The 115,343-nt window shown below is 65.2% G+C and carries 101 protein-coding genes, 2 tRNA genes and 3 pseudogenes (2 of these 106 cut by a window edge); 62 read left to right on the plus strand and 44 right to left on the minus strand.

All coding sequences use genetic code 11. From position 1 onward, the window contains the following. Together EQZ23_RS05150 and EQZ23_RS05155 are read right to left on the minus strand one after the other, a co-directional pair. A protein-coding gene (locus EQZ23_RS05150) for an EAL domain-containing protein (RefSeq protein ID WP_128453314.1) crosses the window boundary here: on the minus strand, positions 1 to 909 show its start. It extends 1,431 nt beyond the left edge of the window; only the first 909 of its 2,340 coding nucleotides appear in the window; its start codon is at positions 907 to 909; its stop codon lies beyond the left edge, outside the window. Beyond that, the gene (locus EQZ23_RS05155; RefSeq protein ID WP_240663256.1) at positions 909 to 1,511 is read right to left on the minus strand and encodes a methylamine utilization protein; all 603 of its coding nucleotides are present in this window, start codon (positions 1,509 to 1,511) and stop codon (positions 909 to 911) included. The genes EQZ23_RS05150 and EQZ23_RS05155 overlap by 1 nt, the downstream gene beginning before the upstream one ends. Before the next feature lie 141 nt (positions 1,512 to 1,652). Here EQZ23_RS05155 and EQZ23_RS05160 point away from each other — a divergent pair, with 141 nt between their 5' ends. Both EQZ23_RS05160 and EQZ23_RS05165 read left to right on the plus strand, forming a co-directional pair. Next, a complete protein-coding gene (locus tag EQZ23_RS05160; protein WP_128453315.1) occupies positions 1,653 to 2,549 on the plus strand; it encodes a DUF3034 family protein in 897 nt (298 codons plus the stop codon). 12 nt (positions 2,550 to 2,561) lie between these two features. Then, positions 2,562 to 3,032 carry a group 1 truncated hemoglobin gene (locus EQZ23_RS05165; RefSeq protein WP_128453316.1) on the plus strand — a complete coding sequence of 157 codons (471 nt, stop codon included), beginning with the start codon at positions 2,562 to 2,564 and terminating at the stop codon, positions 3,030 to 3,032. 115 nt (positions 3,033 to 3,147) lie between these two features. Here EQZ23_RS05165 and EQZ23_RS05170 read toward each other — a convergent pair whose 3' ends face one another. The 6 genes from EQZ23_RS05170 to EQZ23_RS05195 all read right to left on the minus strand — a co-directional run bounded on the left by EQZ23_RS05170 (position 3,148) and on the right by EQZ23_RS05195 (position 9,096). Next, positions 3,148 to 5,526 (minus strand): TonB-dependent receptor, encoded by a 2,379-nt coding sequence (locus EQZ23_RS05170; RefSeq protein ID WP_128453317.1) that lies wholly within the window; start codon positions 5,524 to 5,526, stop codon positions 3,148 to 3,150. Then, on the minus strand, positions 5,429 to 6,397 hold the full coding sequence (locus tag EQZ23_RS05175; RefSeq protein WP_056476042.1) for a FecR domain-containing protein: 969 nt from the start codon (positions 6,395 to 6,397) through the stop codon (positions 5,429 to 5,431). Before EQZ23_RS05175 ends, EQZ23_RS05170 begins: the two co-directional genes overlap by 98 nt. Before the next feature lie 69 nt (positions 6,398 to 6,466). After that, positions 6,467 to 7,033 carry a sigma-70 family RNA polymerase sigma factor gene (locus EQZ23_RS05180; RefSeq protein WP_128453318.1) on the minus strand — a complete coding sequence of 189 codons (567 nt, stop codon included), beginning with the start codon at positions 7,031 to 7,033 and terminating at the stop codon, positions 6,467 to 6,469. A 305-nt stretch (positions 7,034 to 7,338) separates the two neighbouring features. Further along, positions 7,339 to 7,839, minus strand: coding sequence for a hypothetical protein (locus EQZ23_RS05185; protein ID WP_128453319.1), 501 nt, complete (start codon positions 7,837 to 7,839; stop codon positions 7,339 to 7,341). Positions 7,840 to 7,879: 40 nt separating this feature from the next. Next, positions 7,880 to 8,572 (minus strand): VIT family protein, encoded by a 693-nt coding sequence (locus EQZ23_RS05190; RefSeq protein ID WP_056059408.1) that lies wholly within the window; start codon positions 8,570 to 8,572, stop codon positions 7,880 to 7,882. Then, entirely contained in the window at positions 8,569 to 9,096 is a 528-nt protein-coding gene (locus EQZ23_RS05195) for a DUF3833 family protein (RefSeq protein WP_128453320.1), read from the minus strand. Before EQZ23_RS05195 ends, EQZ23_RS05190 begins: the two co-directional genes overlap by 4 nt. A 320-nt stretch (positions 9,097 to 9,416) precedes the next feature. Here EQZ23_RS05195 and EQZ23_RS05200 point away from each other — a divergent pair, with 320 nt between their 5' ends. Genes EQZ23_RS05200 through EQZ23_RS05225 form a run of 6 tightly spaced genes read left to right on the plus strand, consistent with a single transcriptional unit; the run spans position 9,417 to position 14,630 of the window. After that, positions 9,417 to 9,947 (plus strand): thermostable hemolysin, encoded by a 531-nt coding sequence (locus EQZ23_RS05200; protein WP_082441134.1) that lies wholly within the window; start codon positions 9,417 to 9,419, stop codon positions 9,945 to 9,947. Next, the gene (locus tag EQZ23_RS05205; protein ID WP_128453321.1) at positions 9,944 to 12,049 is read left to right on the plus strand and encodes an AMP-binding protein; all 2,106 of its coding nucleotides are present in this window, start codon (positions 9,944 to 9,946) and stop codon (positions 12,047 to 12,049) included. Before EQZ23_RS05200 ends, EQZ23_RS05205 begins: the two co-directional genes overlap by 4 nt. Beyond that, positions 12,036 to 12,815 (plus strand): SDR family NAD(P)-dependent oxidoreductase, encoded by a 780-nt coding sequence (locus tag EQZ23_RS05210; protein WP_128453322.1) that lies wholly within the window; start codon positions 12,036 to 12,038, stop codon positions 12,813 to 12,815. Before EQZ23_RS05205 ends, EQZ23_RS05210 begins: the two co-directional genes overlap by 14 nt. Next, positions 12,812 to 13,471 carry a hypothetical protein gene (locus tag EQZ23_RS05215; RefSeq protein ID WP_128453323.1) on the plus strand — a complete coding sequence of 220 codons (660 nt, stop codon included), beginning with the start codon at positions 12,812 to 12,814 and terminating at the stop codon, positions 13,469 to 13,471. Before EQZ23_RS05210 ends, EQZ23_RS05215 begins: the two co-directional genes overlap by 4 nt. Then, the gene (locus tag EQZ23_RS05220; RefSeq protein WP_128453324.1) at positions 13,468 to 14,094 is read left to right on the plus strand and encodes a class I SAM-dependent methyltransferase; all 627 of its coding nucleotides are present in this window, start codon (positions 13,468 to 13,470) and stop codon (positions 14,092 to 14,094) included. Before EQZ23_RS05215 ends, EQZ23_RS05220 begins: the two co-directional genes overlap by 4 nt. Continuing rightward, the gene (locus tag EQZ23_RS05225; RefSeq protein ID WP_056059421.1) at positions 14,091 to 14,630 is read left to right on the plus strand and encodes a phosphatase PAP2 family protein; all 540 of its coding nucleotides are present in this window, start codon (positions 14,091 to 14,093) and stop codon (positions 14,628 to 14,630) included. The genes EQZ23_RS05220 and EQZ23_RS05225 overlap by 4 nt, the downstream gene beginning before the upstream one ends. Positions 14,631 to 14,738: 108 nt before the next feature. Here EQZ23_RS05225 and EQZ23_RS05230 read toward each other — a convergent pair whose 3' ends face one another. From EQZ23_RS05230 to EQZ23_RS05240, 3 genes are all read right to left on the minus strand, one after another. Then, positions 14,739 to 15,395, minus strand: coding sequence for a DNA starvation/stationary phase protection protein (locus tag EQZ23_RS05230; RefSeq protein WP_056059423.1), 657 nt, complete (start codon positions 15,393 to 15,395; stop codon positions 14,739 to 14,741). Between the two features lie 118 nt (positions 15,396 to 15,513). Continuing rightward, the gene (locus tag EQZ23_RS05235; protein ID WP_128453325.1) at positions 15,514 to 16,866 is read right to left on the minus strand and encodes a HAMP domain-containing sensor histidine kinase; all 1,353 of its coding nucleotides are present in this window, start codon (positions 16,864 to 16,866) and stop codon (positions 15,514 to 15,516) included. Continuing rightward, complete coding sequence (locus EQZ23_RS05240) at positions 16,853 to 17,530, minus strand: response regulator transcription factor (protein WP_056059426.1); 678 nt, start codon at positions 17,528 to 17,530, stop codon at positions 16,853 to 16,855. Before EQZ23_RS05240 ends, EQZ23_RS05235 begins: the two co-directional genes overlap by 14 nt. A gap of 158 nt (positions 17,531 to 17,688) precedes the next feature. Here EQZ23_RS05240 and EQZ23_RS05245 point away from each other — a divergent pair, with 158 nt between their 5' ends. The 5 genes and pseudogenes from EQZ23_RS05245 (at position 17,689) to EQZ23_RS05265 (ending at position 25,381) form a co-directional block, all read left to right on the plus strand. After that, positions 17,689 to 18,930, plus strand: coding sequence for a TolC family protein (locus tag EQZ23_RS05245; RefSeq protein ID WP_240663258.1), 1,242 nt, complete (start codon positions 17,689 to 17,691; stop codon positions 18,928 to 18,930). After that, on the plus strand, positions 18,927 to 22,109 hold the full coding sequence (locus EQZ23_RS05250) for a CusA/CzcA family heavy metal efflux RND transporter (protein ID WP_128453327.1): 3,183 nt from the start codon (positions 18,927 to 18,929) through the stop codon (positions 22,107 to 22,109). The genes EQZ23_RS05245 and EQZ23_RS05250 overlap by 4 nt, the downstream gene beginning before the upstream one ends. Before the next feature lie 18 nt (positions 22,110 to 22,127). Further along, positions 22,128 to 23,033, plus strand: a complete 906-nt coding sequence (locus EQZ23_RS05255) for an ATP-grasp fold amidoligase family protein (RefSeq protein WP_240663260.1) — start codon at positions 22,128 to 22,130, stop codon at positions 23,031 to 23,033. Between the two features lie 230 nt (positions 23,034 to 23,263). After that, a complete protein-coding gene (locus EQZ23_RS05260; RefSeq protein ID WP_240663264.1) occupies positions 23,264 to 24,832 on the plus strand; it encodes an aminotransferase class V-fold PLP-dependent enzyme in 1,569 nt (522 codons plus the stop codon). Between the two features lie 55 nt (positions 24,833 to 24,887). Continuing rightward, a pseudogene (locus EQZ23_RS05265) lies at positions 24,888 to 25,381 on the plus strand (nucleoside deaminase). Between the two features lie 356 nt (positions 25,382 to 25,737). Here the strand turns inward: EQZ23_RS05265 and EQZ23_RS05270 are convergent. After that, entirely contained in the window at positions 25,738 to 26,946 is a 1,209-nt protein-coding gene (locus tag EQZ23_RS05270; RefSeq protein ID WP_128453616.1) for an MFS transporter, read from the minus strand. Between the two features lie 114 nt (positions 26,947 to 27,060). After that, on the minus strand, positions 27,061 to 29,409 hold the full coding sequence (locus tag EQZ23_RS05275; protein ID WP_240663267.1) for a TonB-dependent receptor: 2,349 nt from the start codon (positions 29,407 to 29,409) through the stop codon (positions 27,061 to 27,063). Positions 29,410 to 29,553: 144 nt separating this feature from the next. Here EQZ23_RS05275 and EQZ23_RS05280 point away from each other — a divergent pair, with 144 nt between their 5' ends. Continuing rightward, entirely contained in the window at positions 29,554 to 30,222 is a 669-nt protein-coding gene (locus tag EQZ23_RS05280) for a TetR/AcrR family transcriptional regulator (protein ID WP_128453329.1), read from the plus strand. Positions 30,223 to 30,296: 74 nt separating this feature from the next. Here EQZ23_RS05280 and EQZ23_RS05285 read toward each other — a convergent pair whose 3' ends face one another. The 3 genes from EQZ23_RS05285 to rlmJ form a co-directional block, all read right to left on the minus strand. Beyond that, positions 30,297 to 31,622 (minus strand): amidohydrolase family protein, encoded by a 1,326-nt coding sequence (locus EQZ23_RS05285; protein ID WP_240663269.1) that lies wholly within the window; start codon positions 31,620 to 31,622, stop codon positions 30,297 to 30,299. 113 nt (positions 31,623 to 31,735) lie between these two features. Further along, complete coding sequence (gene yghU / locus EQZ23_RS05290; RefSeq protein WP_128453330.1) at positions 31,736 to 32,629, minus strand: glutathione-dependent disulfide-bond oxidoreductase; 894 nt, start codon at positions 32,627 to 32,629, stop codon at positions 31,736 to 31,738. Positions 32,630 to 33,030: 401 nt separating this feature from the next. Further along, on the minus strand, positions 33,031 to 33,861 hold the full coding sequence (rlmJ, locus tag EQZ23_RS05295; protein WP_128453331.1) for a 23S rRNA (adenine(2030)-N(6))-methyltransferase RlmJ: 831 nt from the start codon (positions 33,859 to 33,861) through the stop codon (positions 33,031 to 33,033). Positions 33,862 to 35,302: 1,441 nt separating this feature from the next. Between rlmJ and EQZ23_RS05300 the strand changes: the two genes are divergently transcribed. Beyond that, positions 35,303 to 35,746: a hypothetical protein gene (locus EQZ23_RS05300; RefSeq protein ID WP_128453332.1), complete on the plus strand. Its 444-nt coding sequence runs from the start codon at positions 35,303 to 35,305 to the stop codon at positions 35,744 to 35,746. A gap of 89 nt (positions 35,747 to 35,835) precedes the next feature. Here EQZ23_RS05300 and EQZ23_RS05305 read toward each other — a convergent pair whose 3' ends face one another. Then, positions 35,836 to 36,825, minus strand: coding sequence for a GGDEF domain-containing protein (locus tag EQZ23_RS05305; RefSeq protein ID WP_164913381.1), 990 nt, complete (start codon positions 36,823 to 36,825; stop codon positions 35,836 to 35,838). Positions 36,826 to 36,897: 72 nt separating this feature from the next. After that, positions 36,898 to 37,662, minus strand: a complete 765-nt coding sequence (locus tag EQZ23_RS05310) for a Crp/Fnr family transcriptional regulator (protein WP_128453334.1) — start codon at positions 37,660 to 37,662, stop codon at positions 36,898 to 36,900. Between the two features lie 826 nt (positions 37,663 to 38,488). Here EQZ23_RS05310 and EQZ23_RS05315 point away from each other — a divergent pair. Both EQZ23_RS05315 and EQZ23_RS05320 read left to right on the plus strand, forming a co-directional pair. Then, positions 38,489 to 38,893, plus strand: a complete 405-nt coding sequence (locus EQZ23_RS05315) for a BLUF domain-containing protein (RefSeq protein ID WP_128453335.1) — start codon at positions 38,489 to 38,491, stop codon at positions 38,891 to 38,893. A gap of 719 nt (positions 38,894 to 39,612) precedes the next feature. Continuing rightward, on the plus strand, positions 39,613 to 39,918 hold the full coding sequence (locus EQZ23_RS05320; RefSeq protein WP_128453336.1) for a hypothetical protein: 306 nt from the start codon (positions 39,613 to 39,615) through the stop codon (positions 39,916 to 39,918). An 853-nt stretch (positions 39,919 to 40,771) separates the two neighbouring features. On the opposite strand, the gene EQZ23_RS05325 is transcribed toward EQZ23_RS05320, so the two are convergent. Beyond that, entirely contained in the window at positions 40,772 to 41,680 is a 909-nt protein-coding gene (locus tag EQZ23_RS05325) for a LysR family transcriptional regulator (RefSeq protein ID WP_128453337.1), read from the minus strand. An 84-nt stretch (positions 41,681 to 41,764) separates the two neighbouring features. After that, positions 41,765 to 42,136, minus strand: a complete 372-nt coding sequence (locus EQZ23_RS05330) for a cyclophilin-like fold protein (RefSeq protein WP_128453338.1) — start codon at positions 42,134 to 42,136, stop codon at positions 41,765 to 41,767. A gap of 513 nt (positions 42,137 to 42,649) precedes the next feature. Between EQZ23_RS05330 and EQZ23_RS05335 the strand changes: the two genes are divergently transcribed. Next, positions 42,650 to 43,846 carry an MFS transporter gene (locus tag EQZ23_RS05335; protein WP_240663272.1) on the plus strand — a complete coding sequence of 399 codons (1,197 nt, stop codon included), beginning with the start codon at positions 42,650 to 42,652 and terminating at the stop codon, positions 43,844 to 43,846. A gap of 51 nt (positions 43,847 to 43,897) precedes the next feature. Here EQZ23_RS05335 and paoC (EQZ23_RS05340) read toward each other — a convergent pair whose 3' ends face one another. The 7 genes and pseudogenes from paoC (EQZ23_RS05340) to EQZ23_RS05370 all read right to left on the minus strand — a co-directional run bounded on the left by paoC (EQZ23_RS05340) (position 43,898) and on the right by EQZ23_RS05370 (position 52,899). Next, positions 43,898 to 46,108, minus strand: a complete 2,211-nt coding sequence (gene paoC / locus EQZ23_RS05340; protein WP_128453340.1) for an aldehyde oxidoreductase molybdenum-binding subunit PaoC — start codon at positions 46,106 to 46,108, stop codon at positions 43,898 to 43,900. Continuing rightward, positions 46,105 to 46,713: a cysteine hydrolase gene (locus tag EQZ23_RS05345; protein WP_128453619.1), complete on the minus strand. Its 609-nt coding sequence runs from the start codon at positions 46,711 to 46,713 to the stop codon at positions 46,105 to 46,107. The genes paoC (EQZ23_RS05340) and EQZ23_RS05345 overlap by 4 nt, the downstream gene beginning before the upstream one ends. Before the next feature lie 50 nt (positions 46,714 to 46,763). Beyond that, positions 46,764 to 48,978 (minus strand): annotated as a pseudogene (paoC, locus tag EQZ23_RS05350) (aldehyde oxidoreductase molybdenum-binding subunit PaoC). A gap of 4 nt (positions 48,979 to 48,982) precedes the next feature. Further along, positions 48,983 to 49,933, minus strand: a complete 951-nt coding sequence (locus EQZ23_RS05355) for a xanthine dehydrogenase family protein subunit M (RefSeq protein WP_128453341.1) — start codon at positions 49,931 to 49,933, stop codon at positions 48,983 to 48,985. Beyond that, positions 49,930 to 50,568, minus strand: coding sequence for an aldehyde dehydrogenase iron-sulfur subunit PaoA (gene paoA, locus EQZ23_RS05360; protein WP_128453342.1), 639 nt, complete (start codon positions 50,566 to 50,568; stop codon positions 49,930 to 49,932). Before paoA ends, EQZ23_RS05355 begins: the two co-directional genes overlap by 4 nt. Next, positions 50,552 to 51,670: an XdhC family protein gene (locus EQZ23_RS05365; protein ID WP_128453343.1), complete on the minus strand. Its 1,119-nt coding sequence runs from the start codon at positions 51,668 to 51,670 to the stop codon at positions 50,552 to 50,554. Before EQZ23_RS05365 ends, paoA begins: the two co-directional genes overlap by 17 nt. Further along, positions 51,667 to 52,899 (minus strand): MFS transporter, encoded by a 1,233-nt coding sequence (locus EQZ23_RS05370; protein WP_128453344.1) that lies wholly within the window; start codon positions 52,897 to 52,899, stop codon positions 51,667 to 51,669. Before EQZ23_RS05370 ends, EQZ23_RS05365 begins: the two co-directional genes overlap by 4 nt. A gap of 343 nt (positions 52,900 to 53,242) precedes the next feature. On the opposite strand from EQZ23_RS05370, the gene EQZ23_RS05375 reads away from it, so the two are divergent. The 4 genes from EQZ23_RS05375 to EQZ23_RS05390 all read left to right on the plus strand — a co-directional run bounded on the left by EQZ23_RS05375 (position 53,243) and on the right by EQZ23_RS05390 (position 55,763). After that, positions 53,243 to 54,025, plus strand: coding sequence for a glucose 1-dehydrogenase (locus EQZ23_RS05375; protein WP_128453345.1), 783 nt, complete (start codon positions 53,243 to 53,245; stop codon positions 54,023 to 54,025). A 186-nt stretch (positions 54,026 to 54,211) separates the two neighbouring features. Further along, entirely contained in the window at positions 54,212 to 54,958 is a 747-nt protein-coding gene (locus tag EQZ23_RS05380; protein ID WP_128453346.1) for an SDR family oxidoreductase, read from the plus strand. A gap of 136 nt (positions 54,959 to 55,094) precedes the next feature. Continuing rightward, positions 55,095 to 55,505, plus strand: coding sequence for a cupin domain-containing protein (locus tag EQZ23_RS05385; protein ID WP_128453347.1), 411 nt, complete (start codon positions 55,095 to 55,097; stop codon positions 55,503 to 55,505). Positions 55,506 to 55,508: 3 nt separating this feature from the next. Continuing rightward, positions 55,509 to 55,763, plus strand: coding sequence for a tautomerase family protein (locus EQZ23_RS05390; RefSeq protein WP_128453348.1), 255 nt, complete (start codon positions 55,509 to 55,511; stop codon positions 55,761 to 55,763). A gap of 559 nt (positions 55,764 to 56,322) precedes the next feature. Here the strand turns inward: EQZ23_RS05390 and EQZ23_RS05395 are convergent. The 7 genes from EQZ23_RS05395 to EQZ23_RS05425 form a co-directional block, all read right to left on the minus strand. Then, positions 56,323 to 59,730 (minus strand): amidohydrolase family protein, encoded by a 3,408-nt coding sequence (locus EQZ23_RS05395; RefSeq protein ID WP_164913382.1) that lies wholly within the window; start codon positions 59,728 to 59,730, stop codon positions 56,323 to 56,325. 1,092 nt (positions 59,731 to 60,822) lie between these two features. Next, on the minus strand, positions 60,823 to 62,403 hold the full coding sequence (locus tag EQZ23_RS05400) for a M12 family metallo-peptidase (protein WP_128453349.1): 1,581 nt from the start codon (positions 62,401 to 62,403) through the stop codon (positions 60,823 to 60,825). Positions 62,404 to 62,413: 10 nt separating this feature from the next. Then, complete coding sequence (locus EQZ23_RS05405; RefSeq protein ID WP_128453350.1) at positions 62,414 to 63,553, minus strand: hypothetical protein; 1,140 nt, start codon at positions 63,551 to 63,553, stop codon at positions 62,414 to 62,416. Positions 63,554 to 64,020: 467 nt separating this feature from the next. After that, a complete protein-coding gene (locus EQZ23_RS05410; protein ID WP_128453351.1) occupies positions 64,021 to 64,710 on the minus strand; it encodes a replication protein A in 690 nt (229 codons plus the stop codon). Between the two features lie 19 nt (positions 64,711 to 64,729). Next, entirely contained in the window at positions 64,730 to 65,995 is a 1,266-nt protein-coding gene (locus EQZ23_RS05415; protein ID WP_128453352.1) for an integrase arm-type DNA-binding domain-containing protein, read from the minus strand. A 160-nt stretch (positions 65,996 to 66,155) separates the two neighbouring features. Then, positions 66,156 to 66,240 (minus strand) — tRNA-Leu (locus tag EQZ23_RS05420). A 68-nt stretch (positions 66,241 to 66,308) separates the two neighbouring features. Further along, positions 66,309 to 67,817, minus strand: a complete 1,509-nt coding sequence (locus EQZ23_RS05425) for a YifB family Mg chelatase-like AAA ATPase (RefSeq protein WP_128453353.1) — start codon at positions 67,815 to 67,817, stop codon at positions 66,309 to 66,311. Positions 67,818 to 67,947: 130 nt separating this feature from the next. Between EQZ23_RS05425 and EQZ23_RS05430 the strand changes: the two genes are divergently transcribed. From EQZ23_RS05430 to dapE, 9 genes are all read left to right on the plus strand, one after another. Next, positions 67,948 to 68,250 (plus strand): hypothetical protein, encoded by a 303-nt coding sequence (locus tag EQZ23_RS05430; protein WP_240663276.1) that lies wholly within the window; start codon positions 67,948 to 67,950, stop codon positions 68,248 to 68,250. Between the two features lie 87 nt (positions 68,251 to 68,337). Beyond that, positions 68,338 to 68,472 (plus strand): 50S ribosomal protein L34, encoded by a 135-nt coding sequence (gene rpmH / locus EQZ23_RS05435; protein ID WP_031393806.1) that lies wholly within the window; start codon positions 68,338 to 68,340, stop codon positions 68,470 to 68,472. Positions 68,473 to 68,528: 56 nt separating this feature from the next. Continuing rightward, positions 68,529 to 68,867: a ribonuclease P protein component gene (gene rnpA, locus EQZ23_RS05440; protein ID WP_240663279.1), complete on the plus strand. Its 339-nt coding sequence runs from the start codon at positions 68,529 to 68,531 to the stop codon at positions 68,865 to 68,867. Positions 68,868 to 68,949: 82 nt separating this feature from the next. After that, positions 68,950 to 69,207: a membrane protein insertion efficiency factor YidD gene (gene yidD / locus EQZ23_RS05445; RefSeq protein WP_128453354.1), complete on the plus strand. Its 258-nt coding sequence runs from the start codon at positions 68,950 to 68,952 to the stop codon at positions 69,205 to 69,207. After that, positions 69,204 to 70,913: a membrane protein insertase YidC gene (gene yidC / locus EQZ23_RS05450; protein ID WP_128453355.1), complete on the plus strand. Its 1,710-nt coding sequence runs from the start codon at positions 69,204 to 69,206 to the stop codon at positions 70,911 to 70,913. Before yidD ends, yidC begins: the two co-directional genes overlap by 4 nt. A gap of 26 nt (positions 70,914 to 70,939) precedes the next feature. Further along, positions 70,940 to 71,590: a ribosome biogenesis GTP-binding protein YihA/YsxC gene (gene yihA, locus EQZ23_RS05455; protein WP_128453623.1), complete on the plus strand. Its 651-nt coding sequence runs from the start codon at positions 70,940 to 70,942 to the stop codon at positions 71,588 to 71,590. 82 nt (positions 71,591 to 71,672) lie between these two features. Beyond that, a complete protein-coding gene (locus EQZ23_RS05460) occupies positions 71,673 to 73,112 on the plus strand; it encodes a S41 family peptidase (RefSeq protein WP_240663281.1) in 1,440 nt (479 codons plus the stop codon). 72 nt (positions 73,113 to 73,184) lie between these two features. Then, positions 73,185 to 73,856: a glutathione S-transferase gene (locus EQZ23_RS05465; protein ID WP_128453356.1), complete on the plus strand. Its 672-nt coding sequence runs from the start codon at positions 73,185 to 73,187 to the stop codon at positions 73,854 to 73,856. After that, positions 73,853 to 74,968, plus strand: coding sequence for a succinyl-diaminopimelate desuccinylase (gene dapE / locus EQZ23_RS05470; RefSeq protein ID WP_128453357.1), 1,116 nt, complete (start codon positions 73,853 to 73,855; stop codon positions 74,966 to 74,968). Before EQZ23_RS05465 ends, dapE begins: the two co-directional genes overlap by 4 nt. Positions 74,969 to 75,129: 161 nt before the next feature. Here the strand turns inward: dapE and EQZ23_RS05475 are convergent, their stop codons facing one another. The 3 genes from EQZ23_RS05475 to EQZ23_RS05485 are packed head-to-tail and all read right to left on the minus strand — an operon-like array spanning position 75,130 to position 77,736. Beyond that, entirely contained in the window at positions 75,130 to 75,756 is a 627-nt protein-coding gene (locus EQZ23_RS05475) for a Smr/MutS family protein (RefSeq protein WP_164913383.1), read from the minus strand. After that, complete coding sequence (locus EQZ23_RS05480; protein ID WP_128453625.1) at positions 75,731 to 77,089, minus strand: murein transglycosylase A; 1,359 nt, start codon at positions 77,087 to 77,089, stop codon at positions 75,731 to 75,733. The genes EQZ23_RS05475 and EQZ23_RS05480 overlap by 26 nt, the downstream gene beginning before the upstream one ends. Positions 77,090 to 77,091: 2 nt before the next feature. Beyond that, positions 77,092 to 77,736, minus strand: coding sequence for a Tim44/TimA family putative adaptor protein (locus tag EQZ23_RS05485; protein WP_128453358.1), 645 nt, complete (start codon positions 77,734 to 77,736; stop codon positions 77,092 to 77,094). 167 nt (positions 77,737 to 77,903) lie between these two features. Between EQZ23_RS05485 and secB the strand changes: the two genes are divergently transcribed. The 3 genes from secB to trpS are packed head-to-tail and all read left to right on the plus strand — an operon-like array spanning position 77,904 to position 81,032. Beyond that, positions 77,904 to 78,425, plus strand: a complete 522-nt coding sequence (gene secB, locus EQZ23_RS05490) for a protein-export chaperone SecB (protein WP_128453359.1) — start codon at positions 77,904 to 77,906, stop codon at positions 78,423 to 78,425. Between the two features lie 25 nt (positions 78,426 to 78,450). Next, positions 78,451 to 80,016, plus strand: a complete 1,566-nt coding sequence (gene murJ / locus EQZ23_RS05495; protein ID WP_128453360.1) for a murein biosynthesis integral membrane protein MurJ — start codon at positions 78,451 to 78,453, stop codon at positions 80,014 to 80,016. An 8-nt stretch (positions 80,017 to 80,024) separates the two neighbouring features. Further along, complete coding sequence (gene trpS, locus EQZ23_RS05500; RefSeq protein ID WP_128453361.1) at positions 80,025 to 81,032, plus strand: tryptophan--tRNA ligase; 1,008 nt, start codon at positions 80,025 to 80,027, stop codon at positions 81,030 to 81,032. A 235-nt stretch (positions 81,033 to 81,267) separates the two neighbouring features. On the opposite strand, the gene dnaA is transcribed toward trpS, so the two are convergent. From dnaA to mutM, 3 genes are all read right to left on the minus strand, one after another. After that, on the minus strand, positions 81,268 to 82,773 hold the full coding sequence (gene dnaA, locus EQZ23_RS05505) for a chromosomal replication initiator protein DnaA (RefSeq protein ID WP_128453362.1): 1,506 nt from the start codon (positions 82,771 to 82,773) through the stop codon (positions 81,268 to 81,270). A 427-nt stretch (positions 82,774 to 83,200) separates the two neighbouring features. Then, complete coding sequence (rpsT, locus tag EQZ23_RS05510) at positions 83,201 to 83,464, minus strand: 30S ribosomal protein S20 (protein WP_031394736.1); 264 nt, start codon at positions 83,462 to 83,464, stop codon at positions 83,201 to 83,203. Positions 83,465 to 83,558: 94 nt separating this feature from the next. Beyond that, positions 83,559 to 84,374: a bifunctional DNA-formamidopyrimidine glycosylase/DNA-(apurinic or apyrimidinic site) lyase gene (mutM, locus tag EQZ23_RS05515; protein ID WP_128453363.1), complete on the minus strand. Its 816-nt coding sequence runs from the start codon at positions 84,372 to 84,374 to the stop codon at positions 83,559 to 83,561. A 56-nt stretch (positions 84,375 to 84,430) separates the two neighbouring features. On the opposite strand from mutM, the gene EQZ23_RS05520 reads away from it, so the two are divergent. The 7 genes from EQZ23_RS05520 to moeB all read left to right on the plus strand — a co-directional run bounded on the left by EQZ23_RS05520 (position 84,431) and on the right by moeB (position 90,916). Then, positions 84,431 to 85,180, plus strand: coding sequence for a class I SAM-dependent methyltransferase (locus EQZ23_RS05520; RefSeq protein ID WP_128453364.1), 750 nt, complete (start codon positions 84,431 to 84,433; stop codon positions 85,178 to 85,180). A 277-nt stretch (positions 85,181 to 85,457) separates the two neighbouring features. After that, positions 85,458 to 86,993, plus strand: coding sequence for a 2-polyprenylphenol 6-hydroxylase (gene ubiB, locus EQZ23_RS05525; protein WP_128453365.1), 1,536 nt, complete (start codon positions 85,458 to 85,460; stop codon positions 86,991 to 86,993). Then, on the plus strand, positions 86,975 to 88,075 hold the full coding sequence (locus EQZ23_RS05530) for a hypothetical protein (RefSeq protein ID WP_240663283.1): 1,101 nt from the start codon (positions 86,975 to 86,977) through the stop codon (positions 88,073 to 88,075). The genes ubiB and EQZ23_RS05530 overlap by 19 nt, the downstream gene beginning before the upstream one ends. A 9-nt stretch (positions 88,076 to 88,084) precedes the next feature. Next, on the plus strand, positions 88,085 to 89,272 hold the full coding sequence (gene coaBC, locus EQZ23_RS05535) for a bifunctional phosphopantothenoylcysteine decarboxylase/phosphopantothenate--cysteine ligase CoaBC (RefSeq protein ID WP_128453366.1): 1,188 nt from the start codon (positions 88,085 to 88,087) through the stop codon (positions 89,270 to 89,272). Next, complete coding sequence (dut, locus tag EQZ23_RS05540; RefSeq protein WP_128453367.1) at positions 89,269 to 89,706, plus strand: dUTP diphosphatase; 438 nt, start codon at positions 89,269 to 89,271, stop codon at positions 89,704 to 89,706. Before coaBC ends, dut begins: the two co-directional genes overlap by 4 nt. After that, positions 89,703 to 90,155, plus strand: coding sequence for a hypothetical protein (locus EQZ23_RS05545; protein ID WP_128453368.1), 453 nt, complete (start codon positions 89,703 to 89,705; stop codon positions 90,153 to 90,155). The genes dut and EQZ23_RS05545 overlap by 4 nt, the downstream gene beginning before the upstream one ends. Continuing rightward, on the plus strand, positions 90,152 to 90,916 hold the full coding sequence (moeB, locus tag EQZ23_RS05550; protein ID WP_128453369.1) for a molybdopterin-synthase adenylyltransferase MoeB: 765 nt from the start codon (positions 90,152 to 90,154) through the stop codon (positions 90,914 to 90,916). The genes EQZ23_RS05545 and moeB overlap by 4 nt, the downstream gene beginning before the upstream one ends. Before the next feature lie 82 nt (positions 90,917 to 90,998). Here moeB and galU read toward each other — a convergent pair whose 3' ends face one another. Further along, positions 90,999 to 91,871, minus strand: a complete 873-nt coding sequence (gene galU / locus EQZ23_RS05555; RefSeq protein ID WP_128453370.1) for a UTP--glucose-1-phosphate uridylyltransferase GalU — start codon at positions 91,869 to 91,871, stop codon at positions 90,999 to 91,001. A gap of 146 nt (positions 91,872 to 92,017) precedes the next feature. Here galU and wecB point away from each other — a divergent pair, with 146 nt between their 5' ends. Together wecB and wecC are read left to right on the plus strand one after the other, a co-directional pair. Beyond that, positions 92,018 to 93,148 carry a UDP-N-acetylglucosamine 2-epimerase (non-hydrolyzing) gene (wecB, locus tag EQZ23_RS05560; protein ID WP_128453371.1) on the plus strand — a complete coding sequence of 377 codons (1,131 nt, stop codon included), beginning with the start codon at positions 92,018 to 92,020 and terminating at the stop codon, positions 93,146 to 93,148. Between the two features lies 1 nt (position 93,149). Then, entirely contained in the window at positions 93,150 to 94,469 is a 1,320-nt protein-coding gene (wecC, locus tag EQZ23_RS05565) for a UDP-N-acetyl-D-mannosamine dehydrogenase (protein WP_128453372.1), read from the plus strand. Here wecC and EQZ23_RS05570 read toward each other — a convergent pair. After that, positions 94,426 to 95,430 carry a M48 family metallopeptidase gene (locus tag EQZ23_RS05570; RefSeq protein WP_128453373.1) on the minus strand — a complete coding sequence of 335 codons (1,005 nt, stop codon included), beginning with the start codon at positions 95,428 to 95,430 and terminating at the stop codon, positions 94,426 to 94,428. The genes wecC and EQZ23_RS05570 overlap by 44 nt on opposite strands. A 206-nt stretch (positions 95,431 to 95,636) precedes the next feature. Here EQZ23_RS05570 and EQZ23_RS05575 point away from each other — a divergent pair, with 206 nt between their 5' ends. After that, the gene (locus tag EQZ23_RS05575) at positions 95,637 to 96,437 is read left to right on the plus strand and encodes a metallophosphoesterase family protein (RefSeq protein WP_128453374.1); all 801 of its coding nucleotides are present in this window, start codon (positions 95,637 to 95,639) and stop codon (positions 96,435 to 96,437) included. Between the two features lie 176 nt (positions 96,438 to 96,613). Then, complete coding sequence (locus EQZ23_RS05580; RefSeq protein WP_187503383.1) at positions 96,614 to 96,841, plus strand: hypothetical protein; 228 nt, start codon at positions 96,614 to 96,616, stop codon at positions 96,839 to 96,841. 419 nt (positions 96,842 to 97,260) lie between these two features. Here EQZ23_RS05580 and EQZ23_RS05585 read toward each other — a convergent pair whose 3' ends face one another. Next, entirely contained in the window at positions 97,261 to 97,845 is a 585-nt protein-coding gene (locus EQZ23_RS05585; protein ID WP_128453375.1) for an FKBP-type peptidyl-prolyl cis-trans isomerase, read from the minus strand. Positions 97,846 to 97,989: 144 nt separating this feature from the next. Next, complete coding sequence (gene rpsU, locus EQZ23_RS05590; RefSeq protein WP_055878578.1) at positions 97,990 to 98,196, minus strand: 30S ribosomal protein S21; 207 nt, start codon at positions 98,194 to 98,196, stop codon at positions 97,990 to 97,992. Positions 98,197 to 98,374: 178 nt separating this feature from the next. On the opposite strand from rpsU, the gene cysS reads away from it, so the two are divergent. The 17 genes and pseudogenes from cysS to EQZ23_RS05665 all read left to right on the plus strand — a co-directional run. Further along, positions 98,375 to 99,805 carry a cysteine--tRNA ligase gene (cysS, locus tag EQZ23_RS05595; RefSeq protein WP_128453376.1) on the plus strand — a complete coding sequence of 477 codons (1,431 nt, stop codon included), beginning with the start codon at positions 98,375 to 98,377 and terminating at the stop codon, positions 99,803 to 99,805. Positions 99,806 to 100,047: 242 nt separating this feature from the next. Continuing rightward, positions 100,048 to 100,986 (plus strand): D-2-hydroxyacid dehydrogenase, encoded by a 939-nt coding sequence (locus EQZ23_RS05600; protein ID WP_128453377.1) that lies wholly within the window; start codon positions 100,048 to 100,050, stop codon positions 100,984 to 100,986. 97 nt (positions 100,987 to 101,083) lie between these two features. Continuing rightward, entirely contained in the window at positions 101,084 to 102,457 is a 1,374-nt protein-coding gene (locus tag EQZ23_RS05605) for a 3-deoxy-7-phosphoheptulonate synthase class II (RefSeq protein ID WP_128453378.1), read from the plus strand. Positions 102,458 to 102,540: 83 nt separating this feature from the next. Then, positions 102,541 to 102,615: transfer RNA gene (locus tag EQZ23_RS05610), tRNA-Glu, on the plus strand. 363 nt (positions 102,616 to 102,978) lie between these two features. Continuing rightward, a pseudogene (locus EQZ23_RS20175) lies at positions 102,979 to 103,122 on the plus strand (hypothetical protein); the annotation flags it as partial. A gap of 35 nt (positions 103,123 to 103,157) precedes the next feature. Continuing rightward, positions 103,158 to 103,331 (plus strand): alkaline phosphatase D family protein, encoded by a 174-nt coding sequence (locus tag EQZ23_RS20180; protein WP_240663286.1) that lies wholly within the window; start codon positions 103,158 to 103,160, stop codon positions 103,329 to 103,331. Between the two features lie 133 nt (positions 103,332 to 103,464). Then, positions 103,465 to 105,633, plus strand: a complete 2,169-nt coding sequence (locus EQZ23_RS05620; RefSeq protein WP_128453379.1) for a TonB-dependent siderophore receptor — start codon at positions 103,465 to 103,467, stop codon at positions 105,631 to 105,633. A 159-nt stretch (positions 105,634 to 105,792) separates the two neighbouring features. After that, positions 105,793 to 106,566, plus strand: a complete 774-nt coding sequence (locus EQZ23_RS05625) for an SDR family oxidoreductase (protein WP_128453380.1) — start codon at positions 105,793 to 105,795, stop codon at positions 106,564 to 106,566. Beyond that, positions 106,563 to 107,459, plus strand: coding sequence for a glycosidase (locus EQZ23_RS05630; RefSeq protein ID WP_128453381.1), 897 nt, complete (start codon positions 106,563 to 106,565; stop codon positions 107,457 to 107,459). Before EQZ23_RS05625 ends, EQZ23_RS05630 begins: the two co-directional genes overlap by 4 nt. 63 nt (positions 107,460 to 107,522) lie before the next feature. Continuing rightward, positions 107,523 to 107,684, plus strand: coding sequence for a hypothetical protein (locus EQZ23_RS20185; RefSeq protein ID WP_240663289.1), 162 nt, complete (start codon positions 107,523 to 107,525; stop codon positions 107,682 to 107,684). A gap of 161 nt (positions 107,685 to 107,845) precedes the next feature. Further along, positions 107,846 to 109,282, plus strand: a complete 1,437-nt coding sequence (locus tag EQZ23_RS05640) for an NAD-dependent succinate-semialdehyde dehydrogenase (protein WP_128453382.1) — start codon at positions 107,846 to 107,848, stop codon at positions 109,280 to 109,282. A gap of 630 nt (positions 109,283 to 109,912) precedes the next feature. After that, complete coding sequence (locus tag EQZ23_RS19740; protein WP_164913384.1) at positions 109,913 to 110,872, plus strand: hypothetical protein; 960 nt, start codon at positions 109,913 to 109,915, stop codon at positions 110,870 to 110,872. A 73-nt stretch (positions 110,873 to 110,945) separates the two neighbouring features. Continuing rightward, a complete protein-coding gene (locus tag EQZ23_RS05645) occupies positions 110,946 to 112,091 on the plus strand; it encodes a phosphotransferase (RefSeq protein WP_164913385.1) in 1,146 nt (381 codons plus the stop codon). After that, on the plus strand, positions 112,088 to 113,086 hold the full coding sequence (locus tag EQZ23_RS05650; RefSeq protein ID WP_128453384.1) for a T3SS effector HopA1 family protein: 999 nt from the start codon (positions 112,088 to 112,090) through the stop codon (positions 113,084 to 113,086). Before EQZ23_RS05645 ends, EQZ23_RS05650 begins: the two co-directional genes overlap by 4 nt. Before the next feature lie 2 nt (positions 113,087 to 113,088). Next, positions 113,089 to 114,438, plus strand: coding sequence for a lanthionine synthetase LanC family protein (locus tag EQZ23_RS05655; protein ID WP_128453385.1), 1,350 nt, complete (start codon positions 113,089 to 113,091; stop codon positions 114,436 to 114,438). A gap of 73 nt (positions 114,439 to 114,511) precedes the next feature. Continuing rightward, entirely contained in the window at positions 114,512 to 115,183 is a 672-nt protein-coding gene (locus EQZ23_RS05660) for a PepSY-associated TM helix domain-containing protein (RefSeq protein WP_240663292.1), read from the plus strand. Between the two features lie 11 nt (positions 115,184 to 115,194). After that, a protein-coding gene (locus tag EQZ23_RS05665; protein WP_128453387.1) for a DUF2271 domain-containing protein crosses the window boundary here: on the plus strand, positions 115,195 to 115,343 show its beginning. The gene runs 346 nt beyond the window's last position; the window shows 149 of its 495 coding nt (coding positions 1-149); its start codon is at positions 115,195 to 115,197; the stop codon falls past the right edge of the window.

Here is a 115,343-nt window from a genome sequence, read left to right on the forward strand (position 1 = left end):
AATCGGTTCGGCGATCCCCATCGCCAAGCGACGACTCCCGAGCACGACCAGGATCAGTCCGGCAAGTCCCGCCAGCGCGATGCCCGCCTGCAACGGCAGATACGGGGTCAGCGCGGCGTTGAGCGGATAGCGGATCAGGATCGCCGCTTGCGGTCGATGCGTCAGGCCGGCGAGCGGCTTGGCGATCGCGAAAGCACGGCCGGTCGGCAAATTGAGCGTCGCGAGCGTTCGGACCGATTGCGACGCGCCGACCAGATAGTTGATCGCCGAATCCGATCCGATCGACCGATCTACCGCATGCCAGCGCCCCGCGTCATCGCTGCGCAGGATGGTCGCGATCAGCGGGATCGCGGACAGCCGTTCGAGCGCATGCATTTCGGTGCCGTCGAGGCGCACCGCGAAGACCACCCAGCCGACCTGCGTCGGTGCCATCACCGGGGACAGGATAAGCCGGTACACTTGGCCTCCGACGGTTACGACAGCGTCGCGCCGGCCGTTCGCAATCGCAAAGGGAAACCGCGAGACCGTGGCCGCCAGTGCGCCCGACGGACCGGTCACCTGGCCGTCCTGATCGACCACGAACGCGGCGGTGACGTCGGCCCGGTGGCTGATATTGGCGAGCGCCGACCCGATCGTCGGTCGATCGCCGCTGGCTACCGCGGCCCGAAACCCGAAATCGCGCGACAGCAGGTCTGCCGAGGCGATCAGCGACTGCGACCGGAGCAACCAGATCCGGTCATAGACGCTGCCGCTGGTGATGAGTTCCTGGCGCACGGAATCACGGGCATGAGTCCAGATCATCGCCTGTGCGACGACCGCGAGCAGCACCAGCGTCACCGCGAACAGGCTCGCATACAGCACCGACAGCTTGGTGCGGAGATGGCGGAACCGTGGCGGGCGCAGGCGCATCACCGGTGCAGCACGAAGGTCGTGGCAAACCCGGCGGCGGCGACGTCGATCGGCTGCGACGCGGTACTGGCCGGCGCGCGGATCGAAGGATGCCAGACGCGGACCGTGCCGGCGCCTGCAGGCACGCCGGTCATGCTGACATGCCCCGCCTGGTCGGTCAGCGCGGCAAACGGGGTGGCGGTCACGAACACGAATCCGCTCATCGAGTCATGGATGTTGCAGCCGAGCGGGACGACGCCCGGACGATCGAACAGGACCGTTCGCGCATCCTCCTGACCGTAGAGTTTCAGGTCGAACTTCTTGGTCTTCGAAAACGAATAGACGTGGTGACGCACCCGATCGCGGTTGGGGAAGCCGACCGTCGCACCGACCGGCACGATCAGCACGTGCGGCTGGAACGCGATGTCGCGCTGCTCGATCATGTAGGGCCCGCGCACCGTTACGCCGGGCGCCTTGGGCGTCTCGATCGTGACGACCGCGCCGACCAGCGGCGTGCCGTCGAAGCCGCGAACATCGATCGCCACCGTGGCGGCATGCGCGGTTGCGGGCAACGCCAGCGCGACGATCATCGAACTCAGGCGGCGGGGGGCGAATACGGACATATCACCGGCGTCTAACCGTCGGAGGATTGCGATCCCGTAAACGTCACGGACGCTCGCTTGCGTCTTTTTTCGACGGGGCAATACCACGCTGGCCGGGCGCAGGAGACCGAGAATTAACCAATGGTCCCCATGAGATGCCGCATGATTCGCATCTCGCCCTCCACCGTCGCCGGGTTCATCGCCAAGTTCGCCGTGGCGACCCTGCTCGTGGCCGCGAGCCCCGTTGCGGCGCGCGATGGTCGTGCCGGAGGCAAGCTGATGCTGACCAACGGCGTCACCACGATCGAGGGTAGCTCGGGCGGTGGCGTCTCGACCTGGGCACTGATCGCCGGCAACGAGACCGTCGACGGGATCGGCGGCTCCGCCCATATCTCGGTCATCCTGCTGCCGGACTATCGGTGGGAAAGCCATGGCGTCGCGATCGGCATCCACGACCGGTTGGAACTGAGCTATGCGCGACAGAATCTCGATACGCGGGACGTCGGTGCAAAGCTCGGCATCGGCCGTGGCTACACGCTCAACCAAGACGTGTTCGGCGCCAAGCTGCGGGTCGCCGGCGATGCTGTCTATGGCAGCGCGTACCTCCCGCAGATCGCAGTCGGGGTGCAGTACAAGCACAATCTGGATGCGCCGATCGTCGCCGCGGTCGGCGGCCGCCATGCGAGCGGGACCGATCTCTACGTCGCCGCCACCAAGCTCCTCCTGCGGCAGAGCATCCTGCTCGGCACCACGATCCGCTACACGAAAGCCAACCAGAACGGCCTGCTCGGGTTCGGTGGCGATCGCGGCGGCAGCCGCACTGTCCAGGTCGAGAGCACGCTCGGCTACCAGATTTCGCGCCAACTGGTCGTCGGCGGCGAATATCGCTCGAAGCCCGACAATCTGGGGTTCGCCAGGGAGAATGACTGGAAGACCGCCTATGCCGCCTATGCGATCAGCAAGAACCTGACCGCGACCGCTGCCTATGTCGATCTCGGGTCAATCGCGACGGCGGAGCGACAGCGCGGCGGCTTCCTGTCGCTCCAGACCGCCTTCTAGGGGATATTCTCGATGCTCGTGCTTGCTCTGCTCGTCCTGCTCCAGACCGCGCCCGTGCCGCCGGGCGAGGATCCGGTCGCGCCCTATGCGATGAGCGACGCCAATGCGGGCGGCAGTCCGTTCAAGGGCGCTGCGATGCTCACGGCGTTTCACGGCGTGGCCGGCATCGACCGGATCGTCGACGACCTGGTGACCACGAGCCAGGCCGATTCCCGGATCGGCGACATCTTCAAGGGGCAGGACATGATCCGCCTCCGCCGCACGCTCAAGGAACAGTTCTGCGTCCTGCTGAATGGCGACTGCCAGTATACCGGTCGCGACATGACGACCGCGCACAAGAACCTCGGCATCCAAGCCAAGGACATGAATGCGCTGGTCGAAAACCTCCAGGCGGCGATGCGTCGCGAAGGCGTGGCGTTCGCCAGCCAGAACGCCTTCCTCGCCAAACTGGCGCCGATGAAACGCGATGTGGTCACGCGTTAGATCAACGACCCAAAAGAGGTCATTCCCGGCCTGCCTGCGACTGCTCTACTCCAGCCGTTCGTTCACATAGGCGAAGAAGCGGTTCCAGATGCCCCCCGGGAGCAGCTACGTCATTTCAAAGCCCAATCGCCAACCGCAGCGTGATCGTCCGCGGACGCACCGGCACGGTCTGCGTCATGCTGTCGAGCGTGAAAGGATTGCCGAAGCCGAAGCTATTGCCGCGGCTGTCGAGCAGGTTGGTGACGTCGATCGACCAGCGTCGCCTCCCCATGTCGATCGAGGCGCCGGTATCGATCGTCGCATAATGACCCGCCGGACGATCGAGCAGCGGATCGAAGCTCAGTCGCGTGCGGCCGATATACCGGGCGGAGGCATAGACCTGGGCAGGCAAGCCGCGGACGTCGAAGCTTCGCGAGGCGGCGAGCCGTGCGGATATGTCGGGCACCACGGGCAGCCGGCGATCGTCGTCATAGATCGTCACGCCGGACGAGGTGGAGGTGAGGCGCGCGCGCTGCAGCGTGGTGCCAAAATCGAGCGCGACCGGCGCAAGGTCGAGCCGGCCGCCGAGTTCCAGCCCGTAATTGACCGCGTTGCCCGCATCGATCGTCCCGAGCAGGCCGTCCGCGCCGACGGTGTCGCTGCGCAGATGCTCCCAGGTCGAGCCGAAGATCGCACCGTGCAGCGCAAGGCGGTCGCCGCCCACGCGGATTCGCCACCCAAGCTCGAGGCTTTGCAACTCGTCGCCGGGGATGCGGCGATCGTTGACGGGTGCAGTGCGGCTGACACCTGCCGGACGGACCGCGCTCGCATAGCGCAGCCAGACGAGACCGACATCGTCGCGATGCCAGCTGAGTGTCGCGCTGGGGGTAACGCCGACCCGCGCCGCGCGCTCGCGGTCGGGGTCGACCTGTTCGAGATGGCTGATGGTCGAGAACGCGCGCAGACCAAACTTGAAATCGAGCGTCTGCGTCAATTGCTGGGTGCCCTCGGCGAACACAGCGGCGTCGATCACATCCTCTTCGTCGCGCCGCGCGGTCACCGCAGGGGATCCGCCGGTGGAGAAGTACCGGCCGTTGAGTCGGCTGGTCGAATGCAGGATCGTCGCACCGACGATCCACGGATGGCGCGCGGTCAGATCGCTGACGCGGATCTCTTGCGACAGGAGTTGCGCCGAGCGATCCTCAATATAGGCTAGCGGCGCCGTCAGGCCGAGCGAGGACGCCAACACGCTGGCATCATAGCTACTGCCAAATTCTTGGTCGACGAATGCGGTCGTCGCCTGTGCGTCGAGCTTGCCGATCGGCCCCTGGAGGGTGAGCGTTGCCGCAGTGAAGTCATTGTCCTGCGGCTCGGCGATCCGGGTCGCGCGCGACAGGCCATCGGTCGCATATTGGCTGTCGCGCGCATCGATCCGCTGCGCGATGCCGCCAAGCGTCGCGTGCCAGTCGCCGAACGCCCAGCGCAACGCCGCCCGACCGCCGATCCGGCGTGTCCGATTGACGTCTCGGCGGTTGCGTCCGGTGTCGTCGATCCAGCCGGGCATCGTCTCGCTCCAGCCCGACGCGCGCAAAGCCAGCGTGCCGGGCAGGATCGGCACATTGACGATGCTCTCGACCGCACCGCCGAGCGAACCGTTGGCGACGCCCGTTCCCTCGATCGCTGCGCTACCGGTGAAGCGATCGAGATCGGGCGCGACCGTGACGATGCGGACGACGCCGCCCAGCGCACCGGTGCCGTAGAGCGTGCCTTGCGGGCCACGCAGCACTTCGACGCGGTCAACGTCGACTAACCGCAGATCGGGATCGGGCGCGGCATAGCCGATCCGCGCGTCGTCGAGATACAGGCTGACCAGTGACTGACTGGTCCCGTTGAACGCGCTGTCGGCGACGCCACGCAGGAAGATGCGGTCGCGACCGGGCCCCAGATTAGTCGAGAACGCGCTGTCAGCGCTTGCCATCACGTCGACCAGTCCCCGGCGCCCGGCGAGACGGCCGAGCACCTGCCCGCCCGCGATGCTGATCGAGGCGGGTAGATCGGAGAGGCGTTCGTCGCGCTTGCTGGCGGTGACGATGATGTCGCCGCTGGCGAGGTCGGGCGGCGTTACGCGGCGGCGGGGCGAACGCGAGATTTTTTGCGGAACCGCCTCGATCCGCCATGTGCTTGCGTCGACCCTGACGGCACGCAGCCCGCTGCCGGCCAGCATCCGCCGCAACGCATCGCCGACATCGCGCGCCCGATCGATCCGCCGGACGCGCAGATCGGGAAGCGATCCCGCCATGCCGATCGAAATGCCGCTCTGCCGCGCGAGCGCATCCAGCGCCGATCGCAACGTACCGGCCGGGATCGTCAGCCCCGGGCGTGCCTGCTCAGCGTGGGCCTGCTCAGCATGGGGCGCCTCAGCGTGAAGCGGCGGCGTCCAGATGCACCACGCCGCCGACGCGACGAGCGCGTATCGGCAGGACTGCGCGAAGCTGATCGACGAGCCGCGATCCATCACCAATCGTCAATACCCCGGAAAAACGCAGGTTCGCCGCGGACGGATCGACCATCAGCGGGGCGTCGGCATACCGCGATATGTCGGCGGCAACCAGCGCCAGCGGAGCGCCATCGTAATCGAGCCGTCCATCGGCCCAGTCCGAGACGCGGGCAGGATCGACGGTGCGGCGCTCGGCGATCTGCTTCGACGGCGTGATGTCCAGGTTTTGCCCGGCGTGCAGCATTGTCGTGTCCGCCGCCGACCCACCGATCGGCGTGACGTCCACCGCACCCTCCGCGACCGTGACCGCGACGCGCCCGCGCGCGTTAACGACGTCGAACCGCGTGCCGATATCGCGTATTTCATAGCCGCCGGCGCGCACCATCAGCAGGCGCGAGGGGTCATGGCGCACCGCGAAACTCGCCGCACCGTCCGCAATCTCGATCACCGGGCTCGTCCCGCCGCTGACCGACACGCGAGACCCGCGGTCGACCTGCATGCGGCTGCCATCGGCGAGCGTGACCGCGCGCGTTTCGCCGCGACCGGTCGTGTAGAGCTGTGCCGCCGTATCGGCCGAGGGGACGGCGATCAGCACCGCAAGCCCTGCCGCCAGCGCACCACCAGTGCCGAGCGCAGCCCAGCGCCAGCGCGGCGATCGTGCCGGCGTCGGCGTCTCGGCGACCATGTCGTCGTTCGCGGGCATCGCGGCTGCGATCGCGGGCGCGGCCTCGTCGATCTCGGCGTCCAGCACAGCGATGCTGTCATAGGCGCGGCGATGCGACGGGTCGGCATCGAGCCAGGCACCGAACGCCTCCCAGTCCATCTCCGGCGAATCGAGCCGGGCGTGCCAGGAGGCCGCGTCGTCGATCGCCGTGCGTATGTCCGTCATGCCGCCCTCCTTTCCCCACCCGAATGATAGACGCCGCCGCATGTATCGGACCGCAGTTGCTTGTCTCGATCAATCATCGAGCGCCTTTCTGAGGTGCCGGAGCGCGACCGCGACGTGTTTTTCGACCGCGCTGCGGGATATGCCCAGTTCGGCGGCGATCTCGGCATGCGATGCGCCGTCGATGCGGTGCCGTCGGAACACGCGCATTGCGCCTTCGGGTGGCCCCGACAGAGCAGCGACGAGCCGGTCGAGCCGCTCGCGCCCCATCGCCGCGTCGAAGGCGGACGGCGCATCGTCGATCGCCTCCGCGCCCATGACCGACGTCGTGACTTCGACATAGCCCGCGTCGCGCCGCTGCCGTCGCCCGCCGGCCCGTACCCGGTCGAGTACGATGTTCATGCCGACGCGGTGCAGATAGGCGAGCGGGTTCGCGATCGGGCCCGTCATGGGCTCGGCCACGTGCAGCCATATTTCCTGCACCACGTCTTCGGCCTCCGGGACGCTTCCCGTTCGCCCGGTGAAGAACCGGACGAGTTGCGGGCGGTTGGCCGCGAGCACCGCGGACAGGCCGGCGGGCGGGATCGGGTCGGCGTCGGCTACGACAGGGCTCCGCGGTTCAGGCGCCGAACCTGGCATTCACCTTGGCGAGCAATCGCTGCACGTCACCCTGGCGCCCGGAATCGGCAATCTCGTGGCATACTGCCCTCGTCCCAACAGGAAGTCGCGTCCGAAATATTGGAAACGATGTCACGCCGCCCGCCGATCGGACGGACCGGCGAGTCATTGCGCTGCCGGACGACGCGCGGCTGCCCGGTGAGCCGGCGGATATCGTGGTGTCCACCGCGCGCGCAAAGGACTGGCTGATGCAGCGCGCCGATCGCAGTAATTGACCCGAACCGCACCTGATCCTTGCAAGCCGCTGACGGCCGATCGCCAGCGTTTCAGGCCAGCAGGAGCAGAAGCGGCAACACTGCTCCCGCCACGAGAACGATCACCGACGTCCGGCGCATCGTCCGATTGGTGAGCGCGATGACGATACCGAGGATCGCCGACGCCAGCAGCCCGATCGACATCAGCACGACGAAGATCTTCAGGGGCAGCGGCGAGATGCGTGCGAACGGTCGATCCGCCCCGCGCCTTGCAGGGCCGGACAGCGATCCCGACGACATCTCGGTGGAAGGTCCCGACGCCGCCCCGGCGCGCGGTGCCGACGGCGTTAGACTGAGAGGCCCGCCGCGGTTCTCGCGCGGCAGCGACTGGTCCTTGTGCACGTTGGCCATCCAGACGATCCAGCCGGGCGGCGTGCCGCCATAGCCCTTCGCCTCCTGCAGGCGGAATGTCTGGAGCGCACCGCTCAGCGCGAACAATAAGATCGCGGGCGCGAAGAACATGCCCAAATAGAAATGATACTGGCGGATACGGCGCATCGTCTGGGCTTTCATCGCGGACTCCGGTGGCTGGCCTTGGCATAGGGCATGACGCTCATACCGCAGTGCCGACGAGATGCCCGATCCCGGCGGTCGCCGCCATCGCTGCCGCACCCCAGAGCAGCACGCGGACCGCAGGGCGGAACGGGCGGGCGCCCCCTGCCCTCGCGCCCACCACGCCGAGGATCGCGAGACAGACCAGCGTCGCGCCGATCACCACGACCAGCCGGTGCGGCGCCGGGGCGAGGGCCGCGACCGCGAGCGGCACGACCGCGCCGGTGACGAAGCTGATCGCCGAGGCGAACGCCGCCTGGACCGGGCGCGCCATGACGATTTCGGAGATGCCGAGCTCGTCACGCGCGTGGGCGCCGATCGCGTCATGCGCCATCAACTGCTCCGCGACCTGATGCGCGAGCGTCGGATCAAGCCCACGCGCTACATAGATCTGCGCCAGTTCGTCATGCTCGTGCGCCCAGTCGCTGGCGAGTTCGGCATGTTCGCGCGCAAGGTCGGCGGCTTCGCTATCCGCCTGCGAACTGACCGAGACATATTCGCCCGCCGCCATCGACATCGCGCCCGCAACCATCGCTGCCGACCCCGCGACAAGCACCGCGCCGGTGGTCGCACCCGACGCGGCGACGCCCGCAATCAGGCTTGCGGTCGAGACGATCCCGTCGTTCGCGCCGAGCACCGCCGCGCGCAACCAGCCGGTCCGCGAGACGAGATGGCGTTCGCTATGGACGTTCATGGCAACTTCCTAATGGTTTCCTCTAGCGTCGCGACGGTAACGCCCAACTTGCGGACGATGAGATGGTTCTGCGCCACCTGCCCATCGGACGACAGCCTCAGCCACTGATCGACGCACATGCCGCCCTTCATCGAAAATCCGAGGTGCAGCCGATTGCCCTCGACCTCCCCAGTTACCGGGCCGGAGGCGTCGGTCAGCGTACCCTTATAACGGCCGTTGCCGAGCGGCCGGATCCGCCACTGCCGATCGCGTGCGGGCTTACCCTGCTGTTCGATGTGCTGGTCGAGCAGCAGGATCCCGTCGGCGCCGACACGACCGATGCTGATCACGTGCGTCTTGACCGGCGCGTGCAGCACGATCTTGAGCGTGCCGACGCCATCGAGGCGGCCTGCGAAAAAACGCTCTGCGACGAAGCGCGGCGCGGCACCGGAGGTGTTGGCTACGGGTGGAGCGCCCGCACAGGTCGAGACGAACACGGCGAACGCTATCGCGACGGCTGGCCTCGAGGTCAAGAACGGCATCATCGCAGGGGCTTTCGGCAGGAGCGCGGTGTGGTCGAACGTCACGATTGCAACGTCCGATACTATGCTCAGTGCCAATATCTAAGCTATCAACGACCCTTGCGCCACCACCCGTTCCCTAAACTAAAGTTCATGGGACCGATCTACGCGCGGAAAGCTGATAATGATTATCATTTATTCCTCCGGCTTCTTTGAAAGGACAACTAAATCGTCGATTGTCCCCATTTGCCGACGTCAAATCGTCGTTAACTGATATTTTTTGTCAGCTTGGACTGAGGTCGTGACGTGCGAGCGGCGTCCCATCTGCATCTGGGAGGATGCATATGCACGACGCCGCGCTGATCGCGCTGATCCATGACCGTTACGCCGCCGTACACGGGGCCATCCCTGCGAGCGATTATCCGACCTACCTGACTGTCGGTGCGCCTGATTTGCCGCAAGCGACCCTCGGCTATCGACTGGCCGAAGCCGGCACCCTGTTTCTTGAGGGGTATCTCGACCGCCCAATCGAGGTGCTGTTGACCGAACGGTTCGGGCGACCGGTACCCCGCGCCCGGGTCGTCGAGCTCGGCGACCATGCCTCGCAGCGTCCCGGCGCGACGATAACTCTGTGGCACGAGGCGGCAGCGGCACTTGCCGGTCAGGCGGATGTCGCGGTCGCCGTACTGACCCGGCCGTTGCGGTCGATGTTCGCGCGCCTGGGTCTCGAGTTGATCGAACTCGCCCCCGCACGGATCGACGCGCTCGGCGCGGCCGGCGAGACCTGGGGGCGTTATTACCAGACCGATCCGGTCGTGTGTGCGGGCGACATAGCCACGTGTCGCGCGCGGCTCGACCGGAGTGTCCGCGCATGACGCGGCTGCTCGACGCGATCCTCGGCCATGCCGAACGCCGTCCCGATGCGATCGCAATCGATGGCACGAAACCGGTGACCTGGGCGACACTGGCGCTCACGCTCCCGCTGCTGGCGGAGGATCTGGCCGCGCGGTTTGCCGATGGCCGCCCGGTTGCGCTGCAGGTCGATCAGGGCGTGAGCGAATGTCTCCTCGACCTCGCCTTGCTCGAAGCGGGCATACGGACCATCCCCCTCCCTGCCTTTTTCACCGCCGCACAGACCGATTACGCACTCGACGCGGCGGGTGCGGAGATACTGCTGTCGGGGCCGGTGGCTGTATCGCTGGACGCCCATCCGAGCCTGCAGGTTCGCGAAGTTCGACGCAGCACACCCGCCCGCACGCTGCCCGACGGCACGGCACGCATTACCTTTACGTCCGGATCGACCGGCGACCCGAAGGGTATCTGCCTTTCGCGCGACCATCTCCTGAGCGTCGCGCAGGGGGTGGTGGATACGCTGGGTGTCCATCACGCCGGGCGGCATCTGCCGTTGCTGCCCCCGGGGATCCTGCTCGAAAACGTCGCCGGGTTCTATGCGACGATGCTGGCGGGTGGCACTTACGTCGCGCTGCCCCAGTCCGCGGTCGGCATGGCCGATCCGTTCCGCCCGGACGTCATGGCGATCCTCAACACGATCGAGCGGCAGGCGATTACGTCGCTGATTTTCGTGCCAGACTATCTTGCCGGCCTCGTCGCGTCGATGCGCGCGACCGGCATGCGGCTGCCACGCCTGACTTTAGTCGCGGTCGGGGGTGCGCGGATCGATCCGCTGTTGCTCGACGCCGCGGCGGACCTGGGGCTGCCGGTCCGCCAGGGTTACGGCCTTACCGAATGCGCTTCGGTCGTTTCACTCGACGACGGCGATCCGTCATCGCGCGGCAGCGTCGGCCGGAGCATCGGTGCCAATATCCTGCGCCTGGCCGACGACGGCGAGATCCTGATCGACGGGCCGCTTTTCCTTGGCACAGTCGGCGCGCCGCGCGCTCCCGGCCCGCTCGCGACCGGCGATCTGGGACGGATCGACGACGCCGGCCGGCTCTGGATCGAGGGGCGCAAGTCCGCACTCATCGTTACCAGCCACGGCCGCAACATCGCCCCCGAATGGGTTGAGGGAATATTGACGCGCCAACCCGCGATATTCCAGGCGATGGTACGCGGCGACGGGCGCGCGACGATCGACGCGCTGCTCGTCCCGTCATCACCGACCGCGGACGTCGAGGCCGCAGTCGCCGCCGCCAACGAAGCGCTCCCTGCCTACGCGCACATCGCGGACTGGCAGGTCGTCCCGCCGTTCACCCCCGCGACGGGACTTCTCACCGGCAACGGCCGCCTCCGCCGCGCCGCGATCGACACCGCCTATCCCGCCCAGGAGATTCCCATGGATCACACGCCTTCAGATGTGCCCTTCTTCAACCGCCTCGTTGCCGACACCCGCGAGGCACAGGCGCGGTTTGCGATGACCCCGCAACTCGTCGCCGGGATGACCGGACGGATCACGCGCGCGGATTACATCGCGTATCTGACGCAAGCGTTCCATCACGTCCGCCACACCGTGCCGCTCATGCAGGAGGCACGGGCCCGGCTTTCGCACCGACCGGTCCTGGTCGCCGCACTCGACGAATATATCGAGGAAGAGACCGGTCACGAATTCTGGATCCTGGAAGACATCGAAGCGGCTGGGGGCAACAGCTTGGCAGCGAGCAGAGCGCCCTCTCCTGCTACGCGCGCGATGGTCGAATACGCCTATCAAACGATCCGAGAGGGCAACCCCGCCGCGTTCTTCGGCATGGTCTATGTCCTAGAGGGCACCAGCATCGCGATGGCGAGCCACGGCGCCGGCGCGGTGCAGGCGTCGCTCGGGCTGCCCGACGACGCGTTTCATTACCTGACGTCGCATGGTGCGCTCGACCAGGACCACATGGTGTTCTTCGAAAAGCTGATGAACCGGATCGACGATCCCGACGACCAGCGCGCGATCATCGACATGGCCAACGCGATGTTCGCGCTGTTCGGCGGGCTGTTCGCCGGGATCGAGCTGGAGGCGACGCGTGTCCCAGCTTGACGCCCGCCATATTGTGCTGACCGGCGCGGCCGGCGGGCTCGGCGGCCTGCTCGCGTCCCGACTGCGTAGGCGCGGCGCGCACGTCACGGGGATCGACCGCGTCCCGTCGAGAGACTGCGACGATCATCTCGTCGCCGATCTCGCCGATCCGGGGGCGCTGGCCGACCTCACCAGCGCGCTCGGCGAGCGCCGTGTCGATATTCTCGCTAACGTCGCGGGGCTCCAATATTTCGGGCCCTTCGAGCGGCAGGGCGCGGCCGGCATCGCGCTCGGCTATGCGGTAAATCTTGTTGCCCCTGCTATCTTGGCGGGGGCAGTCGTACCGCAGATGATCGCACGCGGCGATGGCCAGATCGTCAATATCGGCTCGGTTATGGGCGCGGTCCCCTACCCCTATTTCACCGCCTACTCTAGCGCGAAGGCCGGGCTGAAGGGTCTTAGCCAGGCACTGCGTCGCGAACTCGGCGGGCGCGGGATCGCTGTCACGCACGTCGCCCCGCGAGCGGTCAGGACCGGCTTCAACACCGCGACGATCGAGCGTTTTATGGCGCTGACCAAGATGACCGCGGATGATCCCGACGCGGTGGCTGACCGCATCTTTCGCGCGATCGAGCGGCGCGAGCGCGACGTGTCGATCGGGCTGCCCGAGCGGGTCTTCACGCAGCTTAACGCGATGCTGCCCGGCGTCGTCGATCGCGGCCTCGCAAGCCAAGTGCTCACCGCGCGCGGCCTGTTCCAGGACTATTCTTCAGGAGCCTTATCATGATTGTCCGCTACGCTCTCGCCTTCGCCGCGCTCGCCTTTGCGGGGGCGGCCAACGCCAGCAACAATCCGGCAATGGACGCCGCGGTCCGCCGCATCAACGACCAATGGGCGCATATCCGCTACCAGGTTGCCGACCGAAACGAGCAATATCGCCAGCTCGACGCGCTTGCCGGCCAAGCCGCACAGGTATCAGCACGCTATCCCGGCCGCGCCGAGCCGCTGTTGTGGCAGGGGATCGTCGTCAGCGAGGAGGCGGCGCGCGCCAGCGTCCTCAAACAGCTCGGATTCGCCCGGTCGGCGCGCGACATCCTTGAAAGGGCGCAGGGCATCGACCCGAATATCGCGGACGGCGGCGTCAAGATGAGCCTCGGCGTGCTCTACTACAGAGTCCCCGGTTTTCCGATCGGCTTCGGCAGCACGGCGAAGGCTCGCGCGCTGCTAGAGGCGGCGCTGAAGCAGGATCCGAACGGCCTCGACAACAATTTCTTCTATGCCGACTTCCTCAACGACGAAGGGCACCCCGCACAGGCGAAGCAATATGTCCTGCGCGGACTCCAGGCGCCGGTGAACCGGGACCGGCCGGTCTGGGACGCAGGACGTCGTGCGGAAATGCGGGCGCTGCTCGGCAAGATCAACGCAAAGCTCAAGGCGGCGTGAACCCGCTCGCCGCTACCCTCGCGCGGCAGCTTGAGAACCCTAGCGGCGTGGGCGGTCGGCTGGTCGGGCATGCGATGCGCGTCGCCAACCGTCGGCCGACGCGCCTCGCGATCGCGGCGCTCGATGTCCGACGCGGCGATAGCGTTCTCGATTTCGGCTGTGGTACCGGCGACGCAATCCTCGCGCTGACGACGGCAGCGGGAGCAGGACGGGTTTATGGCCTCGATCATTCGCAGGACATGATCGACACCGCCCGCCGGCGTAACCCCGGCGCGGTTTTCTACCATGCGCCGTTCACCGACATCCCGATGCCCGATGAGTGCGTCGACCGCATCCTGGCATCCAACGTCGCCTATTTCTGGCACGACGATCGCCCGGTCCTTGCCGAACTGATGCGCGTGCTGCGTCCCGGCGGACGGCTCGCAGTCTATGCGACAACCGCAGAATCTTTGCGCCGCACGGGGATCGGATGCAGCAGCACGCACCGGCTGCTCACCGTCGAGGACTTTAGGAGCATGCTCGGACCGACCGCCGAGATTACCACGGTTAAGGCGGGGTTTGGCGTGGCGGGCATGATCGGAACTTTCGACAAATCACCGCAAAAAGGGACCCTGGCGGAATGAAGGTCAAGATTATCGCATTGCTGGTACTCGCGCCGGTGGCGTGGGCCGCCCCCGCCACCGCCGGTCCAAAAGGCTGGGCAGATGCCAGCGATATCGGCCGTGACCTGCTCGTCGGTGCCGCCCTCGGCGTGCCCGCTGTTCAGGGTGACTGGCGCGGCGATCTGGACGCGGGTGCCAGCGTGCTCGTCGCTGGCGGCACGACATTCGCGTTAAAGGAACTGATCCATGAAAGCCGCCCGGATCGTAGCGACGACAAGAGCTTCCCCTCCGGCCACACCTCGGTGTCTTTCGCCGCGGCGGCATCGCTCGAGAAACGCTACGGCTGGGAAGCGGGATTGCCCGCGTTGCTGGTTGCCTCGTTTGTTGGCGTCGCACGGGTCCGGGCCGACAAGCATTATGTCCACGACGTCCTTGCCGGCGCGGTGATCGGCAGCGCCAGCGGTTTCCTGCTGACCTCGCGCCACGACGACCGCGTCCGCCTGACGCCGTGGGCGGGCTCTGGCGGCGGCGGGATCGACGTCGCCATGCGGTTCTGAGCCATGCGCTTTTGACACGGTAGGTCAGGCTGCACGATTGCGCACCGGATCGCCCATCGGCGTGATGCCTCCCCACGAGACTGCACCACGCCAACGCTCGCCCTCTCCTTAGTTGATCGGCGCGCTCGGCGTTCCGGCGGGGGCAAGCGTGCGACCGTTGTTGAGGTCAGCACCCGTATTGGGATCGGTCGGCGTCGACTGGATCATTGCACGCATCTGCCACTGATATTTGTCGATCGCGTGCTGTACTTCCTGCAGCAGGTTGCCTGTGGTCGGATCGGTATCGTTGGTCGCTTTGATGCCCTGCCCCAGCTCGTCGCTGGTAACGCGGTAATATTGCGCAAACCACTGGATCACCTTGCCGTCGTCGACGAAACCGCCCGGGAATTCGGGAATGCGGCTGGTCCGGATGATCGTGTTGGCGCGCCCGTCGGACGAGACTCCTACACTCTGGAGACGCTCGGCGACTTCGTCGGCATATTTGGCAACGCCTTCGTAATGTTCCTGAAGAAGTTCGTGCAGCGGGTAGAACAACGTACCCGAGACGTTCCAGTGGGCCTGCTTGGTCTGCAGCTGGAGCTGCTGCAATTCGGTCAGCGCCTGCTGCAGGGCCTGGATCGAGTTGCGCAAATCGCCGGCTTGCGGTCCCGAATGGACCCGGTCGGTGACGCTGTTGAGTGGGAACGGGCCGGTCTGCGGCTGGGTCTGGGCCAGCGCGGGGGAGGCGAGCAGAAGCGAAGCCGTAGCCAGGAGAATATACCGCATGGATCGTCCTTTCGAGCGAGGAACGGCGGCGGATGCAGGACGAATTCCCCATCTCGTTACGCGTCGTTTCGTCGAGGATTGAACGTGCGATCGGCACCCTGGTTGTCTAAATTCGGGTTCAGTCTTGATACGCGGGACCGATTAGCGAGACGGCACTGCCGACCTCGGCGAACCGCAACGTGAAGTCGTGCAGGTCGGCGATCGCCTTGACCAAGCTGAGCCCTAGTCCGGCGCCGTCGCAATCCTGCCGGCCGCGGTAGAATCGCTGCGTGACCAGCGACCGCTCGGCGATCGGTACGCCTGGCCCGTCGTCGGCCACGGTCATGACCACGCGCTCGCCGTCCTGCCGCAACGACAGCAGGACGCGACCGCCCGCGGGGCCGAACTTCATCGCGTTGTCGATCAGGTTCGAGACCGCTTCCATTAACAGGCTCGCATCGCCCTCGACAGAGGCGGTCGTGGCGATCTCGCAGGTCAGGTCGATCCCGCGATCCTCCGCGGTCGGGCGGTGAAGCTCGCACGCATCCTCCGCCAACCGCGCGAGGTCGACCGCGGCGAAGCGGCTGCGACGGGCGTGATCCTCCAGCTCGCGGATCCGCAGCAGCGCAGCGACGATCCCGAGCAGGGTGTCGACCTCCGCCAGCGCGGCATCGGCGACCGCCTCGAACTGCGCGCGCGTTTCCGCCTCGCGTAGCCCGCGTTCGACCCGCGCGCGCAAGCGGGTGAGCGGCGTGCGCAACTGGTGCGCGATGTCGTCGCCGACCCCGCGGACCTCGGTCACGAGCAGCTGGAGCCGGTCGAGCATCGCGTTGATATGCGCGCATAGTAGTCCGAAACTGTCGGGATCGGGGCCTACCGGCAGGCGCTCTGCCAGATCGCCCGCGACGATCCGGGCAGTGAGTGTGCGGACGGCGTCCACCTGTCGCGCCGCGCGTCGCCCGGCCGCCAGGCCAAACCCGATCGCCAGCAAGATCGCGGGGATCAGCGCGATCGCGAGCGACCGCTCGACCACCCGCAACGCCTCCTCCGCATCGTCGAGATCAACACCGGTAAGCAGCCGCGATCCGTCGGGCATCGCGCACACGACCAGTCGCGCGGTATCGCGGGTCTTGCCCGGCAGTTCGATCGTGTCGACGTCGGCGATCACCGATGCTCGCGTGATCTCGGGGACCGGCAGACGTGCGATGTTGCCTTCGATCAGCCTGCCATCGGCGGCAAACAGCGCGAGGAAGCGATCACGGTGGATATCGCGCGTCAGCATCGCCCGGACGGCCGACTGCCGCATCGGCGCCGCCAGTGAAGCCAGATCGCGACAATCGCTCGCAAACCCGCGCTCGGTCATCCGTCGGTGACTGCCGTTCGCCAGCACCCAAAACAGCCCCGCGACGACCAGCGACTGGACGATCAGCAAAGCCGCGATCGCCCCGCCCCACCGCCATGTCGCGCGTGCGCGGGGGTTAGAGCGGGACATCGAACACATAGCCTTGCCCGCGGACGTTACGGATCAGTTGCGGCTCGCCCTCGCCGTCGACCTTGCGACGCAGGCGGCCCATGTGGACGTCGACGACGTTGCTGTTGGGCTCGAAATTATAGCCCCAGACATCGCGCAATAGCATCGACCGCGTGACGATCCGGTCGGGCCGGCGGACCAGGTAATCGAGTAGCTTCAGCTCGCGTGGCAACAGGTCCAGCGCCCGCCCCGACCGGGTTGCGGTTCCCGCCAACAGGTCGAGATCGAGCGGGCCGACGATCAGCCGCGTGTCGCGTGTCTCGTTGGGCCGCCGCAGCAACGCCTCGACGCGGGCGATCAGTTCGACCAGCGCGAACGGCTTGGGAAGATAGTCGTCGCCCCCCGCGCGCAATCCCCGCACCCGGTCGTCGAGACTGCCGAGCGCGCTGAGCACCAGCGCTGGCGTCCGCCGGCCCTCGGCCCGCAACCGCGCGATCAGGTCGAGCCCTTCCCCGTCGGGCAGTTGCCGATCGACGATCAGCAGGTCGACGCCGTCCCCCTGCGCCGCGAGGAAACCATCCGCCAGCAAGGCGTGGTGCGTCACCGCATAGCCGTTCGCCGCCAGCTCGAGCGTGATCTCGTGCGCCGTGCCGGCATCGTCCTCGATGAGCAGGATATGCGTCATGCGACCAGTTCGCAGGCCGGGGGACGCGCCGTCAATTGAATTGCAGTTCAGACTCTGAACGCGGATTTAATCGACGCACCGCCGACCCCTCAGCTACCGATTTTTCCAAGGGTATGTCCTTGGAGAAGCACGTAATGCGGATTGTTGCCTTGGCCCTTATGGCTGGCGCCGTCATGCCGACCGCCGCGTATGCGCAGGCCCCGACTGGCACGGCGATCTCACTCGACCGGCTGGCGCAGGACGTCGTCGCCAACAATCCCGAGCGGCAATTCTATCAACGTCAGATCGAGACGGCGGGCGTCGAGCGATCGGCCGCCGGGCGCTGGGCCGATCCCGAGACGGTCGTTGAATTCGGCCAGCGCCGCGCCGATGATCGCACCACCGGGATGCCGCTTGGCGACGGGCTGACCTATGCCGTCTCGGTCGTCCAGCCGATCGAGTTCGGCGGCCGCATAGCGCTGCGCCGGGCCATTGCCGAGCGGCAGGTCGATCTCGCCAAGATGGGTCTCCAGCAGTTCGACGCCACGCTGGCGGCCCGCGCGCGGACGCTCGGCTATGCCTTGTTCGCCGCCGACGAGAAGGCGGGCGTCGCGCGCGAGGTTGCGAACCGGATGCGGGCGCTGGCGCGCGTGATCGTCTCGCGTGATCCATCCGGCCCCGCCCCGCGCCTCGAAGCCGCGTCTCTGCAAGCGGGCGCGATCAGTGCGGAGCGGACCGCGGCGATGGCCGATGCCGAGGCGAATTCGGCGCTGTACGAACTCAACCAATTGCGCGGCGCGCCGTTCGCCGCGCGGCTGCGGATCGTCCGCCCCGACATGTCGCTCCCCGATCTTCCATCGGGTACGACGCTGGCCGCCAACGCGACCGCGAACAATTTCGAACTGAAGGCGCTGCGCGCACAGTTCGAGCAGCAGGGCCTGCGCGTCGATCTCGCGCGGAAGGCACGCCTCCCGACCGTCGGGATCGGCCCCTATTACGACCGCGCGCGTTCGGACATCCGCGAGACTAATTATGGCGTCCGCCTGTCGACTACGATCCCGCTGTGGAACCGACAGGCGGGCGAAGTTGCGGTCGAGCAGGGTCGGCAAGCGCAGGCCAACGCGACGCTGGTCAATGCCGAACGCCGCATCGCGCGCGACGTGTTCGATCAGGCCGCACAATATGAGGCGAAGCGTTCCGCGCTCGGCAAATGGGACGGCAACACGCCGCGCAGCTTTGCCGATGCCGCCGAAGAGGCCAACCGCAACTTCCAGCTCGGCGCGATTCCGCTGGCGATCTACATGCAGATGCAGCAATCCTATATCGAGGCGACCAACGCGGTGCTCGATACGCGGCGCGAGGCACTCGAGGCGCTGCTTCAGTTGCGCGCGCTCAACGGCGGCAACGCGCTCGCTCGATGATTGCCGGGCTCCTAGATTTCGTCACGCGACGCCGTCTGGCGATCGCGGTGGTGACCGCGCTGATCGCGGCGGTCGGCCTGTGGTCGTTCGCCAATCTCCAGATCGACGCGATCCCCGACATCACCGGGGTGCAAGTGCAGGTCAACACGATGGTCCCAGCCCTCGCGCCCGAGGAGATCGAGCGGCTCGCGACGCTACCGATCGAACGCGCGATGGCGGGCCAGCCGGGGCTCGAGGAGACGCGCTCCCTGACCAAGACCGGGCTCAGCCAGGTGACGCTGCTCTACAAGGACGGCACCGACCAGATGCGCGCACGCCAGCTCGTCACCGAGCGGCTGAACGCGGTCCGCGACCAGTTGCCGCCGGGCGCCTCGCCACAGCTCGCGCCGATCACCACCGGTCTCGGCGAGATCTATTACTACACGCTCGAATGGAAGCGGCCGCCCGCGAGCTTGGACGCGCAGCGCCAGTTGATGGAGCTCTACGAGGCGCAGGAATATACCGTGCGCTCGATGCTGCGCGCGGTCGCCGGCGTCGCCGACGTCAACACCAATGGCGGTCTGGAACAGCAGTTCGTCGTCGAGCCCGATCCGCGGCGGCTGACGATGCACGGCGTGACCGCGGCCGAACTCGCGCAGGCGGTCGGCAAGAACGTCGAGAATGCGGGCGGCGGCATTATCGCACGCGGCGCCGAGCGCTTCACCGTGCTCACCAACGGCCGTGTGACGAGCGCGACCGATATCGGCGCGATCCCGGTGAAGTTCGCGGGCGGAATCCTGCCGCTCCAGGTCCGCGATCTCGCCGACGTCGTAATCGGATCGGCGCCGCGCCAGGGCGCCGCGACGCAGAACGGCCGCGAGACCGTGCTCGGCACCGTGATGATACTGGTCGGGCAGAACAGTCGCGAGGTCGCGCTCCGCGTGGCAGACGCCCTGCCCGATATCCAGTCGGCGCTGCCCAAGGGCATGGTTGTCCACCAGCAATATAGCCGCGCCGACCTGGTCGACCGGACGATCTCGACGGTCGCGCACAATCTCGGCGAAGGCGCGCTGCTCGTCGCGCTCGTGCTACTGCTGGTGATGGGCAATTGGCGCGCGGCGCTGATCGTGACGATCGTCATCCCCCTAGCCTTCCTCGTCACCGTCTCGGGGATGCACGCGATCGGCGTGTCGGGAAACCTGATGAGTCTCGGCGCGCTCGATTTCGGGCTAATCGTCGACGGCGCGATCGTGGTGGTCGAGAACAGCCTGAGGCTGCTCGCCGAGCGCCGTCGCGCCAAGGGTGAAGACCTCACGCCTGACGAACGCCGCAAAACGGTAACGGACGCAGCACGGATGGTGGCGCGCCCGACGATGTTCGGCATCGCGATCATCGCGCTCGTCTATGTCCCCGTCCTCAGCCTCGGCGGGGTCGAGGGCAAGCTGTTCCAGCCAATGGCGCAGGCAGTCATGCTCGCGATCTTCGCCGGGCTGGTCTGGACGTTCACGGTCGTCCCCGCGCTGTCCGCCTGGCTGCTGCGCGCGCCGGCCAGCGAAAAGGACGACAGCCGCCACAAGGGCCTGATCGGGCTCGCCGAACGCGGCTACGCGCCGACGCTTGAGCGCGCGCTGGCACATCCGAAGCTGTTGGTACTTGGCGCGCTGGTCATGCTCGCGGTCACGTTCGGGGTCTTCAAGACACTAGGGTCGCAGTTCACGCCGCAGCTCGACGAGGGCTCGATCACCGCGATGGTCTATCGCCCGGTCGGCATGTCGCTCGAACGCAGCCTCGCGATCGAACAGGAAACCGAACGCCAGATCCGCCGGCAATTCCCGCAGGTCAGTCACACCTTCTCGCGGATCGGCACCAGCGAGGTCGCGACCGATCCGATGCCGCCCAACGAGAACGACCTCTATATCTTCTACGCGCCCGAGAAGGACTGGCCGACCGGCGACGGCAAGCCGAAGACCAAGGACGAACTCGTGGCTGGGATCGAGAAAGTCGGGCGGCAGGTCTACGAGGGCCAGAGCTTCGAATTCGCGCAGCCGATCGAGATGCGCTTCAACGAGATGCTCGAAGGCGTGCGCGCTGACGTGTCGGTGAAGATCTTCGGCGAGGATTACGACGTGCTCGAACGCGCCGCCAAGCAAGCCAAGGCGATCCTCGACAAGCAACCCGGCACCGAACATGTCGAGTTCGAAACCGCCGGTCGCCCCAAGAGCGTCGTCGTCGAACTCGATCACGCGGCGATGCTGCGGCTCGGGCTGGGCACGGCCGAGGTGAACACGGCGATCACCGATGCGATCGCCGGCGCCGAGGTTGGCTTCATCCCGGAAGGCGAGGCGCGCCACATGATCGTCGTCCGCATGCCCGAAAGCTTCCGTGCCGATCCCGCCGCGATCCTCGCGCTGCCGTTGCGCGTCGGCGAGTATGGGATGGTGCCGCTGTCGCGCGTCGCCCGGCTGCGCGTGACGCCGAAGGTCGAGCCGATCCTCCACGACGGCGGCAAGCGTCGCGCCGCGCTGATGGTCACGCTCAACACCAGCGACCTCGCCGGCTATGTCGCCAAAGCGCGCGCTGCGGTCGACGGCCAGGTCAAGCTCCCGCCGGGCTACCGGATCGAGTTCGGCGGCCAGTTCCACCAGCTAGAGGCCGCACAGAAGCGCCTGTCGATCGTCGTCCCCGCCGCGCTCGTACTTATCTTCCTGCTGGTCTACGCCGCGCTTGGCAGCGTGAAAGAGGCGGCGATCGTCTATACCGGCATCCCGTTCGCGGTGACCGGCGGCGTGCTTGCGCTGTGGCTGCGCGGCATGCCGTTCTCAATTACCGCGGCGATCGGCTTCATCGCGCTGTCGGGGATCGCGATGCTCAACGGGCTGGTGCTGGTCGACCACATCAATTCACTCCGCGACGGCCGTGACGGCGACCCGCGCACCGTCGACGACGCGGTCCGCGAAGGCGCCCGCGATCGCCTCCGCCCGGTGCTGTCCACCGCGTTGGTGGCGTCGATCGGCTTCGTTCCGATGGCGATTGCGAGCGGCGCAGGCGCGGAGGTACAACGGCCATTGGCGACCGTTGTGATCGGCGGGATCGTCACCTCGACGCTGCTTACGCTGCTGCTGCTCCCGAGCCTGTATCGTTGGCTGGTCCGGGAGCGTGAGTCCGACATGCAGGCCGATCACGTAGACCCGTCCTCCTGATCATCGATGCAGACGGACGTGATCCCCAGCACCACTGCACCGCTTTCGGTGACTTGGCCGCAGACGTCTTATCTGGCGGACTTCGGCGAAAAAGCGCGCCCGGCGCCCGCGTTCGCCGCGTGGATCCGCGTGCACTTGACCTATTGGTGGCGGCACCGGCGACGATTGTCGATCGACCGACCGCAACGCTTCACCGAGTTCGTACAGCGACGCAAATTGGTCGACCGCGATCCCCGCATACCGCAGATGATCGACAAGGTAGCCGTAAAGCCATTCGTCGCCGCCATGCTTGGCACCGATTGGGTAACCCCCACCCTCTGGTCGGGCGAGATACTGCCTGACCAGATCCCCTTTCCCGGCCCGTTCGTCGTTAAATCGCGTCACGGCTGCAACCAGTACCGCGTCGTTCGCGATGCGTCGGACGACTGGAACGCCGTCCGCGCGGCGGCAGCGGCATGGATGCAACGGTCCTACGGCCTCTGGCTCGACGAATGGGGCTATCGTGACGTGCCGCGCGGCATACTGATCGAACCCTTTGTCGGCGAGGGACCGGCGCTGCCGGTCGATTACAAGCTATACGTGTTCCACGGCCGGGTCGAAGCGATCCAGGTTCACGTCAATCGTGAGACATGCCACCAATGGGTGATCTTCGATCGGGATTGGCGCGGAATGTCGACCGATGCCGATCGCTTCAATACTCAGCCGCCAATCAGTTTGCCGCTCATGATTGAGGGGGCAGAATCTTTGGGATGCGAGTTCGCATTCGTCCGTGTCGACTTCTACGACACAGGCGTCATACCCCGATTTGGGGAAATGACATTTTATCCCGGCTCAGGCCTGGATCCGTTCGATCCGCCTCGATTGGACGAGTTGCTCGGTGATCATTGGCGTCAGATTTCCGGAACCGACAGAACCATGACTTAACGCTCGATCGTATCTTTGCCTGTGCCAACTTCTAACCCTCATCGAGCTTCCAATCGAGGTTTTGTTTGCTCGATGACTGGGGGCGTTACATTAATTCGTCCGCGACACCCTCCAGCCCGCCGACAGAGGCAACGATCGTTCCTGCGCGTGGTTGGCCGGAAAGGTCGAGGCAATTTTGTCATGCGCATGCCCTGCGTTTTGATCTCGCTGGTACGCGAAGTATTCGGCCATTGCATGACGCCGCCCCTAACTGCTTGTTTGGTAAAGAAGATCAACGATTCTCGTGGGGCTTTCCGGCGGCCGTGCGTTTGACCCACTCGATCACGAGAGGGTTAGCCATGGATCAGAAGAGTGCGCCGTTGGCCGATGCGCTGGCGGCAATCGAGAAGAGGCCGGTCGTCGGCTTCGGAGCGCCGGGCCACAACCAAGGTTCGGCTATTCCCGGCGGCATGAAAGCGCTGCTCGGCAAGCGGGTCTTCGAAGCTGACGTGCTCACGCCGAAGGGTCTCGACGATCGGACCGAAGGAAAACTCGCGCTTCAACGGGCGCACGAGATTGCGGCGGAGGCCTGGAATGCCGACTTCTGCCGGTTCGTGACCGGCGGATCCACGCAGAGCCTTCACACCGTGATGGCGTCCGTCGCCGGGCCGGGTGACACCATCCTGATCGCCGCAAACGCCCACAAAGCAGAGCGAACCTATGCGCTGGCGACAGGGCTCGATGCCGTTGTCGTCCCGGTACAGATCGACGAGGCATGGGACATCGAACATGGGGTCGAGCCGCAGGCGCTTGGCGCCGCGCTGGCGGCGCATCCGACTGCCAAGGCATTCATCGTCGTCAGCCCGACCTACTACGGCGTCACGAGTGATATAGCGGCGCTCGCCACCGTCTGTCACGATCACGGCATTCCGCTGATCGTCGACGCCGCCTGGGGTGGTGCGTTCGCATTCTGTGAAGGACTGCCGGACGATCCGCTGACCAAGGGGGCGGATGCCGCCGTCTACAGCGCCCATAAGACGATGGGGGCCCTCGCGCAGGGGTCGGTAATCGTCGCCAAGGGCGACCTGATCGATCGCCAGCGACTGTGGATGGCCTATGAGCTGTTCGAGACCACCAGCCCGTCGGTACCGATCCTTGTTACCCTCGACGCGACGCGGCGCGATCACGCACTGAACGGCGAGCAGCTGTGGACCGACGTCATCGCCTTGGCGAAGAACGTTCGCGGAAAAATTGGCGGTATCGCGGGTTTGCGCGTGTTCGGCGACGACCATCTGCCGCCAAATGCCGATCTGGACATAACGAAGGTGCTGATCGACGTCTCGGCGCTGGGCGTATCGGGGTATGCCGTCGACGATTGGCTCTACAAGCATCACCGGATCAGCATGGGACTCTCCGACACCCGCCATATTCTGGCGGTCCTGTCGCTGGGCACAACCAGGTCCGATCTCCGCAAGCTCGTCCGTGGCTTGCAGGATCTCGTAAAGCAGCTCGATGCCGATCCCTTCATCCTGCCGGCAATCTCTCCTGTGCCCGGGATTGGCACCCTGTCCGTCGACATGGCGATGCCCGGGCCTGCGGCACTCTACGGCCCAGCCGAAATGGTGGCCTACGAGGCGGCTGCTGGACGAGTCGCAGCCGAAATGATCGCGCCCGCGCCACCTGGCGTCCCTCGGCTGGTGCCGGGCCAGCGCATCACTGCTGCGCACGTCGCATGGCTTGTCGCGAACCGTGATGCCGGGGCTTTCGTGATGGATCCGGTCGACCCGACCGAAGCAACCGTGAGGGTGGTGCAGAGCTGAAGCAACCGAAGCGAACCGCCAAATCTTACAGCAGCTGCAATTAGGTGGATACACAATGCAGACTCATACCGACGAACACTGGATGCAAATGGCGATAGACGTCGCGCGCTCCAAAGGGTCCGATCCCTCAACCTCGCCGCTTGGATGCGTTATCGTGCTAGACGGGAAGGTGATTGCCGCCGAACGCAATCAGACCAAGGAATTGCCTGACGCAACCGCTCATGCCGAGATGATGGCGATCCGTCGGGCTTGTGAGCAAACCGGAAAACTGGAACTGCGTGGGGCAACGTTATACTCGACGCTCCAGCCGTGCGGCATGTGCACGATGGCGTCGATCTGGTCGAAGGTTGGCCGCGTCGTCTACGGTGCGGTCGCAGCGATGTCCATCCAATGTATTTCGAAGCCAAACACGTCGATACGCTCGGCTTCATCGGCGACGCTTATCGGGACGATATCGAGATTGAGGGCGGCTGCCTGCGCGCAGCTTGCACAGAACTTTATTACGGTCCCGACGCTAACTTAGACGAAGAGGAACAGGCTAACCTCTGAAGCGCAGCATGCTACCCACGAGTGAATGTCGACAGCTATCGGGGTCTAGGCGAGGCAAAGCCGTCCTACCCCGGCATCCGCGACGACTCACTCGTGGACGTTGACCCGGCCTCTAGCGCTGCTCAAAACCTGCCATTTGTTCAGCGTCCGTTTCGGCTGGGATCGTTTGAATGGCATAGCCGGCATTCCCCTGAACTGAGCGGTTTCAGGTGTCGAGCAGTACCGCCATTCTCGTGCCTGTTCCGAGCGATCGGTCGGGTCGGAGATTATCAATGCTTCACAAACAGTTATTCACATTCTTTCGGCGCATGCCGAAACAGTCCGGGCTGCAGCATACCTTTGTCGGTGTTGGCGTCTTAAGTCGATTGATCGACCCAGTCCTGACGGAGCGGTGTCGACGCCATCCACATCAGCAACGCAGCCACGAGATACAGCACGAGCCCCGCGAGCATCGCATAGCGCAGCGCTTCGTCGCCATAGCGCGTGGCAAGCGTGTCCGAGAGTGCGCCGAGCGCGAAACTGCCGCCGCCAAGACCGATGAGGTTGTTGATCAGCAAGAAGGTCGCCGATGCGGTAGCGCGCATATGCCCGGGTACCAGATGCTGGATCGCCGTGATGACGGGCGCGAGCCAGACATAGGCGAGTGCCTGCGGGACGAGGAAGAAGACGAACGCCGCCGTCATCGACGACGACAGGATCCCCGCGGCGAACAGGGGCACCGCGATAACGAACGCGATCGCGGGGACGCGCGCGTACATCCGCCGATCGCGCGCGCCCAGCCGATCGCCGAGCACGCCACCAAGCAGGACGCCTGCAACACCCCCCAGCAACAACACGCCGCCGTAGAATTGCGCCGTCTCGATCAGGTCGAGCCCGAAGCTCCGCTGCATCAGCGACGGCAGCCAGAAGGCCAGGCCATAGCCCAGCATCGAACTCGCCGAGGCGCCGAACGCGAGCAGCCAGAAGCTCGGCTTGCGCGCGAGGATGCCGAACACGCGGCGGACGGGTTCGCGGTCGCGGGGATCGGCCCCACGGACCGGCTCGCGCACGCACAGCCGAAACACCGGCGCGAGCACCAGCCCTGCGACACCGACCGCGACGAACGCGGTCCGCCAGTCGATCGACGTCGCGATATAGCCGCCGAGCATCACGCCGGCCGCCGACCCGAGCGGGATGCCGAGCGAATAGACCGCCAGCGCGCGCGCACGGCGGTCGGGCGCGAACGTGTCCGCGATCACCGCATAGGAGGGCGCGACGCCCCCCGCCTCGCCAACCCCTACGCCGACGCGGAACGCGAACAGCTGCGCGAAACTGCCCGCCACGCCGCACAGCGCGGTGAACGCGCTCCACACCGCGAGCGAGAGCGTGATCACCCAGGTCCGGCTCGTCCGGTCGGCGACCCACGCGAGCGGGATCGCTAGCGTTGAATACAGCAACGCGAACGCCAGCCCGCCCAGCAGGCCCAGCTGCGTATCGGTCAGTGCCAGGTCGGTCTTGATCGTCGGCGCGAGGATGCCGAGGATCTGTCGGTCGACGAAGTTGAACGTGTAGACCAGCAACAGCATTACGAGCGCCGTCACGCGGTAGCGGCGGCCTTCGCGCGGAGCCGCCGGGATAGGATTCGCCATACTCTACTCCAGCAACCGGAGGGCGATCACCCGCGCCCCGGTTGCGCTCCATCAGAATTTCGCGGTGAGGGTCGCGAATACCTGACGCGGGTTGCCGTAATAGGCGGTCAGCACGCCGTCGCTGCCGAGTGATGGCCGCAACGCGCCCGCCGCCGTGCGCAGATAGTCGCCGGTATCGGGGTTCTGCAGCAGGAAATTATAGCCCGACACGACATAGCGCTTGTTCGTCAGGTTCTTGCCGTGCACCCCGATCGAGAAGCGCGCATCGATGGTATAAACCAGGTTCGCGTCGAGCAACGCATATGCCGGCTGGTCGAGCAACGGCGTCCGCAACTCAAACTGCTGCGAATCGCTGCGATAGGACAGCGTCGTGCTCGCGTCGATCGCGCCCCCGGATCCGACCGGTACATGATAGGCCAGCGTGCCGCTCGCGGTCAGGTCGGGCGTGTTCTGAAACCTGCGATTGGCGGCGACATTGATCCCGCGGGCGTCGATGAAGCGCGTGTATTTGGCATCGAGATAGCCAATCGTCCCCGACAGGTTGATCCGGTCGCTGGCACCCGCAATCCCCTCCGCGACCGTCAGATTGGCCTCGCCTTCGATGCCGTTGATCCGGGCGCGACCGGCGTTGGTGGTGATGCCGATGAAGGTCTGGATACCGCCGACAGTGGCACCGACCGATCCGGGCACCTGCACATCGGTGTATTTGGAGTGGAACCCCGCGATGGCGAGCGTCAGCCGACGGTCGAACAGCGACGCCTTGTATCCAGCCTCGAAGCTTTCGACGCTCTCGGGCCCGAACGACAGGAAATTATAGATATCCTGCTGGTCGCCGCCTGCACCGGTAATGCCGTTGCCGTTCAGGTCGGGGGCCGCGGTACCGACGCCGCGCGGGTCGAACCCGCCGCCCTTGAACCCCTTGGACCAGCTCGCATACAGCGTGTTGTTGGCATCGGGCTTGAAGCTGACGGACGCGCGCGGCGTGAACTTCGCGAAGGTCGCCGTCCCGCGGAAGTCGGTCTGGCGTGCGATCGGAGCGGTCATGCCGCCGAAAAACGGCGAGGCGCCCAGATACACATTGCGCTGAACCTGCGACATGCGATCATCCCAGGTGTAGCGTCCGCCGACCGAGAGGCTGAGCTTCCGCGTGACGTCGAGCGTGGCATCGCCGAAGATCGCCACCGTGTTGGTCCGCACGTTCCCGAACGTTAGGGCGGTCACGGTCGCCGGCAGCCGCACGTCGAATACGGTGCGTGCCTTGGCGTCGAGATAATACAGCCCCGCCAGCATGTTGACCGGTCCGGCATCGACCAGCAGCTGCACTTCCTGGCTAAACTGTTCGTTATTGTAAAAGGCGGGGACGTCGACGTCGACCGCGGGCAGCGCGTCGAAATCGATCGGCGTCGCGCTGTCGTCCTTGCGATAGCCGGTGATGCTGCGCAGCGTCAGGAACGCGGCGGGCTTGAGTTCGGCGAAGAATGAGCCCCCATAGGCCTCGACCGACTGCTTCGGCGCGACCAGTCCCCCGCGACTGTCGAACACGTTGGACAGCACGGGCGTCTGGGAGACCAGACCCGGAATCAGCCGATGCCCGCCCCGTGGGTTGCTGTTATCCTTCGTATAGTCTCCCGACAGGCGGAAGAATGCGCTGTCGCCCGCCTCATACTGCAGCGTGCCGCGCGCGCCCCAGAAGTCCTTGTTGTAGTTGTCCTGTCCCGTAGTGAGATTGGTGCCGAACCCACCCCGGCTTAGCCGCGCGACCGCTCCACCAATCCTGAACCCGGTGTCGCCGATCGGCGTGCTCGCGCTGATCACGCCGTCTGCCTGGTCATAGCTGCCATAGGTCCCGCGAATGCTCAGCGTCGGATCCGCACCGATCCGGCGGGTCACGTATTTCACGGCACCGCCGATCGTGTTGCGACCGTAAAGCGTGCCCTGCGGCCCGCGCAGCACCTCGATCCGCTCCACATCGTAAATGTCGAGCACCGCGGCCTGCGGACGGTTGAGATAGACGTCGTCGAGATAGATCCCCACGCCCGCCTCGAACCCGGCAACCGGATCTTGCTGGCCCACACCGCGAATGAAGGCGGTCAACGTCGAATTGGTGCCGCGCGACGTCTCGAGCGTGACGTTCGGCGTGACACTCGCCAGATCGGTGACGTCCAGTGCACCCGACGCCTCAAGCTGCGCGCCCGTAAACGCGGTGATCGCAATCGGAACGTCGAGCAGCCGCTCCTCACGGCGGCGGGCGGTGACAACGATATCGCCGTCTATCCCGGCCTCTTCGGCGATTGGTCCGACCTGGGCGGCGTCTGCAGCCCTGGTGCCGGGTTCCGTCTGCGCGGATGCGGATCCTGCGAGCAGCGCACCGAGTGCGACCCCGGCGTTCAACATGATCATCACGGATTTCGGCTGTGCCACGGTGTCATCCCCTCCTGCGGCGCCCGCTTGATGCGCCCGGTATGATCCGGGTTGTGCGCCTTGATGACAGCCTATACTGAAACCTGAACCAGTATTCAACTTGTGTATCGAGGCAGATAAAAAATGGCAAAGGCGCAGGAAACGACGCCGTCAGAGTCCGCGGTCATCGGCGAAGGCAAAGCGCCTCGTACCGAGCGTGGCCGCCGAACGATGCGCGCGATCCTGGACGCCGCTGCGGTCGAATTCGGCGACAATGGGTTTCACCAGGCGTCGATCAGCGACATCACGCGCCGCGCCGGGGTCGCGCTCGGAAGTTTCTACACGTATTTCGACTCCAAGGACGCGGTGTTCCGCGCGCTCGTACGTGACATGTCAGACCAGGTTCGCGATCATGTCGCTCCTGCAATCCTTTCTGCTCCTGACCAGATTGCGGCGGAGCAGGCGGGGCTTCGCGAGTTCATCACCTTCGTCCGCCGGCACAAGGAAATCTACCGGATCATCGACGAATCCGAATTCGTCGATTCCGAGAGTTTCCGCCTTCATTACGCGACTACGGCAGACCGAATCACCGGCCGCCTGCGCAAGGCCGCCGAGCGCGGCGAAGTCACGGGCGACGTCAGCGAGGTCCATGGCTGGGCGATCATGGGAATGAACGTCTTCCTCGGACTTCGCTACGGCGTCTGGAGCGAAGACGAGACACCAGATGATATCGCTACGGTCGTCGCGAAAATGCTAAAAGATGGCATTTTGCGCAGCCCTGATGACCGAGCTATGCCCGAGGTCAATTATTGATGGGCGGATTGGGTACACGACCCACAAACGGTCATTGGCCTGCGGTTCCGGGCTCACCAGTTTTGGACGTTCATTCATCTTCGGACATCGGATTGAGAGGGCGGTTGTGATTGGCTTGAGAACGAGTTCGTGACGATGGTCCCGCCCATCATAACCATCCGAACGCGACGAAGCGCGGCGATATCCGCGGTCGGATCGCCCGATACAGCGACCAGATCGGCTAGAAGACCAGGTTTTACCATACCCAGCTTGTCAGCGAGATGGAGCGACAGCGCGTTGCCCGAGGTCGCAGCGATCAAGACGTCTGCACGGCGCATCCCCGCATCGACCAGCAATTCCATCTCGCGCACGTTCTGCCCGTGCGCGAACACGCCAGCATCGCCGCCGACGCAGATCGGGACTCCTGCTTTAAGGGCCAGCGTCAGACTCAAACGACTGAGCGCGACAGCGGGCGGCGCCGGTTCGCTGCCGTTCCAGCCGCGATAATGCGACGTCGCGTCCGATGCGGCGAGCGTCGGGCACAGCGCGATGCGCTTGGCTGCCATGGCTGCAAAGATCGCAGGCGTACCGCCATAGCCATGTTCGATGGTGTCGACCCCGGCGGCAACCGCACGTCGCATACCCTCGGCGGTGGCGGCGTGGACGGCGACCGGTCGCCCCGCATCATGCGCCGCCGCGACCGCTGCCGTGATCTCGGCGAGGCTCAGCGTCGCGCGGCTCTCCTCGCCGGGCCGCCAGCGATAATCGGCGTAAAGCTTCACCCAGTCCGCGCCCGCCGCGATCTGACGGCGCACCGCGGCCACCATCTGATCGACCCCCGACACCTCCTCGGCCCCTTGGGGGATGCCGACGCCAGGCTCGAAACCCTTCGGACCATAAGCGCCCAGTGCCACGATTGCCCGCGTCGCGACCGACAGCCGCGGCCCCGGCACGATACCCTGATCGATCGCGGCCTTCAGTCCGACATCCGCATAGCCCGCGCCCTCCGTGCCGAGATCGCGTTCGCTGGTGAAGCCGGCGAGCAACGTTGCCTTGGCATTTGCGACCGCGCGCGCGGTGCGGAGTGCGAGCGGCTCATGCAGAACCTGATCGTCCCAGCTGGCTTCGTTGTAAGGGTGCAGGAACAGATGCCCATGACCCTCGATCATGCCGGGCATCAGTGTATCCCCGGCAAGCTCGACGATGCGCGTATCGGCGGGCAGCGACAGTTCGGGCCCCACGGCGACGATCCGGTCGCCCGTGACCAGCACCTGCCAGCCGGCATGGACCACCCCGTCCGCGCCGTCGAAGACGCCGGCTGGTTTCAGGAGGATCGATGCCGGACCGGACGCCGGCAGCGCCCCCGCGGGTCCGAGCAAGACCGCCGCGGTCGTCAGCATTACCGTCGTCAGCCACCGCATGGTCTTTCCCCCCGTTCTCGCCTTACGCTTCGGGTATCCCGAAGACCTGAGAGGACCTGTCGAGCGCAGCTACCGCCCGGGCGGCTGACGTCGATCTGTCTGGATTCAGCGCGTCACCGCGTCTGGCTTTCCGCCGCTGCTCCTTCGAGCTTGTCCTGCGTCCGGGTGTCGAAGTCGCCTGCATCATGGCGTTCGTGGAGCTGGCTGGCGGGATCGCCCATGATCCGGTTGACCATCCGCCCGCGCCGGACCGCCGGTCGCGCGCCGACCAGGTCGGTCCAGCGCAGGACGTTCTCATATGCGTCCACTTGGAGGAACTCGGCGGCATCGTACACCTGCCCCGTTACGAGCGCGCCGTACCAAGGCCACACCGCCATGTCGGCGATCGAATAGGCATCGCCTCCGACATATTCGCTCTCGCCCAGGCGCCGGTCCAACACGTCGAGCTGGCGCTTCACTTCCATAGCGAAACGATCGATCGCATATTCGATCTTCACGGGTGCGTAGGCGTAGAAATGCCCGAAGCCGCCACCCAGCATTGGCCCAGCACCCATCTGCCAGAACAGCCACGACAGCACTTCGGCGCGCTTTGCGACATCGGTCGGGAGGAACGCGCCGAACTTCTCGGCAAGATAGACGAGGATCGATCCCGACTCGAATACCCGGATGGGTTCCGCGCCGCTGCGATCGACCAGCGCGGGGATTTTAGAGTTGGGATTGGCGTCGACGAAGCCGCTGCCAAACTGGTCTCCGTCCATGATCTTGATCAGCCAGGCATCATACTCGGCACCCGTATGGCCGGCGGCGAGCAGCTCCTCGAGCATCACAGTCACCTTCACGCCGTTGGGCGTTGCAAGCGAATAGAGCTGGAGCGGGTGGTTACCGACGGGGAGCTCCTTGTCGTGCGTGGCACCAGCGATCGGGCGGTTTATGCTGGAAAACCGGCCTCCGCTGCTCTTGTCCCAAGCCCAGACCCTGGGCGGCGTGTATTCGGCCATCTCGTTCATCAGGCTTCTCCGCAATCTTCGCTCTGCTCGCCGAATTGAGCCGTTGCAGAGTTATACGCAAGAGCAGTCGCTGGGTGGAAGGCGGCCTCGACCCAACAAGTGGACGTTGAGCCGCAATTGCGCGCCTACCAAATTTAGACATTCGTTCATGTCGGCGCTGCCCGTCGATGAGCGGCCTTTGAAAAATAAGAAGTAGAATTTAGTCGCCGTACCCAGCGCTTTCGACAATCGACTATTTTACTGGAAAAGCAAAGCCAAGTGACCCCGGTGAACGCGGAGCGCCAGCCAGCGATCAACAATAACCGACCTTCGACGGGGAGCGACTCTAGCGAGATGCTTTGCTTTAAACCTGCAGAGCGGGAAATTCTACGTTTGGAGAAGATGGCGATGCAAGCTTTGTTTTAACCCTCCAACCAAGCGGTTGTGATCTCGCCTTTATGCCCCTCCGGCGCCAGCACGGCACGCAATGACTCCAGCAGAGGTGGTAGCGCCTGTATGAACGCGTAGGGCGGGTTGACGATATAAAGGCCTGCGCCATTATAGATGCCGTGCTGGTCGTCATCGTACAGCCAATGCTCCACACTCAGCAATTTCGGGATGCCGGTTCGGCGTAACTGCTCGTTCCACCGCCGATGCACGGCGCGGTCTTTCAGCGGATACCAGATCATCGTCACGCCGTGCGCCCATTTGCGGTAAGCAGCGGCGAGCGTGGCCGTGATACGTGCGCGGTCATCGGGCTGCTCGTACGGCGGGTCGACCACCACCACGCCGCGCGCGGTTCGGGGCGGCAGCGTCGCCAGCCAAAGCTCGTAGGCGTCGCGCTCGTGCACGGCAGCGGATGTGTCGCGCATCACACTGCGCAGAGTATAGGCGTCCTGGGGATGCTTTTCGTTCAGGATTAGAACATCCTGCGGGCGCAGTAGCTGCGACAGGATTCGCGGCGAGCCGGGGTAGAACCGCGGCTCGACCCCGGCATTCACTGCCTGCACGACGGCGCGGTAATCGTTCAGCAAGGGGTTTGCATCGGCAAAGGCCCGCAGCACGCCCTGCATGGACTCGCCGGTGCGTTGTGCATCCTCGCCGTCGAGGTCGTACAGCCCGCAGCCGGCATGGGTGTCAATCAGGGTCAACGCACCCGGTTTTTGCTGCAGGGCCCGCACGAGGGCGATCAGTAGGCTGTGTTTCACGACGTCGGCACTATTGCCGGCATGGAAGGAATGGCGATAATTCATTGCGACACGAAATCCTGACGATCTACCTTTATGCGTGCCACTTGGCGCGGTTGCCGAGCGCGAGGCGACCGAAGTCACCAAGCCGGTGCTGGTATAAAGTCGGGCGGAAACCTTCAACGGACTTTTGCGCGAGGCCTGGAGCCCTCGTTAGCAGTCGTTGCCAGGAACGAAGGCGCTAGGCTCCGGGAGCGGCGCTGACCCAGAACCGGACGTTCACGCCCCTCCCCTCGTTCCCCAACTTCGGACGCTGGTTCATCTTTGCGAGTAACCGATTTTCAGGCCCGGCTATCCGCTCGTGAATGTCGTGATTGGGAAGGAAAGCGGACGGGCGGCTTTCGGGAAGGTGAGTGGCGATAGTCGACATTGGGCAGCTGCCGGCTTTCCCAAAAAGGATCGAAATTCGAGAAATTGGCCGACCGGCTCAGAGACGGCATCGCGCCTCGCGCGGGTCGGTGGCGAACATGGAACGCCAGAGTTAGGCGCTGTACTTTTGCTCGAGTTGACCATTGAAGTGGTGGCTTTTGATATAAACCCGTGCGCCAGCCACGGTAGGTCGGGGACGTACTCTATCGGCTATTCTCACGAGGTCATCGATATTCTGACTAACCCAGGACGCCATGTTTTCTCCCGAGATTTGCGTACCTGCCGCGGCTTCGATTGCTTCGCGCGTGACGACAACGATGTATCGTACCCCATCGGCGTGAGCGGGAAATTTCACGCTTTCCCCTTTTATCGCCACCGAACTTCCCCCTTTATATCGCCGCATAGCTCACAGCAGGGACGGTCATGAGTGTCGCTTGGAGGCCCTCGCAACGCGAAAACGCGTTGGGTAAAAACCGACGCTAACAGGTTGAAACGGCTTTGCTATACCAACCTAGCGCAGCAAATATACCCTAACCTGAATTAAGTTCCAAAACGACGGATCGTTTTGGGTTGACCTACGTTTATCTAGTACGACCAACATAGGTTAGGCCGGTTGAGCGAGTTTCTCGTCACCACCCCGCCCTGATGGATGCGCTAAGTCGCACCAGACCGAAGAGTTCGGGAACATCCCATGCTCCGCTGCCGGCGAGAGTGAAGGGTGACGCGATTTAACGGACATCGGCGGAGAACGATTATGCCATCCAGTTGGATGACGAACGCCAAACCAGCGTTCAACACGCCTCGGTTTGTGCCACTTACGAATGGCGCACGCGCCGCAATCCGGATCGCTAGATCTGGAGGCACCCGCAGCGCACTCGCGATCGGAAGCGCCGCTAGCCCTGTTATGCGCGGCGTCGTGACCGCGTTGCCGCTATCGGCCTTGGTCTGGATCGCCATACTGCTTCTCTGCCTGGGCTAGCAGCGAAGGCCCCCTACTCCACGTCGCCGCGCTCGACTGGCCAAAATTCGATCAATTTCACTCTCGTTCGTCCTCGCGCCTCGCGGGGTTAGGATCGCCATGCTCAGAAACATTCTCGCTTGCGCAGCAGCGTCGCTTCTCGCGCTCACCCCGCAACCCGCGGTGGCCCAACGGCTTATTCTTCCGGGTGCGTTGTTGCTTGCAGGCTACCGCGCGACCTGCGGCCCGGTCGATACGATGATCCAGCCTATCAACGACATCGCTGCGGCATATAAAGGTCGTATCATCCTTCATCCGCGCGTGCTCGACCTTCCCCGTGCGCAACAGCTTTTCTGGTACACGCATGAATGTGCACATCAGATCTTTGGCCCTGGCGAGGCAGCGGCCGATTGCTGGGCCGTACAACAGGGCAAGATACAGGGATGGCTGTCACGGGAAGAGCTAACCAAGCTCGCCGATTCCATGCAGCAATTTCCCGGCGATGATACTCATGCCAGTGGGGGAGAGCGTATCTCCTATATGGAAAAGTGCTTCCGCAATTAATTTAACTTATAATTGTAAATTGGCGCAGTAAAGGAATTTGCTGATTCCCAAATTACGGCGCCCGCCGGTCTATCTCGTTGATCGTTAGGCTATACACGGGGCATCGCGTTCTGGGCGCGGTATGACGGCCCATCACCTTCCAAACCCTTCTCTTCTTCAGCAGGCCCATCTTCAAAGGCCCATATGCTCTTTCCGGCGTCTTTGGCCCGATACAATGTTTGATCGGCAACGCGCAGTGTCTCCGCCACGCCCACGCCTGTCGCTGCTCCCAAACTGCACGTTGCGCCGTACTCCGTCTTAGTGAGCGCCGCCATTACGGCATCATGGATCTTACCGCTTTTTCTTTCTGCGGATGCCGTGTCGCGAACGGCGAGACAGAATGCAAACTCGTCGCCACCCAGGCGAGCGGTCACGTCATAGGGCCGGACGGCTGAGAGAAGGGCATCTGCCACGATACTCAAGACATCGTCTCCGGCAGCGTGCCCATAGCGGTCGTTGATCGCCTTGAAATCATCCACATCGATCAACCCGCACAGGAGGATCCGGTTATCTCGCGCGCTGGCGAGTTCCAAGCTGCTGCTCTCCCTTTTGAACGCCCTACGATTGCCTAGCCCGGTCAGTGGATCGATCTGGGCGTTTGCCCGCTCCTGATCGAAGGTTCGGCGGAAAGCTCCGACGAACAGAATGATAAACGTCACACCGAATACCCTTACGCCCGCATTCAAGGCGGCGGTCGAGGTCGACACGGTCGAGGCCTGTGCGGAGAGGCCATCGCCAAAGCCGTTGAGCTGCAGGGTTACGGAGATCACGATGAGGCCGGATACGACGCCGGCGATCCTGCCAAGGCACCATACAGTAAAACACAAGGGCGCCAGATATACAGAGTTCAGACAAAGATGCGGTCCTGTCGCACCATCCACGATCAGGACAGCGCTCCACAGCAAGATTAGCCAGGCTGCGGCTACCGTCCTGTTCACATCGGCCGATCCGCGCAGCGCTGCTTCGAGCGGCGACCATTTTACTGGCACGTTACGGCGATCAAAGGCTGTGGCTATGTTGAGGTCTAGCGTACTCTTCAAAAGCACCGTGACCTACCCAATGGTGCCAGCACGTTTGCCAAACGCTGTCGGCGACAGGAAAACCTCAATCTCCTACGCATGGTCAGGTGGCCGTACTACCGCATCAGGTGGGTTCATGTGCAGATATCGGCTGTTGAAGCCTGCTTCCGCTACCAACACTTCCCAATCCGGAATGGTCACGCCGCGCTTGCTGTGCACAATCAGGCCATCGCTAACGAGACCTTTCAGGATCCTGTTGACGTGGACAGCCGTCAAACCAAGGGCATCCGCCAGTTGCTCCTGCGTCATCGGCAGTTCGTATGCCTGACCAGGCGGCAGGCCGTGCTTGTCGAGCCTGAAGGCGAACTCGCAAAGCAGATGAGCAATGCGCGTGCGCGCGTCGCGACGTCCGATCCCAAGCATCCATTCCCGCGCGATCGATAACTCGACGATCGTTGTCACAATGAGCGCGTGCGCTATCGAAGGGTGTTCTGCCGCAAGCCGGCGCAGTGCCTTGTGGGATATCGTCACGACCTCACACCGTGTCAGGGCCTGCACATTGTTGTCCGCAGTGGCGAGGTGCAGCTGTTGCAGATCGTAGACCTCGCCGGGGATATGGATTGAGACGATCTGGCGCAGGCCTTCCACGCTGATTTTGTGGCGGTAGGCGAGACCCGAAACTAACGTGCCGCATCGGTCCGGCGTATCGCCGTCGCGAAGCAAATAACTACCGGCCTCGAAAATGCGTGACGCGTACGGTAGTTCGAGCAGGCTGACACGATCCTCCACTGAGATAGGCGCGTGGAGTGCAAGTCTGTCGGCCATACAAACGAGCGGACTGATGTTGGTTACGTTCATGATTGATCTCACCAAATGCAAGGCGAGATCGCGTGCACTCTAGATTTATATCTAATGGGTTATAATTTACGATAGGCAAACCTATTATAACCTAATTCGGCAATCTAATTGTTTTTATATTTTGCCGGTACTGTAAGGTGCTCTAATCTGGCGACTTTAATATTTTAGCCAACTAACTAGATCAATGTTTGTAGCACTAGAATAACATATTCTTGCTCTTATCGTAGTTATATTACGCCATGAGCATCGTTTGGTTGGCCACCGCCGATCGAGGCACTGCTGACCGCATGCTTCTTGGCGGTCATTATTGACGTCAGTGACCGATGCTCCCCAGCGGCATTTGCATCGCTGTCGATCGATCTGGCGAGCTGCCTGGCAAGCTGCGGGCATCTTCAATCCAGTGCATGTCCAGCCTTCTCGATTGGGAACGCATAGCGAGACAGTCGCCGGAGCGATCACGGCCAGAGCCGTCCAAGGCACCCCGTTTCCCAAAATCTGTTCCCGATTGCTCTTTCCCGAGATGGCCTTTCGGAGACGGAGAAACGGGAAAGATCGCGCTTAACGAATGGCCAGTCTTGGGAGCCCGGATCGCCATCCCCAACGACCGGAAATGGGCGTAAGCGGAATGGTCGGTATGGGGAGGAAAACGGACTGGCGGCTTTCGGGAAGGCAAGTGGCAAGGTCGACATAGTTGCACCACTGCCTTTCTACAGAAGCGATTGGTGATTGGGACGCTATGAGGCTCGTGCATCGCGAGGATACTTATGCTCCGATTGAGAGAACGTTTACGATTCAGTCGGTAGGGTCGCCCATACGGAGGCGACTTGTGATAAGATTAATTTACATCAGCACCGCGCGTAGCGTGCTGTCAGAACAGGAGCTGGATGAGATCCTGCGAGTGTCGCGCCGGAACAATCAGGCGGTGGAGGTCACAGGCCTTTTGATCGTTGGAGGACGCCGATTCCTACAGGCTCTCGAAGGTCCTGCAGAAGCCGTCATGAAGACCTATGACCGTATCAAGGCCGATGGTCGGCACTTTGCCGCTGTGATATTGAGCGATCGGGAGATTGCCAAGCGCAGCTTTTCCGAATGGGCGATGGGCTATCAACCGGCTGGCATGCCGCGTGCCGAAGGCACCGTCGCCAATGACGTAGCCGAACTTATCGCGCCGATAACAGATCCAATCGTGTATGCTTATTTCGCAGAATTCGCGAAGAAACACGCCGCCTGAACCACTGATCATTTTCGCGGCCCGGATTACGGGCGCAAGCGTCCGGATGTGAGCGACCTGCGCCTGTTGTACCAGCCGTTTACTGGTGCCGGTCGTGGGGATGCACCTGCACGATCGCTTTAAAGCTGCGTTCTCGCACCACAGGCGTCGCGTCCGCGAAAGTCCGGTATGGGAAGCAATGTGCGAATCAATCGACCACGATGGCGGTCGAGATAGAGTCTTGCCGCCCCGTCACGATGCGTGCGGCTTACCGTCTGCCGTTTGCCATGGGGCATGGCCCTCGTCAGTAGCCTCTCGCACAGCCGTGATGTCTGACGCCCTAACGTCAATCAAACCGATTTCGGCGCCGTTTATTGTAAATCTTCGACGAACAGCCCGATTCAAAAGCTCTTGGCGGCCGTCATCATCGAGATCACGGCCATCGTGCAGCAAGCGCTCGTGGGCTGATGCCGATAGTACACCTCGGACTACCAACACCTTCGGCAGAAATACCCCCGGAAGCCCCCCGTCATCGACTGTGAATTCAAACTGTCGATCAGCATGCATCATGTCGTTCCTAAATGTGAAACGTTCTCCAATCCTCGAGCTACGGCCAAGCTTCGGATGAAGATGCAGCACGTGTGAGGCGCGTATGCGTAAGCGATCGTCCCCGCTTCCTGTGCGCCTTGGGAATGGCCGGGTTGGGAAGGAAAACGGACTGGCCGCTATTGGAAAGACAGATGGCGTTAGTGGACGCTGCCGGACGCTGCGGCCTCCTCAAAAGGTTCGAATATCGGGAACTGCCGGATCTGGAGAAAACCGCGGCGTTCATCCGGCTACGAGTGCATTCTAGCCATCAAGTACATCAGCAACAGCAAGACGGCGATCGTGATGACGATGAGCATCGCGATTGGGAAGAGCAACCCGGCGCTGTTGTCGTGCCGCCAAGCCAGCATGAGAAACGTTGCTATCACGCCTATCGTAAGCCCACGCGGACCGAAGGCAACGCTTCCTACACCGACAATCAGGACAGCCAAGCCAACTGAAACCCCAACGCGCGAAGCTGTTTTTGAGGGTTCCATCGGTCTGACGATGTCACCGACGAGCGTGAGGCGCAACATAAGCATGCCTGCCGATGCCGATCCCCTGGAGTTTAGACGGCGGTAACAATCCCGCGAGGAGTAGAATTTCGGGAATGTTGGGGTTGGGAAGGTTAGCGGACGTCCCGATGCCGCTTCATCGCGGCAACATAAACCATCGGGACGTAGACGCAGCTACCCAAAATCGTGATGCCAACTGCCGGGAGGGAAACCCACAAGCTCGACGGCCCGTGAAGACCGATGATCGCGCAAATCAGCACTGCTACGATGGCAGGTATCGTCCAGATGGCTGCATCATGCCAAATGCCCCCAAGGAGGAAGCCAACAGCGTCAGGCCGAGAGGCCGCGTCCGCCCGCATTGCAAGTCGATCGTGATATCCTTGGATCATAACCCATATGTCTCACGGACACTCAATGTCGGAAATTGGGCGAAGGCACCCTGCCTTCCGGCTTCCGGCCAGACCCAAAATTGGACGTTCAGGCCGCCCTGCTCGCTTCCCAGCTTCGGCCGTTCATTCATGTAGACTGATCCGCTCGCCGTAAGCGACGTGTTGAGGAAGCGGAACGGCGAAAAGTGGGACAAAGCCGTCGTTTAGGCGCAGTAGGCTGACCGGCGGCTATCGCCAGATTCGGCCGTTCGCAAGCCGATCTCTCGTCCTACCTCCTATACGCCAGATGGGTGGATAGCTGCCCGTCCGCCTTCAGGGGGTATAGGTAAAAGCGCAGCGCATGTTGGTCGGTGAAGCCACAGTGGCAGATATGCGCCTCATTTCGTTCAGGTCCCGTTTGCTCCGCACCGCTAAAGACCTAGCGGACGAAGTTCGCGAATGAGGTCGATCAACAGCTTCAGGCCGGTCGGCACCTGATGACGGCTGGAATAATAGACATGGTAGGCCGGGCCTGTCGTCGCCCAGTCATCGAGTACCGGCCGCAGCTCCCCGCGCGCGATATAGGGGGCGAAGGTTGGCTCCATGCCGTACATCAGTCCGGTACCGCCGAGCGCCATGGCCAGCATCGCTCGCCCCCCGTTCACGAGGATCTTGCTCGCCACCGGGACCGAGAATTCACCCTCGGGACCCTCGAACTCCCAACGGTAGATATGCGCATTGCCGAGCCGGACGCCGAGACAGTGGTGATGCTCCAGGTCCGAAGGGTGCTGCGGAACGCCGAACTTTTCGAGATAGGCCGGCGACGCGACGACCACCCAGCGAAGCTCACCCGACAGGCGCTGTGCCACCATGTCTTCGGGCACCGTTCCGCCGTAACGGATCCCGGCGTCGAAGCCGTCTTCGATGACGTCCGTCATTTGGTCCCGCGCGGTGATATCGATCTCGATATCGGGATATCGCTCCATGAAAACCGGCATGATCGGCGCCAGCAACAAGGGCGCCGCTTCAGCCGCCACGTTGAGACGAACCCGTCCGGTCGGCGCGTCGCGATAGCGGTTGAGGCCCTCGACAGCTTGATCGATCGTGCCGAACGGCTCAGCCACCTTGTCACGCAGTTCCTCGCCGGCGGCCGTCAACGTGACGCTCCGGTTCGTGCGGTGGAGGAGGCGGACGCCGAGCCGTGCCTCGAGCCCCTTCAAGGCATGACTGAGCGCCGATGCGCTGACGCCGAGTTCGAGCCCGGCCAGCCGGAAACTACGATGCCGGGAGATTGCCAGGAAATAGGTCAGGTCGGCGAGGTCGGATCGGCTGGTCGGCATGGTGTATCCTGCGCTCTATGGTTTCGCCTCGCAAGCGATCGACCGGCGGCTGCGGGATCGACAGGGACGTCCTCGCTTGGAGGATCAGCGTTTCGTCGGAGGAGCAACGCGCCGTCGGATCGTGACCTTCACGGCACCGGGTCTCGAGAGATCGGCGTAAGTCCCGTCGATCCGACCGAGGATCACGAGGCCAGGAGAGTGCGGGCCATCCTTGTGGTAGAGCGCGATGTTCCGCCAAGGCGCGTAATAGCCGATCTCTCCGGCGCGGGGCGTGACCGAGGCCGGTGCGCCGTCGAGGGTCAGCGGTCGGGGCAAGGTGGCGACCTTTTCCGTCGCTGCATAATCGGTCAGCGTCAGGTCGAGCGGCAACTGCGCGAGAAAATCGCGTGACGACGGGGTGTCTGCGATCTGCGCGGTCCATAGCTGGGTCCCGGCACCAATTTCGATGGTCGTCATTGCTCGTGTCTCTCGGACGCTGTTTTCATTGGATATCACGGCGTTGGTTGCCTTCGCGGTCGCTGCGGGTTGGCCGCAGGCCGTCAGCAGAGCCAACAGACAGAGAAGGGGGCGTCTTGCCTCGATAGTGCGCATGGTCACCTTCCCCCCCTTACGTCCTCGTGGCGCGCTACCGCCGGAGCACCGCCAGGCCCGATCCGAAGCCGAAGCGTCGCGATTTGCTCGCTTGCGCATCGGCAATGGCGGCTTCAAGCGCGGCGATCGTCGGCCGGCATGTGTGTCGATCGTGATCTAATGGCGCCCCCCCGCCCGAACAACACGACCTTGCGTTGATGTTATGATGAGCAGCGTTCAGCATGCGACAGTGTCCACGCCACGTAACGGCCGTCATGACGCCTGCTCATCAGGGCGTTGAGCAGCGGCCATGCCACGATCGCGCGGGCGGATCGTAGGACAGTCCTTTCCCATCGATCGGGCACATCGATCGTCCGGCGGTCCCAATAAGGTATGGTCTTGGATATCGAACCACAGGCGCGCGCCGAGCGCGACACGCTGCCGATCGGCGCGCTCATCCTGCTCGCGCTGACCGGGTTCACCGCGATCGTGACCGAGACGCTGCCGGCCGGTCTCCTGCCGCAGGTCGCCGATGACCTCGACATATCGCGTGCGCTCGCGGGCCAGATGGTCACGGTCTATGCCGTCGGATCGGTGATGGCGGCGATCCCGCTGGTCAGTTTCACGCAGAGCTATGCGCGCAAGCCACTTCTGCTCGCGGCGATCATCGGCCTGCTGGTGTTCGATGTCGTGACCGCGCTATCGCACAACTATGCGATCACGCTTGTCGCGCGGTTTGCGGCGGGCGTTGCGGCCGGGCTCGGCTGGGGCATTCTCGGAGGCTATGCGCGCCGGCTGGTGGTGGATCGGCTCAAGGGCCGGGCGCTCGCGCTGGCGATGATCGGCACGCCGCTGGCGCTGTCGGTGGGCGTGCCGTCGGGCACGTTCGCGGGCGGGGCGATCGGGTGGCGAACCGCGTTCCTGGTGCTCGCGGGGCTAGCGCTTTGCCTCGCCGGGGCGGTGGCGTGGAAAATGCCGGACAGCGCCGGACAGCCGCCCGAGCACAAGCTGTCGAACCTGGCCGTGCTGCGGATGCCGGGCGTCGCGCCGATCCTCGTCACCGCGTTCGCGTGGGTGACGGCGCATTACATCCTCTACACTTATGTCGCGCCGTATGCGGAGTGGGCGGGCGATGGTGACCGGGTGAGCCTGTTGCTGCTGGTGTTCGGATGCGCAGCGCTTGCCGGGATCTGGATCGCGGGTGCCGCCGTCGACCGCCATCTGCGCCTCCACGTCCTCGCCAGTCTTGCGGTGTTCGCCGGTGCGACCGCGGTGCTCGGCTTTCTCCCGCACAGCGATGGAGTCCTGATTGTCGGCGTCGTCCTTTGGGGGCTGACGTTCGGCGGCGCTGCGACCTCGATCCAGACGGCGGCCTCCGACGCGGCGGGCAAAGGCGTCGATATCGTCGGTGCGATGCTGACGACGGTCTGGAATGTGAGCATCGCGTGCGGCGGCGCGGTCGGCGCGCTGATCTATCGCAGTGCGGGGGTCTCGGCGTTTTTCCCGGCGATGCTGGCCCTACTCGGCGTCGCCTTTGCGATTGCCTACGCCGCGTCAGCCAATGGTTTTACGCCGGGTGCGCGTACCGAACACTGACGCGATGGGCGGCTGCGTGCATGTTTTAGCCGCGTCTGCAGGTCTATGGCGTCACGCGATTTCCGGCAGGCCCGCGAAGTGCTTGTCGAGCGTCACCGGATATTCGCGCACCCGAACACCGGTCGCGTTGTACACCGCGTTGGCGATCGCCGGCGCTACGCCGACCAGGCCCAGTTCGCCGACCCCCTTGGCCTTGATCGGCGACATCGTAGCGTCAACCTCGTCGATGAAATGCGCCTCGAGATGCGGGACGTCGGCGTGGACCGGCACCTCGTAGCCGGCAAGGTCGTGATTGACGAAGAAGCCGAAGCGGGTGTCGACGGCCATCTCCTCCATCAGCGCGGCGCCGATCCCCATCGTCATCCCGCCGATCACCTGGCTGCGCGCCGTGAGCGGATTGAGGATGCGTCCCGCGGCGCAGACCGCCAGCATCCGGCGCACGCGGACCGCGCCGGTATAGCCGTCCACCGCAACCTCGGCGAAATGCGCGCCGACGGTCTGCTGAGCATACTCCTTGCTCAGATTGCCGAATTCCATGACATCCTCGGCGACGATCTCGCCGTCCTTGGCGGCGTCGGCGAGCGCCACCGACCGGCCCGCAGAGCTGACGCGCCCGTCCGCGAACGTCACGTCGGTCGTGTTGAAGCCCATCCGCTGTGCCACCAATTCGCGCAGCTTGGCGCAGGCGGCGTAGACGCCAGCCGTGGCCGACGCGGCGCCCGCCTGGCCGCCCGATCCGGGTGTTACTGGGAACGTGGAGTCACCGAGCTTGGCGGTCACGCGGTCGAGCGGAACGCCCATCATCTCGGCAGCGGTCTGCGCCACGATCGTGTAACTGCCCTGGCCGATGTCGGTCATGTCGGTCTCGACCGTGACGTGTCCGTCCTTGCCCAGCCGTACGCGGGCGCCGGCCTTCATGATCGGCGCACCGCGGATCGCGCTGGCGACGCCCATGCCGATCAGCCACTTGCCTTCACGCCGGCCGCCGGGTTTGGCGACCCGCGCATTCCAGCCGAACCGGTCAGCGCCCTCTTTCAGGCACTGAACGAACGGTCGGGTCGAGAATTTGCGCTCGGGCTTTGACGGGTCGACCTGCGTGTCGTTGGCGATCCGCAGCGCGACCGGATCCATGCCGAGCTTTTCGGCAAGCTCGTCCATCGCGACTTCTAGCGCCATCATCCCCGGCGCTTCGCCCGGCGCGCGCATGGCATTGCCCTCGGCGAGATCGAGGGGGGTGAGATAGCGCCGCAACAGGCGATTCTCGCCGGCATACATCAACTGCGTCGGCAGGGTTGTCGGCTCGGTGCGGCCGCCCGCCAGGTTGCCCGACCAGCTATCGTGACCGATGGCAACGAGACGGCCGTCCTTGCTGGCGCCCAGTCGAACGCGCTGGATCGTCTTGGGCCGGTGAATGGTGTTGTTGAACATCAACGGACGCTGCAGCACGACCTTGACCGGGCGACCCGATACGCGGGCGGCGATCGCCGCCAGCGCCAGATCGCTCTGCGTCGTGCCCTTGCCGCCAAAGCCGCCGCCGATGAAGGGCGAGTGCAGGCGGATATTCTCTTTCGGCGTGCCGATGATGAGCCCCAGGTCGCGACACCCCCAGCTCATCGACTGGATCGATGTCCAGCAGATCAGTGTATCGCCATCCCACCGCGCGATAGTCGCATGAGGCTCCATCATCGCATGTGCCTGGTCGGGGACCGTATAGGTTTCATCGACCTTTACCGGCGCGCTGGCAAAAGCGCTTGCGAAGTTGCCGACCGACGCGTTCGTCGAGCCACCGAACGGTTCTTCCGGCGCGATCGGAGCCGATGGTTTTTGTGCAGCCAGATCGAAGCGCCCCTTGCCGCGCGCATAGGAGACGCGGATCAGCGACGCCGCCGCGCGGGCCTGTTCGAAGGTATCGGCGACGACGACTGCGACCGCCTGGTGATAATGATCGACCATCGGGCCGGCCAGAATGCGTTGGGTATAGAACTCGCCTTTGCCGATCGGGCCCGAATTCTCGTGCGTGACGACCGCCCGGACCCCGGGCGCGGCATGTGCGGCCGCGGTATCGATACGGTCGATGCGTCCCTTGCCGATCGCGGCACCCAGGATGTAGCCATAGGCGGCATCGGGCGCGAAGTCGTGATGCTCGGCCGCGTAACGCGCCGTGCCGGTCGTCTTCAGGGGGCCTTCGACACGCGTGTGTGCGCGGCCGACCACGGTCATGCGGTCGATCGGCGTCCTGCCTGCTGGCGTGTCGAACTTCATGCGGATGTCTCCAGATCGGCGAGGAAGGCCTCGTGCGTCATCGGCCGCGAGAACATCGGGAAATTCTTTAAAACCGCTGCGTCCTGCTCTTCGGGACTTAACGTCGCGGTGCAGTCGGTCAGCGTGACGACGCGGAAGCCGCGCTCGTACGCGGAGCGCATCGTCGATTCGACGCAGCAGTTGGTCAGGAAACCGGCGATCGCCAGATCGGTGATGCCGCGCTGGCGGAGAATGAAGTCGATGTTGGTGCTCGCGAAACAGTCGAGGCCGCGCTTGCCCTCGATCACGATATCGCCGTCGACCGGTGCCATCGCATCGGCGATCGCCACGCCCCAGCTGTCCTTGCGGAACGCCTGCGCCTGCTTAATGCCGGCCAAAATACCATAGGCATCGGTCGGGATCTCGGGATAGCCCTCCGCGAAGCTGATCGGCGCGTGCATCACGGTCACGCCCTGCGCGCGCGCCTGTTCGACGACGGCGCGGCTGTGCGCCAGCATGTCGGTGTCGGCCATCACGGCCTTCACCGCGTCATGCTGGGCACCGCCCTCGCTGACGAAGTCGTTCAGGTACTCGATCAGCAACAGGGCGGTCTTTTCGGGTATCATCATCTTGTCTCCCATTCGCCCCAGATCGCAGTCGACCAGTCTGACGTGGCTCACGCCACCTTCGGCAACCGGTCGAAATGCTTGTCGAGGGTCAGCGGATAATCGCGAAGGCGAACGCCCGTCGCGTTGTACATGGCGTTCGCGACTGCCGCACCGACGCCGCACAGGCCGAGCTCGCCAATGCCCTTGGCCTTCATCGGGTTGGCCTTGTCGTCGGTTTCGTCGAGGAAGATCACGTCCTGATGCGGAATGTCGGCGTGGACCGGCACCTCGTAGCTCGCCAGATCGTGATTGACGAAGAAGCCGAAGCGCTTGTCGACCGCCAGTTCCTCCATCAACGCGCTGCCGACGCCCATCGTCATCGCACCGATCACCTGGCTGCGCGCCGATGTCGGATTGATGATCCGCCCTGATGCGCAGACCGCCAACATACGCCGCAGCCGGGTCGCGCCCGTATAGCGATCGACGCCGACCTCGACGAAGTGCGCGCCGAAGGTGGACAGCTGCCAGCTCTTGTCGAGGTCGCCAAATTCGATCTTGTCTTCGGCAACCAATTCGCCCGCGGACGCCGCCTGGCCAAGATCGGCGGAGCGATTGCCGCTCGTGACCTTGCCGCCGTCGAACACCGCATCGGCGGCATTATAGCCGAGACGCTGGGCGACAGCCTCGCGCAGCTTGACGCACGCCGCATAGACGCCCGAGGTTGCGTTGGCGGCGCCGAACTGGCCACCCGACCCGGCCGAGACCGGGAAGGCGGAGTTGCCGAGTTTCACGACGACGGCTTCGATCGGAACGCCCATCATCTCCGCCGCGGTCTGCGCGATGATCGTGTAGCTGCCGGTGCCGATGTCGGTCATGTCGGTCTCGACGGTGACAATACCGTTCTTGCCGAGCCGGACGCGGGCACCCGACGTCATGTTCATGTGGTTGCGGAACGCGGATGCCACGCCCATGCCGACAAGCCAGCGTCCGTCGCGGACCTGGCCGGGCTGCGCGTTGCGGCGCGACCAGCCGAACTGCTGTGCGCCCTCGGTCAGGCAACGCACCAGCTCGCGCTGCGAGAAGCGGCGCTTGGGGTCCTTCGGATCGACCTGCGTGTCGTTCTTCACGCGGAAGGCGATCGGATCCATGCGAAGCTTTTCCGCCATCTCGTCCATCGCGATCTCGAGCGCCATCAGCCCCGGCGCTTCACCCGGCGCACGCATCGCGTTGCCTTCGGGCAGGTCGAGCACCGCGAGCCGCATCGACGTCAGGCGGTTCGCGCCGGCATAGAGCAGGTTGGTCTGCAGCACCGCGGCTTCCGGGCTGCCGTTCGGCTGGTCGCCTGAGCCGCTCTCATGCGCGATCGCGGTGATCGTACCGTCCTTGGCCGCGCCGATGCGGATGCGCTGGCGCGTCGCCGGGCGATGCGTCGTGTTGTTGGCCATGAACGGACGGGCCATCGTAAACTTGACCGGTCGCCCCGCTGCCTTTGCGCCGAGCGCCGCGCGCCGCGAGGACGGCATCACTGCGCAGGAACAGCTTCCCGCCAAAGCCACCGCCGACATAGGGCGAGAGAAGCGTGACCTTCTCCTTCGGCATGTTCAGCGTGGTGGCGAGATCGGTGCGACCCCAGTCGATCATCTGGTTCGACGTCCACACCGTGAGCGCATCGCCGTTCCACGCGGCGATCGAGGCGAACGGCTCCATCATCGCATGGCTGTGATCCGGCGTCGAATATTCGGCGTCGAGCTTGACCGGGGCCGATGCGAAGGCGGTTTCGAAAGTGCCGACCCGGTCCTCGCCCTTGCCGGGCTTTTCCGCACCCGTCAGCGGGGCCGTCTTCAAGGCGGCATCCAGATCGAACCGGCCCTTGTCGCGCGCATAATCGACGCGGACCAACCCGGCCGCGGCGCGCGCCTGCTCGAACGTCTCGGCGACGACGATGGCGACGGCCTGGTGATAATGATCGACGTCCGGCCCGGCGAGCAGCTTGACGGTGTTGAACTTGCCCTTGCCGAGCTTGCCCACGTCGGCCGCGGTGACGATAGCGATCACGCCGGGCGCAGCCTTCGCCGCGACGGTGTCGATCGCGTTGATGCGGCCCTTGGCGACGGCGGCGCCAACGGCATAACCAATAGCGGCGTTCTCGACCTCACGGTGATGCTCATAGGCATAGGGTGCGAGCCCGGTCGCCTTGAGCGGGCCGTCGATCCGGGTGTGCGCGCGCCCGACGACCTTCATCCGGTCGATCGGGTTGGCGGTGGCGGGGGTTTCGAACTTCATGCGATTATGCCTTCGCTTCGGCGATGACTGAGGCCAGCGCGCGGGTGGCAAGCGGGAGCTTGAAGGCGTTGTCCTTGGTCGGCGTCGCGCCCTGGAACGCGCGTGCGGTCACAGCAGCGGCACCGCGAGGAAGCAGCGCATCCGCTGCCTCGACACGCCACGGACGGGGGGCCACGCCGCCAAACGCAACGCGCCCGGTACCGTCCGGCTGGATGACCGCGGCAACCGACACCAGCGCATAGGCGTAGGATGCACGATCGCGCACCTTCTCGTAGAAATGCTTGCCGCCGAGCGGCTTCGGCAGCGTTACTGCGGTGATCAGTTCGCCCTGCTTCAGCACGGTATCCTGCTGGGGCGTATCACCCCACAAACGGTGGAAATCGGCGATCGGGATCGACCGGCGCTGACCGGTCCCATCGATCGTCTCGATTACCGCGTCGAGCACGCGCATCGCCACCGCCATGTCTCCGGGGAACGTCGCGATGCAGCTGTCGCTGACGCCGATGACGCCCAACTGGCGCGAATAGCCGCCGATCGCGGCGCAGCCGGACCCCGGCTTGCGCTTGTTGCACGCCATGTTGGTGTCGTAGAAATACGAGCACCGCGTGCGCTGGAGCAGATTGCCGCCGGTCGATGCTTTGTTGCGCAACTGGCCCGAGGCGCCAGCGACGATCGCGCGGGTCAGCACGCCATAGTCGCGGCGAACCCGCTCGTCGGCGGCAAGGTCGGTGTTCGTGACCAAAGTGCCGATGCGCAGGCCACCGTCACGCGTGGCCTCGATCTTGTCGAAACCGAGGTCCTGCACGTCGACGAGATGCGTCGGCGTCTCGACCTCGATCTTCATCAGGTCGAGCAGGTTGGTCCCGCCGGCGATGAACTTGGCGGCCGGGTTGCCGGCGACCGCGCGGGCTGCGGCGCTCGCATCCTTCGCGCGCTCATAGGTGAAAGCTTTCATGCTTTTGCTCCCGCGACTTCGGCCATGGCCTCGGCGATGTTGGAATAGGCACCGCAGCGGCAGATGTTGCCGCTCATGCGCTCGCGCATCTCCATATTGGTCGCGGTCGGCTTGGTCATCAGGTCGTCCTGCGCATGGCTGGGAACACCGCGCTTGATCTCGTCGAGGACCGCGACGGCCGAGCAGATCTGGCCGGGCGTGCAATAGCCGCACTGATAGCCGTCATGCTTGATGAAGGCCGCCTGCATCGGGTGCAGCTTGTCCGGCGTACCGAGGCCCTCGATCGTCGTGATCGCGTCGCCTTCGTGCATTACCGCGAGGCTCAGGCAGGAATTGATGCGGATCCCGTCGACCATCACGGTGCAGGCGCCGCACTGGCCGTGATCGCAGCCCTTCTTGGTCCCCGTCAGGTGCAGGTGTTCGCGCAGCGCGTCGAGCAAGGTCGTGCGCGGATCGAGGCTCAGCTCGCGCTTTTCGCCGTTGACCTTGAACCGCACAGGCATGGTCGGCGTGGCGCCAGCCTGGGCCGGCGGCGTTGCGACAGCGCCGGCCGGCGATGCGGCAATCACGGCTGTCGCCGCGCTGCCCGCCAGGAGCCCACGGCGCGAAAGCTCTACTTCAGATATGCTGGGCATGGGCGTCATCTTCCTTGCTGCCGTACCGCGCGTCCGCGGTAACTGTCTGATCTACATCAACGATTGTCGAAGATTGTAACGCACGGCTATCCCGTTTGGAGCGTGCATGATGTTCAATGAGACCATGAGGACGGCTCATGGCCCAATGCTCCGGGCGAGGCTTTTCGAATGCCGTTGTCGCTTCATAAGCCTGGACCACCTGCGCCATGATCGAGAGCGCCAGCGTCTGGGGATCGCGTGTCGCCTTGATCAGCCCGACGGGGCCGACAACCGGCGCGATTTCATCCGGCGTTCCCCCTGCCACCTTAAGGCGCCGCTGGCGTTCGACATGCGTTTTCATGCTGCCCATCGCACCGACAAAGAACGGGCGTTGCTCCAGGACCTGGAGCAGGAGAGGAGTCTCCCAGTCGTGATCGTGGAACAGCGTGACGACGGCGGTCCAGGCGTCGAGGGCTAATCCGTCCGCGCGACCGACGAACCGGAGAAGACCGGCGGACAGCCCTTTCCGCCGCGTGTCCTCCACGAGCGAGGCCTGGGGGCTCAACAGTCTCACATCGGCGCCATAGGCACAGGCGATGTCGAGCATCGCGGCGGGCTCCGCGCCATGTCCCATAACCACCAGCCTCAACACCGGATCATGACGCACGCTGAAAATCGTATCGCGCCACCGCGTGCGATCGCCGTCGCGAGACCCCGCGGCAACGGTCGTCCCGTCGAGCGAGAGGTGGAGCGTGACCGGCGCGCGCCGTTCCAGAACGACGATGGCGCGATCGATCTGCCGACGATCCGGTGCTGGCGTGAACAGCAGGTCGATGCCCCCGCCGCAGGGCAGCCGAATGTCGATATAGCGCGAGCCGTCGCCATAGCGCACGTGGCGCGCGCGCCCTTCGGCAAGGGCATCCTGCGCCTCCGCGATCACGGCGGCTTTCACGCACCCGCCGGAGAACGATCCCAGCGACCGTCCGTTTTCGGCGACCGCCATATGCTCGCCCGGAGAGCGGGCCGCGCTGCCGGTGACGTCGGTCAGCGTCACCAGCGCGGCCCGCTCTCCCCGCTCGTCACAGTCGCGCAGGAAGCGCAGGATCGCCAGCGCCTGTTTCATGCAGCCATCGCCTGGGCATGGCCAGCCGGACGGCCATGGGCTCGGCCGATCGCGACTGCGGCCAGCGCGGCAATTGCGAGAAGGCCGGCGCTGACCAGGAATTCAGCGCGCGGACCGGCGGCATCGAAGACGATGCCGCCCATCGTCGCACCCAGCGTGATGGCGAGCTGCACGATCGCCACCATCAGCCCGCCGCCAGCCTCGGCATCGTCGGGCACGGTGCGCGCCAGCCATGTCCACCACGCCACCGGCGCGGACGTGCCTGCGAAACCCCAGACCGCGAGCAATATCCCGGTCGCCACGACCGACGTTCCAAGCACCGTCAGCGCCGCCGCCGTCGCCGCCATCAACGCGGGCAGCACCGCAAGCGTGAGAAACAGGCCTCCGTTCAGCACGCGGCCGATCAGTACCGTGCCGATGAATCCGGACACGCCGAGAATGAGCAGCATCACCGACAGCATCGCCGGCGAGACCTGCGTCACCTGCTCGAGGAACGGGCGGAGATACGTGAACAGCGCGAACTGCCCGACGAACAGCATCGCGACGGTCAGCAGGCCAAACACCACGGGCGGCCGGCGCAGCAGGGCGAACATGCCGCGCGCGCTCTGCCGTTCTGCGACCGGAATCGGCGGCAGCGTCAGCGCCTGCCAGATCACGGCCGCGACGGCGACGGGTACCACGCAGAAGAACGCCCCGCGCCACCCGATCAGGCTGCCGACGAAGCTGCCCAGCGGCGCGGCGAGCACCGTGGCGAGCGCATTGCCCCCGCTGATGACAGCGAGCGCTTTCGGGACCGCGTGGCTCGGGACCAGTCGCATGGCGATCGCCGCCGACATCGACCAGAACCCGCCGATCGCGATACCGAGCAGGGCGCGGCCAACCATGAAGACCAAGTAGGTCGGTGCAAACGCGACGATAGCGCCAGAGAGCACCAGCAGGCTCGTCAGGACGAGCAGCACCATCCGACGGTCGGTTTTCCCAAGCACGGAGGACAATGACAGGCTGGTGATGACCGCGAACAGCCCGGATATCGCGATTGCCTGTCCGGCCTTGCCCTCGGTGAGGTTCAGCGTGCGCGCGATGGGGCTGAGCAGGCTGACCGGCATAAATTCGGACGCGATGAGCACGAAGCTGCACAGCGCCATCGCATATACCGCGCCCCAGCATGCCGGCTGATCGCCGATGCGCGCGGCACCAGGCTCCGCGGTCGGGGCGGTGAAACTTGCCATTATGGCTCTCCAGATTGTGCCAAATGCGCCCGGGCCCGCAGGTAAGGGATCACCACCGATCCGGGCGCTAGCGCCGTGCCGGTTCGGGGACGAACGGTGGGCTGCGAAGAGGTGCAATTTAGGGAAATTGCAGGCGATCGACAATTCCGCCAACCGTTGATGCCCTGATGAGCGCCGCTCATCTATGCGGCGCGCCGTAAGCGGCCATGAGGACGCCGCAGCATGTCGGTCCAGTGAAGCGGCTGCACCGGCTCGGTGAATGGTGTTCATGGAATGGTCGTCGGTCGGTTTCGTTCTGGACAGTATCCGCGGCGATGAAGCCGCCCCAGCACGAGGAAATGACATGGTCGACCAGACCCAGAGCTACGCGGGCAAGGTTGCCTTCGTCACCGGCGCCGCCAACGGCATCGGGCGCGCAACCGCCATCGCCTTCGCCAAAGCCGGCGCACACGTTGCCGTCGTCGATCTGAACGATGTCGGTGTCGCCGAGGTCGCCGACGCGATCGAGGCGTCGGGCGGCAGCGCTGTCGGCATCACGTGCGACGTATCGAAGGGCGAGGACGTCCGAGCCGCACTCGCCAAGACCATCGAGGCATTTGGCGGGATCGACATCGCCTTCAACAACGCCGGTATCGAGCAGCAACAGATCCCGCTCGCCGACCTCAGCGAGGACGATTTCGATCGCATGACCGCGATCGACCTGCGCGGCGTGTTCCTCTGCATGAAGTACCAGATCCCGCTGATGCAGAAGCGCGGCGGCGGCGCGATCGTCAACACCTCGTCGGGCGCGGGCGTCGTCGGGATCGCAGGGCAGGCCGGCTACGTCGCCGTCAAGCACGGGGTGATCGGAATGAGCAAGTCAGCAGCACTCGAATACATCCGCGACAATGTCCGCGTGAACGTCATCTGCCCCGGCATCATCGAAACGCCGATGATCACGGACCGGGTGTCGGGCGGGACCGAGGAGGGCCAGAACAAGATGATCGCGCAGGAACCGATCGGTCGGATGGGAAAGCCCGAGGAGATCGCCGCCGCCGTGCTCTACATTTGCTCCGACGCTGCCGCGTTCATGGTTGGCCATGCCATGGTCGTGGATGGTGGACAGACGGTCGGGCTTGGCGGCTGAACGACACGTCGGCGGAGGGATGTCGCGTCTCATCCCTGCGAACGATGAGCGTCATTCACCGTGGCATCAACGACATCGCGGGTAATCCGGCGCCTTCGCCCTACCCATATTCTGGGTACCAAGTGATCGCATCGGCATCGCCGGATCGCGTCGCCCCGGACACCCAGAAAAATGGAAGACATCGACATGACGGATCGTATCAACGGCAAGATCGTCGTGATCACCGGGGCCTCGAGTGGCCTTGGCGAGGCCGCGGCGCGGCATCTGGCGGCATGCGGCGCGCGCGTGGTACTCGGCGCGCGTCGTACCGATCGCCTCGATACGCTTGTCGCGGAGATCGTCGCGGCGGGCGGCGAGGCCCTGGCGGTGCAGACCGACGTGACCGACCGTGCAGCGGTCGCCAACCTCGTCGATACCGCGGTCCAGCGCTTTGGCCGGATCGACGTCCTCATCAACAATGCCGGGATCATGCCCCTGTCCGCGCTGGAAAGCCTCAAGGTGGACGAATGGGACCGCATGATCGACGTCAACATAAAGGGGGTGCTGTACGGGATCGCCGCCGCGCTGCCGCATATGAAGGCGCAAAAATCGGGTCAGGTGATCACGACCTCCTCCGTCGCCGGCCATGTCGTATTCCCGGCATCGGCGGTCTATTCCGGCACCAAGTTCGCGGTCCGCGCCATCTGCGAAGGCTTCCGTCAGGAAGTGAAGGACTATAATATCCGTACCACGATCCTGTGCCCCGGCGCCGTGAAGACCGAGTTGCTCGAGCATATCTCAGACGACAGTGTCCGGTCTGCCAACAGCGATTATGTCGGCCAGGTCGGCATCTCTGCCGACAGCTTCGCCAGGATGGCGGCGTTTGCGATCAGCCAGCCCGACGATGTCGACGTGAACGAGATCATCTTCCGCCCGACCGCGCAGCTCTTGTGATTCCGGCGACACAACAGAGCGCCAGCGCGGCGTTGCGCACTGTTCACCAAGGGCAAACATGATCAAATTTCTAACGATTTCGGCAATTCTCCTGGCGTCCAACGGCGTCGCGCATGCACAACAAGGAAAGCGTAAGATGGATATCTCCCGCAAGGCAGACCTCAAGACCGTCCCCGGTCCCGAGGCGTATTTCACCGGCAAGGTCACGATCACCGGCCAGTTTCAGCGGCCCGAGCCGTCGCGCGTCGGCGGCGCCGTGGTCCATTTCGAGCCGGGCGCACGTACCGCGTGGCACACCCACCCGGCCGGGCAGACGCTCATCGTCACCGAAGGCGTCGGCTGGACGCAGGTCGAGGGCGGACCAAAGCTTGAATTCCATGCCGGCGACCAGCTCTGGTGCCCTGCGGACCACAAGCACTGGCACGGCGCGACCGCGCATGAGGCCATGACCCACATCGCGATCCAGGAATCCGTCGACGGCACCCCCGTCACCTGGATGGAAAAGGTGAGCGACGAGCAATATCTCGCGCCGTTGGCGAAGGACTGAGCGATGCCGCACGTCATCGTCAAACTATGGCCCGGCAAGTCGGACGATCAGAAGTGCCGGCTTGCCGACGCCATCGCCCGGGATGTGACTGACATCCTCGGCTATGGCGATGACGCGGTATCGATCCTGTTTGACGAAGTCGCGCCGGGCGACTGGGCGGAGCGTGTCCACGAACCCGAAATTCTCGGCCGCTGGAACGATCTCGCCAAGCAGCCGGGCTATGGCGCGAGCCCAGTGGATCAAAGGCATCACCCATAATCTTGGAAGAGGCCTTCACGCTGCCGAACGGCGTCAGCGTCTTAAAAGCGGCTTGGTACGTGGCAGATCGCGACCGATAGAAGCCGTTTGAATACGCTACCGGGTTGGTGGCCCCTAAACCGGCCATATTATTTAAGTGAACCAATATCTTAAGTCGAAAAACGGAAAGCGTAACGCGAATGACCGGGTAATGGGCGGAAGCCGCCCGACAGCTTCCTGCGGCGCGAACGGCGGCTTCGGTCGAAAGTGGTCGTTCGGTCACCCACTTGGGAACGGCCGACTCTGGTCGACACCGGAAGGCAGGGTCTGGGACATTGCCGCCGTTGGCGTGAGACATGTCATACGGCGGCTCTGGTCAAGAAGCCGACATTCGATGTTCGTTCGACCTGCGTTGCACAGCCACTGAAGCTGAGTATCGCGGCGTCGACCGTCTCGACCGACAGCTGCTCAAAGATTAGCGGCGCGTGCGGATACGACGTATCTTCCCTCTTCCGATGGGAGAGGGAAGATACGCTGAAGGTCAAGAAGGGCGAAGTTGACGGGTATGGTGGATCGCCGCTCAGTCGACGTCGCCGAAACCATGGCCGACAGTGATCTTCACGCCCGTATCCGTGCCGGCACCCGCGCCTTCCCACCAATAGGGCAACCGCTTGCGCGCGCCGGTGACGACCTCATTCAGCGTTGCCGCGTCGTATAGCCGCCCGCCAAGCATCACTTGCGACACCGTGTCGCTGTTGCGGATATCGACGTTTGGATCGGCATCGAGAACGACCAGATCGGCGAGCTTGCCCACTTCAAGAGAGCCGACATCCTTGTTGTACCCCAGCGAACGCGCCGACTCGATCGTGCCGGCACGGAGCGCCTCGATCGGCGTGAAGCCGCCGCGCACAAAACTCCATAGCTCCCAATGGGCGCCAAGCCCCGGCTGCTGCCCATGCGCGCCGATTGCCACTGGCACGCCCTTGTCGGCAAGCTTCTTCGCCTCGCGCGCGGTCGCGCCGTCAACATAATCCTCCTCCGGCGCAATCTCGCGCCGCGCGTTCTGCGCGGCGAGCAAAGCGGGTGGCGCGTGGCGGCTGAGCAAGGGATGCCGCCAGACGTCACTATGCGCCCGCCAGTAGGGATCGCCCGCCGGCCCGCCATAGGCGACGACCAAGGTGGGCGTGTAGCCGACGGTCGACTGCGACCATAAACTCACTACATCGGCATAGAAGTGCTCCAGCGGCACGTTGTGCTCAACGGTGGAATTGCCGTCCTGCACCAGGCTCATGTCCAACGTGAACAGCGATCCACCCTCGGGAACCACCTCCATATTCTCGGCCTGAGCGGCAGCGACGACCATCTGGCGCTGTTCGCGGCGCGGCTGGTTGTAGTTCTTCACACTGTGCGCGCCTTGCGCCTTGAGGCGACGGACGACGGCGAGCGCATCCTCGTACGTGTCGATCTGCGCGTACACGTCGGGTGCTTTGGCACCGTAGATGATCTCCCCGGTCGAGAAGGTACGCGGCGCGAGCAGCATACCGGCCTGCTGCATTTCTGCCGCCGGAAAGACTTCGGCCGAGCGGGATGAGGGATCATGAATCGTCGTCGTGCCGAGTGCGAGATTGGCCATTGCCGACCAGTTCTGCTGCGGCACGAGCTCGTCTTCGCCTTGCGGTCCATGCGCGTGCGCATCGACGAGCCCCGGAATGATCGTCTTGCCGCCGAGTTCGACAGTCTTGGCGCCTGCGGGCACCGCGACCGAGCCGCGCGGGCCGATCGCGGCGATGCGGTCGCCCCGGATCAGGATCGTGGCGTCGTCGATTATCCCGCCATCCTTTGAGGCCATCGTGATGACGCGCGCACCGGTAAGGGCGACCGTGCCCGTGGCCTTGGCAGCAGTCACCGGCATCGACAGCGACACTCCGGTGCGGGGGGCGGCGAATTTCGGTGCATCCTCGCCGGCCGGCACATCGCGGAACAGCGCGCTGGTCTGCGCGGTGTATAGCGTCGGACCGGCGCTCCAGTGCATCGCCTTGCCGTCGTTCGACCAGTTGATGAAGTCGGCGCCGTCGCCGCTGACGCGGGTGATCGGCAACGCCCCGGACTTGGCCGATCCGTCGGCCGTCACTGCCTGCTTGCCTGGCATCAGCGGCATCACGAACGCTTCGTAATTCTGCCGGAAGGCAATGTAGTCGCCCGCGGGCGACACTTGATAGTCGTTAATCAGCTCGCCCTCGGCATGGACGCGGCGATCCTGCCCGTCGAGCCCGGTGCTGATCAGCTGTCGCTTGTCCTTTTCGTTGACGATCAAGAACACGCGGTCGCCGCTCGCGCTGAATTGCGGCGACGCGGCGTCCTTGGCGATGCGCACCGGCGCGCCGCCGGTCGTCGCGACGCGGTACGCCCCGACGCCGGGATTGCCGCGCGCGGACGTCAGCCGGCCGCCTTCGCCCTGTTCGAAGACGATCGTCTGGCCGTTGGGCGAGAAACGCGGGATGCGGTAATGCCCGGCGGCCGTTGTGACGGTACGGGGCGTTCCGCCGCTGGCCGCGACGGTGCGGACCTGGCCGAGCCCCGCATCGCTCCAGCCGACGAACACGATCTGGCGCCCATCCCGCGACCAGCTTGGGAACAGCTCCATTTCCTCCTGCCCGCGCGTCAGCCGGGTCGGCGTGCCGCCCGACATCGGCCTAGTCCACAATTTACCGAGCGTTTCGAACACCACGGTGCGGCCGTCGGGCGAGACGCTGGCCCAGCGCGGCATCTTGGTCGCGAACGTATCGGGTGCGACCTCGATCTGCGGGTGCACCGCATCGACGATCACGCGCGTATCGTCGATGCGGAACGGAATCACCGCGCCGCTGCCGTCGTCGGGGTTCACATGGCGCAATTTGCCGCCGGCCCAGAACACGATCTCCTTATCACCGACCGTCCAGGCCATCTCGGGATAGACGCCGGTCACCGCCCAGGTTTCCTGAACGTCGCGATCGAGCGGGCCGTACACGATACGCTCGACGCCGCTGGCCAGATCCTTGACCCACAATTTGGTAACGTTGTTATCGCGCCGTACGAATGCGATCCGTTTGCCGTCGCGGCTTGGCGTGGGGCGTACCGACCCACCGACGCCAGAGATAACGGTGGTCACCTCGCCCGAATCTAGGTCGTAGCGCTCGATATCGAACAGATCGGTGCGCGAATTCTGCGCATATTCGAAGATCGGGCCGGGCGACACGTTGCGCGTGTAATAGATGCTCTTTCCGTCGCGGGAGTAGATCGGCTCCCCCAGCTCCTTTTGCAGCACTTCGCTCGCGCGCTTGACAAGCTGCACACCGCCGCCGCCCGACACGTGATACAACCAGATTTCGCCGGTGCCGAGCGACCGCCCGGTGGTGAAATGCTTCTTGGCGGCAATAAAGCGCCCGTCCGCACTCCAGCTTGGCTGATTAAGGAGACGAAAATCTTCCTTGGTCACCTGACGCTTGTCGCTGCCATCGGCATTCATCACCCAGATATTGTCGCCGCCGCCGCGATCCGAGGTGAAGGCGATCCGCCGCCCGTCGGGCGAGAAGCGCGGCTGATGCTCGAACGCCAGGCCGTCGGCGATACGCTTCGGCGTGCCACCCGCGATCGGCATCGTATAGATGTCGCCCAGCAGATCGAAGGCAAGCATGTGGCCGTCGGGCGAAACGTCGACGTTCATCCAGCTGCCTTCGTCGACCCGGATCGGAACTTCACGCGTCTTCAGGCCACGTGGATTGCTGACGTCCCAGACAGGCGGCTTCTTCGGCGTGGCGACCGCGACGGGCGCGACGGACGGCGTCGCCGGCGGGGGCAACGTGCCGGTCTGCTCCGGGCCCGGCGCTGTCGCCTTGTCCTCCGGCCCCTGCGTCTGCTCGACCGGCTTGTTCACTGGCGGCGGCACGCTCTGGGCCGAAAGCCGCGCGGCCAACAGGCATAAGGCAAGAGTGGTATATGTGTGCTTCACGGTACGCGGATCTCCCTTTGCAAGCTAGCTTAGCCGATCCGCCGCAGCGGTCATCCGCAAAGACCGAGGCGGACGCTGCGGTCGCTAATGGCGGCGCTTGCCACGCGTTCTATGTTGAGCCCTGCCCGTCGTCCGCCCGTTTCAGCTAGGCGGTCGGGGGGCTGCCCCGCTTAGTGAACGAACGAGCATGAACCATTCGGCTTCTCCAAAGCGGCCGTTCCGCTTTCACCACAAGCTACCGGTTGGCCCCCGCCCCACAGCATGAACGAACGTCCGCTTACGCCGATCGCTACCCGAAAGCGGCCAGTCCGCTTTCCACCAGTCGGGTCTAAGTTGCACACCCAAATACGGCGCAAGAACCCCCGCCTCGCCCGCTTGCTTCTTATGTGCCTTTCAATGCATTCGGAATATCTGCTGAGCGGTGGCGTAAACACGTGCCCCCCCCCAAGCCGCAATAATCTATCCGGCTCTGATGCGGATTGATGAACCTGCGACCCCATTTAACACGCTTTTCCCCCCGCCTCGCCCGCGTACTTTCTGTGTCGCAAAAGGTGCAATCCCAGACCGGCCGGAAGCCGGCCCAGGTCCTAGGGCGCGCGGCGTTTAGAACCGGCGCGGCGTGGGTGCAGTTTGGTGCACTTGGGGGGGGATGCCGGGTGCAGCCTGTGGGGAGTGGCAGTCGAGAGGCGTTTGGGCAAGGCCCCGGCACCCGAGCCGCACTGGCACCCCGGCTCCGCGTGTCAGATCAATCCCCTCACCTCGGCCGCCCCCTCTTAGCCCGCCTCGTGGCTCTTTCGTCTCGTTACCCCAAATACCGCGCAAGAACCCCCGCCTCGCCCGCGGGCTATTTCGATGTCTTTTGATGCATGCTCGAGGTTTGATGCTACCGGGCGGACACGCTAAGGTTTCGCGGCCGATGATTGTGCGAACGATGGTGCAGATTGATGCAACTGTCACCACAGCTTCGCACCCTTTCCGTCCCCTGACGACAATCCGACCGCGCTCGTAAAATTCGGGGGCTCTAAAGGTTCGTTCGTAGCGGTCACGTCCGCGGCTGGAGATTAAGGAGCCAGGCGAACAAGGCCGCTTCGATCAAGGTAGATTGCGGGCGTATACCGGCAACATCTCGCTTATCAGCTTGGCATCGTAGTTTCTGGCACTGGTACCAAGTGGCATGCCGTCGAGTGTCTGGTTCGGGTTCGCCCAGCGGTTAATGCGGGGACATGTCGTGCACTCGCCGCCCGCATAGGCCATGATCGTTCTCCAATAGTTGCCGTTTCTGAAGCCGTGGGCGTAGGCGAAAGGCTTATCTTCGGGGTCGGTGTCCGGATCATGTCTAGCACCGAGCAGATGTCCGAGCTCATGCGGAAACGAACTGTTTTCCCAAGCGCAACGCCAATTGACGAGCGCAAAGCTGTGCGCCGCATTAACATGGATGCCGGCAGCATTTCCACAGTAGGCGTCCATTGCCACAAATACGATCACGGCGTCAGCCCTGACCCGGCGGCGCCAGGCGTGTACGTCGTCAAAGCGATTGTCTCCCTGCGCTACTACGGCATCGGTCATAGTATCGAAGTCGGCGATCTCCGTGCCTGACAGTTCGGTCGTTCCTGCAAGCGCGACAGAACCTCTGATGTCGCTGTTGGCGAATCCGGAATTTGTATGGGCTATCGCAAGCGCCGCCAACGCCTCGATGGTTGTTCCCGGTCTCGCGGCGCGAAGCGAATCTAGCGCCTGCCGGGTGTAAGCGACGCCTATCGTGAGGGGGCCGCTTGCACTCGCGTCGGCGGTCGCAGAGCTTGAAAGGTCTCGTGCGACGTTCTCCAAAGGCATAGCGTCGTTCGTCTCCGACGTCTGGCGTACCGATGGATGCTCAGCCGGGAAGGTTGTCTGGTCGACCTTTGCTATCGCATGCAGCCCTCCAGACAGGGGAATAATCGAAAACGTCTCCGTTCCCACTTCGACCGACCCCGTGATCCGATCACCGGTGACGATCAGATTCACAGTCCCATCCGGAAGTCCGGCGGGGGCAGATGTGGCTGCGGGATCTGCGGCGGCGGTACTTCCGGGCACATTAGTGGCGGAGTCTGCGAGCGACGTGCCACTGCCGCTCCATTCAAGCGAATTGTCCGCGGTCCTGCTTGCGAGACGACGGTTGGCCAGCACATCGAGACCGGGTCGGACATTGAACACGACCGGTGCCTCGGATCCTGCGCCCTCGGCCGTTCCTTTCGTTTTATCTAGCAGTCTCGACGTGGTGTCTCCCGTGCGCAGTCGTACCAGATGAATGTCCTTTAGCGCTTGGTCTGCCGAAATCTGTTGGAACGCGCGGCTCTGTGTCGGTCCAAGGTCGGCTCCCGATACCGGCAGGAAAAGCGTCCGATAGTCTTCGCCTACATAATCGATGGCGGCGATGTCGCGTCGCCGGACTGCCCGAAAAGCACTTGCGACCTTGTCGGTGGGGACATGCCAGACTTCTGCATCCAGGTTCGGAACCGGGTCGCTCTGAGACACCTGCAGATCAGCCTTTAGGCGGTCCCAGCTTTCTCGGCTGTGCTTCCCGTCCAGCGTTACGAACAGGGACTGCCCGGCCGGCGCTGCCAGGTGCACCTCCTGAGCGAAGCATGGCATGGAATTTGTTAATGCGAATGCAAGGGCAACGATCGATCTCATATCGCTTCTCCTAGATCAGGGTATCGCATCTCTGCTTGGCCGTTCCCGTCGCGTTTTTCCGCCAAGCACCCGTCTGCACATGCCGCAGCGCTGTCAGAGTCGACCTGCATGCAAGCACACCGGCCCCCTTCACGCTCCCCGTCTCTGTGTCGGTCACGAGGTAGCTCACAATCGACGCGCCACTGACCTTCACCGGATCAACGCCGAATGTGGTCGCGATGTTTTTGGTGTTGATCAAGGATCCGCTTGCCTGCTCGACGCGTACTCGAAGCACCAGATTGGCGCTCTTGGCGAGCGCTTCCATCCTGCCGGCTGCGACGATCGGCGCGACGTTATTTCCCTCGGGTGTCGTCGCCCGCTCGGAAAACGCCTTGAAACGAGTGAGTGCGTACTCGATAGCTACGGCCGACCGCTTCTCAGTTTCGTGAGTTGGCTTTTCTGGTAATCTATTGCGAGCGGCGCGCGCCATTTGCGCATCTGTCACCAGCTTGCTGTATGCTGTAGCCGTCGCTGTAACGGACGGCGTCTTTATTACCGCCCCCGGAATATACCCGGTCGTAAGTTTGCCGGCCACCGCTACCGCGAGAAGTCTGCTGGAAAGCGCGTTCGTCAGGTCAAAGCCGGTGATAGTCGTCTCGGAAGCAAGCAAGCCTGTGACTATTTTGCCAGCCGCCATCATGCTGGCAACGGTAAGGTCCGCCGTACCCGGCGGCTTCCGCCCCAGCGCCTCGTCAATTAGGCTCTGAACCGCCGTCATTTCGGCAATCACGGACTCGTACCTTGAAAAATCGAACAGCTCGTCACCGGAGAGGACAATGAAGGTCCCGAGCGAATTGACCTTGTCCACAATAAGCGAGGCAGCGCCCCCTAGCGTATCGACCGCAAGAAGCAGCGCTTCGGCCTTTCCGGCACCGTCGCCGAGCGTACTCTTATTTTCGAACGATGGCAGGCCCAGCGAGGTTACGCGCGCGCGGTCGAGTTCGGCCTGGGCATTGATCCTGTCCTTCTCGGCGTTTGTTCGATCCTTTTCCGCAATAATTCGGTTAGTTTCAGCGGTTATGGCGTCAGTGCTTGGCAAAGTCTGTGCCCGAAGCGTGACGGACGGCGCTACAATGGCGAAGGCCAGAGGAAAAAATCCGAGCGCGCGCATATACTCTCCTCCATGTGGTCAAGCACGGACGCTTACTCATGTACATATGGTAGACTGCACAATCGAAGATACAAAATTTTAATTAGAATCCAATGCGGGGTTATGGATTTTTTCTTACAACTAATGCCGAAATCTGAGATCAAAGTTGTTAGAAAATATTGCGGCAGAATGGCATCGAAGCACGATGCTATATTATCTGATGAAATATCTCCGATTGAACAAACTGCCCTACTCTCAGCTTTGGACCGTCGTTTGGCGTCGTGAATACATTGTGGCGCATTCCATGCGCTTGCGCTCATGGCTATACCGCACCGATTTCACGCATCCTCCCTAGGATGCACGGGACGGCGCAAGCCGGCACGCTCACCCGCGGTCGCTGGATGCTGACCCCGGTGGGTTCGAGGCCTCGGGGACTTGGTGGAGCTTCACACTGCGCACGCCATAGGCGTTCCTCTTATATTTAGATCTTACAGGGCCTCTCTGTGACCGCTCGGCGGATTTGCACTATCAACGAAGGCGCGGACGCGGGCGAGGATGGCGCGCAGCTCGGGGCTCTGGACCTCGGCGATCACGTCGTCGACCGTCGCGGTGTCCAGCTTCTTCTGACGCGCGAGCTTCTCGGCAACGGCGCGGACGAACTCGCTAGGCTTACGGAGCATACGACGGACACACTCGCGCACCGTGGGCGGCTGTAGCAGGATGAAGGCGTTCGAGATCTGCTCGCTCTGCTGTTCGTCAGGCTCGGCATTCTCGATCGGGACGCATCGGCGGATCCAGTCGAGGAAACCGCACGCCTTCAATCGATCGAGCGCCTCGCCAACGGCGCTACGCGACCGGTGTATCTTGTCCGCGATCCATTGGTAGGTCGGATCTAGCCGGCCGTCCTTACGGCCGCGCAAGCGCAACAGGCAACGCAGCACTTCGAGCCCGATCGCGCCGAGCGCGCCGTTGCGCTTCCCCGGTAGCTTCGTCTCGTGATCGAACGCCTCGGCCGCGCGCATCCGCGCGTTGTGCTCGGTCTTCGGGAATGTGTTGTGCACACGCCAGAGAGACACTTCCGAGCCACCGGCATTATGGCTGTTGCGCCGAACGAGCGAGTTCGACCGCGCGCGGTCGCGGACGCCAGTAGTGACCTCGTTGAAAGAGCGCGCGGTCATGCCGCCGCTCCCGCGCTCGTCAGGCGTGTTGCCGCAACCCCGTCAGCAACGATTCCAGCGGTGCGAGCTCCTGGACCAGCAGGTCTGCCCATTCCTGCGCCAGTTCGCGCCTGCGTGGCATATAGGCGGCGCGGTTGTACGCGGCCTCGACGCTGTTGCTCGGCACGTGCGCCAGCATCAGGTCGATGATCGCGCGATCCCCTACCCTGCTCTCCACGCCCGCCAGCTCGTTCATCACGGTCGAGAACGTCGATCGCCAACCGTGCGGGACGTGAAGCCCCGTGAACCCGGCTTCCCGATAGGCCTTGCTCAGCGTGCTGTCGCTCAGCGGCCGGCGCGGATGGCGCACGCTGCGGAAGATCAGCGGTCCCTTCCCCGAGAAGTCCATCGCGACGGTAATCGTCTCGACCGCCTGCCTGGACAGCGGCACGATGAATTCGAAAGCCGCATCCTCCTTCTGGTCGACGACCAGTTTCATCTTGGCCGCCGGGATACGCCAGATCGGCTCCGGCCCGCCCAGCCCCTCGAATTCCTTCGGCTCGGCCATTCGCAGCACGCCAGAGCGTACGGCCGTGAGCGACAAGAAGCGTGACGCCAGTTTCGTCAGCGGATGCGCCGGCTGTTCCTCGACCTTGCGCAAAACGATTCGCGCGGCTTCCACCGTCCGCACCGCGGGTTGCTTGCCGCGCTTGATCGGTGACAGCGCACGTTGCGCGACCGCGGCAGGATCGGCCGCAACGATGCCGCTGCCGATCGCGCGGGCAAAGACTTCCGAGATCCGCTGGCGGATGCGATGCGCTGTCTCGATCGCCCCGCGCTCCTCGACCGGTCGCAGCACCTTGAGCACCAGCGGTGTAGTGATCGCATCGATCGGCAGGTGCCCGAGCTTCGGATAGACGTCCTGCACGAAGCTGTTCTTTACGTTCTGCGCATACCGCTTCGACCAGGTCGCGTCCTGGCTGACCAGCCAGTCTTCCGCAATCGTCTTGAACGTCGCCCCCACCCGAGCGACCTGCGCAGCCGCCTGCTGGACCTTGTGCACCGACGGGTCGACGCCATCCCGCAACAGCTTGGCCGCGTTTTCGCGCATCGCGCGCGCCTGGAGCAACGTCGTGTCCGGATACGACCCGAACACCAGGCGCTTCTCCTTGCCCGCAAATCGAAACTTCATACGCCAACTGCGATAGCCGCTCGGCATGACGAATAAATATAGTCCGCCGGCGTCGCCGAGCTTGTAAGCCTTGTCCTTCGGCTTGGCCTTTTTGATGGCGGTATCGGTCAGCATTCGGTGCCCCCACCCAAAGAAACTGGTGCCCCCGAAGTGCCCCCAAATGATTGGCGCTGCATGGGGTAACAGTGGGACGCGGCGGGACGCCGCACAACCCTGTAACGACACCAAAAACCGCCCCTTGCGGGACGGTTTGGGATGCGTTGGAATTAGTGGTTGGTGCCCCTGGCCGGAATCGAACCAGCATGCCTTGCGGCAACCGATTTTGAGTCGGTCGCGTCTACCAATTTCGCCACAGGGGCAGCGGCGGGTTGGCTAGACGAAGCTTTCGTCCGCCGCAAGCCGTCTTGGCGTGCCGGATCGCGTTTCGTCAGTTCCGCGGTCGTTGGCGGCGATAGCTCAGCGCTTCGGCGATGTGGATGCGCCCAACGGTCTCGCTGCCGGCGAGATCGGCGATGGTGCGGCCGACACGGAGGATGCGGGTATAGCCTCGGGCGGTCAGGCGCATTGCTTCGGCCGCCTGGGCGAGCAGCCGGCGACCGGCTTCGTCGGGAGTGGCAACGGCATCCAGCAACGCGCCATCCGCCTCTGCGTTCGTGCGGACCGGATGGTCGCGGTAGCGGTCGGTCTGGATCGCGCGCGCGGCGGCCACCCGGGCGGCGACCTCCACCGAGCCCTCGCCGGGGGGCGGGAGAATTAGGTCCGCGGCGCTGACCGCCTGCACGTCGATGTGAAGGTCGATCCGGTCCAGCAGCGGACCCGACACCTTCGCCTGATAGTCCGCCGCGCATTTTGGCGCTCGTGCACAGGCCAGGCTCGCATCGCCTAAGTGTCCGCAACGACACGGGTTCATTGCCGCGATTAACTGCACGCGCGCCGGGAACGTGACGTGCGCATTGGCACGCGCGACGCTGACCGTGCCTGTTTCGAGCGGCTGGCGTAGCGAATCGAGGACGGCGCGCTGGAACTCGGGGAGTTCGTCGAGGAACAGGACGCCGAGATGCGCGAGGCTGACCTCCCCTGGCTTCACCTTTAGCCCTCCCCCCGTGAGCGCCGCCATTGAGGCGGAGTGATGCGGCGCACGAAATGGCCGCGTTCTAGTCAGCTGACCGCCGGATAGCGTTCCGGCCACCGATTGGACCATCGACACTTCGAGCGCCTCGGCGGGATCGAGCGGTGGCAGGATGCCGGGCAGGCACGCGGCCATCAGTGACTTCCCCGACCCCGGCGGCCCGACCATCAGCAGATTGTGCGCCCCCGCCGCGGCGATCTCGAGCGCACGCTTGGCAGTCTCCTGTCCCTTGACCTGCCGCAGATCGGGGCCGTGATCGGATGCCTGGACGATACCGGGCTTGGGCGGACTGAGCAGGCCGTGGCCCTTGAAGTGGTTGAGCAGCGACAGCAGGTCGGGCGCGGCGATGACCTCGATCTCGCCCGCCCAAGCCGCCTCCGACCCTTGCGCCGCGGGACAGACGAGCCCCTTCCCCACTTCCGACGCGTGCAGGGCCGCCAGCAACACACCCGGCGAGGCGGTGATCCGCGCGTCGAGCCCAAGTTCGCCGACGACGACGTAATCCGCCAGCGCCTCGGCATCGACCACACCCATCGCCGCCAACAAGGCAAGCGCGATGGGTAGATCGAAATGCGATCCTTCTTTCGGAAGATCGGCCGGCGACAGGTTCACCGCGATGCGTTTGGGCGGCAGCGACAGCCCCATCCCTGCGATCGCGCCGCGCACGCGTTCGCGACTTTCGCCGACCGCCTTGTCCGCCAATCCGACGACGTTGAACGCGGGAAGTCCTGGAATCAGTTGGACTTGCACCTCGACCGCACGCGCTTCGAGCCCCAGATACGCCACCGTCGTTACGATCGCCGCCATGCCCGCTCCCCTGCGACACGACGTCACGCCTTATTCATACCCGATTTGCCATGTCTGCAAGACCGTGCGGCATGATGCCGTGGACCCGCGCCGTCTTGCCATCCTAATACACCGGACCCACATGCCTGCCGTGAAAGCAGTCCGTTCCCCCGTCCTTCGCTTCGGCCAGCTCGTCCTCGGGGTGCTGCTGATCCTGAGCGCACCGATTCTCGCGCCATTGCCGGGGCCGGCCGGGATCTTCCTGTTCGCAGGCGGTATGGTGCTGGTCCTGCGCAATTCCCGGTGGGCGCGGTTGAAATGGGCGCGGTTGAAGCGGCGCTGGCCGCGGACCGGGCATTTCGTTGATCGCATGATGCGGCGGCAGAGCGCGATGCGGCGGCACGAGCGCGCGAAGGCAGCTAAAAGCGCCCTTGCCGCTACCGGTGTGAATTGACTTCCCCCGCCCGTTTCCGTAAGCGCCCAGCCATCAAGGCCGTCCTCGTGGCGGCCGTTTTCTATTTGATGACCTAGGGAATGACCAATGAAGCGGACCTTTCAGCCGAGCAACCTGGTACGCGCACGCCGTCACGGCTTCCGCGCACGGATGGCGACGGTCGGCGGCCGGGCAGTGATCCACGCACGCCGCGCCCGCGGTCGCAAGAAGCTGTCGGCCTAACCGTTATCGACAAGCGCCGCGATTTTCTCGCGGCGAATGCGGGGAAGCGCGCACCGATGCCGGGATTCGTCCTGCTCATGCGCCCCCGCGATGACGGTGATGCAACGATGCGAATCGGCTTCACCGTCACCAAGAAGATCGGCAACGCTGTCGTCCGGAACCGCATGAAACGGCGGTTGCGGGCGTTGGCGCGTGAGCTGTTGGCGGAGCGCGGCGTGGCCGGGGCCGATCATGTGCTGATCGGTCGTAACGGCGGGATCGAGCGGGATTACGCGTCGTTGCGGACGGAGTTGGGCAAGGCTCTACGCAAGGTTACCCCGCAGGTTACCGACACCGCATCGGCGCAAGCCACCACCCCGGCGAAGGCCGGGGCCCAGGTGGGAAAGCGCCTGTGATGCAGGATCGCCATTCGTTAACTGCATCCCCCAACTGGACCCCGGCCTTCGCCGGGAAACACGGTGAGGTGGTGATCGCATCATGCTAGCCCGCCTCCTCATCCTCCTCGCGCGCGGCTGGCAACTGGGTCCCTCGCTCATCCTGCCGTCGAGCTGCCGCTACGATCCTTCCTGTTCAGCCTATGCAATCGAGGCCGTTGGGCGCTATGGCGCGCTCAAGGGGGGCTGGTTGGCGGCGAAGCGCATAGCGCGCTGCCATCCGTGGGGCGGGTACGGACCTGACCCGGTTCCCGACCACGACCCAGACATCGACAAGAAATTGAAAGACGCCGCCCTGTGAAAGACGACAAGCAGAATTTCGTGCTGTTCGCGGTGATCGCGGCGCTGATCCTGTTCGGATGGCCGCTGATCCAGGGCAAGTTCTTCCCGACCGCGAATCCGCCGGTCACAAGGATCGAGGGCGGCAAGTCCAAGCCCCTGACGAACCCCGCGGCCGATCCCGCCGCCGACGGTGCCGCCGCCATCGGCGACCGCAACGCCGTGATCGCGAGCACCCCGCGCATTCGCATCGAGACGCCCCGCGTGTCGGGTTCGATCAACCTGAAGGGTGCGCGGATCGACGATCTGGTGCTCAAGGGCTATGACGAGACCGTCGCGAAGAACTCGCCGCCGATCCGCCTGCTCTCCCCCGCCGGTGCGCCGGACGCGTATTTCGCGAGCTTCGGCTGGCGCGCGCAGGGCCTCGCCCCGCCCGCCGCGGATGCCGTCTGGACGCCCTCGGGTGCCACCACGCTGACGCCGACCACGCCGGTCACGCTCGACGCGACCAACGCCACCGGCCAGCGCTTCCGCATCCAGATCGCGGTCGACCAGGATTACATGTTCACGGTCCGCCAGACCGTCCTCAACGCCGGCTCCGCGCCCGTCCCCGTCGCCACGTACGGCCTCGTCAACCGGGTCGGCATCTCGAAGGACCCGTCGTCGATGACGATCCATGTCGGGCCGATGTCGGTCGACAATGGCGGCGCGCATTACCGTCCGAATTACAAGGATATCGACGAGGCCGCGCAGAAGTTCACGACGACCGGCGGCTGGCTCGGCTTCACCGACAAATACTGGCTGACCGCGCTTGTTCCCGACCAGGGCCAGGCGTTCGACGGCCAGTTCCGCGCCGGCGCCAACAAGGCCTATCAGGCCGACTACGCGCTCCAGCCCAAGCAGGTCGCCCCCGGCCAGTCGATCACACAGGTCTCGCGTTTCTTCGCCGGCGCCAAGGAAGTCCGCCTGCTCGATCGCTACACCGATCAGGCCGGCGGCGTCGCCAAGCTCGATTACGCGATCGACTGGGGCTGGTTCCGCATCGTCGAGAAGCCGATCTTCTACTATCTCGACTGGCTGTTCCGCATGGTCGGAAACTTCGGCGTCGCGATCATCCTGCTGACGGTCACGATCCGCGGCCTGCTGTTCCCGATCGCCCAGCGCCAGTTCAAGTCGATGGCCGCGATGCGCGCCGTCCAGCCGAAGATGAAGCTGCTGCAGGATAAGTATAAGGACGACAAGGTCCGCATGCAGCAGGAGGTTATGGCGCTCTACAAGGCGGAGAAGGTCAATCCGCTCGCCGGCTGCGCCCCGACGCTGCTCCAGATTCCGATCATGTACGCGCTGTACAAGGTGCTGATGCTGACGATCGAGATGCGTCACCAGCCGTTCGTCGCGTGGATCAAGGATCTGTCCGCGCCCGATCCGCTGACGCCGCTCAACCTGTTCGGCCTGCTGCCGTTCACGCCGCCGCACATGATCGCGATCGGCGTCGTGCCGATCATCCTGGGAATCAGCATGTACTTCCAGTTCAAGCTGAACCCGACGCCGATGGACGACACGCAGAAGCAGGTCTTCAAGCTGCTGCCCTGGGTGCTGATGTTCGTGATGGCGCCGTTTGCGGTCGGCCTCCAGGTGTACTGGATCACGTCGAACGTCCTGACGATCATCCAGCAGAAGCTGCTCTATGCCCGCCATCCGGGCCTGAAAGTACCGGTGACCAAGTGAACGATGTCCCTAACTTAGGTCCAGACCTGGAGAAGACCGACGCGCCGTTCACCGCCGAGCAGCTGGAGCATGCGCGCAAACTGTTCGCCGGGCATGTCGGCTTCCTGAAGTCCGCACCGACGCTCGAATTCCTGCCCGACGCGTCGGTGCCGGAGGTGGCGTTCGCGGGTCGATCCAACGTCGGCAAGTCGTCGCTGCTCAACGCGCTCACCGGCCGCAACTCGATGGCGCGCACGTCGAACACGCCGGGCCGGACGCAGGAGCTGAACTTCTTCGAGGTCGGCGCACCGCTGGCGTTCCGCCTCGTCGACATGCCCGGCTACGGCTTTGCCAAGGCCCCCAAGGACGTCGTCAAGAAATGGCGCTTCCTGATCAACGACTTCCTGCGCGGCCGTGACGTATTGAAGCGTGCGCTCGTGCTGATCGACTCGCGTCACGGCATCAAGGACGTCGACCGCGAGATCCTCGAAATGCTCGACAAGGCCGCGGTCAGCTACCGGATGGTGCTGACCAAGGCGGACAAGATCAAGGCGTCCGAACTCGCCGAAGTCACCGAGCGCACGGCCATCGAGGCCCGCAAGCGTCCCGCGGCGCATCCGGACATCCTCGTCACGTCGAGCGAGTACGGCATGGGTATCCCCGAACTCCGCGCGGCGGTGGTCGAAGCGGTCAGCTAAAAGAACGGTTGCGGATCGATCTTCGGTTTCCGGCTGACAGTGTCCCTCAAACTCCGTAGCTTCCTGTAAAAGGGGAGTGGGGATGCGTAGGCGTGTTGGGGCGATGCTGGCGATGGCTGCGATGCTGTCGGGCTGCGGGGGTAGTGACGGCGGTACGACTTCGACGGGCGGGAATACGCCCTCACCAACGGCGACGCCGACGCCGACGGTGTCCGCAGGATGCTCGTTGCGCGAGCGCCAGGATTGGGCCGCGGCGCAGTTGCGCGAATGGTATTTGTTCCCGGACACGCTGCCCGCGACGCTCAGCCCCGCGTCCTACACCACGGTCGACGACTATATCGACGCGCTGACCGCCACCGCGCGAGCGCAGCGGAAGGACCGGTATTTCACCTATCTGACGTCGATCAAGGAAGAGAACGCCTATTATAATTCCGGATCCAGCGCAGGCTTCGGGATCCGTTTTGCGCTGGATCAGAGCGGCCAGCGCCTGTTCTCGGCGGAGTCGTTCGAAGGCGCGCCGGGGCTTGCGGCAGGGATCGATCGCGGCACGGAGATACTGGCGATCGGTACGACGTCCGCCACGCTGCGGACCATCGGTGCGATCGTCGCCGCAGAGGGCACGGCCGGACTCACGACCGCGCTCGGCCCCGATACCGCCGGAACCTCGCGGGTCATGCAGATCAACGACGCGGCCGGTACGCGTACCGTCACCGTCACCAAGACCGACTTCTCGCTGCTGCCGGTCTCGACCCGCTATGGTGCGAAGATCATTCAGGATGGCGGGCAGAACGTCGGCTACATCAATCTGCGGACGTTCATCAAAACCGCGGAGCCCGCGCTGAAGACCGCCTTTGCCGATTTCCGCGCGAAAGGCGTTACCAAGGTGATCGTCGATCTGCGCTACAACGGCGGCGGCCTGATCGAGACGGCGGAATATCTGGGCGACCTGCTCGGCGGTGCCCGGTCGACCTCCGAAGTCTTCGACTATGTCACCTTCCGCACCGAGAAGGCCTCGAACAACACGACCCGCTTCTTCGCGCCGCAGCCCGAATCGATCGCGCCGACGCGGATCGCATTCATCGGCACGGGCGGCACGGCCTCGGCGAGCGAACTGGTGATCAACGCGTTCACGCCATACCTGCACACCAATGCCGGTCTGATCGGCACCAACACCTACGGCAAGCCGGTCGGTCAGATCGCGCTCGACAAGGAAGCATGCGATGATCGCCTGCGCGTGGTGGCACTGGCGACCCAGAACGCTGCACGCAGCGGCGATTATTATGACGGACTGGCGACCAAGGTCGAGGCGTCCTGTCAGGCGTCGGACGATATCGGCTACCAGCTCGGCGACCCGCTCGAATCGTCCACGCGCCAGGCCCTGAACTTTCTGGCCGGGCGGAGCTGTACGCCGATCACGGGCGCTGCGAATGCACGATCGTTCCGTACCGCCGAGACGCGGCGCGATCTGCTGATGCCGGATCGTCCCGGCACCGCTCAGCGCGAGGTACCAGGCCTGTTCTGATACGGACGCGTCGAGCCCGATCTGCAAGCGGGGCGATTGCCTCTTGTCGCCCCCTCGCCTAGCACCGCGCGCATGAAACTGATCATCGGCAACAAGGCCTATTCCTCCTGGTCGCTGCGCGGCTGGCTCGCGTGCAAGCAGTCCGGACTGCCGTTCGAGGAGGTGGTCGTGCCGATGTACGACGCCGATTGGGAAAAGCGCCGCTCAGGGAACGAGTTCGCGCCGTCGTCGGGCAAGGTGCCGATCCTGTGGGACGGCGACGCAGTCGTTTGGGACAGCCTGGCGATCGTCGACTATCTCGCCGACAAGGTCGGGCGCGAGCGCTTCTGGCCCGAGGACAATGCCGCACGCGCGATGGCACGGTCGATGGCGGCGGAGATGCATTCGAGCTTTGCCGCGCTGCGTCGCAAGCACAGCATGAACGTCCGCCAGGTGTTCCCGGCGCGCACGCCCGACGACGACGTGCTCGCCGAGTTGCAGCGGATCATGGAGATCTGGGCACAGGCGCGCGCACGCTTCGGCGGCGGCGGCGATTTCCTGTTCGGCCAGTTCGGCGCGGCGGACATCATGTTCGCGCCGGTCGTGACGCGGATCGTGACCTACCAGTTGCCGATCGCGCGCTTTGCCGGCGGCTATATGCAGGCGATGTTCGAGCATCCCTTCATGCAGGACTGGATCGCGGCCGCACAGGAAGAGGAATGGGTGCTCGAACAATATGAGCAGCCCGCAACCGCAACCGCATGATCGACGCCGTCGCGCTAACTCAGGCGCTGCTGCGCGCAGATAGCGTCACGCCCGCGCGCGGTGCGGTATTCGATGTCCTGGAGGCGGCGCTGGTGCCGCTCGGCTTCGCGGTCGATCGGTTCGTTGTCGGTGAAGCGCCGGACGGACCAGTGGAGAATTTGCTCGCCACACGCGGGACCGGACCGCGGCATCTCGCGTTCGCCGGCCATGTCGATGTCGTGCCACCGGGCGAGGGCTGGACCGGTTCGCCCTGGTCCGGCGAAGTCCGCGGCGGGCTGCTCTACGGACGCGGCGCGGTCGACATGAAGGGCGCGGTTGCCGCATTCGTGGCTGCCGCCAGCCGCAGCGATGCCGGCACGCTGTCGCTGATCATCACCGGCGACGAGGAAGGCCCGGCGACCTACGGCACCGTTGCGCTCATGGAGCGGATGGCCGCGAGGGGGATCGTGCCCGACCTGTGCCTGGTCGGCGAACCCACCTCGACCGCGCGGCTCGGCGACATGGTGAAGATCGGGCGACGCGGTTCGGTCAACATCTGGATCGACGTGCCGGGGCGTCAAGGCCATGTCGCCTACCCGCATCTCGCTGATAATCCGATCCCGCGCCTGATCGCGATCCTCGCCGAGATCGAAGACGTCGTGCTCGATGAGGGGACCGACTGGTTCCAGCCGTCGAACATCGAGGTCACCGACATCATCGTCGGCAACCCCGCGCACAACGTCATCCCGGCCAAGGCGTCGGCGCGACTCAGCATCCGGTTCAACGACCGTCATCGCGGGCCGGAGCTGATCGCGCGCATCCGCACGATCGCCGAACGCCATGCGCCTGATGTGGCGATAACCGGCAAGGTCTCCGGTGAAGCCTTCCTGACCGAGCCGGGCGCGTTTTCCACATTGCTCTCGGAGGCGATCCTCGCATCGACCGGGGTCACGCCGGAGCTGTCGACCACCGGCGGCACCTCCGACGCCCGCTTTCTGTCGAAGCTGTGCCCGGTGGTGGAGTTCGGCCTGATCAACGCGACGATGCACAAGGTCGACGAAGCCGTCGCGGTCGAGGATCTGCTGACGCTGACGGATATCTACGCAGGTGTGATCGACCGGGCGTTGCGATAAATAAGCGACGCAGTATCCAAATCCTCCCCCGCCAGGGGGAGGTGGCGCCGAAGGCGACGGAGGGGGAGGAACACGCAACAGCGGTTCTCCCTCACCTCCCCCTCCGTCTGGCGAGAGCCAGCCACCTCCCCCTAGCGGGGGAGGATTAGCCCTAATGTCGCCTAATCGCGCCCTCGGCGCAGGACGATATACAGCGCCCCCGCGCCGCCATGCCGCGGATGCGCCCCCCGAACGGCGGCGATCGAGTCCGCGTGACGCGAGCCCGCCAGCCAGTCCGCCACCGCCGACCGGATCGCGCCACGCGCATGCGGACGCTCGCTCTCGGGCCGCGGCGGCTTGCCCGTCACCAGCAACAGTACGCGATCCCCGCGCGCGATCGCCCGCCCCAGCCCGACATCGAGCATCGCATGCGCCGACGCCAGCGTATGCCCGTGCAGATCGATCGAGCTGTCGGGGATCACCGCGCCGCGCACCAGTTTCTTGTCCCAGCCGCCATCGAGCGTATTCGCGGTAATCGGCTTGGCGACCGGCCGCGGTGCCACCACCGGCTTCGCCCCCGGCCGGCTGGCGAAGGGCGTGACGATGGTGCGGACGATAGGCTTTACCCGGCCCATCGGCGCGGGCGGCGGGGGGACGATCTTGCCGTTGGGCCCGATCGACGGCTTGGGCGGAGCCGGCAGCGGCGTGAGATCCGGGATGCGAACCGCGACCGCGCGCATCGGCCGAACGGTCTGCATCACCCGCGCCCAGAGTTGCGCCTCGTCAGGGTTGAGGGGTCGGCCCGCCATATTGCGCCCCATTCGCTTGGCCATTGAGACGCTGGACGGTGCCGATCGGCAGCAACAGGAACGCGGTTCCGCGCCCCGCCATGCCGCCTGCGGTCGACTCGGCGGCCGGGCCGGCGCCCCAGAACGTGTCGAAGCGGTTGCTGCCCTTGATCGCGCCGCCAGTATCCTGCGCGACCCACAAACCGCTCGCATCCTGCCGGTCGAGCGACAGGAATACGGGCGCGCCCAATGGCACGAACTTGACGTCCGCCGCCGCACTCACCTGCCCGGTGACCGGCAGGCCGAGTGCCCCCAAGGGTGCCCCCTCCAACTCGCGAAAGAACACGAAACTCTTGTTCTCGCGCATGATCGCCTGCCCTTCGGCCGGATGCGCGTGGAGCCAGGCGACGATCCCCTGCATCGAGGTCTGGCCCGGTTGCAGCAGACCGCGCGACTTCATCAGAGCACCGATGCCGGTGTAATCGCGACCGTTCTGCGTTGCATAACCGATCCGCAATATCTCGCCGTCGGGCAACCGAAGCCGCCCCGACCCCTGGATCTGCAGGAAGAACAATTCGACCGGATCGCGCGCCCAGGCGAGGATCGGAGCCCGCCCCGAAAGCGCGCCCTGCTCGATCGCGGTACGGTCGTAATAGGGCACCAGATTGCTGCGATCGACGCGACCGCGGACTTTCTTGCCCTTCAAACTGGTCGAGAACGTGCCGAGATCGACGTCGATCAGGTCGTTCGGCCGCCCGTAGATCGGCGCATAGCCATCACGACGCTCGAGCGAGCCCGCGATCTCCGGCTCGTAATAGCCCGTCGCGAACGCCTTGCCGTCGCCGACCTGCACCGCTTCGAACCACTGCGTGAAAAAGGTGCGGGCACCGCCGCGCGCGACCGAAGCCGCCGCCGCACAGGCCGGCTGCCAGTCGGCGCCGCGCGTCAAGCCCGACGTATCGGTGCGGCGCATCAGCGACGGGCAGCTCGTGATATAGGCGGAGAGCGCCGACTGCGCCTGGATCTCGTCGATCGGCAAGCTCGCGATCGGCGGTCCCGCAGTGACGCCAGCGGTTACCGCGTTGGTCGGTGCGGTCGGAGCAAGGACTGGGAGCGGCAACATCGGCACCGCGCCGACGATCCGCGCCGGCATCTGGATGCCGCGGATGTTGGGCGAAGCGCCGGTATCGCGCGAGGGATGCACCCGCACCGGCCCTGCAGGTGTTTCGCGACCCGCGTTGCCGCCACGATCGACCGGCGCGGGGCCCGAGCGCGGCGGCTCGACGCTGCCGACGCACGCGCTCAATAGCAGCGAAAGACCTATCCCGCCGAGCCCCGCCCCCCTGAAGCGCACGATCAAGCCTCGTCGGTGTCGGCAAGCTTCCAGTTCGGATCGCTGCTTTTCAGCGTCCGTGCGAAGGTCCAGACGTCGTGCGTCTCGACCGCATCGGTCAGCGATCCGGCCAGAACATTGCCCTCGCCGTCACGCGTGACGGCGGCGATGTCTGCGTCGAACCGTACCGTTATCCGCGCATCGCGCCCCGAAACGCTCGCATCGGAAATCACCGCGCGCTCGATCGATACAAGACGGTTGTCGAGCACTTCGCCCGCCGCGACCCGCGCTGCGATCGCTTCGGCGAAGGCCGCGCGAACGTCGTCCTCGGCGAGATAGCCGAGTTGTTCCTCGTCGCCCTTCCAGAAGGCTTCGAGCACCATGCGGTATGCGCCTTGCGCGCCTTCAAGGAACTGGTTGACGTCGAACCCGGGTTCGCTGGCGACGATCGATCGCAGGCCAGCTTCGGCCTGCGGTTCGATGTTGCGGCTGACGACCTCGCGGGGTTCAGGCGTCGCATCCACCGTTCGTGGAACGGCGGCGAGCGCAGGACGGTCCTCGGCCGCGCGCGGCAAGGGCTGTTCATGCCCCGTCCGCTTGCCGAGCACGCTATACAGTCGCATCGCCAAGAAGCCTGCAACCATCGCGAGAAGAACTACGTAAAACAACCGTGCCTCCGATCTTCGGGCTAACATAGGCCAAAGCTGCGCTTATTCAAACCCGGGCCCGTTGAAACGCCCGGTCGGCACTGCTACTCGCAGCCCTCTGACCGACATGAACGCGCAAGCGTCCCGCTTCGGTCCCTATCTCACGCTTCTTCGCAAGGACACGACGAATGGATGATCAGGACAATGGCGTGACCGCGCCCGACCAGATGGGCGACCAGCTCGTGAACGGCGAGGACACGATCCCCGCCGCCGGCCTGATCTCGCAATACGTCAAGGATCTGTCGTTCGAGAACCCGAACGCCCCCGCCGTCTACCAGAACCAGACCCCGCCGGCGATCGACGTGCAGTTCAACATCGGTGCGGCGCAGGTCGGCGACGAAGTGCATGAGGTCGTGCTGAAGATCGACGTCCGCGCCGAAACCGACGGGCAGGTCGCGTTCATCGTCGACCTCTCCTACGCCGGCCTGTTCGGCCTGCGCAACATCCCCGCGGAGCATGTCCAGCCGTTCCTGCTGGGCGAGGCCCCGCGCCTGCTGTTCCCGTTCGCCCGCCGGGTGCTGTCGGATGCGGTCCGTGACGGTGGCTTCCCGCCGCTGCTGCTCGAGCCGATCGATTTCGGCCAGCTGTACCTGACCCAGTCGGAGCAGCAGGGCATCCAGCCGAACGTCGGCGATTTCGGCCAGGCCTGATCGACCGGAGGCGGAGGGCGAGTAGATGAACCTGACCAAGGCGCTGGGGTCGGTCGGTGGGCTAACGCTTGCCAGCCGTGTCCTGGGGCTGCTGCGCGACTCGCTGTTCGCACGGTTCGTCGGTGCCGGGTTCGCATCGGACGCGTTCCTGATCGCGTTCCGCCTCCCCAACATGTTCCGCGCGCTTTTCGCGGAGGGCGCATTTTCCGCCGCGTTCATTCCGATGTTCAATCGGAAGGTCGGCGCGAAGGACGGGCGCGGGCTGCCGGACGGCATTACGTTCGCCGAGGACGCGCTGTCCGTATTGCTGCCGACGTTGATCGCGATGACGGTGCTGTTCGAGCTTGCCGCGTGGCCGATGACGTGGCTGCTGACCTTCGGGTTCAATGGCGCGAGCGCGGAGCGGTTCGACTATGTCGTCCATCTTTCGCGGATCACGTTGCCCTATCTGCTGCTGATCAGCCTCGTCTCGCTGCTCGGCGGCATCCTCAATTCGCTGCATAAATTCTGGATCAACGCCGCCGCGCCGATCCTGCTCAACGCGACGCTGATCGCCGCCCTGCTGCTGTTCCACGAGCGCCAGCCGCTCCTGACCGCGCGCAACCAGGCGATCGCGGTGACGGTGTCGGGCGCGTTGCAGCTTCTGTGGCTGATCTGGGCCTGTCGCGCATCCGGCGTGAAGCTCCGCCTGAAACGGCCGCAGCTCAATCCCGACGTGAAGAAGCTGATGTCGCTGATCTGGCCCGCCGCGGCCGGGGCCGGCGCGGTGCAGATCAATCTCGTCGTCTCGACCGCGCTCGCCGCCGCGTTGCTGCCGGCCGGATCGGTCTCGTACATCTATTTCGCCGACCGATTGAATCAGCTCCCGCTCGGCCTGATCGGGATCGGTCTCGGCACTGTCCTGCTCCCCACCATCTCGCGCCAGCTCGGTCGCGGCGAGGATGCGGAGGCGATGACGACGCAGAACCGCGGCATGGAACTCGCGCTGTTCCTCACGCTACCCGCGACGGTCGCGCTGATCGTCTGCGGCGTGCCGATCGTCGGGGCGCTGTTCCAGCACGGCAAGTTCGCGCTCAACGACAGCGTACTGACCGCGCAAGCCTTAGCCGCCTTCTCGATCGGACTGCCGTCGTACATCCTCGTGAAGGTCCTGACGCCCGGTTATTACGCGCGCTCCGACACGAAGACGCCGGTGCGCTACGCGACGATGTCGATGGTCGTGAACCTCGTTCTCAACCTCGCCTTCATCAAGCCGCTCGGCCACATGGGCCCGCCGCTGGCGACCGCGATCGCCAGCACGGTCAACGTCGCGATGCTCTATCGCACGCTCGTTCGCCGTGGTCATTTCACGCCCGATGCGCGGCTGGTGCGACGGACGTGGCGGCTGCTCGTCGCCGCGCTGATCATGGGCGTCGTGATGTTCTTCCTGAACGACCTGTTCCAGCCGTTCGTGACCGGCACCAGCATCCAGCGCTGGGGGGCGATGCTGGTGCTGGTGACCACCGGCGGGGTCGTCTATGCGATCGCGACCTTGCTCACCGGCGCGTTCCGGCTGGGCGACATCTCCACGCTTCTGCGTCGTTCACGATAGGTCCTTCCATGCGCGTTGTTTCCGGCATCAAGCCTACGGGCAATCTCCACCTCGGCAATTATCTCGGCGCGGTGAAACAGTGGGTGGCGCTGCAGCACGACGTCGCGGCGCAGGGCGGCGAGTCGATGTTCTTCATCGCCGATCTCCACGCGCCGACCGAATGGATCGCACCCGCCGAACTCGCCGACCACACGATCGAAGTCGCCGCGACGATGATCGCCGCCGGAATCGACCCGGCAAAGTCGATCCTCTTCAACCAGGCGCGCGTCCCCGCGCATAGCGAGATGGCGTGGCTGCTCAACACGGTCGCCCGCGTCGGCTGGCTGAACCGCATGACTCAGTTCAAGGACAAGGCGGGCAAGAACCGCGAGGGCGCAAGCGTCGGCCTGTACGATTACCCGGTGCTGATGGCCGCCGACGTGCTGCTCTACAACGCGACTCACGTGCCCGTGGGCGAGGACCAGAAACAGCATCTCGAACTCGCGCGCGACATCGCCACGAAGTTCAACGGCGATTACGGCGTCGACCTGTTCACGCTCCCCGCGCCGCTCATCAGCAAGGCCGCACCGCGGATCATGTCGTTGCGCGATGCCTCGGCGAAGATGTCGAAGTCGAACCCGTCCGAGCAGTCGGTGGTCAAGCTGATCGACAGCGACGACACCATCGCCGACAAGTTCCGCAAGGCAAAGACCGACCCCGACGTGTTGCCGGCGACGGTCGAGGAGCTGGGCGACCGGGCCGAGGCACGCAACCTGCTGACGATCTACGCAGCGTTGGCGGATAGCGATATCGCGACCGTGCTGGGCGAGTTCGGCGGCAAGGGCTTCGGCGCGTTCAAGCCGGCGCTGGCGGATCTCGCGGTCGCGAAGCTCGGTCCGATCCGCGACGAGATGGTCCGGCTGCTGGATGACCGCAGTGCGGTGACGGCAGTGCTGCAGGCGGGTGCGGAGAAGGCACGCGCCTTGGCCGCGCCGGTCCTGAAACGGACGCAAGACGCGATGGGGCTTCAAGTCTAAGCGACACCCCCGCGCCCGTCACGCCACCTACACCCGTCACCCCAGCGAAAGCTGGGGTCTGCCTTCGCTACACGCGACGCCCGCCAAACGACGAGATCCCAGCTTGCGCTGGGATGACGGTAAGAATGCGGGTGACGAGCGTTGTCGTGAGCGAACGCAAACTGAAGCCGTTCCCCCGCGGAGGCGGGGGCCCAGCCTGGGCTCCCGCCTTCGCGGGGGAACAAGGGGGGGAAGACTAGCCCTCGAGCTCGCGCATCAACACGCGCACGGCCGCATCGATATCCCGATCCGAATCGCGCAGCTCCTCGATCTTGCGCACCGCATGGATCACCGTCGAGTGATCGCGCCCACCGAACTTCCGCCCGATCTCCGGCAGCGACCGGGTCGTCAGTCGCTTGGCCAGATACATCGCGATCTGCCGCGGCCGCGCCACCGCCCGCGCACGCCGCGCGGAAATCAGGTCGAGCGGCTTCAGCTCGAAATGCGCCGACACCAGCTTCTGGATCTCGTCGATCGTCACGCGCTTCTGCGCACCGCGCAACACTTCGCCCAACGTCGCCACCGCGAAATCGAGGTCGATCGTGTCCCCGGTCAGCTGCGCATACGCCACCACCCGGTTGAGCGCACCTTCGAGCTCACGGATATTCGCATGGATCCGACTGGCGAGCAGGTCGAGCACGTCGGTCGGTACGCGCATGTCGGGCAGGTCGACCAGCTTGCGATCGAGGATCGTCCGGCGCAGCGTCAGGTCGGGCGCCTTGATGTCCGCGACCAGCCCCACCGCCATCCGGCTGACGATCCGCGCCTCGACACCTTCCAGCGCCTGCGGGCAGCGATCGGCGGAAATGACGAGCCGCTTGCCCGCCGCCATGATCTCGTTGACCGTGTGGAAGAATTCTTCCTGCGTCGCGTCCTTGCCCGCGATGAACTGGAGATCGTCGATCAGCAACAGGTCGGCGCCGCGCAGCCGCTGCTTGAATGCATGCGTGTCGCGCGCGCGCATCGACGCGACGAAATCGTACATGAAGCGCTCGGCGGACATGCACAGCACGACCGCATGCGGGTTATGCTCGAGGAACGCATGGCCGATCGCGTGCATGAGGTGGGTCTTGCCCTGCCCCGTGCCGCTGTGGAGGAACAAGGGGCTGAACCGCACCGGACCCGGCTCGGCGAGCACCTTGGCGGCATTGAACGCGACCTTGTTCGAGGGATCGACGACGAATCGCGCAAACGTGTAGCGCGGGTCGAGCGGCGGCCGCTCGGCAGGAACGCCCATGATGACCGGTGCAGTGACCGGAGCCGCCGGCGCCGGCTTCAACGACGGGTCGACGCCGAACTTCAGCGACGCCTGCACGGGCTCGGCGACCGGCTTGGCCGCGATCGGCAGGGGATCGGCAACCGGCTTGGGTGCGACGATATCGGCGACCGGCTCGATCGCCAGCACGACGGCTGCGCGACCCGGTGCCCGCGTCTCGATCTGGACCGTGCGGACGTGCGGCAGGATCTGCTTGAATTCCAGCACCAGCCGATCCGCATAATGGTTGCGGACCCAGTTGGTCATGAACGCCGATGGCAGCGCGAGGCGGATCGTGTCGCGGTCCGCGCCGGCGATCAGCTCGATCGGCTTCAGCCATTGCTCGAACAGCCGTACCCCCGCCGACTCGCGCAGCGACGCCCGAACACGAACCCAGGCCTTCTCGGCCTCGGTCGCGTGTTCAGTCGATCCCTGCCACTTCGTCACGCGCACACTTCTCCGGCCCCGCGCGACACTCGCGCTGGTGATATAGTCCCGACAGAAAATGGACCCCCCGACGACCGACAAGGGTCATCCGGCATCTTCGCCCTGTTTGTAAGGCAGCGGTGGAAACCACCGTCGCTGTGGCCCCCGTTATGAAGCGATCGGCGATCCGAGCAAGACCCGTACGCGTCACATTTCCGAAATAAAGCGGGTTGACTTGCACAAGCCGCGGAAATGCGTCGATATTTTTATAAGTTGCTGTGTTCACACATTTTTTGCAAATCTGTCATGCCCGTGACGCAATTCCACATCGCTCGAATCGTGGGGAATCCGTGGGTTGCGCGCGCCGCCAAAGGGTTCCCTTCGCAGACGCAAAAAACCCGCCGGGAATGCCCGGCGGGTGATCCGCTTCGACAGTGACGACGGTCGCTTAGGCGAGCCCGGTCACGGCCTTGGTCAGACGCGCGAACTTGCGGCTCGCGGTGTTCTTGTGAAGCACGCCCTTGGCGACGCCACGCTGCAGCTCAGGCTGTGCGGCCGCGAGTGCGGTGGTCGCTGCGCCCTTGTCGCCCGATGCCAGTGCAGCCTCGACCTTCTTGATGAAGGTACGGATACGGCCGACTCGGTTGCCGTTCACTTCCGCGCGACGGTCGTTGCGACGGATACGCTTTTTCGCCTGCGGCGTGTTCGCCATGAAGCCCTCTGGATGTTCGAATGAATAAAAAGGGGCGCCGGATTGCTCCTACGCCCTCTCGAAGCCGCGGCCCTACCGACTTTGCCGGTGATCGTCAACCACGCTGACATCTGGGACACCAGAACGTCGACCGCCCGCCCTCGGTACGGCGCTTCACGAGGGCCCCGCAGTCGCAAGCCTCGCCCTCACGCCCATAGACTCGCCATTGCTTGGAGAAATAGCCGAGTTCGCCGTCGGGCTGGACGAAGTCCCGCAACGACGATCCGCCGGCAAGGATAGCGGCGGTCAACACGGTGCGGATCGCCTCCACCAGCCGCTCGAGTCGAAACAGCGAGATCCGCCCAGCCGCGCGCGATGGCGCTATCTTCGCCATGTGCAGCGCCTCGCACACATAGATGTTGCCCAGCCCCGCGACGATTCGCTGGTCGAGCAGCATCGCCTTGATCGACGCCCCCCGCCCTTCGAGCGCCGCCAGAAGATACGCCGCCGTCAGGTCGGGCCCGAGCGGCTCCGGCCCCATGCTGAGGAACGGCGGATAGTTGGCGATATCCTCGGTCGGCCAAAGATCGAGAAAGCCGAATCGCCGCGGATCGTTGAGCGCCACCGTCCGCCCGGCCTCGGTCGCGACCAGCAGATGATCATGCGGCAGGATCTCGCTCGGATCGACTCGCCAGCGCCCCGACATGCCGAGATGGAACACCAGCGTATCCCCCCGATCCGTCTCGATCAGCCCGTATTTCGCGCGCCGACCCAGCTGCATCACGGTCGCCCCCGTCATCCGCTGACGCAGGTCGACGGGTATCGCCTTGCGCAGATCGGCACGACGCGGCTCGACCGAGGTCAGGCGCTGGCCCTTCAGCACGGGTTCGAGCCCGCGCACGGTGGTTTCGACTTCTGGTAATTCCGGCACGCTTTGCAGCTAGGTTGCGTTTGCTCGCGCCACAAGGCGCGGCTAGAGCGCAGGGTATGAACGACATTGTGCCCGCACCCGAAACCGTCTCCTTCGGTTACGAGGATATCCCCGCCACCGAGAAGACCGCCCGCGTCGGCGGCGTCTTCACCAACGTCGCGTCGAAATACGACCTGATGAACGACGCGATGTCGGGCGGCATGCACCGGCTGTGGAAGGACCGCTTCGTCCGTCGCGTCAAACCGCGCGAAGGCGAGCAGATCCTCGACATGGCCGGCGGCACGGGCGACATCGCCTTCCGCATGGAGCCGTCGGGCGCTTCGATCACGGTCGCCGACATCAACCCGCAGATGCTCGAAGTCGGCATGGAACGCGCACAGAAGCGCGGCCTCGACGGCCTGGTCTGGACCGAGGCGAACGCCGAGACGCTGGCCTTCCCCGACCGGTTCTTCGACGCCTACACGATCGCGTTCGGCATCCGGAACGTCACCGACATCCCCAAGGCCTTGCGCGAGGCGCACCGCGTCCTGCGGCGTGGCGGGCGGTTCTATTGCCTCGAATTCTCGACCACCGTCTGGCCGGGGTTCGCCGAAGTGTACGACGCCTATTCGCACAAGATGGTGCCGAAGCTCGGCCAGTTGCTGGCGCAGGACGCCGACAGCTACCGCTACCTGATCGAATCGATCCGCCGCTTCCCCGACATGCCCAAGTTCAAGGGCATGATCGCCGATGCTGGTTTCGTGCAGACCAAGGTCGAGCCTCTGCTGGGTGGGCTGGTTGCGATTCATAGCGGCTGGAAGATCTAGTGATCACGCGAAGGCGCGAAGCCTGTCCTGAGCTTTGCCGAAGGGGCGAGAAGTTGGTTTCTCGCGGAGACGCGGAGACGCGGAGAGCAAGTGGGCGCGAAGGCGCCAATTCTCCTTCGCGTCAGCGCTTCGTCAATTTTTCGCCGATGATGAAAGGCCGCAGTCGCGGCGAGACGCACCACCTCCGCGTCTCCGCGTCTCCGCGTGAACCAATCTTCTGGCTTCGCGCCATCGCGCCTTCGCGTGAACGAATCTCTTCTTCCGGCGCACAGGCCCAGTGACCGCGTCGACCACCCACGTCTGGCGCCTCCTGAAATGGGGCCGCATCCTCGCCCGTCACGGAGCGCTGAGCGGGATCGAGCGCGATCCGAACACGCCCGCCCCCGTCCGTCGCCTCGCGCGACTCGCTAGGTTCGGGGCGCGGGTGCCGAAGGTGCCGCGCTACGCAGACGCATTCCAGGCGATCGGCCCCGCCGCGATCAAGCTCGGCCAGACACTCGCCACGCGCCCCGACCTCGTCGGCGAAGCGGCAGCGCAGGACCTGTTGCGCCTCCAGGACCAGCTCTCCCCCGTCCCTTACGCGACGATCGAGGCGGCGATGCTGGCAAGCTTCGGCAAGCCGCTTGAGACGTTGTTCTCCCGCATCGAACCGATCCCGGTCGGCGCCGCATCGATCGCGCAGGTCCACCGCGCCGTCACCACCGACGGCCGCCAGGTCGCGGTCAAGGTCCTGCGCCCCGGCGTCGAGGACGATTTCGCCCGCGCGATCGACACCTATGGCTGGGCGGCAGCACAACTCGAGGCGCTCAGCCCCGAGGCGATGCGCCTCCGCCCGCGCCTCACGATCGAGACCTTCAAGCGCTGGACGCTCAGCGAACTGAACTTCCGTCGCGAAGCAGCCTCGGCCTCCGAGCTCGCCGAGGGCATGACCGCCGAACCCGATTTCGTCATCCCCGCGATCGACTGGGCGCGCTCGACCAACAAGGTCATGACGATCGAGTGGATCGACGGCATCAAGCTGTCCGACCGCCCAGCCTTGGTCGCGGCCGGCTACGACCTCCCCGCGCTCGCCCAGACATTGGTCCGCGCGTTCCTGCGCCAGGCGATCGCCGACGGGTTCTTCCACGCCGACATGCATCAGGGGAACCTGTTCGCACTGCCGGGCAACCGCATTGCCGCGATCGATTTCGGGATCATGGGCCGGATCGACCGCCGCGCCCGCGTCTGGCTCGCCGAGATCCTCTACGGCCTGATCACCGGCAACTATAAACGCGTTGCCGAGATCCATTTCGAGGCCGGCTACGTCCCCGCCTATCACGACGTCGGCGAGTTCGCGACGGCGCTGCGCGCGGTCGGCGAGCCGATGCGCGGGTTGCCGGTCAAGGACATGTCGATCGGCATGATGCTCGACAGCCTATTCTCGATCACGCGCGATTTCGACATGGTGACGCAGCCGCATCTGCTCCTGCTGCAGAAGACGATGGTGATGGTCGAGGGCGTCGCCACCAGCCTGAACCCCGACATCAACCTGTGGGAAGCCGCCGAGCCGTTCGTCCGCGACTGGATCCGCGGCGAACTCGGCCCCGAGGCGATGATCGCCGACCGCCTGATCGCCGATTTCCAGACGCTGACGAGGCTGCCCGAGTTGGTCCGCCGGATCGAAGCGCATTACCCCGCCCCCGGTGGCGCCCCGCCGACGATGCCGTTGCGCGAGATCGAAGTGATCCGGATCGGCGGCGGCTGGCGCTATGCGGCAGTGGCGGTGATCGCCGCGCTCGTCGGCGTCGTAGGAACGTGGTTCAGCGTGACGTGACGATGCGCCGCCCGCTGACCCCGGTCTGGCTCGCGGCGCCGTCACGGTTCGCAAACATCTCGCAGGCCGCCGCGCGGGCGGTGGTCGCGCTGCTGGCGCTGCTCCTGACCACGACCCTGTCCGCGCTGTCCGCACCGCCGCAGAATACCGATACCGCGATCTACGCCATGATCGTCGAGGGCATCCGGAACGGCGGCAATTACTATGCGGTGACCGCGGATGCGTTGCGCGCCGGCGGCTATCCGCTCGCGCCGTTCACCGCGTTCCGCCTGCCGACGCTGGCGGTCATCGAGGCCGCGTTGCCCAGCATCGCGGTGATGGCGCTGCTATACCTGCTGACCGCAGCGGTCGCAGTCGCCTGCTACGGGCGTATACGACCCGTGGTGAAGACGCGCACGGCGCGGGCGGCAGTCGCGCTGCTGCTGTTCGCGAGCCTCGCGCCGCTGCTCCAGCCATCGCTCGCGCCGTTGCCCGACCTCTGGGCGGGGCTCGCGATAGCGCTGTCGCTCGCGATCAGGCGCCGCGGGCGTTATGTCGACGCGGTCGCGTTCGGGCTGGCGGCGGCAGTCGTTCGCGAGACCGCCACGCTCTATCTGATCGTCATGCTGGCGTTCGCGCTGGCGGAACGTCAGCGGCGCGAGGCGCTCGGCTGGGCCACCGCGCTGATCGTCGCCGCCGTGATACTGGCGATCCACGCCTACGCCGTGGCGCAGGTCATCAAGCCGCTCGACGACATGGTCTTCGACTGGACCGGGTTGCTAGGTTTCGGCGCGTTCGTGTCCGCCGCCGTCTCGGCCACCGCCCTCGCCTGGCTACCGCTGGGTCTGGCCGCGCCGATCATCGGCCTTGCGCTGTTCGGCTGGGCGACATGGCGCGATCCGCTCGCCCTCCGCGCGCTCGCGACGATCATTCTCGTCGCGCTGCTGATATCAGTGTTCGGCACGGAGGAGACGCCGCACTGGGCGTTGCTGGTAACACCCTTGCTCCTGTCCGGCCTCGTCTTCGTCCCCGACGCCTTGCGCGATCTGATCCACGCCGCGCTCGACAGCCGACGCATTACCGTGACGCGCATTATCCGCTAAAGGCACCCCATGACGCGCATTCTCCTGATCGTCGGTGGCGGGATCGCCGCCTACAAGGCGGCCGAACTGATCCGCCTGCTGAAGTCCGGCGGTCACATCGTGCGCTGCGTGATGACCGAGGCGGCGCATCATTTCGTCACCCCGATGACGATCGCCGCGCTCAGCGAGGACAAGGTCTACACGACGCTGTGGGACCTCAAGGACGAGGCCGAGATGGGTCATATCCAGCTCAGCCGCCAGGCCGACCTGATCGTCGTCGCCCCCGCCACCGCCGACCTGATCGCGCGCATGGCAGGCGGGCTCGCGAACGACCTCGCGACGACGCTGCTGCTCGCGACCGACAAACCGGTCTTGGTAGCCCCTGCGATGAACGTCCGCATGTGGGAGCATGCCGCAACCGTGCGCAACGTCGCGCAGCTCCGCGCCGACGGCGTGACCGTGATGCAGCCCGACGAGGGCGCGATGGCGTGCGGCGAATACGGCCCCGGCCGCCTGCCCGAGCCCCCCGCGATCCTCGCCGCGATCGAAGCCATGCTCGCCCCCGCCCCGCCAAAGCGGCTCGCGGGCCGCCACGTCCTCGTTACCGCGGGGCCGACTCACGAGCCGATCGACCCGGTCCGCTACATCGCCAATCGTTCGTCGGGCAAACAGGGCTTCGCGATCGCCGCAGCGCTCGCGCGGCTCGGCGCACGCGTGACGCTCGTCGCCGGCCCCGTGACGCTGGCGACCCCGCCCGCGGTCGACCGGATCGATGTGGAAACCGCACGCGAGATGGCCGACGCGGTGGACCGGGCGCTGCCCGCCGACGCCGCCGTCATGGTTGCCGCCGTGGCGGACTGGCACGTCGAGTCCGTCGCGCAGAAGATCAAGAAGGGCGACGCCACCCCCACGCTGACGCTCGCGGAAAACCCCGACATTCTCGCGACTTTGGCGCGCAGCCCGCACCGCCCTCGCCTCCTCATCGGGTTCGCCGCCGAGACCGAGCGCGTGCTCGAACACGCCACCGCCAAGCGCGTCCGCAAACAGGCCGACTGGATCGTCGCCAACGACGTGTCGGGCGATGTGATGGGCGGCGCGGACAATAGCGTCCACCTCGTCACCGCGGCGGGTGTCGAAAGCTGGGAACGCCTGCCCAAGGACGCGGTCGCCGCCCGACTGGCGGACCGCATCGCCGATGCGCTAGAAGCCGCATCATGATCCGTATCGAACTGAAGCGCCTGCCGCACGGCGAAGGCCTGCCCTTGCCTGCCTATGCGACCGACGGCGCGGCCGGGATGGATGTCGTCTCCGCCGAAGCGCTGACGCTCGCTCCCGGTGCACGCGCAGCCGTCGCGACCGGCTTCGCGATCGCCATTCCCGCAGGCCACGAGGTGCAGGTCCGCCCCCGCTCCGGCCTCGCGCTCAAGCACGGCGTCACCTGCCTCAACACGCCGGGCACGATCGACAGCGACTATCGCGGCGAAGTGAAGGTCATCCTCGCCAATCTCGGCCAGGAGCCGTTCGCGATCGCCCGCGGCGACCGCATCGCGCAACTGGTCCCCGCGGTCGTCCTCCGCGCCACGCTGGACGAGGTCGCGACGCTCGACGACACCGCCCGAGGTGCGGGCGGCTTCGGATCGACCGGCCGATGATCGCCGCGTTCCTCCTTCTGCTCCAGGCCGCGACACCGCAAGCCGATCAGATGCCGGTCGTCCCCACGGTCCCGGCGACGCCCCCCATGGCCGTTCCCGTATCCGGCCCACTGCCACCGCAGGACTGGAGCACGCTGCCCGTCCTGCGCATCCGTCGACAGGCGACCACGCTCGCCAACACCTCGGCCTATGTCCACGGCGAAGTCATGGCCGGGCGTTGCGCGAAGGCGGTCCGGACGGTGCAGGGCTGGTCTCTCAGCCTCGATCTGGCGGTGTTGATGACGCCCGACGGCCGGGTCCGCCGTATCACGCCCCGCGCGATCGACTGCCCGACGGTCGAGCAATATGCGGCCGGCGTCATCCTCGGCGCGCGTGATTCGATCGATGTGGTCGATACCGATACCGACACCTGGTATCGCACCAGCCTGACGTTCGCCTGGGGCGCATGATCCTCTCCGACGACGAACTCACCCGGTACGCGCGGCATATCGTGCTCAAGGAATTCGGCGGCTCGGGACAGGCGCGCCTGAAGGCCGCGACCGTCGCGGTCGTCGGTGCCGGCGGAATCGGCTCGCCCGCGATCCAGTATCTGGGCGCCGCCGGAGTCGGTCGCCTGATCCTGATCGACAACGACCGGGTCGAGCCCTCGAACCTCCAGCGCCAGACGATCTTCACCACTGCGGACACCGGCGTCGCCAAAGTCGACGCGGCCGCAGCGGCGGTCCAGCGGATCAACCCGCACGTCGCGATCGAAACGCACCGCGTTCGGATCGATGCGACGAACGTAGCAAGCCTGCTAGCCGGTGCGGACGTCGTGCTCGACGGCTGCGACAATTTCGCGACCCGCTTCTGCGTCGCCGATGCCGCCCATGCCGCGAAGATCCCGCTCGTTTCCGCCGCGGTCGGGCAGTTTGAAGGACAGCTCGCCACCTATCGCGGCTGGGAAGCGGACAAGCCCTGCTATCGCTGCTTCGTCGGCGAAGACCCCGAACGGGCGGAGACGAGCTGCGCGGAGGACGGCGTATTGGGCCCCGTTACCGGCGTGATCGGCAGTCTGGCCGCGCTGGAAGTCTTGCGCGCGATCGCCCCGTTCGGCGACGATCCTGCGGGGAAGCTGCTGTTGATCGACCTGTTAGCGCTCCGCTTTCGCTCGATCCGCCTGCCGAAGGATCCGGGGTGCCGCGCCTGCGGAACCCCTACCCTTCGATAGACGGCCCCTTCGATAGACGGCCCCTTCGATAGACGGCCCCTTCGATAGACGGCCCCCTCGGTAGACCGACGAAGGGGCGTGCTCAGCTAGCGAGCAAACCCTTGGCGAACTGACGCACGGCCGGACCGATGTCGGCCCGCGACAGCGCGATCGCCAGGTTCGCCTGGATGTACCCCGCCTTGTCGCCGCAATCATAGCGCTGGCCATCGAAGGTAAAGCCGTGGAACGGCTGGTTGCCGATCAGCTGCGCCATCGCATCGGTCAGCTGGATTTCGCCACCCGCACCCTTCTCCTGGTTCTCCAGGATCCGCATCACGTCGGGCTGGAGGATATAGCGGCCCGGAATCATCAGGTTCGACGGCGCCGTACCCTGCTTGGGCTTCTCGACCAGCGCCTTGACCTCGGTCAGTCGACCATCGATCGCGCCGGGCGAGATGATGCCGTATTTGTCGGTTTCGGAATCGGCGACTTCGAGCGCACCGATGACGTTGCCGCCCACCTGGTTATACGCTTCGACCATCTGCTTCATGAAGCCCGGCTTGCCGACCATCAGCTCGTCGGGCAGCAGCACGGCGAACGGCTCGTCACCCACGATCTCGCGCGCGCACCACACCGCATGGCCGAGGCCCAGCGGCTCCTGCTGGCGAACATACACCGGCGAACCCGGCTTCATCCGGATCTGGCTGATCGCGTCGAGCGACTTGCCGCGCGCGCGCATCGTGTCCTCGAGCTCGTAGGAGATATCGAAATGATCCTCGAGCGCGCCCTTGCCGCGTCCGGTCACGAAGATGATCTGCTCGATCCCCGCCTCCAGCGCTTCCTCGACCGCATATTGGATCAGCGGCTTGTCGACGACGGTCAGCATTTCCTTGGGCATCGACTTGGTCGCGGGGAGAAAGCGCGTGCCGAGCCCGGCAACGGGAAATACGGCCTTGCGAAGCGGCTTGATCGTCATTCGGAGCTCCAATTATGTCTTCGAGGTCGTTGGTTGCGCTGCACCATTTACCGGTCGTTACGGACCCGCGCAATTCCGGTCACCCGATCAAAGAAACGCTGTAACCGGTTAGCGCGTCATTAAATATCGTCGGCTAGAGAGGTTCCATGTCCAAGATCCTCGTCATTTTCGGAACACGCCCCGAAGCGATCAAACTCTTTCCGGTGATCCGCGCGCTGGCGGCGACGCGTGGCCTCACGGTGCGAACCTGCGTCACGGCGCAACATCGCGGGTTGCTGGACCAGGTCCTCGCTATCGCCGATCTGTCGCCCGACATCGATCTCGACCTGATGGAGCCGGGCCAGACGCTCGATCGCCTGACCGCACGTCTGCTCACCGGGCTCGGCGACGTGATGGACGCCGAGAGGCCCGATCTCGTCATGGTGCAGGGCGATACCGCAACCGCGATGACGGGCGCGCTCGCCGCCTATTACCGCAAGGTTCCGGTCGCGCATGTCGAGGCGGGGCTGCGCTCGGGCGACATCTACCAGCCCTGGCCAGAAGAGGTGAACCGCCGCATCGTCGCGCCGATCGCCGCTTTGCACTTCGCGCCGACCGAGACCGCGGCCGAGGCACTGCGGCGCGAAACGATCCCGGCCGACACGATCCACGTCACCGGCAACACGGTGATCGACGCGCTCCACTGGACCGCGGACCGCGTCGCGGCTGATCCTGCGCTGGCAGCGAGCCTGGATGCGATCGCAGCGCGCTTCGCCGGTAGACGTATTATCCTGGTCACCACACACCGCCGCGAGAATTTCGGCGACGGCATGGCGGCGATCGCCCGCGCGATCGGCCGGATCGCCGAGCGCGAGGACGTCGCGGTGCTGTTCCCCGTTCACCCCAACCCCAATGTCGTCTCGGTGATGGACGCGATCCTGGGCGAGCGCGCCAACGTCGCGCGGATCGAGCCGCTCGATTACCCGCATTTCGTCCGCGCGCTCGGGATGGCGGACATCGTCCTGACCGATTCGGGCGGCGTACAGGAGGAGGCGCCCGCGCTCGGCAAGCCCGTGCTCGTGATGCGCGAGACGACCGAACGGCCGGAAGGCGTGGCCGCCGGCACCGCCAAACTGATCGGCACCGACGAGGACCGGATCGTGTCCGAAATCTTCACGCTGCTCGACGACCCCGCGGTATATGCCGCGATGGCGCGCGCGCATAACCCGTTCGGGGACGGCCATGCCGCGGCCAGGATCGCCGGGACAATCGCAAGAACACTCGCAAAGGGCGCCTGACATGCTGTCGGATACTAACCTCACCGTCGTCGTGCTCGGGCTCGGCTATATCGGCCTTCCCACCGCGGCGATCATCGCGCGGACCGGTGCGCAGGTGCTCGGCGTCGACGTGACCGAATCTGTCGTCGAGACCGTCAATTCGGGCCGCGTGCATATCGAAGAGGTCGATCTCGACGGCCTCGTCTCCGGCGTCGTCGCGCGCGGCACGTTGCGCGCCTCGACCGCGATCGAGCCCGCGGACGTCTTCGTCATCGCCGTGCCGACCCCGTTCGACGCCGATCACGCGCCGAACATCGGCTATGTCCTCGATGCCGCGACGACGATCGCGTCGGTGCTAAAAGCCGGCGACACGATCATCCTCGAATCGACCTCGCCGGTCGGCACCACCGAGAAGGTCCGCGATCTGCTGGCGACGCTGCGTCCAGACCTGCGCGTACCGGGCAAGACCGGCGACCAGGCGGACATCGCCATCGCCTATTGCCCGGAGCGCGTGCTGCCCGGCCGCATCCTGGTCGAGCTGATCGACAACGACCGCGTCATCGGCGGCATCACGCCGCGGTGCGCGCGCAAGGCGCTGACCTTCTACCGTCGCTTCGTCCGCGGTGCCTGCGTCACCACCACCGCACGTGCGGCGGAGATGACCAAGCTCACCGAGAACGCGTTTCGTGACGTCAACATCGCGTTTGCCAACGAATTGTCGCTGATCGCCGACACGATGGGCGTCGACGTGTGGGAGGTGATCCGCCTCGCCAACCGCCATCCGCGCGTCAACATCCTCCAGCCCGGTCCTGGCGTCGGCGGGCATTGCATCGCCGTCGACCCGTGGTTCCTCGTCCATGCCGCGCCCGACCAGACCCCGCTGATCCGCACCGCGCGCGAGGTGAACGACGGCAAGACCGACCACGTCATCGCGCAGGTCGCGGCGCTCGTCGAAGCGTCGCCGGGCGCAACGGTCGCGTGCCTCGGCCTCGCGTTCAAGGCGAACATCGACGACTTCCGCGAGAGCCCGGCCCTCAAGGTCGCCGAAGCGGTGGCACGGCAGTTCGGCGACCGTGTGCGAATCGTCGAGCCCTATGCGCAGACGCTGCCCGCCGTGCTGGCGAATACCGGCGCCACGCTGATCGACGTCGATACCGCGATAGAGACCTGTTCGATCATGATCGTGCTCGTCGATCACGACGTGTTCAAATCGATCCCGCTCGAGGAACGCGCCGACAAGGCGGTTCTCGACACGCGCGGCATCTGGCCGGATCAGCCGCGCGCCGCAGCGCCCTTGGTCACCGCAACGGCACGTCTCGAGTCGCAACGACTGGTGGGATGATCGGTCGCGTCGGAGTCGCCGCGATCTCGCGCGCCGCGGCTTCGAGCACCTCGGCGCGTGCCTTGGACGAGGCATGGGTGCGGCTGCGGAACAGTCCGCCGTCGATCGTGCCGCCCTTCTGCCGCCAGAATTTCGGCGCCGACATCGGATCATAGCCGGCATTGGCGAGCAGGTAGATTCCCAGCAGATCCGCCTGATCCTCCGTCTCGCGGATCAGCCGACCGTTGCGACCGAGTTCGGCCAGCAGGCCCCGGTTGATCTTCGCGGCGTCGAGCCTGTCGCGGTGGCGCAGGATATTGTGCGCCAGCTCGTGCGAGACGACGACCGCGATCTCCTCGTCGGTATAGTTCTCGAAGAACCGCTCGCCGATCTGCACGATCGCGCCGTCCGCTGTTGCGCCCAGCCCGCTGCCGAGCAGGATCTCGAACCGCGAGCGACAGCCCGCGACCGGCTGCACCGCGATCGGCAAACGCTGTGCTCCGCGCAACACCGTCAACCGCAGCGGCTTGGCAATCGGCGCAGCGGCGATGACCGCCTCAGCCGCATCGCGTGCCCCCGCGCCCTCGGTCGCATCCGCGCCCGGCAACCCGGGTTGCGCGGTGTCGTTGATCGCGACGATCGAGTCGTTTGCGCGTATCCCCGCCCGGTCGGCCGGCGCGCCCGGGACGACCGCCTCGACGCCGATCGTCGATTCGAACCCGAATGCCGTGGCCGCGGACTTGCGCGCAGCCGGCCCATATTGCGTCAGCGCATGGATCGGCATCCCGATCTGCGGTTGCTGCCGATCGCACAGCGCCGCGTTTGCGGTCGTCAGTCGATAGGCGATCGTCGCCAGGCGGAGGTCGGCGGCACGCAGCGTCTCGAAGAACGGGAGGCTGGGCGCATCCTCTCTGGCGGGCTCTTTGGCGGGCGACGCGGCGGTGAGCAGCAGGAGCGGCAACAAGCGGGGGATCATCGACATGGCATCTCCCTTAGCCATCGCGCGCGGCCGCGTCATGCGACATAGGCGCGAGTCTCATTCGGTCCGTCTCGGCGGCCCGTCTCGGCGGTCCGTCTCGGCGGCCCGCCCGAATACCCCGCGATACGTTGCGACCCGCCATGGAACATCCTAAACGACCACGCGTCCGATCAGCTCTCGTACATCTTCCCCTCCCCATCGATAGCAGCATGATTTCAAAGCTTTTCAAGTCTCGTACCAGTGCCAAGACCAACCAACGAACGGTTCCCGACGGTCGCCGCGTCTATGCGGTGGGCGATATTCACGGCTGTGCGGACCTGCTCGAGGAATTGATCGGCCTGATCGAGGCGGACGAACAGGCGCGCGGCCCCGCGGACACGACCATCGTGTTTCTCGGCGATATCGTCGATCGCGGCCCCGCCTCTGCCACGGTGATCGACCGCTTGCGCACTCTTGCCGCCACGCGCCGCGACGTTCGTTTCCTGCTCGGCAACCACGAGGAAATCTTCCTCGGCGCGCTCGACGGCGAGCCCAAGGCGCTTCGCCTGTTCTGCCGAATCGGTGGCCGCGAGACCATCCTGAGCTACGGCATGGACGCGGCCGAATACGAACGACTGGACTATGAGGAACTCGTCCACCGCATCGACGCACTGGTGCCGGACGAGCATCGGGAATTCCTGCGTCGCTTCGAAGACATGATCGTGATCGGCGACTACGCGTTCGTCCATGCCGGCGTCCGCCCCGATACGCCGCTCAATCTGCAGCGGACGTCCGACCTGCGCTGGATCCGCGATCCGTTCCTCGATCATCGTTCGACACTCGAAAAGACCATCGTCCACGGTCACACGATGACCGACGAGGTCGAGCGGCGCGGCCACCGGATCGGCATCGATACCGGCGCCTACGCGTCGGGCCGACTGACCGCGCTGGGACTCGAGGGCGCCGAGACATGGGCGTTGCAGACGGCAGCAGATCCCGCCGCGCGGGTCGGCTGGAGCGGCACAAAATAACCTACGACAAGCAAACTGTCGCTTCTCCCAGGGTTTTCGATCGGTATAAGGATGGGGCGTCAGTGTGTTGCACTGCCGCAACAGTGCGGAAGACTTCGCACCGTTATCCAGACCTCGGTTGCCTCGGTGGCGGTTTCATGCCAATGCCGGGCTGACGAGCACAAAGGGAGTTCATCATGCGTCTTGGGAAATATCTCCTGACCGCAGCAGCAGCCACGATGGCAGTTGCTCCGGCCATGGCAGCACCGGCAACGTCGTCGGCTACGGTTCGTTCGGGTTCGGTTTCGGCTGACAAGAACGAGCTGGCAGGCGGCGGCATCATCGTTGCGGTTCTCGCAGCAGCTGCAGTTGTCGCCGGTATCGTTATCGTTGCAGACAACGACGACGATTCGGACAGCAACTAAGTCTTACGACTTGGTTCGGAAAATAGCGGTCTTCGGGCCGCTATTTTTTTGCCTGCCGCAGAGGCGTACCGTCGATATCCTCCGCCCGATAGCCAGATCACCGCATAGCAGCACGGCTTCATACTGCATCGCAGCGGCGCCCGCGAACGAATCGCGCGTCTAATCCGGCTAGCTGATGTCACCGGACCTGTTTCGCAGCGCGCTTCCCGGTGGTTCCATAGTCAGGGTCGAACACCGGCGTCTCGCAGCAAACCCCAAGAACCTTCCCGCGCGCGATCATCCCGCGATCGCAGGCCTGCCCAAACGAAAAACGCGCCCCCGGCTAGCCGAGGACGCGCTTGCTGATCTCAAGATATTATCAAGCCGGCGAGGCGGACCAGCATTCGCTGGCCGATCGCGTCCTTACGGCTGAGGCTGGCTTACGGCTGAGGCTGGCCCGGCGCGCCGCCCGGTGCACCACCAGGCATGCCGCCCGGACCGCCGCGACCCATCTGGGCCTGTGCCTGCATCTGCTGCACAACGCTCTGCGGCAGGAAGTCGAGCAGCTCGACGTCGAACACCAGCGTCGAGTTCGCCGGGATCGGCCCCGCGGCCTTGTCGCCATAGCCAAGCGCCGGCTTCATCCAGAAGCGATACTTCGAGCCCTTCGGCATCAGCTTCAGCGCCTCCGAGAAGCCCGGAACGACGCCGGTTACCGGCATCGGCGTCGGCTGCTGCGACTTGTCGAAAGTCGTGCCGTTGAGCAGCTTGCCCTCGTAGTTCACCAGCGCAACGTCCGCATCGGTCGGCTTGGCGGCACCGGGCTTGCCGGGCGCGATCACCTTGTACTGCAATCCCGACGCCGTCACGACCACGCCCTTGGCGCGAGCGTTTCGGGCCAGTGGATCGTCGCCCTGACGCGCAAGCGCGACCGCGGCGATCAGCGCGAGCGCGATGCCGACCCAGAGATAGACGAGATAGCTGCGCTTGGTGGGCTGCAACGGTACTGCGGTGACGGTCGACATCGGATCAAGGCCCTAGATAATCTGGGATCATCTGGTCACGCCGGAGCGCCGCGCGTGCCGTTGGAAAGCAAGCGGGGGCGCCGTTCTCGGCCGCCCCCGTACATACCGACCCGACCCGGTCACCGGGTACGGGTCGATCCGTTCTTACCGTGCGCCGTCGCGCTCGGCGCGCTTGCGGTCGAGCTTGCGCGAACGACGAATCGCCGCTGCACGCTCGCGAGCGCGCTTCTCCGACGGCTTCTCATAGTGCCGGCGCAGCTTCATCTCGCGATACACGCCTTCGCGCTGCAGCTTCTTCTTGAGCGCGCGAAGGGCCTGGTCGACGTTGTTGTCGCGTACGATGATCTGCATAAACCCGTTAAGCTCCGGTCGAATAGATTTTTGCCGTCGCGAATAGGTCCGCGCCGCATGAACTGGGGCCCCTATCAGGCGAGGGCGGGCGTTTCAAGCCAAACCGCGCTTGGATTCATGTGCAGCCTCGACTTTGCCGGCTTTGCGGGAGGGATCATGCATCGCTAAGAGCAGCAGCATGACCCGTACCCCCCTGACCCTGTATAACAGCCTCACGCGCCAGCTCGAGACGTTCACGCCGATCGATCCCACCAATGTCGGCATCTATTCCTGCGGCCCGACGGTCTACAACTACGCACATATCGGCAATCTGCGCGCCTATGTCTTCACCGACACGCTCAGCCGCGTGCTGACGTGGAAGGGCTATCCGCTCACCCACATCATCAACATCACCGATGTCGGCCACCTGACGTCGGATGCGGACGTCGGCGACGACAAGATGGAGGCGGCCGCGCGCGCCAGCGGCCAGGATATCTGGGCGATCGCGCGCCATTATACCGAGGCTTTCAAGCGCAACCTCGACGACCTCAACATCCGCCCGCCGAGCAAATTCCCGCTCGCCACCGATCATATCGACGAGATGATCGCATTCGGTCAGGCGATCGCGGCAAAGCATTGCTACCAGTTGCCGGACGGGCTGTATTTCGACACCTCGACCGTCCCCGATTACGGCCGCCTCGCACGGTCGCAGGACGACGCCGGCGAGAGCCGGATCGATCCGGTGGCGGGCAAGCGCCATCCGCAGGACTTCGCGATCTGGCGGACGTCCGCGCCGGGCGAAAATCGCCAGATGGAATGGGACTCGCCTTGGGGTCGCGGCGCGCCGGGTTGGCATCTCGAATGCTCGGTGATGAGCAAGCAGTATCTCGGCGACACCTTCGACATCCACACCGGCGGGATCGATCACCGCGAGATCCACCACCCCAACGAGATCGCGCAGAACCAGGCGCATTGCGACTGCGGCGACACCGGCGCGACGCTGTGGATGCACAACAACTTCCTGGTCGAACGCTCGGGGAAGATGTCGAAGTCGGGCGGCGAATTCACCACGCTGCAGACGCTGGTCGACCGCGGCTTCCATCCGCTCGCCTACCGCCTGATGTGCCTCCAGGCGCACTATCGCAGCGAGCTGGAGTTCTCGTGGGAGAATCTGGCGGCAGCGCAGACCCGGTTGAAGCGGCTGGCGATGACCGTGGAGACGCTGTCCGCCCGCGGGCCGGGTGGCCCGTCGGGTAGCGCGCTCGCCTACCGCGAACGACTCGACGCCGCGGTGTCGGACGACCTCGCGACCCCGCGCGCACTGCCGATCCTCGACGAACTGCTCGCGGACAAGCGTATCGCGCCGGCGGACCGCCTCGACGCGCTGGTCGATTTCGACGCGGTGCTCGGGCTCGATCTCGGAACGATCCGCCGCGAGGACCTCCGCATCCGGCCCGTGACCGCGACGATCGACGAAGCGACGATCGCCGCCCGCCTGTCGGACCGTCGCGACGCCCGCGCCGCGAAGGACTTCGGCACGTCGGACGCGATCCGCGACGAACTGACAGCGGCCGGCGTCGACGTCATGGACGGCGACTCGCTCGGCTGGGACTGGAAGATCGCGCTCTAAGACGCCCGATCGACACGCTCCAACGGTAAAGAGATGATGCCTCCCCAATCCTCCCCCGCAAGGGGGAGGTGGCAGGCGCAGCCTGACGGAGGGGGAGGTACGCGATACCCTCTGCTCCGGGTCCGCCCCCTCCGTCGCCTCCGGCGCCACCTCCCCCTGGCGGGGGAGGATCGCGAGAAGCGCGTGATCGTATCACCCCCTCGCAAACTTGACATAGCGCGCGCCCGGCCGATGCTCCCCCAATGAAAGCCGTCCTCCCCGCCGCCGCCCGCCCCCTCCTCGAACCGCATCTCCCAGCCGACCTCGACGTCGCGTGGTTCGCCAAACCCGCGGAAGCCAACGCGATGATCGCCGACGCGGACATCGCTTGGGTCGACATGCAGCCGACCGAACTCGTCGCCGAAGCGATTCGCCACGCCGGACCTAAACTCCAGTGGGTCTCCACGATCTACGCCGGGCTCGACGCGTTCCCGCTCGACACGCTGCGCGCCAATGACGTGACGCTGACCAACGGCGCCGGAATCAACGCCATCGCGGTCGCCGAATATGCGGTGATGGCCGTGCTCGTCGCCGCCAAGCGCTTCGACACGGTGTTGCGCGCGCAGGACCGCCACGACTGGCTGAAGGACGCGCCCGGCAAGATCGAGCTCGCCGGCACCAAGGCGCTCGTCATCGGCTACGGCACGATCGGCCGGATGATCGGCGATCGGCTGGCGGCGTTCGGAGTCGACGTGACCGGCGTCACGCGCACCGGCCGCGACGGCACGATCTCGCCCGACGCCTGGCGCGACCGGCTCGGCGACTTCGACTGGGTCATCCTTGCCGCCCCCTCGACCGGCGCGACGCATGTGATGATCGGCCGTGACGAACTCGCGGCGATGAAGCCGTCCGCATGGCTGATCAATATCGCGCGCGGCGACATGATCGACGACGACGCGTTGATCGCCGCGCTCACCGACGGCGGCATCGCCGGCGCGGTGCTCGACCCGACCAATCCCGAGCCGCTGCCGCCCGAGCATCCGCTCTGGTCGACCCCCAACGCCATTATCACGATGCACCTGTCGGGCCGCAGCCAGACCACGATGTACGCACGCGGCGCGGCGCTGTTTCTCGAAAACCTTGCCGCGTTCCGTGCCGGCACGCCGATGAAGAACGTCGCCGATCTCGACGCGGGCTATTGAACCCGCCGCCACACCCGCCCCAAAGCTTTACTTCGTTGCGCGAAAAGGCGTTTTCGCGCATGGCCAGCCCCACAATTCACCATCCGGACGACATGATATGGCCGCGAACTGGGCCCCCGACAGCTGGACGCATCACGAAGCACGCCAGCTCCCTACCTATCCCGACGCCGCAGCGCTGACCGCAGCGACCGATCAGCTCGCCAGTTTCCCGCCGCTCGTCTTCGCGGGCGAAGCGCGCAACCTGACCGCGTCGCTTGCCGAGGTCGCCGCCGGCAAGGCTTTCCTGCTTCAGGGTGGCGATTGCGCCGAGTCCTTCGCCGAGCATAGCGCGAACAACATCCGCGACACGTTCCGCGTCATCCTCCAGATGGCGGTCGTGCTGACCTTCGCGTCGAAGTTGCCGGTCGTGAAGCTCGGCCGCATGGCCGGCCAATTTGCGAAGCCGCGCTCGACCGATACCGAGACGATCGGTGGCGTCGAGCTGCCGTCGTACCGCGGCGACAACGTCAACGACATCGCCTTCACCGCGGAGTCGCGCGCGCCCGATCCGCAGCGCATGATCCGCGCCTATTCGCAGTCGGCGGCCACGCTCAACCTGCTGCGCGCGTTCGCGCAAGGGGGGTATGCGAACCTGCACCAGGTCCACCGCTGGACGCACGATTTCATGGGCCGCAGCCCCTGGTCGAAGAAATATGCCGAGACCGCGGACCGGATCGGCGAGGCGCTCGAGTTCATGGCCGCCTGCGGGATCGATCCCGAGACCGTGCCGCAGCTCGCGCAGACGCATTTCTACACCAGCCACGAGGCGCTGCTGCTCCAGTACGAGCAGGCGCTGACGCGGCAGGATTCGCTGACCGGCGACTGGTACGACACCAGCGCGCATTTCCTGTGGATCGGCGATCGCACGCGCTTCGAAGGGTCTTCGCATGTCGAGTATTTGCGCGGCATCGGCAACCCGATCGGCATCAAGTGCGGTCCGAGCCTCGAGCCCGACGCGCTGCTGCGGATGCTCGACACGCTGAACCCGGCGCGCATCCCCGGCCGGATGACGCTGATTACGCGCTACGGCTATGACAAGATCGAGGCGAACCTGCCCCGTCTGGTCCGTGCCGTCACGCGCGAAGGCCATCCGGTGGTCTGGAGCTGCGACCCGATGCACGGCAACGTCGTCAAGGCCGCCAACGGCTACAAGACGCGCCCGTTCGACCGGATCCTCGCCGAAGTGCGCGGCTTCTTTGCGGTCCACCGCGCAGAGGGCACGCACGCTGGCGGCATCCATGCCGAGATGACCGGGCAGAACGTGACCGAATGCACCGGCGGCGCGGTCGACGTGACCGAGCAATCGCTGGCGGATCGCTACCACACGCACTGCGACCCACGCCTCAACGCCAGCCAGAGCCTGGAGCTTGCCTTCCTGCTCGCCGAGATGCTCAACGAGGAAATGGCCGAGCGCAAGAAGGTCGCGGCGTAAGAAAACGATCGGGCGTCCCCGGAATGTTTGGCAACCGTCTTGACGGCCGCCAGACCATTCCGTAGACGCCCGCATCTGCTAACGGCCCCTTCGTCTAGCGGTTAGGACGACGCCCTCTCACGGCGTAAGCACGAGTTCGATTCTCGTAGGGGTCACCAGCCACCGCCTGAGTGGCTGAATGGCACGATCCTCGCGCGTGATGGCACTTTACGGATCCCGATACGCATGAAGCTGCGTACAAAGCGACCGGTGTAGCCGCCTCTTTCGAAAACTTGCGCACCGGCATTTCTGCCATTCCCTCACGTCCCAACTTGCTCCCGTCCTATGCAACGGTGCCGGCACGGCCGATCGTTGAACGCGGCCCGGTCCGCCCGGCTATTGTCCGGTCGGCGGGCAACGCTGAGCTTGCGATCCAGCCACTGGACCACCGCGACTGTCATCACGGTGTCGCCGATCCGCGACATGCAGCAGTAATGCGGCAGCGATGCGCGCCGATACCTGTTGAAGGGGCGCGAGGTCTCATGCTCACCCGGCGTACGATCATCGGCGCGGCGGCCGCTGCCCCTGCCCTGCTCGGCTTCGGACGCGCCGGTGCACTGACATCCGAGCGGCTGTTCAGTTTCGGCGTCGCGTCGGGCGATCCGACCCCAGACGGCGTCGTGCTGTGGACCAGGCTTGCGTCGCGGCCGCTCGCCACGCGATGCCCGACCGGCTGCGCTTCTGCTTCGGCTCGTGCCAGAAATACGAGGACGGGCAATTCGGCGCCTGGGCCAATACCGTCGCCGAGGATCCTGACCTGATCGTTTTCCTGGGCGACTACATCTACGAGGAGGATCCCTCCGTCGGCACGCCGCCAGCCGGATTCCAGAGATGACGCCGACAAATTGATCGCTGGGGCTCAGCGGAGCGTTGACCAGTCTCGGCGTCGTTTTTGCGATTGCCTCGCAGTAGCTCCATCGCTAGGGGCTCTGGACACGCCGGGGGGCGTGATGATCTCGGAGGTAGTTATGAGTTTGAACCTGTTCGCGGGGCTGCTGGTTGGCGTCGCTTCGCCGGCGCTTGTCGCCAACGCTCACGCGGCAAAGCCAGTCGGCATCGTCGATGACGCACCCAGCGCTACGCCCGATCCACAACGCTCCGACGACATCATCGTCACCGGGTCGAAGAGCAGCAAGGCCGACGACAAGCACAGCGCATCACCTACTGGCCTGGCGCTGTCGCTGCGCGAGACACCCCAGTCGATCACCATCATCGACCGCGAGCGGATCGACGACTTCGCGATCACCAACGCGAACGATCTGCTGACGCAGACCGTCGGTATCAACGTCGAACGTACCGAGACAGACCGTACCGAATATAATTCGCGCGGCTTCGACATCACCAATTTCCAGATCGACGGCATCGGCCTGCCGCTGTTCTTCAACATCCAGACCGGCGACCTCGACACCGTGCTGTTCGAGCGGGTCGAGGCGGTGCGCGGCGCCAACGCGATCATGACCGGCGTCGGCAATCCCTCCGCGACGATCAACTATCTGCGCAAGCGCCCCACCCCCGAATTCCACGCCAATGCCTCGGCCTTTCTCGGCTCGTTCGACCAGCGCCGGCTGGAGGCCGACGTGTCCGGCCCGATCACCCAGGACGGCACGCTACGCGTCCGTGCGATCGCCGCGCATGACGAGCATGACAGCTATCTCGACTACAACCACGTCAACCGCGACGTCTATGCAGGCCTCGTCTCATGGGACGTGCTGCCGTCGCTGACCGCGACTGCGGGCTATATGCGGCAGGACAACAGGTCCGACGGCGTGCTGTGGGGCTCGCTCCCGCTGGTCTACAGCGACGGCAGCCGGATCGATTACGCACGCTCGGCATCCACCTCGGCCGACTGGACCTATTGGAACGTGCTGGACCAGTCCATATTCGGCGAGCTGACGCTGAAGCTGGGCGGCGACTGGTCGGTGCGTGGCGTCTATACCTACCGCAACTGGCAGGAACGGGCCAAGATCCTCTACGCCTTCGGCACGCCCGACCCGACCACCGGGCAGGGCATCCTCGGCCAGACCGGGATCTATCCGTCGCAGAACAAGCAGTACATGGCGGATGCCTATGCGTCCGGCAGCGTCGACCTGTTCGGCCGTCGCCACCAGCTCGCGTTCGGCTTTTCCAACGGCATCTCGAACGGCACGCAATATGGCGCGCTATCGACCACCTTTGTAGACTATGGCGACATTCGCCAGATCGCCAGCCTCAGTGCGGTCGAGCCAGACTATCCGGACGTGCAGATCCAGGCCGATACCCGCGACCGGCTGACGCGCGCTTACGGATCGATGCAGGTCAATCTGGCCGATCGGCTGAAGGCGGTCATCGGCGGGACCGCGATCTGGCTCAAGAGCTCGGGCTATTCGTACGGCGTCGACCAGGCGCGGAACAACAACACGCTCAGCCCCTATGCGGGCTTGCTGTTCGACCTGACCTCGAACCTGACGCTGTACGCAAGCTATACCGACATCTTCAATCCGCAGAGCGAAGTCGATGCCACCAATCGTCGGCTCGATCCCGCCAAGGGCACGAGCATCGAGGGCGGCGTAAAGGGCGAATGGCTGGGTGGGCGCATCTACGCCGCGGCCTCGATCTTCCAGGCAAAGCAGAAGGGACTTGCCGACTTTGCCGGGCAGTTCGACGCCACCAACCCCGCGGGTCAGATCGGCACCAGTTACTATGTCGGTCGCGACACCATCTCGAAGGGGTTCGAGGTCGAGGTCGCTGGCCATGTGTCGGAGCGTTGGCTGGTATCGAGCGGCTTCACGCATCTGAAGCTCGAGGGCGACGACGGCGAGGCCGCACGGCTGTTCGTCCCGCGCGACACCTTCAAGCTGGCGGCGACCTACACGATCGAGAATCTGCGGGACCTCAAGCTAGGTGGCCAGTTCCGTTACCAGAGCCGGATGAGCGCGCCGAGCGGCATCCTCGACGCGGCGGGCGACGCCATCGCGATCCGCCAGAAGGGGTATGCGACGCTCGACCTGCTGGGCAGCATCCGCGTCGTCGACCGGGTGCGCGCGAGCCTGAACGTCCGCAACGTCACCAACACCAAGTATCTCGGCACGCTGAAATACGCATCGGGCTTCTACGCCGCGCCGCGCAGCGTCATCGCCACGCTCCGCTTCGCGTATTGATCTCGTGACGCGGGCACGCGGGAACCAACGCTTTAGGGTGCGCAGGGCCGCATGATGACGGTGTCAACCGGGTGCCGTGCGTGATCGACGGCGGTCCGGGCAGGCGATCATGGCAGCGAATTCATGCAACTGCGATGTCGTGCCGCAGGTTCAGTGGCGATGACCCTGTTCAACAATCAAATCGTGATCGTCACTGGCGGTGAGTCCGGAATTGGCGCTGCCTGCGCCAAGGCGTTGGGCGACAATGGTGCCCGCGTCGTGATCACCTATTTCAAGGATGCGGCGGCGGCGCAAATGGTCTGCACATCGATCGGCGGCGACGATCGCGCGATCGCGGTCCAAGCCGATGTCGGTGACGAAGCCGCTGTCGAACGGGTGTTCGCGGTAGCTGAAAAGGCGTTCGGCACCGTCAGCCTGCTGGTCAATTCGGCCGGATTGAACATGAGCGGCGTGATGCTCGTAGACATGGAACTTGCGCAGTTCGACCGTGTCATCCGTTCCGATCTTTACGGCCCGTTCCTAACCTGCCGTCGGCTGGTCCGCGCGCTCGAAGCGAAGAATGCCAGGGGCCGGATCGTCAACATATCGTCGATCCACGAACGCGCGCCGCGGCCGGGCGGAGTCGATTACGATTCTGCCAAGGGTGGCCTGTCGCAGTTGACGGCTACCCTGGCGCTGGAACTGGCCCCCAAGGGTATCGCGGTGAACGGGGTCGCGCCGGGAATGATCCTGACGCCGATGAATCAGTCCGCGCTCGATCATCCGGACGAGCTCGCGGCGAAGGAGGCGGCGATCCCGTGGAAGCGCGCCGGACGGCCCGACGAGGTCGCGGCGCTGGTCGTGTTCCTGCTGTCGCCGGCGGCCGACTACATCACCGGTACCACCGTAACGATCGACGGCGCGCTGTCGCTGACCGTGGCGCAGGGCGCATGACGATCACGTACGCAGTCGAGCAGCTCGATACCGTCACGATCTCCACCGCGTCGGTAATCGAGGGCATGGACCTGATGAGTCCGTTCGTCTGGCAGGAAGGCGACCTGTACCGGATCATGGTGCGCGGCGTGCCGCATCCGCTCGAGCCTCGCGATCCGACCGGGATCATCGCGCGCGGGGAGAGTCGCGACGGGCTGACCTTCCAGATGGATCCGGGTCTTGCCATCACGCCTGGCCCGGGTGCCGAAGACCTGGGCGGCTGTGAGGATCCAACCGTTCTCGTGACGGGCCACGAGTATCTCGTTTACTATACCGGCGTCGACGCAGCGCGCGCCCAAGGGTGCATGATCCTCGCCGCGGGCCCCGACCTGACCGCACTGGTCAAGGAAGACCTCGTCCTGAAGGCACCGCCGGGCGAAGGAAATATCAAGGAAGCCACGCTCGCGCAGACCGCGGCTGGGGACTGGCGCCTGTTCTACGAATATGCCGCAAAGGGCGCGTCGCGGATCGGCATGGCGGGCGGGCCGACGCCGAAGGGCCCGTGGACCGTGCTACCGAATCCGTTCGGCATCCGCGCGGACAGCTGGGACAATTGGCATCTGTCGACCGGGCCGATCTGGCAGGCGGAGGGGCAGGATCCGGTCATGTTCTACAACGGCGCGACGCACGATGCGCGCTGGCGGATCGGCTGGATCAGCTTCAGTCCTGATTTCGCGCACGTGACAGGACGTGGGTTGGAACCGCTGCTGGTCCCCCCGCCCGCGTTGTCTCGTGAGGCAACCGACATCGCGTTTGCCGCGTCGGCCGTGAAGGCGGGCGACCGGATAGCACTGTATTATTCGCTGGAGGACCGGATGCTACGGCGGGCGTTGATTGGGCGCTATGGCGGTTAGCGAGAACGCCGCGCCGGGCCTACGTGCGCCCTCGTCGAAGACGTTCAGCGGCAGGCTGTACGCGTGAAGCTGGAGCAGTCGACGACGCTGGCGAAGATGCGGCACTGGTCGCGCCAAGACCGCGTTCTTTTTCCTGAAGGAAGCTTCATCCGCGTCCTGGTGTCGGACGGCTGGTGGATGACCGGGCAGACGATCCTGGTCAACGGCGGTTACACGACGAAGTGAGGTGACCGACCGCCGGACCCGTTCGGGGCGGGCTTATTGTGGATCGAGAGCTTGTCCATGATGAACCATGAGCCCGCTTTCCGGCAAAGGGTTACATTTGCGCCGTACCGCGACGACATAAACCCGACGGTTCGATCGACGCACTACACGGAGAAACGCCAATGACTGCGACCTACGACACCAAGCTCGGGCTTTACATCGCCGGCGAATGGCTGACCGGGGACGGTCGCGATACGCGCGATGTGCTCAATCCGGCGACCGGTGGAGGGCAAGCCGCCCTGCCGCTCGCCAGTGCCGCCGATCTCGATCGCGCGCTCGAGGCGACGCAGCGTGGGTTCGTCGCGTGGCGTGCGACGCCGCCCGAAAAGCGCGCCGCGATCCTGACGCGGACCGCGCAGCTGCTGCGCGAGCGCGCGGATCATATCGCCCGCATCGCTACGCTCGAACAGGGCAAGATCCAGTCCGAAGCGAAAGGCGAGGTCGCATTCGCCGCCGCCCTGCTCGATTTCCACGCCGCCGAGGGCCTGCGCGTCTATGGCCGCGTCCTGCCCCGCCCCTCGGGCACCCGCAGCCTCGTCCTGCACCAGCCGGTCGGTCCGGTCGCCGCGTTCTGCGCATGGAACTTCCCCGTCATGAACGTCGTGCGGAAGATCGCCCCGGCGCTCGCGGCGGGCTGCTCGATCATCATCAAGCCGTCCGAGGAAACCGCGGGCAGCGCGGTCGAAGTGCTGCGCTGTTTCCAGGATGCCGGCTTGCCCGGCGACGTCGCGCAGTGCGTGTTCGGCGTGCCCGACATGGTCTCGCGTCAGCTGCTCGCCTCGCCGATCACGCGGAAACTGAGCTTCACCGGATCGGTGCCGGTCGGCAAGGCGCTGATGAAACTGGCCGCCGACACGATGATGCACACCACGATGGAGCTCGGCGGTCATGGCCCGGTGTTGGTGTTCGACGATTGCGATCTCGACAAGACGCTTGACACGCTGGTCGCGCACAAGTTCCGCAACGCCGGGCAGGTCTGCGTCGCGCCGACCCGCTTCCACGTGCAGGACGGTATCTATGACCGGTTCGCTACGGGCTTTGCCGAGCGGACGCGTGCGCTGAAGGTCGGCGACGGCATGGATTCGGCAAGCCAGATGGGCCCGATGGCCAATGCACGCCGCCCCGATGCGATCGCCGAGCTGGTCGGCGACGCGACCAGCCACGGTGCGAAGCTGCTGGCGGGCGGCGACTATGGCGGCCAGGGCGGGTTCTTCTTCCAGCCGACCGTCCTGTCGGACGTGCCGCTGTCGGCCCGCGCGATGAACGAGGAACCGTTCGGCCCGGTCGCCCTGCTCAGCCGGTTCGGCAGCGACGAGGACGCGATCACCGAAGCCAACCGCCTGCCCTTCGGCCTTGCCGCCTACTGCTTCACCGAGAATGGCCGGCGCCAGAACATGCTCGGCGATGCGATCGAAGCCGGCATGATCGGCATCAACACCGTCCGCCTGAGCTATCCCGACAGCCCGTTCGGCGGCGTCAAGGACAGCGGCCACGGCTCGGAGGACGGCCCCGAGGGCATCGCCGCACACCTCGTCACCAAGGCCGTCCACATCAGCTGATCGCAGGTCGACAACTTCCACGCTCCCCGAACCGCGACCTGCCGGACCTGCCAGATTGGCGATACCGGCAGGTCGCCCCCCGGCTCCACCGGCAGGTCGCCCCGGCTCCACCGGCAGGTCGCCCCGGTTCCACCCGCAGGTCGCCCTGACGCGACGACTCCGGCCGGTAGTGCTCCATCTCGGTGCAATACCGCCGCCACCGCCCCGAAATCGCGGCCAGTCTGGATCTCGATCGTTAGGCGCCACCCGGTCTCGGCCGTGAAACTCTTCCTTATCGACACAGCATAGCCGCCTGTTCTTGTGGCAGAACTTGTCCATCTCGGATGCTTTGCGCCGAATATAATCGAATTTGGTTCAATTGATAATTGCGGCCAAATCTCAATCAGATCATGAAGCTGCCAGGTCGAGAATCACGTAACAACAGTAACCGATTCTTTGACAACTGATTAACTATCAATCGATTCTATCATATCATGACTAGAGTCAAGAGCCGTGTCGTGTTCTTGAATCCTAGCCTGAAGATCAGTGCACCAATACGTGCTACTGGTTGCGGCGACCTGTGTTCTGGCAGAACAGCCCCCACGATCGCCTCATCGCTCCGGATAGTCCGGAAACATAGGAGAAGGCGCTATGACTGGTTATGCTCAGAATTATCTCGGTGGCTCCGTTCAGCAACGTCATGGCGGCGGCAGCCCCGTCGGTGTCGGTTGCGCGCTCGTAACGGGTACGATCGTCTGCACGATCGGTGTGGACACGGCGGCCGGCGTGGGAGCCGGCACTCCGGGCTGCAAGGACGTGATGTGGACCGCAGGCTGCACCTTCGCCGGCCAGCAGGCGGTGGCGGCGGATTGCGGCAACGTGCTGACCACGCTGGTCTGCACGCTCGGCGCACCGCAAGCCGCGCCCGCTGCGGCGGTCGGGTGCGTGCAAACCGTCTTCAGCCTGGGCTGCACGTTCATGGGCGGGCAGGGTGTCGGGAAACAGGGCGGTGCCGGAGCGTGCGGCAACGTGCTCACCACGCTGGCCTGTACGCTCGATGCCCAGGCGCCTGCCGCCGGTGACGCCATGTGCATCACATTGGCCACTGCACGACCAACCTGGTGCGCGCCGGTCCCCGTCGGCGCCGAAGCGCAGGCAGCGGACTGCAAGCACGTCATGTGGACCGCAGGCTGCACGTTTGCAGGGCAACAGCAGAATGCCGTGGAATGCGTCCAGCTCCTCACCACGACGCTCTGTACGCTGGGTGTCGCGCAGCCGGCCGCGGCGGTCGATTGCGGCAATGTGCTGACGACGCTGGCCTGCACGCTGGGTGACGAGCAGACCGGTGCGCTTGGTGCGACACCGGGGTGCAAGGACGTGTTGTGGACCGCAGGATGCACGTTCCAGGCCGCCGAATCGGTCGCGGATTGCGGGCATGTCCTGACGACCCTCGCCTGCACGCTGCTGGCCGTCCCCGATGAGAACGTCGCCGCCACCGACTGCAAGCACGTCATGTGGACCGCAGGCTGCACCTTTGCCGGCCAACCGCAGGCCGCCGAGGTCGAACTCGACTGCAAGCACGTCATGTGGACGGCGGGCTGTACCTTCTGATCGATACCCGAAGGCCGCCGCTCCCTCGCGGAGTGGCGGTTCTTCGCGCTTTCCCTCTCATATGGCAGGCCGCATGGACCCGATCGTCACCCGCAATCTCGTACGCTATCTCACCGACAAGGGCCTGATCGACCGCGCCGGAATCGTCGATGGCGGCATGGTCCTGACGATGAGCCGCAGCCGCAACCGGTTCGTGATGCTCAAGCAGCGCAGTGGCCCCGCCTATTTCATCAAGCAGGCGATCGAGACCGAACCGGGCACGCGCGAGACCATCGCGCGCGAGGCGGAGGTCTATCGCGGCGCGTTCGGCGACGACCGCCTGCGTCCGTTGCGCGATCTGTTGCCGCAGTTCCGGCTCTACGACGCCGATCAGGGCATATTGATCAACGACCTGATCCCGAACAGCGAGACGCTGACCGCGGTCCACCGCAAGCTTGGGACCTGCCCGATCGATCTCGCCGCGCGGCTGGGGACCGCCTTGTCCGCTTATCACGCGATCCGCTTCATCGAGGGCGCACCGCAAGCCGCGCTGTTCCCCCAGCAGTCGCCATGGATCCTGCGCCTCCACGGCGAGGCGGATGTCAGCAGCATGCGACGCAGTCCGGCGGCATCGGCGCTGCTCGACATCTTGCTCGCGGCGCCCGGCGCGGGTGCGATGCTCGGCGAACTGCGCGACGGGTGGAAGCGCGATACGCTGATCCATACCGATATGCGGTGGGAGAATTGCCTGCTCGCACCGAAGGGCGAGGCACTGGCCGATCGGCGGCTCTACATCATCGACTGGGAACTGGCCGATATCGGCGACGCGGCCTGGGATGTCGGCAGCATGCTGCAATCCTATCTCGCCTTCTGGATCGGCTCGATGCCCGCCGGATCGGACCCCGCCGCCCTTTTCGCAGGCGCCACCGTGCCACTCGCATCGGTCCAGCCCGCGATCGCCGCGTTCTGGACCGCGTACATCACCGCCAGCGACGCCTATCGCGACGATGCCGCGGGCTTCCTCAAACGCTGCATCGGCATGATGGCGGCGCGCATGATGGTGACTGCGTTCGAGCGCAGCGCATGGAGCCAGACGACCGATTCCACCGCCATCCTGCTCGCCCAGACCGCCCTGAACATCCTTGCCGATCCGGACCGCGTGGCGGAGGAATTGCTGGGGATCGTCGATCCGGCCCCGCGGGCGCTCGATCGGGCACGTGACCGGGCGATCGCGGCATGACCGGCACCGCGACCGAACTCGGCCCCTTCGTGGCGGCACTGCGGATCGCCGACGACGGTGCGATCCTGCTCGATGACGTTTCGGTCGGGCGCATCAACGGCGCGGCGACCGAAGACGCGCTGGCGACCGCACTGATGCCGGTGGTGTACGAGCATGCCTATGCACGGATATTTCCCAAGGACGATGCCGTCGCCGCGGTCGATCCCGCCGACCTGACGACAGCGCTGGAACGCGCCAATACCAGCCGATCGCGCGCCGAGCAGGGCTGGATCTTCAGCGGCATCGACACGAACGGCAGCGTACTGGCGACCCGCCACGGCCGCACGCGCCGGTTCGTACCGGGCCAGTTTCTCGCCATCGACGGCGTCATGCCGATGCCGAAGGGAAGCGCGCTGGCGGTGCAGATCGCGGGCGGATCGACCACCGCGCAAGCCGGCTTCTATTACGCGTTCGGCGAAGCGTTTCGCGACGTGAACGATCTCGCACCGATGGTCCGCTTCTACTGGAACGTGCGGATCGACGGCGCGGTCGATCTGGTCGCCGGGCTGACCGCCCTGCTCAACCGCTACCGGATACCGTTCGATTTCAAGATCGTCGTGCGCAGCGCCGATTACAGCCGTCGCGACAATGCGGTGCTGTATGTCGCGCAGCATCTGTTCCCGGCGGTATCGACGATACTCCTCGCGGCTTACCCCGCCTTTGCCGCGTTGCTCGATGCGCCCGTGCCGCTGTTCGCAAAGCGCCTCGCGCCCGGGCTGGGTTTTGCGGAGGATCCGGGCAACCGCGAGAGTTTCGGCATGGCCCGCAGCCGTCTGGTCGCACAGGCGCTCGCCGCATCGCGGGCCGATGACGCCTTCGCCGCGACCGCGTTCGCCGAGGCGCTGACGGCGAAGATCGCCGAGGCAGGCCTGCGCGCCGATGCCCTGTGGCTCAACCCCGGGTCCGACGACCTGTACGACGTTCCTCCAGCGCCCCCGCGGCAGACGGCCCCTTGACCATGCAGCCGATATATCTCGAAACCGCCTTCGATATCGGCACCAGGCTCGCGCGCGACGCGGTGTGGGATGGCGCGCGGTGCAACTGGTTCGGTCCGGTCCATGAGGATTTCACCGGCACGCAGATGCTCGGTTGCGGCACGATGGGCCCGACCTTGTACGACGGTACCGCAGGGATCGGGCTGTTCCTCGCGCGGCTGCACCAGGCGACCGGCGATCCGCTGGCGGCGCGAACCGCAACCGGCGCGATCGCGCATGCGCTGAACCGCGCGGCCGATATCCCCGACGCCCTCCACCGCGGGTTCTACACCGGGTTTCTGGGGATCGGTTATGCCGCGATGCAGGCCGGCTCCGCACTCGACCGCGAAGACCTCGTCGCGCAAGGCCTGGCGATGGTCCACCGCGCGGTGGCGCTGTCGCCGGAGGGGCGCGTCGCGATCGACGTGATGTCCGGCAATGCGGGCGCGATCCCCGTCCTGCTCGCACTCGGCGCAGCCCAACACGCGCCTTCGCTTACGCACGCGGCGATCCTCGCGGGGGAACGCCTCCTCGACGGGGCGGAAACCAGCGACCGTGGCCTGTCCTGGAACGCGATGGGCGAGATGGCCGAACTGGTCGATCTCTCTGGCCTGGCGGACGATCTGGTCGCGGACTTTCGCGCGCAACGCCGCCCCAATCTGACCGGCCTGTCGCACGGCGCGGGCGGCGTCGGCTGGGCGCTGCTCGAACTGGCTGCCGCAACCCAGGACGATCGGTTCGCCGCGGCCGGACGGGCCGCGTTCGCCTATGAGGATAGCTGGTTCGATGCTGCGAGCGACCAATGGCCGGACCTGCGCAGCCATGATGCCGGCAAACCGCTCGGCGCCGCACCCGCTGCCTGGTGTCACGGCGCGGTCGGCATCGGCCTCGCGCGCATCCGTGCCTTCGAACTCACCGGCGACGCGACGATGCAGCCGGCGATCCAGTCCGCCTTGCGGATCACCGCACGCTCCGTGATCGGCCAGCTCGCCCGCAGCAGCTGCAACTACTCGCTGTGCCACGGCGCCGCCGGGGACGCGGAACTGTTCCTCAGCTGGGCGACGGCCACCGGCGATGTCGAGGCGCGAACGATCGTCGACGAAATCGCCCGGCACGGAATCGACACCTATGGCGCAACCGGCCGCCCCTGGCCGTCAGGCACGCCCGGCGCCGGCGAATCCCCCAGCCTCATGCTGGGCCTTGCCGGCACCGGCCACTTCTACCTTCGGGCGTTCGACCCCGCGGCGACACCGTCGGTCCTGCTGCTGGCCCCGTCCTCGGCAAACCCCACCGTCAATCGATCGCCTACCCGATCGCCGGAGTTCGCTGACTAAAGCACCTCACTACGTTTTGCTAACAATTCTCAATAGCCTTGATTCCGGTTCGGCGACGCGATAGGCGATGGCGGTGAACACGCCACAGCCTCCCACGCACCGGGGATCCGCCCCACCGCCCGTCGCCGCCAAGCGAAAGCGCAAATGGCGGGGCTGGTGGCTCAAGCAACTGCACACTTGGCACTGGATCAGTGCCGCAGTGTCACTGGTCGGCATGCTGTTGTTCGCGATCACCGGCATCACGCTCAACCATGCCGCGACGATCGGCGCCAAGCCGGTGGTCGTCGAAAAGACGGGTATGCTGCCAGCGCCCCTGCTCCGCCTGCTGACCGCTCCGCACACTGCGGACGCACCGCTTCCGGCGCCGGTCGCGAAGGAGATAGCAACCGCAGTCGGTCTCGATCCCGCAGGCAGGTCGGTCGAATGGTCCGATACCGACGCCTATGTCGCGCTGCCACGACCCGGTGGCGACGCCTGGATCAGCATCGAGCGCGCGACCGGTCGGATAACCGCGGAGACGACCGATCGCGGCTGGATCTCGTATCTCAACGATCTCCACAAGGGACGCAACGCGGGCGCGGCGTGGAGCTGGTTCATCGACATCTTCGCAGGCGCCTGCATCCTGTTCACGGTGACCGGGCTGCTTCTGCTGCAACTCCATGCACGCCATCGACCGGCAACCTGGCCGATCGTCGCCGCCGGCCTCGCCATTCCCGTCCTGCTCGCCGTCCTGTTTATCCATTGAGGGGTTTCGCCATGCGTCCAACCGCGATTCTGTTGCTCGGCGGTGCGGTCACCGCACCCGCCCTGGTATCGCCCGTCAGCGCCGCGCCCGCGGGCGCCGTCACGATCACCATCCCACGGCTGAACGTTGCCGAATATCATAAGCCCTATGTCGCGCTATG

It is taken from the genome of Sphingomonas sp. UV9, from assembly GCF_004101245.1.
GTDB lineage: Bacteria > Pseudomonadota > Alphaproteobacteria > Sphingomonadales > Sphingomonadaceae > Sphingomonas.

Excerpts from the sequence above, each read along its gene's own strand:
- EQZ23_RS05475 (WP_164913383.1), bottom strand. The coding sequence starts at position 75,756 with ATGGCGGGCCGACCCCTCAACCCTGACGAGGCGCAACTCTGGGCGCGG.
- dapE (WP_128453357.1), top strand. The coding sequence starts at position 73,853 with ATGATCGACGCCGTCGCGCTAACTCAGGCGCTGCTGCGCGCAGATAGC.
- EQZ23_RS05415 (WP_128453352.1), bottom strand. The coding sequence starts at position 65,995 with ATGCTGACCGATACCGCCATCAAAAAGGCCAAGCCGAAGGACAAGGCT.
- EQZ23_RS05425 (WP_128453353.1), bottom strand. The coding sequence starts at position 67,817 with ATGGCGGCGATCGTAACGACGGTGGCGTATCTGGGGCTCGAAGCGCGT.
- EQZ23_RS05400 (WP_128453349.1), bottom strand. The coding sequence starts at position 62,403 with ATGAGATCGATCGTTGCCCTTGCATTCGCATTAACAAATTCCATGCCA.
- EQZ23_RS05345 (WP_128453619.1), bottom strand. The coding sequence starts at position 46,713 with ATGATACCCGAAAAGACCGCCCTGTTGCTGATCGAGTACCTGAACGAC.
- EQZ23_RS05225 (WP_056059421.1), top strand. The coding sequence starts at position 14,091 with ATGAAGGTCAAGATTATCGCATTGCTGGTACTCGCGCCGGTGGCGTGG.
- EQZ23_RS05385 (WP_128453347.1), top strand. The coding sequence starts at position 55,095 with ATGGATATCTCCCGCAAGGCAGACCTCAAGACCGTCCCCGGTCCCGAG.
- EQZ23_RS05280 (WP_128453329.1), top strand. The coding sequence starts at position 29,554 with ATGGCAAAGGCGCAGGAAACGACGCCGTCAGAGTCCGCGGTCATCGGC.
- EQZ23_RS05520 (WP_128453364.1), top strand. The coding sequence starts at position 84,431 with ATGAACGACATTGTGCCCGCACCCGAAACCGTCTCCTTCGGTTACGAG.
- EQZ23_RS05380 (WP_128453346.1), top strand. The coding sequence starts at position 54,212 with ATGACGGATCGTATCAACGGCAAGATCGTCGTGATCACCGGGGCCTCG.
- EQZ23_RS05650 (WP_128453384.1), top strand. The coding sequence starts at position 112,088 with ATGACCGGCACCGCGACCGAACTCGGCCCCTTCGTGGCGGCACTGCGG.
- EQZ23_RS05230 (WP_056059423.1), bottom strand. The coding sequence starts at position 15,395 with ATGCGGTATATTCTCCTGGCTACGGCTTCGCTTCTGCTCGCCTCCCCC.
- EQZ23_RS05275 (WP_240663267.1), bottom strand. The coding sequence starts at position 29,409 with ATGATCATGTTGAACGCCGGGGTCGCACTCGGTGCGCTGCTCGCAGGA.
- EQZ23_RS05390 (WP_128453348.1), top strand. The coding sequence starts at position 55,509 with ATGCCGCACGTCATCGTCAAACTATGGCCCGGCAAGTCGGACGATCAG.
- rpsU (WP_055878578.1), bottom strand. The coding sequence starts at position 98,196 with ATGCAGATCATCGTACGCGACAACAACGTCGACCAGGCCCTTCGCGCG.
- EQZ23_RS05205 (WP_128453321.1), top strand. The coding sequence starts at position 9,944 with ATGACGCGGCTGCTCGACGCGATCCTCGGCCATGCCGAACGCCGTCCC.
- EQZ23_RS05645 (WP_164913385.1), top strand. The coding sequence starts at position 110,946 with ATGGACCCGATCGTCACCCGCAATCTCGTACGCTATCTCACCGACAAG.
- paoC (WP_128453340.1), bottom strand. The coding sequence starts at position 46,108 with ATGAAGTTCGACACGCCAGCAGGCAGGACGCCGATCGACCGCATGACC.
- yidD (WP_128453354.1), top strand. The coding sequence starts at position 68,950 with ATGCTAGCCCGCCTCCTCATCCTCCTCGCGCGCGGCTGGCAACTGGGT.
- EQZ23_RS05165 (WP_128453316.1), top strand. The coding sequence starts at position 2,562 with ATGCTCGTGCTTGCTCTGCTCGTCCTGCTCCAGACCGCGCCCGTGCCG.
- EQZ23_RS05320 (WP_128453336.1), top strand. The coding sequence starts at position 39,613 with ATGGCGTTAGTGGACGCTGCCGGACGCTGCGGCCTCCTCAAAAGGTTC.
- paoA (WP_128453342.1), bottom strand. The coding sequence starts at position 50,568 with ATGCCCAGCATATCTGAAGTAGAGCTTTCGCGCCGTGGGCTCCTGGCG.
- EQZ23_RS05325 (WP_128453337.1), bottom strand. The coding sequence starts at position 41,680 with ATGCCGACCAGCCGATCCGACCTCGCCGACCTGACCTATTTCCTGGCA.
- EQZ23_RS05370 (WP_128453344.1), bottom strand. The coding sequence starts at position 52,899 with ATGGCAAGTTTCACCGCCCCGACCGCGGAGCCTGGTGCCGCGCGCATC.
- EQZ23_RS05250 (WP_128453327.1), top strand. The coding sequence starts at position 18,927 with ATGATTGCCGGGCTCCTAGATTTCGTCACGCGACGCCGTCTGGCGATC.
- EQZ23_RS05620 (WP_128453379.1), top strand. The coding sequence starts at position 103,465 with ATGAGTTTGAACCTGTTCGCGGGGCTGCTGGTTGGCGTCGCTTCGCCG.
- EQZ23_RS05545 (WP_128453368.1), top strand. The coding sequence starts at position 89,703 with ATGATCGCCGCGTTCCTCCTTCTGCTCCAGGCCGCGACACCGCAAGCC.
- EQZ23_RS05600 (WP_128453377.1), top strand. The coding sequence starts at position 100,048 with ATGAAAGCCGTCCTCCCCGCCGCCGCCCGCCCCCTCCTCGAACCGCAT.
- EQZ23_RS05235 (WP_128453325.1), bottom strand. The coding sequence starts at position 16,866 with ATGTCCCGCTCTAACCCCCGCGCACGCGCGACATGGCGGTGGGGCGGG.
- EQZ23_RS05200 (WP_082441134.1), top strand. The coding sequence starts at position 9,417 with ATGCACGACGCCGCGCTGATCGCGCTGATCCATGACCGTTACGCCGCC.
- wecB (WP_128453371.1), top strand. The coding sequence starts at position 92,018 with ATGTCCAAGATCCTCGTCATTTTCGGAACACGCCCCGAAGCGATCAAA.
- EQZ23_RS20180 (WP_240663286.1), top strand. The coding sequence starts at position 103,158 with ATGCCCGACCGGCTGCGCTTCTGCTTCGGCTCGTGCCAGAAATACGAG.
- EQZ23_RS05410 (WP_128453351.1), bottom strand. The coding sequence starts at position 64,710 with ATGACCGCGCGCTCTTTCAACGAGGTCACTACTGGCGTCCGCGACCGC.
- EQZ23_RS05405 (WP_128453350.1), bottom strand. The coding sequence starts at position 63,553 with ATGCGCGCGCTCGGATTTTTTCCTCTGGCCTTCGCCATTGTAGCGCCG.
- moeB (WP_128453369.1), top strand. The coding sequence starts at position 90,152 with ATGATCCTCTCCGACGACGAACTCACCCGGTACGCGCGGCATATCGTG.
- dut (WP_128453367.1), top strand. The coding sequence starts at position 89,269 with ATGATCCGTATCGAACTGAAGCGCCTGCCGCACGGCGAAGGCCTGCCC.
- EQZ23_RS05160 (WP_128453315.1), top strand. The coding sequence starts at position 1,653 with ATGATTCGCATCTCGCCCTCCACCGTCGCCGGGTTCATCGCCAAGTTC.
- murJ (WP_128453360.1), top strand. The coding sequence starts at position 78,451 with ATGAACCTGACCAAGGCGCTGGGGTCGGTCGGTGGGCTAACGCTTGCC.
- EQZ23_RS05310 (WP_128453334.1), bottom strand. The coding sequence starts at position 37,662 with ATGAACGTAACCAACATCAGTCCGCTCGTTTGTATGGCCGACAGACTT.
- EQZ23_RS05195 (WP_128453320.1), bottom strand. The coding sequence starts at position 9,096 with ATGATGCCGTTCTTGACCTCGAGGCCAGCCGTCGCGATAGCGTTCGCC.
- EQZ23_RS05570 (WP_128453373.1), bottom strand. The coding sequence starts at position 95,430 with ATGTCGATGATCCCCCGCTTGTTGCCGCTCCTGCTGCTCACCGCCGCG.
- EQZ23_RS05155 (WP_240663256.1), bottom strand. The coding sequence starts at position 1,511 with ATGTCCGTATTCGCCCCCCGCCGCCTGAGTTCGATGATCGTCGCGCTG.
- EQZ23_RS05630 (WP_128453381.1), top strand. The coding sequence starts at position 106,563 with ATGACGATCACGTACGCAGTCGAGCAGCTCGATACCGTCACGATCTCC.
- rnpA (WP_240663279.1), top strand. The coding sequence starts at position 68,529 with ATGCCGGGATTCGTCCTGCTCATGCGCCCCCGCGATGACGGTGATGCA.
- EQZ23_RS05300 (WP_128453332.1), top strand. The coding sequence starts at position 35,303 with ATGCTCAGAAACATTCTCGCTTGCGCAGCAGCGTCGCTTCTCGCGCTC.
- EQZ23_RS05180 (WP_128453318.1), bottom strand. The coding sequence starts at position 7,033 with ATGCCAGGTTCGGCGCCTGAACCGCGGAGCCCTGTCGTAGCCGACGCC.
- EQZ23_RS05285 (WP_240663269.1), bottom strand. The coding sequence starts at position 31,622 with ATGCGGTGGCTGACGACGGTAATGCTGACGACCGCGGCGGTCTTGCTC.
- EQZ23_RS05240 (WP_056059426.1), bottom strand. The coding sequence starts at position 17,530 with ATGACGCATATCCTGCTCATCGAGGACGATGCCGGCACGGCGCACGAG.
- EQZ23_RS05625 (WP_128453380.1), top strand. The coding sequence starts at position 105,793 with ATGACCCTGTTCAACAATCAAATCGTGATCGTCACTGGCGGTGAGTCC.
- rpsT (WP_031394736.1), bottom strand. The coding sequence starts at position 83,464 with ATGGCGAACACGCCGCAGGCGAAAAAGCGTATCCGTCGCAACGACCGT.
- EQZ23_RS05365 (WP_128453343.1), bottom strand. The coding sequence starts at position 51,670 with ATGAAACAGGCGCTGGCGATCCTGCGCTTCCTGCGCGACTGTGACGAG.
- EQZ23_RS19740 (WP_164913384.1), top strand. The coding sequence starts at position 109,913 with ATGACTGGTTATGCTCAGAATTATCTCGGTGGCTCCGTTCAGCAACGT.
- EQZ23_RS05375 (WP_128453345.1), top strand. The coding sequence starts at position 53,243 with ATGGTCGACCAGACCCAGAGCTACGCGGGCAAGGTTGCCTTCGTCACC.
- EQZ23_RS05640 (WP_128453382.1), top strand. The coding sequence starts at position 107,846 with ATGACTGCGACCTACGACACCAAGCTCGGGCTTTACATCGCCGGCGAA.
- EQZ23_RS05605 (WP_128453378.1), top strand. The coding sequence starts at position 101,084 with ATGGCCGCGAACTGGGCCCCCGACAGCTGGACGCATCACGAAGCACGC.
- EQZ23_RS05190 (WP_056059408.1), bottom strand. The coding sequence starts at position 8,572 with ATGAACGTCCATAGCGAACGCCATCTCGTCTCGCGGACCGGCTGGTTG.
- EQZ23_RS05330 (WP_128453338.1), bottom strand. The coding sequence starts at position 42,136 with ATGACGACCATCGAAATTGGTGCCGGGACCCAGCTATGGACCGCGCAG.
- EQZ23_RS05185 (WP_128453319.1), bottom strand. The coding sequence starts at position 7,839 with ATGAAAGCCCAGACGATGCGCCGTATCCGCCAGTATCATTTCTATTTG.
- secB (WP_128453359.1), top strand. The coding sequence starts at position 77,904 with ATGGATGATCAGGACAATGGCGTGACCGCGCCCGACCAGATGGGCGAC.
- rpmH (WP_031393806.1), top strand. The coding sequence starts at position 68,338 with ATGAAGCGGACCTTTCAGCCGAGCAACCTGGTACGCGCACGCCGTCAC.
- trpS (WP_128453361.1), top strand. The coding sequence starts at position 80,025 with ATGCGCGTTGTTTCCGGCATCAAGCCTACGGGCAATCTCCACCTCGGC.
- EQZ23_RS05245 (WP_240663258.1), top strand. The coding sequence starts at position 17,689 with ATGGCTGGCGCCGTCATGCCGACCGCCGCGTATGCGCAGGCCCCGACT.
- galU (WP_128453370.1), bottom strand. The coding sequence starts at position 91,871 with ATGACGATCAAGCCGCTTCGCAAGGCCGTATTTCCCGTTGCCGGGCTC.
- wecC (WP_128453372.1), top strand. The coding sequence starts at position 93,150 with ATGCTGTCGGATACTAACCTCACCGTCGTCGTGCTCGGGCTCGGCTAT.
- EQZ23_RS05270 (WP_128453616.1), bottom strand. The coding sequence starts at position 26,946 with ATGCTGTTGCTGGTCTACACGTTCAACTTCGTCGACCGACAGATCCTC.
- EQZ23_RS05655 (WP_128453385.1), top strand. The coding sequence starts at position 113,089 with ATGCAGCCGATATATCTCGAAACCGCCTTCGATATCGGCACCAGGCTC.
- EQZ23_RS05580 (WP_187503383.1), top strand. The coding sequence starts at position 96,614 with ATGCGTCTTGGGAAATATCTCCTGACCGCAGCAGCAGCCACGATGGCA.
- EQZ23_RS05460 (WP_240663281.1), top strand. The coding sequence starts at position 71,673 with ATGCGTAGGCGTGTTGGGGCGATGCTGGCGATGGCTGCGATGCTGTCG.
- EQZ23_RS05575 (WP_128453374.1), top strand. The coding sequence starts at position 95,637 with ATGATTTCAAAGCTTTTCAAGTCTCGTACCAGTGCCAAGACCAACCAA.
- EQZ23_RS05355 (WP_128453341.1), bottom strand. The coding sequence starts at position 49,933 with ATGAAAGCTTTCACCTATGAGCGCGCGAAGGATGCGAGCGCCGCAGCC.
- rlmJ (WP_128453331.1), bottom strand. The coding sequence starts at position 33,861 with ATGAATTATCGCCATTCCTTCCATGCCGGCAATAGTGCCGACGTCGTG.
- EQZ23_RS05215 (WP_128453323.1), top strand. The coding sequence starts at position 12,812 with ATGATTGTCCGCTACGCTCTCGCCTTCGCCGCGCTCGCCTTTGCGGGG.
- EQZ23_RS05585 (WP_128453375.1), bottom strand. The coding sequence starts at position 97,845 with ATGTCGACCGTCACCGCAGTACCGTTGCAGCCCACCAAGCGCAGCTAT.
- cysS (WP_128453376.1), top strand. The coding sequence starts at position 98,375 with ATGACCCGTACCCCCCTGACCCTGTATAACAGCCTCACGCGCCAGCTC.
- yghU (WP_128453330.1), bottom strand. The coding sequence starts at position 32,629 with ATGAACGAGATGGCCGAATACACGCCGCCCAGGGTCTGGGCTTGGGAC.
- EQZ23_RS05170 (WP_128453317.1), bottom strand. The coding sequence starts at position 5,526 with ATGGATCGCGGCTCGTCGATCAGCTTCGCGCAGTCCTGCCGATACGCG.
- EQZ23_RS05175 (WP_056476042.1), bottom strand. The coding sequence starts at position 6,397 with ATGACGGACATACGCACGGCGATCGACGACGCGGCCTCCTGGCACGCC.
- EQZ23_RS05465 (WP_128453356.1), top strand. The coding sequence starts at position 73,185 with ATGAAACTGATCATCGGCAACAAGGCCTATTCCTCCTGGTCGCTGCGC.
- coaBC (WP_128453366.1), top strand. The coding sequence starts at position 88,085 with ATGACGCGCATTCTCCTGATCGTCGGTGGCGGGATCGCCGCCTACAAG.